Here is a 113,559-nt window from a genome sequence, read left to right as displayed (position 1 = left end):
ACCCAGACGTCTTCTTCACGGTCATCGGACATGGCGCGGGTGACATAGGCCTCGACACTGCCGGGCGGCAGTGGATGCGGGATCGAGGATGTCGCGTTGGCGACCCGCGGGTCGCTGGCATACATCTCAATCATGCCCATGTCGGACCGGCGCACCGGGCGCAGGTCAAACCGCTCTGTCTCAATAAGGGGTTGGTTCACAATCGCTTCCAACTGCATCGTCATGTTCCTCCTCCGAACAGACTGGATTGGGGGCCTTTGGCCAGACGGGCCGCCCCTGCCCCGATCGCGCGTAACCCGCGCGCCGAGGCGTTGACACATTCGACATATTCCTCCCTGCCGAATGTAACGACTTTATCAAAATTCAGCCGCGGTCCGCAAAGAGCGGAGAAACGGCCCGCCAGGCCAATGGGCCCTGAACTGGAAAATAAAAACATCGGGGGTCTTTCCGAAAAAGAAAAAGGGACCGGCGGTATCGCCGATCCCTGATTTTTTCAAACCCTTTGGGGTACGGCTTATTCAGCGGCCTCCGCGCGTGGCAGAACCGAAATGAACGTGCGGTTTTTCAGACCTTTGTGGAAGGTCACAGCGCCGTCGACGGTTGCAAAGATCGTGTGATCCTTGCCCATGCCAACGCCTTCGGCAGGCCAAAACTTGGTGCCGCGCTGACGCACGATGATGTTGCCGGGGATGACGGCTTCGCCGCCGTATTTTTTCACGCCAAGGCGACGACCAGCTGAGTCGCGCCCGTTACGGGATGAACCGCCTGCTTTTTTATGTGCCATCTCGGTCTCTCCTTAGCCTTTGGTCTTTTCTTTGGCCTGTTCGACCCAGCCTTCACGCTGGATACGGCCTTTGAAAGACAGTTTCTCGTCAACTTCAGCGATATCCGCTTCGGTCCATGCTGCGATTTGAGCGAAGGAGGTGATGCCCGCTTCGTGCAGCTTTTTCTCAAGTGCGGGGCCAACGCCGCTCAGCGCCTTCAGGTCGTCCGCGCCGGCTTCCGACATCTGGTCGGCTTTCTCGGCTTTCGGAGCGGCCTTGGTGGCTTTCGCCTTCTTGGCCTTCTTGATCTGAGCAGCCTCATCGGTCTTGCCGGTGATGGCAGCCACGGCGGCGGCGCTTACGGAACCGGTGCCGACAGCTTCGGACACGCCCGACTTCTCTGCGCCGGAGGCGAGGATGTCGGTAATCTTGACCAGCGTCAGCTTCTGACGGTGACCCTTGGTGCGCTTGGAAGAGTGCTTCCGGCGGCGCTTGACGAAGTTGATGACCTTTTCGCCTTTGATCTGATCGACGACTTCGGCCTGAACGCCTGCGTCTTTGACCGTGGGCGCGCCGAGCACGGGGCTGTCGCCGCCCAGCATCAGAACTTCGTTGAACTGGACCGTTTCGCCAGCATTGGCCGCAATACGTTCAACGCGCAGCATATCGCCTGCTTGAACCTTGTATTGCTTGCCGCCTGTCTTGATGACCGCAAACATGCGTCTTCCTTTTCTGTCATCCGCGTTCTGTGGCCCCGCTTGGGAGTTTGTGGATGGCTTTCCGGCCGATCCGCCTCGAACAGCGCGCCCATGGGGCGTCATTAAAAAACAATCCCGAAAACGGATTACCCGCCGGGATGCGGGCTTATCTTCGGAATGGCGGGGCAAGTCAAGTAGGTTTTCTTGGCCCTGCCCCTTGGGCCTGTCAGAGGCTTTCGGCCACCATGTTCAGCGCCAATGCGCGCCCCAGCCCGTAGGAGATATCCTCATAGGCCCGACCGAATCCGTCGAAAAGCCCGCGATTGAGCGCCCGGCCCGCCGGTGTCTCGGCAAAGGCCGCATATTGCGCGATTTCGGCCTTGCTCAAGGGGTGATAGGCCAGCAGCATATAGGCGTGCAACCAGACGGAGGTGTCTTCGGTCACCGCATCCAGATCGGCGCCAACATCGGCCAAGAGGTCTTCGTCACTGTCCTCCAGCGCGCCGCCATCGCGCATGCCGCGTAGGAATTGGAAATTGCTGTTGAGCGCCGTGCCAACATTGCGGTCGATCATATCGGAAGCGTCGATCAACTGGCGGATCAAAGCCACCCGGGTATCACCGTCCCCCGCCAGCACCCCATAGTTGGCCCGCGCGATCTGCTCGATCTCAGGCTCGGCGATGGCGGCGCGGGCGGCATTCTCCAGCCCCACAATCCGACGTCCCAGTTCGGTGGAATAGAAGGCGATGGCCTTTTCGACCTCCTCCGCCGTCATCGTCTCTTCTAAGGCGCGGCGAACCATTTCGACCATACGTTCAGAATCGTGGATGCTTTCGACCTGCATCTGCCAGGCTGGGCCGCCCTGCCCGCCCAGCATGTCTTGGTTCAGCACCTCCGCATGGGCCTGCCCTTCGTCGCTGAGGATCACCGCCGCCTGCCGAAGCTCCAACAGATCGACCAGCACGGTCATCCGCGCATCGGCCCAAGCGGGCAACGCCAGAAGCCACAAAAGCGGCGCAAAAACCCAAGCCCGCATCAGATGTCCTGACTGGGCTGCATGGCCGCAAGCCGTGCCGCCACGGCCTCGAACCGGTTGGCCATGATCTCATATTGGACGGCGTTCATCAGTGTATAGACCTGCTGCATCTTGGGATGTTCCAACGCCTCGGCATAGGCGGCAAGGTCTTCGTCCGAGAAGGATTGATAGGTATAGGCAGCATTGGCCAATGCATTGGCGGCGATCTGCGCGCCCAGCTCATCCGCCTGCGCCCGCATCGCCTCGCGCAGGTCCGGCTCTTCCATCTGCAATTCGATCACCCCGGCGCCCGCAGCGGCCAGAAGGAAGCGAATCTGCACTTCTTGAATGGCCCGGACCGAGATTTCCTCGACATCGCTGGCCACGTTCAAGCGCCGCAGGGTCTCCAACCGGGGGGAGCCGATCCGCTCAAGCCCCGCGATGATGGCGGCACCGCTCTCGGCCTTCAGCCCGTCATCCTCAGCCATATGCGCTTTGTTCTCGACCGCCACCAAACGCTGGCCCAGATCGGAGGCATAGAATCCGGCGGCATGATCCAACAGGTCATCGCTGAGCGTCTCGGCAAGGATATCCATCGCCATGTCGTGCATCAACTCGGTGTCAAAGACATCGCGCACCAGCCGCGACCACTCTGAGCCGAAATCCTCGCTTTGCAGCCCCAACATCTCAGGCGCGGAATCGGCGGACAGGCGAATGCTCTCCAACGCCACGTCAAAGCCGGTCACTTCCAAAAACCGCTCCAACGCGCCGCGATCCGCCGCCCGCAGCGGCAGGGCAAGCGCGACGAGCAGCATCAACGCCATGACAAAGGGGGCTGCAATCATTCGGTTTTGGCGAAACATGGGCGGTCCTTTCGCAGAATTCTGCCTGTAAACTTAGGCTCTACCAGCCTCGGCGCAATGAAAATCCCCAAACTTTCAATTGATGCGCAAAACCCCTCTTGCCACTGCTGGAAAAGGCGACTAAACGGACCCCCCAGACCCCCGCGGAGAGGTGCCGGAGTGGTCGAACGGGGCGGTCTCGAAAACCGTTGAGCCTTCACGGGTTCCCAGGGTTCGAATCCCTGTCTCTCCGCCACTAACGCCTTGATCGTGGTGCTTATTTCCCCCGATACAAAGACCCAGGTTAGTCGCCGCGCAAGGGGCGACGTCGCCGTCCTCCAAACCGATCTGCTTAAAGATCAGGCACCCGCGTAGAAATCCAACGCCGCAGCCGCCCCTCTCCCGCTTTAACCAAATCCGCGCCTTGAACATTTCGGCGGATTGTCGCAACTATCCGCGCAGAGCAAGCAAGCGGTTTCATGAGTCCCAGCCAGCCAAGGATTTCTACAAGGGACAATAAAATGAAAACCACTACCGCCAAGCGCGTCGCGCTCTCTTGGCTGATGTGCTCGACCGCCACTCTCGCTTACGCGCAAGACGACACCGCCTTCGATCTCGGTGTGCTGCGCATTCAGACCTCAGCCGCTCAGGCTGTTTTGGGCAATGACGAGATCACCGAAACCGAAATCGAACAGCGCAACCCGGCGACCGTGGCTGATGTCTTTGCCGGCGAATCCGCGATCACCGCCAGCGGCGGCGCGCCGATCGCGCAGAAGGTCTATGTGAACGGGATCGAGGAAAGCCTGCTTTCCGTCACCATCGATGGCGCGCGTCAGAACAAATCGGCCTTCCACCATACCGGCAACGTTCTGCTGGATCCGGCCTTGCTGAAATCCGTTGAGGTCAGCGCGGGGCTTGCCCCCGCGGATCAGGGGCCAAACGCGCTGGCGGGCTCTATCGCCTATACCACCAAAGACGCCCGCGACCTGTTGGACGGGGATGATCCCTTTGGGGGCCGCTACACGCTGTCCTATGGCAGCAATGGCCAAGGGTTCCGCAACAACCTGACCCTCTTCGGGCAGAACGACGGTTTCGAATATTTGCTGAGCGGCACCCGGGCGACGGGCGACGATTATGATGACGGCTCGGGCAGCACCATCACGGGCACGCGGGCGGACCTAACCGACTATATCGCGAAATTCGCCTATACCTCGCAAAGCGGGAAACGTCTGAGCTTCTCTGCTTCTGAGACAACCGACAATGGCCTGCGCGCGTCTCAGGGTGGCTTCATCCGCCCCGACTTTGCCGATGTGATCGGGCGCGACACGGTGCTTTATGAAGCGCTGTCGCAGCGCACCTCCTATACGCTGACCTATGAGGATGAGAATCCCTCGGGCATCTGGGCGCCCTATGCGCAGCTCAGCTACAACGAGCAGGCGATGGACGTAGGCTCGCTTTATGGTGTGAACAAAAGCCTCAGCGGTGTGCTCAGCAACGACTTCACGCTCCGCAACGGCAGCGTCAATGTCGGTGTCGATTTCTTTGACGAAAGCGCCGAAGGCTATGACAACACGGTCAGCCCGCGCAGCTCGAGCGGCCGCGAAGAGCTTAGCAACATCGGTATCTTCGCCCAAGCGCGGCAGGATCTGTCGGACCGCATCTCCGTATCCTACGGCGGGCGCTACGACTGGGCGTCCTTCGAAGGCGCCGATGGGAGCGATTTCGACGCCAGCGGCGCCAGCGTCAACGGCTCGGTCGATTACGTCTTGAACGATCAATGGACCCTCAACGCAGGGGCCGCCTCCAGCTGGGGCGGTTATGAGTTGGGCGAGGCCGCATTGGTCAACTTCCGCACCCCGTGGAATTATGACGGCTTCACCACCTCGCGCGCCAATGCTGTGCGTTTGGGCCTGCGTTACGACAGCGGCCCTTGGGCGGTCAAAGGCGCGCTCTTCGACACTGAGATCGAAGACATCAACGCCGTTCTGCCCTCGAGCGGTGCACGCGGTGCTGTGGACGATCTGACATCGCGCGGCTTCGACGGGTCGGTCACCTATACCGGCGCACGCGGCTTCGCGACCTTGAACTACACCTATGCCGATGTGCAAACCAACGACGCGACAACCGCCACGACCGCCTATTACCTTGGCCGTCCGGTCGGCCATATCTTTGGCTTCGAAGCGGGCTATGACGTGACCGAGGAATGGCGCATTGGCGCGACCGCGCAGATCGCCTTGGAGAACGACGATACCGATGTGTCGCTCGACGGCTATGAGGTGGTCAATCTCTACGCGGAATACAAACCGCGGCGGATGGAGAACCTGAACGTGCGCATGGACGTGCAGAACCTGTTCGACGCGACCTATGCAAGCCGCAGTTCCGATGGGCTTGGGCTTGCCAATGTGGTGCCCTTGACCGAACCGGGCCGCACTGTCAGCCTGACCGCGTCGATCAGCTTTTAACTGACGCAGGTATCGCCCCCCTTTGCGCGGGGGCGATACCCTTTTCCGGCGCATGCCGCCTACGGTTCTTTCCGCAGTCCTCCTCCCGCTTGATCCAGATCAATGCAGCCGCTCCGGCCCGCCCCATAATGGCCGTGGTCACATGAGGAGCGTCGCCATGCAAAATGCAACCATCACAGCCGTTCTGGGGGTCGATGCCCGGCCCAATCAGCTTGAGGCCCTCGCCCGCGAGGCGCAGACCCAGGGCACCCATCTGATCGTTCTTCTGCTCAGCGAAACCCCTGCCGTCCCGGTCTATTCGATGGGGGTGGGCGAACTCAGCACCTATTCCCTCCCGGCAGGCTGGCAGGCGGATGTGGACGCGGCCCGCGAGGCGGTCGAAAAACAGCGCGCGGAATTTTCCCAGTATCTCACCGATCAAGGCGCCAGCGCGGATGTGCGCGCGGTCTGCGGCGATGCCTCCGCCCTGCGCAACACGGTGGCGCGGGCGGGGCTGACCTGTGACGCGGTGCTTATCGGCACGGACCTGCGCGAGGACAAACGCCTGCTTGAGGACATCGTCCATGCCGCCCTTTTTGAGTCCGCCGCGCCCGTTTTGCTCAACACCGCGCAAGCTAAGGTGGCTTTGACCCCACAATCGGTCTTCGTCGCATGGAAAGCGGGCATTCCCGCCACGCGGGCGATCCGCGCCGCTCTGCCAATCCTGCGCAATGCGCGGGAGGTAACGGTGGCGCTTTTCGATCCAATCTCGATCTCGGCCTATGATGGGGAAAACCCCGGCACCGATGTCGCCGCTTGGCTGACCCACCAAGGCTGCAACGTTGCGGTGCAGCAATATGCCAGCGGAGGCGCGGACATTGGCACCGCCATCCTGAAACGCGCCAAAGAAACCGGGGCCGATCTGATTGTCATGGGCGCCTATGACCACTCCCGCCTGCGCGAGATGGTTTTTGGCGGCACGACCCGCAGCCTGATTGAACAAAGCGCCTTTCCTGTGCTTCTGTCGCACTAACGCCCATCGAAAGGACCCCCTATGCGCCCTCACCTCGCTGCCCTCGCCGGGCTATCCTGCGCCCTCCTCTCCGCCTGTTCGGAGGGGTCCTCTGACGACACCGACCGGGTGCGCGCGGGGCAGCGGGTCTATGCCAAGGAATGCGCCGCCTGCCACGGGGCGCAGGGCGAAGGCGGCGGTCCGATGTCCTTGCATCTGGATGTGGTGCCGCCGGATTTGGCCGGGCTGAAACAGCGCAACGACGGCTACTTCCCGCGCGAGTTTGTCAGCCGCTTCGTCATGGGACAGCTTGCAAAAGACGACCCCGCCTCACCCATGCCGGACTTTTCCGCGGTGGGTCTGCGCCACGTCTATCCCAATGGTGGCGCGGATGGGGAGGTGCTGGAAACCGATTTCGCCAATCTGCTCGACTATTTGGAAGCGATCCAGTGGTAGGACCGGCGTGGTCGAGGACGCAGTCCTCGGACACGTGACGCATCGCACTACATTGCGCCCCCGCCCCCTCTCACGCTATCGGATGCCCTGCCCCGCAGCCCCTACAGACGGAACCCTCGCATGAAGATCAACGACGAAAGCCCCGTTCTGCTGGCCCTTCTGGACGCCGCCGTCGATGCCATGGTGGTGGCGGATCACGCGGGCAATATCCTGCGGGTGAACAAAGCGGCGGCCACGCTCTTCGGCCATCCGGTCGAGGATTTGGTAGGGCAGAACGTGCGCATGCTGATGCCCGGGGATATGGCCGTTCAACATGACGGTTTTCTGCGCCACCATCTCGAGACCGGAGAGAAACGCATCATCGGCGTGGGCCGCGACGTGGAAGGGCTGCGCGCCGATGGCAGTATCTTCCCGCTGCATCTTTCCGTGGGCCGCGCCGATATCTCGGGCGAGGTCGCCTTTGTCGGCATCATGCACGATCTGTCGCGTCGAAAAGCCGCCGAGGAGGCCACCGCCCGCTCGCAACGGATGGACGCCATCGGCCAGATGACCGGCGGCATCGCGCATGATTTTAACAACCTTCTGACGGTCGTGATCGGCAATCTGGAACTGCTGGAGATGTCGGAAACCTCGGCCAAAAGCGGCGCGCTGATCTCGGACGCGTTGGAGGCGGCAGAGATCGGCGCCGATCTCACCTCACGCCTGATGGTCTTTGCCCGCAAGACCACGTTGAACGCGGCGGAGATCGACCTCAACGCCGAAGTCTCAAAAGCCGTGGCGATGCTCAAACGCACCATCGGCGCGCATATCGCGGTCGAGACGGGCTTTGCCGAGGACCTTTGGCAGACCAAGGTGGATGCCACCCAGCTTCAGACTGCCGTTTTGAACATCGCGCTCAATGCCCAAGACGCCATGCCCTCCGGCGGGAAAATCACGCTGGAAACGCGCAACATGCAGCTCGACGACACCTATGTCGCACAAGAAATCGGCATCGACATGGGCAACTACATCCGCCTGTCGATCGCGGACACGGGCGAAGGCATGTCTGCTGAGACCCGCACCCGCGCGATGGAGCCGTTCTTTTCGACCAAACCGGTCGGCCAAGGCACGGGGCTGGGCCTGTCGATGGTATACGGTTTCATCAAGCAATCCGGCGGGCATATCGCGATCTACAGCGAATTGGGCAAGGGCACGACGATCAGCCTCTATTTCCCCGCCCTCGTGGACGGCACCAGCACGCGGACGGCCTCCAGCGACGCGCCAGAGCCGCACGCCGGGATCGGCACCGGCCTGCGCGTGCTGCTGGTTGAGGATGACCCTATGGTCCTGCGCCTGTCGGAGCGACGGCTGGAGTCGCTCGGGTTCGACTGCGTCACGGCAACCACCGGCGATGCGGCATGGGACATCCTGCAAGACCGCGACGACATCGATGTGGTCTTTACTGATCTGGTGATGCCGGGGGAGTTGTCGGGCCATGCGCTGGCCAAACGGGTCGCGGCGGAAATGCCCGATCTGCGGATATTGATCACCTCGGGCTTTTCCGAAAACGTCCTGCGCGGCGAGGAAGAGAGCCACGCCTTCGCCCTCCTGCGCAAACCCTACAGGCAAGCGGATCTGGCCGAAGCGTTTCGCGCCTTGTTACGGGACTAACCCGAGGTGGCGGTGGGGCTTTCGGTCAGCACATAACCCACCCCGCGCACCGTTTTGATCAACAGCGGACGCGCCGGATCACGCTCGACCTTCTTGCGCAGCCGCGCCACTTGGTTGTCGATGGTGCGGTCCAGAGGCGCCCAATTCTGCCCGTCGATCAGATCCATCAACCGGTCGCGCGACAAGGGCTTTTTCGCGTGGTTCACGAAGGCGGCCAAGAGTTTGAAATCAGCCGTGGTCAGATCCCCCTCCTGCCCGTCACGGCCCACCAGCAGCATCCGGTCGAGGTTGATCTTCAGCCCATCAAGCGCAAGCCACGGGTCGGCGCTTCGCGGTGCGGGCGCCTCTGCCTCGCGCTTGCCGCTGCGCCGCAGGACGGATTTCACACGGGCCAAGACCTCTCGTACATGGAAGGGTTTGGTCAGATAGTCATCCGCGCCCAGTTCCAACCCGACAACACGGTCAATCACATCGTCCTTGCCCGTCACCATGAAGATCGGCACGTCATGATCGCGGCGAAGGTCGCGCGCGATGTCCAGCCCGTCCTCCGCGCCAAGGTTCAGATCCAAAGTCACCAGATCGAAAGCCTCCGCCGCGAAGGCCGCGCGCACGCTCTGCGCGTCATGAGCCTCGGTCACAAGGTAGCCGTCGCTTTCAAGACAGCGCCTCAGAAGCGTCCGGATCTTGGCATCGTCATCAACAACAAGGATCTTCTTCGCGGCCACGCCCATCACCCCAAAAGTTGCGTTTGTATAGTCCGCAACCCAAGCGAGCACCACCCGCCACGCCATCCCCTGCGACAAAGCGTTACAAACGGATACAAGACCACAGGTCGTTCTGCGACATGCGCTTGAGAATGTGACCGCGCCGCAGAAAGGACGATCGCATGTACGTGACGCTATCCAATGAGTTCACCCCCGCAACCAAAGTGCCCGAGGCGCAGCTTTGCTCTCGCACCCCCGCCGCGCAATCGCCGCGCAAGCGGCAGGCGGTCGGCAGCCATCTGTTTCGCGAGGGCGATATCGCCAACCATATCTATGAGATCACCTCGGGCGTCTTTCGCCTGACCCGCGTGCTCGACAACGGGCGGCGGCAGGTCATCGCCTTTGGCCTGCCGGGCGACATCATCGGCTTTCCCAATGGCGCGCTGCATCACAGCGATTGCGAGGCGATCCAGACGGCAGAGGTAATCGCCCACCGCCGCCATGCGCTCGACGATTTCGAGGGGGATCACGAGACGCATAAACGGCTGTTGAACGCCGCCCTGCGTGAGATTTCGGCGATGCAGGATCACTTCATGATGCTGGCCCGCAAATCCGCGCTGGAAAAGGTTGCCTCCTTCCTCATCACGCTGGCGGAGCGCACCGGCAGGCCGATCGGCAGCTACACCACCTGCGCCCTGCCGATGACCCGCAGCGACATCGCGGATTTCCTCGGCCTGACGATTGAGACGGTGAGCCGCACCCTGACCCGCCTGCGCAAGCAGGATATCATTGCGCTTGAGACCTCTCAGACCGTGCTGATCAAGGATATGGACGCGCTGATCTCGGCCTCTCAGGCCGCCGACTGACGGCAGGCTTTCATTGAGCTAAGAAAGCGCGGGCCACGGCCCGCGTTTTGCGTTTCTAGGTCGGCTCTTCGGTATCGCGCTGTTGGGTGTCACCATTAGGCGCGCCATTCTCCAGCAAAATCCGCGCCGCGTCTCCTTCAAGGTCATCATATTGCCCGTTGCGCAGCGTCCAGAGACAGGCCGCAAGCCCTGCCGCGCCAAGACAGACGGAGACGGGGATGAGAACGATCAGGATATTCATCGGCGCACCGCATTCAAAACCACGAGGATGGATGAGGAAGACATCACCGCCGCCGCCATCAGCGGGGTGGCGAAGCCCATGACCGCCACCGGGATCGCGACCGCGTTATAGGCGGCGGCCAGCCCGAGGTTCTGGCGAATGCGGCTGCGGGCCCGACGGGCCAGCCGCAGGGTATCGGCGACCGCCGAAAGATCACCGCCCAGCATCACCCCGTCCGAGGCGACCCGCGCGGCATCCAGCGCCGTGGCGGGCGCGAGAGAGGCATGCGCCCCGGCAAGCGCCGCCGTGTCATTCAGCCCGTCGCCCACCATGAGCACCCGCCTGCCCCGCGCAGCCATGTCGCGGACCAGACCGGCCTTATCCTCGGGCCGAACGGCGGCATGAACCTTGGCGATCCCGAGGGTTTCGGCCAACGCTTCTGCACGCTGCGCGGTATCGCCGGTGACCATCGCCACCTCCATCCCACGCCCGCGCAGGGCGCTGACGACTTCCGCCGCCCCGGCGCGGGGGGTCTCGGACAGAGGCAAGGGAATAGAGCGGTCCGCCAGATGCAGTTCCGGTCCCTCCAGCCCGCGACGCAATGAGACCCGCGCCCCGTGCCACAGGCCGCAGACGCCCTCGCCCGGCACCTCTTGCAGGTCGTGCAGATCGGCGGGCATCTGCCCCTGCAACGCCGCCGCCAAGGCGCGCGAGGCGGGGTGGTCAGACGCCTGCGCGAGGGCAAGCGCGACCGATGCCACCTCTGCATCAAGCGCGGACAGCCGCGCAACGCCTTCGGTCAACGTGCCGGTCTTGTCGAAGAGAACCGTGTCGATCTCGGCCAAACGCTCCAACGCCGTGGGGGATTTCAGCAACACACCCGCGCGGAACAAACGCCCGGTCATCGCCGCCGTCACCGCCGGAATGGCCAGCGCCAACGCGCAGGGGCATGTGATGATCAGCGTCGCCGTGGCCACGGCAATCGCGTGATAAAGGTCCCCGGTCAGCGCCCACCAGACCACAAAAGCCAGCGCCGCCAGCCCATGCACCACCGGCGCATAGAGCCGCGCCGCGCGGTCGGCGATCCCGCTGTAGCGGTGTTTGCCGGTCTCGGCGACCTCGACCAAAGCCGCGATGCGGCGCAGGGTGCTGTCCTCTGCCCGGCGGGTGACCCTTAGAGTCAGCGGCGTGCCAAGGATCACCTCGCCCGCGCAGATCGGCCCGCCCGCCGCCACCGGGACGGGGTCGGCCTCTCCGGTCAGGGCGGAGCGGTCCACCATCACCGCGCCCAAGGCGATGCCATCCACCGGCGCGCGCGCCCCGGCGGCAAGGGCGATGCGGTCATCGGGCACCAAGGCGCTGACGTCCACCGTCTCACGCCCCGTGGCGGTCAGGCGCGTCGCGCGGGGCAGTTCCAGCGCCGTCAACTCCGCCGCGGCGGAACGTGCCGTGGCCCGCGCGCGATGCTCAAGATAGCGGCCCACCAGCAGGAAAAAGGTCAGCGAGAGCGCCGCATCGAACCAAGTATGCGCCCCGGTGGCGGCGAAAGTTTCATAAAGCGAGGTCGCCGCCGCCAGCAGGATCGCCAGCGCAATCGGCACATCCATATTCATCCGCCCAGCCCGCAGGGCGACCGATGCCGAGGCAAAGAAGGGCACCGCCGAAAAGGCCAAGGCAGGCAGCGCGATGGCCGCAGAGACCCAGTGAAACATCTCGCGCGTGATATCGCCCGCCCCGGACCAGACCGCGACGGAGACTGCCATCACGTTCATCATGGCAAAGCCCGCCACGGCGGCGCGGGCCAGCAGACGGCGGCCCGTGTCATCCCCCGCAGGCCGCAGGGCGGTCGCGTCCAGCTCATGCGCCTCGAAGCCCGCGTCGTTCAACGCCTGAAGCGCGGCGCTGGCGTCATACCCGGGGCTCAGCACGATCCGCACCCGTTTGGCCCCGAGGTTCACCCGCGCGGCTTTGACCGAGGGCAAGCGGGCCAAAACCCCCTCGACCCCCGCGATACAGGCCGCGCAGCGGATCTGCGGCAGGGCGAGATGGATGGCCTTGTCGTTCTCCGCGATGCGCCGCGCCGCGGCCTCGGCCGAGGGGGCGCCTGCGACACAGCCCGGACAGGCGGCCACGGTCATCGTGTCACCCGCAAGGGAATGCGGCGGCGAAAGAGCGTGCCATCGGCGGCGCGCATCTCGATCCGCAGGTTCCAGTTGCCGGGGCCTGCGGTGACCGGTGCGGTCCACGCGCGGCCATCCCAGGCGAAGTCGGGCGTCATGTCATCCGCCACGGTGGTCGCCCGGCCCAATGTCGCCGCGATGATCTCGGGCTGCACCACGCCATTGGCATCCTGCACCGCCAAGCGGAGCGCCTCCCCCGACAACTCGGTCTGCACCGCCCAGCCGAGCGCTTCCTGCGCCGCGCGGTCGCTGTCAAAATTCTGCGAGGCGACGTAGCTCGATTCGGTTTCCTTGCCCGGGAAAGTGCGCACCGCATTGAAAGCGAGCGCGAGGTTCACCGCGATGATGATCGAAAACCCGCCCACAAAGATCGCCAGCACATGCCAGCCTGTCAGGGGGCGCCCCCGTTGCAATTGCGCTGCGGTCATTGGCTGTCCTTTCCATTGAAAATCGTGTCACCAAAGGCCCGCTCGCCCGAGCGGACGTCTTCGACCCAGAACCGCAGATCGCTGCGCGGCGCGATGGCGGCGTCACTCTGCGGCGGGGCGATCACATAGACCCGTTGCAGGCGGGTGGTGTCGGCGGGCACGGAGACCACCGGACCCGCAGCCCCCTCGACGCTGAGGTCCAAACCACGGTCTCCGGCGAGAGACAGCCGGAAATCCCGTGCCTCACCATGTTTGTTGCGCAGACGGATGTCATAGGCGTTGCGGATCGACCCGTCCGAGAGGGTGACGAAGGTCGGATTGCGCACCGGCGCCACGGTCATGTCGATCTCGGGCCGGATGAAGAGCGCCACGACAAGCGCCACACCGATGGCGGCCCAAGCGGCGGTATAGATCAGGGTGCGCGGGCGGAAGACATGCTGCCAAAGCGGCTTGGGCTGCCAGGGCGGCGCAGTGGCCCCGGCGACGTCACCGGCAGGCGCTTCCGCAAAGCCCGCCACGGCGGCGCTTTCCTTGGGCGCGGTGGGCGGCTCATCATCCAGCGCGAGATAGTCGATCAGCCCGCGCGGGCGGCCAATCTTGGCCATCACATCGTCGCAGGCATCGATACAGAGCGCGCAGGTGATACATTCCATCTGCTGGCCTTCGCGAATGTCGATCCCCATCGGGCAGACCGCGACACAGGCGTTGCAATCAATGCAATCGCCCAAAACCTCGCCGTCGCGCGACTGGCGGTCGCCCGCGGTGTTTTTGTCGAGCGCCGCACCATAGCGGGCCACCGCATCACCGCTGCCGATCGCCTCTGCCGCCGCTTTCTGGCGCTTTACCCCGCCCTTGCCGCGCGGCTCGCCCCGCCATTTGCGGTAGCCAACGGTCAGCGTGCCGGGGTCCATCATCGCGCCTTGGATACGGGGCCAAGGGCACATGTAGATGCAGACCTGTTCGCGCATGAAACCGCCAAAGATGAAGGTCGTGGCCGTCAGCACGGCGATGGTGGCATAGGCCACGGGGGCGGCCTGCAGGGTCACGAGGTCGCGCGCCAGACTGGGCGCATCGGCAAAGTAAAAGACCCAAGCCCCGCCCGTCGCCACCGCGATCAGCAGCCAGACCAGCCATTTTGCCCCCCGCAGCCGCGCCTTGCGCAGGCTCCAAGCTGCGTTGTGCAGGCGGATGCGCGCGTTGCGGTCGCCTTCGATCCAGCGCTCCACAGTCATGAAAAGATCGGACCAGACGGTCTGCGGGCAGGCATAGCCACACCAGACCCGCCCCAGAGCGGAGGTAAACAGGAACAGCCCCAGCCCCGCCATGATCAGCAGCCCGGCCACGAAGTAGAATTCATGCGGCCAAATCTCGATCCAGAAGAAATGGAAACGCCGGTTTGCGAGATCGACCAGAACCGCTTGGTCCGGCAGGTTCGGCCCCCGGTCCCAGCGGATCCACGGGGTGATGTAATAGACCCCCAGCGTGAGGATCAGGATCACCCATTTCAACCGCCGAAAGAATCCGCTGACCCGGCGGGGGAAAATCGGCTCGCGGGCGGCGAAAAGCGGGGGGGCGGCGTTGGACATGGGCAGTAGGCTCCGGTGTTACGTCTTGCGGCCTACACCCCTAGGGCGCAGGCCGCTTTGATCTGCATCAATCCGCAGATTATTTGTCGTACCGGTTTAGTCGGCGGCAGCGCCCTCGGCATCGACTGCAGCCTCGCCGCCGCCCAGACCGTGGACATAGGCGGTCACGGCGCGCACCTCGGCCTCGCCCAGACGGGCCTGCCACGGCGGCATCACCCCCATGCGCGGCGCTTTGAGCTGCCGCAGGATCGCCTCATGGCTGCCGCCGCGCAGCCAGATCGCATCGGCAAGGTTGGGCGCGCCCATCTCACGGTCACCAAGGCCACGCTCCCCATGGCAGGCGCTACAGTTGTCAGCATAGACCTCTGCCCCCGCTAGCGCTGCGCCTGCGTCATGCTCAAGCCCCGAAAGGCTGCGCACGAAATGCACGGTGGCGTCGAGCTCGGCCTCCTCCATCCAATCAAACGGCGGCATTTCCGAGAAACGCGCGTCGGGGTCATCCTCGTTGCGGATGCCGTGGCGCACGGTATAGGCGATATCCTCCATCGTGCCGCCCCAGAGCCAGTCATCGTCCAGAAGGTTGGGATAGCCCGAGGCCACCACACCCCCTGCCCCCGCGCCGTGGCATTGCGAGCAATTTGCCGCAAAGACCGAGCGCCCGGCCTGTGTCGCGAAACGGTGCAGCTCTTCGTTGTCCTTCAGCACCGCCAGATCGACGTTGACGAGACTTTCGGTCAAGTCGGCATTCGACAGGTCCACACGCGCAATCTCGGCAGCGACCTCGCCACGGGTGGAATAGCCGAGCAGCCCCGCCGTCGCGCCAGAGACCATCGGCCAGGCGGGATAAAGGATGGTATAGATCACGCCCCAGACGACGGTGGCATAGAAGGTCCAGAGCCACCAACGCGGCAGCGGCGTGTTCAGCTCTTCGATCCCGTCCCAACTGTGACCTGTGGTCTCGGTCCCGGTGGCGGGGTCGATCTTGCGTTTATCGGTCATGTGCGGGCTCCGTCATTGCGGGCTTGATCGGGGTCGTCGTTGCGAAACGGGACGGCGGCGGCATCGTCGTGCAGGGCGCGCGAGCCGGGGCGAAAGGCCCAAGCAATAACGCCCAGAAAGATCAGCGTCAGGATCAAGAGCGCCCAGCTATCAGCCAGTTCACGCAGGAAAGAATAGGTGTCCATTGCGGCCTCCTTAGCGGCTGGCGTCAGGCACGAAGGTCGAGAAATCGACCAGCGTTCCGAGCATTTGCAAATAGGCGATCAGGGCATCCATCTCGCTCACGCCCGGCCGGCCGTCGAAGTTGCGCACCTGCGCACCGGGGTAGCGTTCCAGCAGCCCGTCGTAATCGCCAAAAGGGTCAACCTGCACCCGGAAGTCGCCACGGACATTCGCGATCATCTCATCGCTATAGGGCACGCCGACCGTGCGGTGGGTGGCGACCAGATCGGTCACATCCTCAGGCTCAAGTTTGGCGTCCATCAGAAACGCGTATTTCGGCATGACGCTTTCCGGCACCACCGATTGCGGGTCCATCAGGTGATCGACATGCCACTCATCCGAATAGCGCCCGCCCACGCGCGCCAGATCCGGCCCGGTGCGTTTGGAGCCCCATTGAAACGGGTGGTCGTACATGGATTCGGCGGCGAGGCTGTAGTGGCCATAACGCTCCGTCTCGTCGCGCATCGGACGGATCATCTGGCTATGGCAGACATAGCAGCCCTCGCGCACATAGATCTCGCGCCCCGCCAATTCCAGCGGCGAATAGGGGCGCATGCCCTCGACCTCTTCGATGGTGTTCTCCAACCAAAAGAGCGGCGCGATTTCGACGATCCCGCCGATGCTCACCACCCCGAGCGAGGCGATCAACAGCAGTGTCGCGTTGCGCTCGAACCGCTGGTGAAAGGTGATCGCCTCCGTCTCGGGCGGCAGTTCGTTGGGAATTTTGCCCTTCTTCAAGCCTTCGCTGGCGGTGACCACCTTGGGGTCGTCAGCGGGGTCATAATTAGGGCTGTGGGGGTTCTTGGCCATTGATCTTACTCCGCTGGCAGGGCGACGGTGACGGGGCGGGCTTGCGGGGCGCGGATGGTCATCCACATGTTCCAGACCATCACCGCACCGCCCGCGAGGTAGAGAACCCCGCCCAGACCACGGACCACATACATCAGGAATTTCGCTTCGACGGTGTCGGCAAAGCTGTTGACAAGGAAGCCATTGGCATCGACCTCGCGCCACATCAGCCCCTCCATAATGCCCGAGACCCACATCGACGCGGCGTAGAGCACGATCCCAAGGGTCGCGAGCCAGAAATGCAGGTTGATCGCCGCCATGGAGTGCATCTGCGCCCGGCCCCAGAGCCGCGGGGTCAGGAAGTAGAGCGCGCCAAAGGTGATAAGCCCGTTCCAGCCAAGCGCGCCGGAATGCACGTGCCCGATGGTCCAATCGGTGTAGTGGCTAAGGCTGTTCACCGCGCGGATCGACATCATTGGCCCCTCGAAGGTCGACATCCCGTAGAAGGCGAGCGAGGCCACGAACATGCGGATAATCGGATCGGTGCGGATCTTGTCCCACGCCCCTTCGAGCGTCATCAGCCCGTTGATCATGCCGCCCCAGCTTGGCATCCACAGGATGATCGAGAACACCATCCCCAGCGTCGCCGCCCAATCGGGCAAGGCGGTGTAATGCAAGTGGTGCGGACCGGCCCAGATATACAGAAAGATCAGCGCCCAGAAGTGGATGATCGACAGCTTGTAGCTATAGACCGGGCGGCCCGCCTGTTTCGGCACGAAGTAATACATCATGCCAAGGAAACCCGCCGTCAGGAAGAAGCCCACCGCGTTGTGGCCGTACCACCATTGCGTCATCGCATCCTGCACGCCCGCAAAGACCTGCACTGATTTGGAGCCCCAGATCGACACCGGGATGGCGAGGTTATTGACCACATGCAGCATGGCCACGGTGATGATGAAGGCCAGAAAGAACCAGTTGGCGACATAGATATGCCGCTCACGCCGCTTCAAGATCGTGCCAAAGAATACGGCGAGGTAGACCAGCCAGACGATGGTGAGCCAGATGTCGACGTACCATTCCGGCTCAGCATATTCCTTGGACTGGGTCGCGCCGAGCAGATAGCCCGTGGCCGCCAGAACGATGAAAAGCTGATAGCCCCAAAAGACGAACCAAGCTGCGTTCCCACCCCAGAGCCGCGCCGAAGAGGTGCGCTGCACGATGTAGAAAGACGTGGCGATCAGGGCGTTGCCGCCAAAGGCGAAGATCACCGCGCTGGTGTGCAGCGGGCGCAGGCGGCCAAAGTTCGCATAGGGCTGCGCCCAGTCGATGTTCAGCGCAGGAAAGGCCAGTTGGAAGGCGATGAAGGTGCCCACCAGAAACCCAACCACACCCCAAAAGGCGGTGGCGATGACGCCATAGCGAATGGGGCCATCCATATAGCCCTGCGGCGGCGCAGGCGCGACCGGCGCCGCGTCCTCGACAGGCATCCGGCGCAACTGCCAAAAAAACAACCCTGCGGCCACCAACATGACCAGCAGGGCGTGAACCATATAAGCCGGATCGCGCGCCCAATCCGCCCCGAGTGCTGCAAAGAACACTATAAGCGCAAGCACGATCAACTTGAGCGTATCGAACATATTCCGAATCCCTTCATCTTTGGGAGACGGATCGCATGGGCCCCAAGCCGCCGCTTTGATCTATGTCAAAGCCGGGCGATAAGCCTGCGAAGGGCGCGTTTTTTCTAAGGCGACGGCCTAGCTTTTGGACCGCGCCCCGCTGGGGTCATACATCGGTTTCAAACTGGCCTCGGCCTTGATCCGGCGGCCCGCCACGTCGATCTCATAGGTCGAGGCCAGCAGATCGGCGGGGCTTTCGCCCGCGCAGGGCACATAGCCCAGCCCGATCGCTCCGCCCAAGTGGTGGCCATAGGTGCCGGAGGTGAGATAGCCCACGATGGCCCCCTCCCGTAGGATCGGTTCAGCGTGGTAGAGCAATGGCTCGGGGTCCGTCAGACGGAATTGCAGCATCCGCAGCTTCAGCCCCTCTTCCTTTTTGCGCAGCACCGCGTCGCGACCGATGAAATCGGGCTTGTCGGTCTTCACCGCAAAGCCCAAGCCCGCCTCCAGCACATGGTCTTCGCAAGTGATGTCATGGCCGAAGTGGCGAAAGCCCTTTTCGATCCGGCAACTGTCCATCGCGTGCAGACCGCAAAGTTTCAGGCCAAAGGCCGCGCCCGCTTCCATCAGCGCCTCAAAAACATGACCTGCCATCTCGGCGCTGACGTAAAGCTCCCAGCCCAGTTCGCCCACATAGGACACCCGATGCGCCCGGGCGAGGCCCATGCCGATCTCGATTTCGCGCGCCATGCCAAAAGGATGGGTGTCATTTGAGAAGTCAATGGGGGAAACGGCCTGCAACACGTCCCGCGCCTTCGGCCCCATAATCGCGAGCACCGCCTCACCCGCCGTCACATCGGTGATCACCACCATCCGGTCGCCAGCATGGCGGCGCAGCCATGTCTCATCCGCCAGCCGCGTCGCCACCGGAGTGACGACGAGATAGGCGGTCTCGCTCAGCCGGGTTACGGTGACATCCGCCTCGATCCCGCCCCGAGGGTTGAGGAACTGGGTATAGACGATCTTGCCCACCGGCACCGCCATCTGCGCGCCGCAGACGTGGTTCATGAAAGCCTCGGCCTCTGGCCCCTCGACGCGGATTTTGCCGAAAGACGACATATCGTAAAGCCCCACGCCCGCGCGGATGGCGGCATGTTCGGCGGCTTGATTGCCGAACCAATTCTGCCGGCCCCAGCTATAGCGATACTCGCGCGTTTGCCCGGGATCGGCAAACCAATTGGCCCGCTCCCAGCCTGCGAATTCGCCCATGACCGCGCCATGCTCCAGCAGATGCGCATGGAGCGGGCTGCGCCTAATGCCCCGCGCGGTGGCCTTTTGACGGTAGGGGAAGTGATCCGCATAGAGCAGCCCCAGCGTCTCGGTCGAGCGTGTTGCCAGATAGGTCTTGTTGCCCTGAAAGGGCTGCATCCGCGCAATGTCCACGTCACCCAGATCAAAGGGTTTCTGCCCGTCCTCCATCCACTGCGCCAGCGCCATCCCCGCGCCGCCTGCCGATTGGATGCCGATGGAGTTGAACCCGGCGGCGACCCAGACATTGTCCATCTCGGGCGCTTGGCCGAGGTGATAGGCATCGTCGGGGGTGAAGCTTTCGGGGCCGTTGAAAAAGGTATGAATCCCCGCCTCCGCCAGCAGCGGCAGCCGTTTGACCGCCATCTCGAGAATCGGCTCGAAATGGTCGAAATCTTCGGGCAATTGATCGAACTCGAAGCTCTCGGGGATGCCGTCCAGCGCCCAAGGTTTGGCGATGGGTTCGAAGGCGCCAAGCAGGATCTTCCCTGCATCCTCTTTGTAATAGGCGTATTCATCGGGGATGCGCAGCACCGGCAACTCGTGCAAGCCCGGGACGGCCTCGGTGACGATATAGAAATGCTCACAAGCTTGCAGGGGCACGTTGCTGCCCAGCATCCGGCCCAGCTCGCGCCCCCACATGCCCGCGCAATTGATGACATGTTCGGCCTCGATCCGGCCCGTGCTGCCATCCTCCCCGGCCCAGTCCACCGCCGTGATCCGACGCCCCGCGCGGGTGACCCCCGTCGCCTTGACCCGCTCGGCCACCACCGCACCGCGCGCCCGGGCGCCCTTGGCCAAGGCCAGCGCGATATTTGCAGGATCGCCCTGCCCGTCTTTCGGCAGATAGACCGCGTCGGTCATGCCTTTGGTCTCCACATGGGGGTATTTCGCGCGCACCTCTTCAGGCGTGATCTCTTCGACCTCGACGCCAAAGGCGCGGGCCATGGCGGCCTGCCGCAAGATCTCCTCACGCCGCGCAGGCGTCAGGGCGGCGGTGATCGAGCCCACGCGCTTGAACCCGGTGGCGACCCCGGTTTCCCCCTCCAGCGCGCCGTAGAGTTCTTGGGAGTATTTCGCCAGCCGCGTCATGTTCTGCGTCGCGCGCAGCTGCGCGATCAGCCCCGCCGCGTGCCATGTGGTGCCCGAGGTCAGTTGTTTGCGCTCCAGCAGAACCACATCGGTCCAGCCCAGTTTCGTCAGATGATAGGCGACCGAACAGCCGATCACGCCACCGCCGATGATCACCGCGCGGGCCTTGGAAGGCAGCTGTCCCATCTCAAACCTCCTGCGCGCGGATGCGTGCGTTTTCGCGGTCCCAAAGCGGGGTGTCGGGCTGCACCGTGGCACGGTAGCTCTGACCATAGATTTCGACCGTAAGTTCGGTACCCGGCACGGCAGCCTCGGCCCGCACGACGCCGAGCGCGATGGAGGCATCAACCCGGTAGCCATAGCCGCCGCTGGTCACCTCACCCACGGCATCTCCGTTCAGGCGCAGCGTGGCCATCGGCGGCGCATCTTGCGGGTTACCTCCGACCACCAACGTCACGAAGCGGCGCTGCGGCCCTGCGTCCCGTTCGGCGATCAGCGCCTCCTTTCCTGGAAATGCCTCCGGCTTGTCGAGACGCAGGAAACGGTCCAACCCGGCCTCCAGCAAGGTATACTCCTGCGACAGATCGCCCTTCCACGTCCGGTAGCCTTTTTCCAGCCGCATGGAATTGAGCGCGAACATCCCAAAGGGCGTGGCCCCGCCCGCGATGACCGCATCATAGATCGCCGGCATGTCTTCGGGGGCCGCGTGGATTTCCCAGCCCAACTCGCCCGCGAAACAGACCCGGGCGAGCAGCGCTGGCTTGCCCTTTACCGACGCCTCTTGATGGCTGAGCCACGGCAGCGCCAGATCGGCCTCCGGGGCCAGCGGCGCCAGCAGGGCGCGGGATTTCGGGCCGCATAGGATCAGGGTCGAGACGGCATCGGTTCGATCCGTCAGGCTGATCGCCCCGTCTTGGGGCAACGCGTCGCGCAGCAATTCATAGTCATGCCATTGCGCGGGAGCGGCGGTGATCAGGGTGAAGTCATCCTCTGCATGGCGCAGGATCGACATCTCGGTCAGCACCCGGCCCCGGCTGTCGGGGAAATAGCCCAGCGTCATCCGCCCGACCTTGGGAAGCGCGCCCGCGATCCGCCCCCGCAGCCATTCCGCGGCCCTCGGCCCCGCAAGCGCGAAACGCGAGAACCCCGGCAGATCGAGCACGCCCACATGGTCGCGCACCGCCGCGACCTCCTCACGAACCCGCGCCGCCCACGGGCCATCCCGGTCCCATGTCTGGGTCGCGGCCTCGGCGGTGTCATCACCGGGTTTGGCAAACCAATTCGCCCGCTCCCACCCGTTGTAGGCCCCCATCTGACCGCCCGCGTCGCACAGCCGGTCGTGCAGCGGCGACAGCTTCTTGTCGCGCCCGGCGGGCCATGCGTAATGCGGGAAATGCATCGCATATTCATGGCCATAGGTCTCAAGCGCCTTGGCGAGGGTAAAGTCGTGATCGGCATAGGCGGTGTAGCGGCGCGGGTCGACATCCCACATGTCCCACTCCGTTTCGCCTTGCGTGATCCATTCGGCCATCACTTTGCCCGCACCGCCCCCCTGCGCGATCCCGAAGGTAAAACTATGCGCCTCAAAGGCGTTCGGGACGCCCGGCATCGGGCCGAGCATCGGCAGGCCATCGGGCGCATAGGGGATCGGCCCGTTGATGACCCGTCCGACGCCGCTTTGGCCCAAGAGCGGCATCCGCCCCATCGCGTCTTCGATATACCATTCCAACCGGTCCAGATCGTCGGGGTAGAGCTGAAAGCTGAAATCTTCGGGCATCGGATCCTCGGGGGTGATCCAATGCGCTTTGCAGTTGCGCTCATAGGGGCCAAGGTTCAGACCGTTCTTGTCCTGCCGCAAGTAATAGGAGCTGTCCACATCGCGGACCATCGGCATCTTATGGCCCTTCTCGGCGGTCCAAGCGGCGAGTTCGGGGATGTCTTCGGTCAGGAAATACTGATGGCTCATCACCACCGCAGGCACGCGGCGGCCCCCATGGGGGCGGAACCATTCGCCGACCCGCTGCGCGTAATAGCCGGCAGCGTTGACCACCTTCTCGCAGCGGATATCGCCCTTTTCGGTATGGACGATCCATTCGCCCCCATCGCGATCTATGCCGGTGGCGGGGGTAAAGCGGTGAATTTGCCCCCCTGCCTCCCGCGCGCCTTTGGCAAGGGCTTGGGTCAGTTGTGCCGGGTCGATGTCCCCATCCAAGGGGTCCCACAACCCGCCCGCAAGGTCATGTAGCTCTATGAACGGGTTGTGTTCTTTCAATTCGGCAGGGGTGCACATCTCCATCCCCAGCCCCTGCGCGCGGGCCATGGAGGCGACGTGTTCGAACTCCTGCATCCGCTCGCGGCTATGAGCCAGACGCAGGGCCCCGGTCACATGGTAATTGATCGGATAGCCGACCGCCTCCCCCAAACCGCGGTACATCTCAAGCCCGTAGCGCTGCATGTTCATCACCGCCCAAGAGTTCGAGAAGTTCGGACAGTTGCCCGCCGCATGCCAAGTGGAGCCTGCGGTGAGTTCATTCTTTTCCAGCAGGACGCAATCGGTCCAGCCCGCGCGGGCAAGGTGGTATAGGGTCGAGACCCCAACCACCCCGCCCCCGATGATCACCACCCGTGCGGTTGTCGGAAAATCAGCCACATGCCCCTCCTATCGCCATGCACCGCCAAGGAGCTGGCCAGAGGCGCCCCCGGACAGTTTGAAATTGTTCGAATTGATGAAAATCCGGTTCAGTAAACCGGGGGAGAGATCACCCAGACCACCACGGCGGGCGTGTCGTAGGGGTTGTCCCAAGTGTAATATTCGCCCCGAATGCGAAAGCTGTCGCCGGGGCCGACGGTAAAGCGGCGTTCCGCAATCGTGAGGTTCAACCGGCCCGAGATGACGAAACCGACCTCCTGCGTTTCGCGCCTGACGGGCGCTTCCAGCCCCGAATAGGCGGCAAAGGTCGAGTGGATCAACTCGAAACTGTCGGTGAGATCGGGTGAGAGCAGTTCTTCCGTCAACCCATTGGCCGCACTCCCCATGGCACGCCGCGCCCCGGCCCGCACGACATAGCCGCGTTCTTCGGGGCTTACCGTCGCTTCGCCAAAAAGGAGCGAGATCGGCACGTCCAAGATCTCGGCGATGCGGCGCAGGTCGGCGATGGAGGGGGTCGAGATGTCGCGTTCGATCTGACTGACCCAGCCGACCGACCGGCCCAAAGCCTCGGCCATATCCGTGAGAGTCAGTTTGCGCCCCTTTCGGATCGCCCGTAGGTCGGCACCCAGAGAGCGCGCCCCCACGGCCTCCGCCCCGGGCCTTTTCGCTCGGGTCATATGAAATTTTCCTCCATTTTTTCACTGTGGCGCGGAATTCGGCGTCTGGCAAGGGGGGCTCCTTTCAAACAGAAGGGGATGACGGGCGGGGTTAAGACCGCCCTTTCCAAGGCACCAGCAACCGCTCAGCCCTGCGCATCAGCATGTCGATGCCGAACCCGATGATGCCGATCAGGATGATCCCCATAAGCACGATGTCGGTCAGCTGGAATTTGGAGGCGACCATGATCATCATCCCCGCCCCCTTCTCTGCCGCGACCAGTTCGGCGGCGACCACCGTGCCCCAGCAGACCCCCATCGCCACCCGCGCGCCGGTGAAAATCTCGGGCAGCGAGTTTGGCACGATGACATGGCGCATGATCTGCGCCTTGGACGCGCCCAGCGAATAAGCCGCATGGACCTTGGTGATATTCACCCCCGACACGCCCGACCGCGCAGCAATGGCCATGATCCACAGCGCCGCGAGGAACAGCAGGATGATCTTGCCCACCTCCCCGATCCCCGCCCAGATGATCACCAGCGGGATCAGCGCGAGCGGCGGCACCGGGCGCATGAATTCGACAATCGGATCGAACCAGCCCCGAAACCAGCCCGACAGCCCCATGGCATAGCCCAGCGGAATGCCCACCAGCGCCCCAAGAGCGAACCCCACCACCACGCGAAACAGCGAATAGCCCAGATGCTCCCACAGGGTGCTGTCGCGGTAGCCTTGGCTTGAGATTTCAGCAAGGCGGGAGACCACGGCTTCGGGGGGCGGCAGCCAGATCGGCTCCATCTGCCAACCCTTGGCGGGCTCGAAATTCAGCGTGCCCTTGGGCGACATGCCCACACGGCCAAACTCGGTCTGCACCTCGCCACCGGGCGCGATCTTCTGCCCGTTCACGGCGACGACCCGGTGCCCGAGATCGCGGCCCTTCTCGTCATTCTTATCAACACGCAACAGCCCCGAGCGCCAAGCGCCGATGGTGAAAGCGTCATTCTTGGCCCAGCCTTCGCCGGGATCGACCTGCGGCGTCTCGGCGTCTTCGCCCACCGGATGCACCAGCACCGTGATCGTGCCGTCATCGCGGGAGCCGTCATCGGCCTCGGCAGTATAGGTCAGCTCGGCCAGCCCCTCAAACGGGCCGGGCGCATGTAAAAACCGGGGCAACAGGGATGAGCCGGTGAAGGCGCCCCACAGCAAGAAGATCGTCAGGATCGAAATCACGCTGGCGGTGCGGTTCGACGTCACCGCGCTTTCGTCGCCAAAGGTTACCGTTTTACGCGCCGCGAAACCGCTGGCGGTCTGATCGACAACCAGACGGACAAGGAAAAAGGAAAGCGCGAAGATGACGATATAAATAAGCAGGATCAACATCATGCCTCCTCCGTCCGGCCCATGATCTCTTCCTCCATGTCCCAGATCATGCCGAGGATCTCCTCGCGCCTTTCGGCGAATTCCGGGTGTTTCTTGACCTCACGCAGGTCTTGCCCCACCCCCAGATCGGCAAAGGGCAGACGGTATTCGCGGTGAATGCGCCCCGGGCGCGGCGCCATGACCAAAAGCCGCTCGCCAAGCAGCAGCGCCTCTTCGACCGAATGGGTGATCAAGATGATGGTCTTGCCGGTCTCTTTCCACAGTTTCAGCACGAGGCTTTGCATTTTTTCGCGGGTCAGCGCATCCAGCGCGCCCAAGGGTTCGTCCATCAAGATCACATCGGGGTCATTCGCCAGACAGCGCGCCAGCGCCACCCGCTGCTGCATCCCGCCCGAGAGCTCATAGATCGCCTTTTCCTTGAAATCGCCCAGCCCGACGATATCGAGCAAATGGTCAACCTCGGCCCCGTATTGCTTTTCGCCCTGCCCCTTCATGCGCGGACCAAAACTCACGTTTTCACGCACTGACATCCACTCAAACAGCGCGCCCTGTTGAAAGACCATGCCACGCTCGGCATCCGGCCCGGTGACGCTATGGCCGTTCATCACGATCTCGCCCGAACTCGGGGCAAGGAAACCCGCCACGATATTGAGCAGCGTCGTCTTGCCACAGCCCGAGGGGCCAAGGACCGACATCAATTCCCCCTCCGCAAGGTCAAGCGATACGTCCTCAAGCGCCTGCACATGACTGCCATTGGGCAGATCAAACCGCATCGACAGGTTTTCGATTTTCAATCCCGACATGCCGCCCCGCTGCTTTTCGTTTATCGGCGCGCCCCATCTGCCCGGTCCCTCGCAATCAGGTACCGGTCTGCAACGGGGCGGCCTATTTTTGCGCCGCTTGGCTTACATATCGCTCGCGGCTTGCAGCGGGCCGGTATTCACCGCGTCTTCATAGCTGTCGAGCGCACCGTCGATCGCGCCTGCTTCGACAAAGACATCGGCCACGCCTTTCATAAACTCCTGCGCGCCCCCGCCGAGCCATTTCTCACCCATTTGCTCATCGACCGAAGGGAAGGAGAAGGTCGCGATGGTTTCCATCGTGGCGTCTTCGTCCATACCGGCGTCCTTGGCGATGACGGGCAGCATCTTGTCGCGGTTGGCCTCATCCGCCCACATCGCGTTTGCCTCAGCCGTCACGCTGAGAAAGGCGGCGACCGTGTCAGAGTTCTCGGCCACCCAAGAGGCCGGGCCGGAGGTGACGTCGAAGACGAGAATGCCCAGCTCTTCCTTCTCCGCGCCGGTCAGAAGGATATTGCCATGTTCCATCATCCGGCGCAGCGACCCACCCCAGCCGCAGGCCATATCGACCGATCCCTGTGCGATGGCCGCGGCCCCATCTGGCGGCGCCATATCCACCACGTCGAGCGATCCTACATCGACGTCGAAGTGGTTCATTTGTTTGAGAAAACCGTAATGCGCAGCCGTGCCAAGCGGCACCGCGACCTTCTTGCCCGTCAGTTCCTCGGCAGAGGATTTGTCGATCTCCAGCGCCTCGCGCACGACGCAATTGTCATTCTCGGAATAGCTAACCGCGACATCGAGAATTTGCAGGTCTTGCCCCGCCGAAGTGGCGACCACGAAGGGCGGCACGCCTTGGCTGAGCGACAACTGCACATCCCCCGAGGCCATCGCCGCCGACATGGCGGTGCCGGAATCGAAGCTCACCCAATTCACCGTCGTGCCGAGCGCTTCGTCATACATCCCCTCCGCCTTGGCGTATTGGAACGGCATCGGCCATTCGAGGAAATACCCAACGGTCAGATCCTGCGCGGCGGATTGGCTGACCCCCAACACAAGCAGGCTGGCGGCGGTGCCCATCAGTTTCACGGTCTTCATGATAGTCTCCCTTGGTTTGTTATGGTCGCGTCTTACAGTCGAACTCCCGTTCACATGGATCGCGACCATCGGCCCTGTCAGACATCAGGAAGGGCAAGCCCCGGGTCATGTGAAAAAATCCCTCACGATTTCACGATACGGGCGGATTTGAACTTTTCAACAATTTTCTTGCGCCGCAGCGCAACATAATTTCAATGTTAAGAAGTATGCGTAGAAATACGTCAGAGCGCGCGTTGTCTGCGAAAACTACGCGGAATTCCTAAACAGAAATTTAATGGTTTTAGCTGACCGTCAGCCTCGACCCAATGATTAGGGGAGCCTTAACCAGTTAAAATGCCCCGGCCCTCGCCGGGGCGCTCTTGACCCGCGGAGGCGCGGGTCAAGTCTATCAATACGCTTCTAGAGCAAGCGCTTACCAGGAGGTGATGACCGTGCCCTGATAGCTTTCATCGATGAAGGTTTTGATCTCATCAGAGTGATAGGCCTTGAGCAATGTCTCAACCCATGCCGCTTCTTCGTCGCCTTTACGGACAGCGATGACGTTCACATAGGGGTTCTCGGCGCTTTCCATCGCGATGGAATCTTCCTTGGGGCTCAGGCCCGAGGCGATCGCGTAGTTGGTGTTGATCAAAGCCGCATCCAGATCGGCCAGCGAACGCGGCAGTTGCGCGGCGTCGAGTTCTTTGAAAGACAGATCCTTGGGGTTCTCGGTGATGTCGAGGACGGTCGGCACCAGACCTGCGGTCTCATCGACCTTGATCAAGCCGAGTTCTTGCAGAACCAACAGCGCGCGGCCACCGTTCGTGGGGTCGTTCGGGATGCCGAATGTTGAGCCTTCTTCGAGATCAGCAAGATCGGTGATCTTGTCGGAATAGACGCCCATCGGGGTGGTGATCGTGTTGCCGACCACGCTCAGCTCAAAGCCGCGGTCTTTCATCTGCGCTTCGAGATAGGGCACGTGCTGGAAAGAGTTCGCCTGAATGTCGCCATCGGCGAGCGCTTGGTTCGGCACCACATAGTCAGAGAATTCGACCACGTCGATTTCGAGGCCCATAGGCTCCGCGATGCGGGCGACTTCTTCCATGATTTCGGCATGTTCGCCGGGCGAAACGCCGACTTTAATCTCCTCGGCGGCAAGGCCAGTGGCCATCAGCGCCAGAACGGAGGTGAGTGTTGTAAGACGAAGCATAGTAGTCTCCTTAGATTGAGAGAACGGATGTAAGGCGCGGCCTATTGACCGCCACTTTTGGTGGCCCGTTTGTCCACGGCGCTGGCAATACGCTCGCCAATGGACTGCACAAGCTGCACCAGAACGATGAGGATGATCACGACAATCGCCATGACGTCGGGCATAAACCGCTGATATCCATAGCGGATACCCAGATCGCCCAGACCTTCGCCGCCCACGGCGCCGACCATGGCGGAGTAACCGATGAGGCTCACGATGGCGAGGGTGAGGCCCAAAGTGATGCTGGGCAGCGCCTCGGGCAGCAGCACCTTGCGGATGATTTGCAGCGGCGTCGCACCCATGGCACGGGCGGCTTCGATCAGGCCGGAATCGACCTCGCGAATGGCGTTTTCCACCAGCCGGGCGATGAAAGGCACCGTGGCGATGGTCAGCGGCACGATCGCCGCCGTGGTGCCAATCGAGGTGCCTGCGATCATGCGGGTGAAGGGAATGATGGCCACGACCAGAATGATGAACGGCACGGAGCGCGTGGCGTTCACCACCAGCCCCAGCACCTTGTTCACCCATGGCGACGACAGTAGCTCCCCGCGCTGCGAGGTGGCCAAAAACAGCCCCAGCGGCAGGCCGAAGAGCGTGCCGAGGATGGCCGAAATCGCCACCATATAAAGCGTTTGACCGGTGGCTTCGATCAATAGGTTAATCAGGTTAGCCGACATAGCCCAGCACCTCCGTCAGAAGCCCGTGTTGTTCCAAAAAGGCCCGCGCTTGGGCGGCCTGTGCCACGGGCATCGACACCAGCAGGTTGCCGAAGGGCCGCGTGCCGATCTCTTCCACCGCACCGGCAAGGATATTGACCGGAATGCCCATTTCTTGCGTCAATCGCGCCAGCATCGGATCGGTGGCATGGGTACCCGCAAATGTGACGCGGATGACCTCTTCGCCCCCTGCGGCGGGCGGGGTTTGGGTCAGGCGGTCTTTGACGAAGGCAGGCAGGGTGACGCCCGTCACGCCCGACAGGAAGGACCGCGTCGTCGCATGTTGCGACGCGGTGAAGATGTCATAGGTCTCCCCATGCTCCACGATGCGGCCCGCGTCGATCACCGCCACATGGCTCGCGATGTCGCGCACCACGGCCATCTCATGGGTGATCAGCAGGATCGTCAGCCCCAGATCGCGGTTAATATCTTTCAAGAGCGCCAGAACAGTTTGCGTGGTTTCGGGGTCGAGCGCCGATGTCGCCTCATCCGAAAGCAGCACCTTCGGCCCGGTGGCCAAGGCCCGCGCGATGCCGATACGCTGTTTCTGCCCGCCCGAAAGCTCCGCCGGATAGCGCCCCGCCTGCGCGCTCAGACCGACACGGTCGATCAGGTCGGCCACGCGCGGCTTGATCTGCGCGCTCGGCATTCCCGCCACTTCGAGCGGCAGCGCGATATTGCCCGCCACGGTGCGTGAAGACAGCAGGTTAAAGTGTTGAAAAATCATGCCAACGTCACGACGGATCGCGCGCAGCTTGCCGCCCTTGGCGCTGCCTACATCCTCACCCCCGACCAGCACTTTGCCGGTCGTCGGACGCTCCAACCCGTTGACCATCCGCAACAGGGTCGACTTGCCCGCCCCTGAACGCCCGATGATCCCGGTGATGGAGCCGGGCGCCACGTCAAGGGAAATCCCTTCGAGCGCGTTCACGGTCGCACCGCCCGCTTTGGTAAAGGCCTTGCCGACCTTGTCAAAGGCGATCGAGGCGCCTTCTGTCGTGATATCAGTCATTTTCCGTCCGGATCGGGGTGGGTTTCGAGTGGTGCCCCCGTAGATAGAACCCCTGCGGGCGATGCAAGGCATGATCATGCATAGCTGCCTTGTTTCTCGGGCCTATCTCTCGCCGCCGCATTCGCCCCTTGTGCCGCAAACCGATGGGGATGATTATATTCACGAATCGGAATGAATGATGGGAGGGGATCAGGTGAAGATTAACAGACGGATGGTGCTTGCCGGAATGGGGGCGGCCGCCCTCGCCCAAACGCCGCTGCGCGCCTTCGCGATGACCTCGGCCCAGATCGGCGGCTATGCGTTCATCAGCGTGAGCGACGGCAATCTGGTGCTGCCGCGCAGCTTTTTCTTCGAAGGTCTGCCGCAAGACGCGCTGGCGGAGGCTTTGGCGCCCTTCGACCTGCCGCAAGACCAGTTGGAGCCGCCTTGCAACCTGACGCTTTTGCGCAATGACGAGCGTGTGATCCTCTTTGACGCGGGCGCGGGCCCTGCCTTCATGCCCTCCGCCGGGGCGCTGCTTGGCAGCCTTGATGCCGCAGGCATCGCGCCGGAGGCGGTGACCGATGTGGTCTTTACCCATGGCCATCCCGACCACCTGTGGGGCGTGCTGGACGATTTCGACGATCTGGTCTTTCCCAATGCGCGCTACCATATGGGCCAAGTTGAATGGGACTATTGGCGCGATCCGGCGACGGTGGACCGGATTGGTGCGGCCCGCGCCGCCTTTGCCGTGGGGGCCGCGCGGCGGTTGGAAGCGATCGAGGATCGGGTGAGCCATTTCGCCGACGGGGACGAAGTGCTGCCCGGCATCACGGCGCAGGCCAGTTTCGGCCATACGCCCGGGCATATGTCCTTCCTTCTGGGTACGGGCGGTGATGCGCTGTTGATCGGCGGCGATGCCATTGGCAACCACCATCTTGCCTTCGCCCGCCCGGGCTGGGCCAGCGGATCGGACCAAGACCCCGAGCGAGGCGCGAGGACCCGGCAGCGTTTGCTCGATCGGCTGGCGCAGGAGCAAATCTGGCTGATGGGCTTCCACTTGCCGCAGGGCGGATTGGGCCGCGTCGAACGGAGTGGCGAAGGCTATCGTTTTCTGGGGGCCGCGCAATGAAGCACCTGATTTACGCCGCCGCCCTCCTGCTCGGCTCGAACGCCATGGCCAGCGGGGATATCGCCGATAAATACCCCGGCTCCCTGCTCTACGACAAACCCTATGAAGTCATTCCCGGCGTCTTTTCGGCCATCGGTGCGACGGCCCCGCCCACCTATGAAAACGCAGGCCATAACAACAACCTAAGCTTCATCGTGACCGGCGAAGGCGTTGTCGTAATCAACGGCGGCGCGGCCTATGGGCTGGCCGCGGCGCTGCATGATGAGATCAAGGCCGTGACCGACGAGCCGGTGAAATTGGTCTTTAACGAGAACGGTCAGGGCCACGCGGTTCTGGGCAACGGTTACTGGGCTGAGCAAGGCGTGCCGATCGTCGCGCATGCAGACGCCGCGCATGAAGTGGAGCGCTTTGGCGGCAGCATTCTGGAGGCCATGCAGCGCTACAACCGCGACCGGGCCGAGGGGACGGAGGTGCAGCTGCCGACCGAGACTTTCGAGGATGAATATATCGTCGAGATGGGCGGTTTCCGCATCGAGGCCCGCCACCTCGGCCCCGCGCACAGCCCCGGCGATATCGTGATCTGGCTGCCGAAGCAGAGCCTCGTAATCTCGGGCGACATGGCCTTTCACGAGCGCATGCTGCCGATCTTTCCCGACACGATGACCGCCGAATGGATCGAGACTTGGGAAACCGCATTTGAGCCGCTTGGGGCGCGTTATGTGATCCCCGGTCACGGGCATCCGACCAATATGGCGCAGGTCCGTCGCTTCACCCGGGATTATCTGTTCTACCTCCGCGCGCAGATCGCCGCCCATCTGGAGGCGGGCGGCGGTCTGGCCGAGGCTTACTATGTAGATCAATCGCCCTATGCGGGGCTTGATACTTTCGAGGAATTGGCGACGAAAAACGCAGGCCGCGTTTTTGAGCAGATGGAGTTCGAGTAGTGCGCCCCGCTACTTCCCCGCAAGGCTGAAGGGCTGTGATGCGGCCCCGTCGCGATACCAGCGCATGATCTTGCGGCGCTCTTCTTCCTCCATGAAGGACACATTGGCGGGGGGCATGGCATTGGTCACCCCCGCTTGCAGATAGATCTGCCGCGCGGCGCGGGCGATGTCGGCGGGTGTTTCAAGCAGCAGCCCTTTGGGCGCGCGGTGGATACCGTCGTAGAACGGCTCGCGCGCATGGCACATGGCGCAACGCCCCGGCACGATATTGGCCACCTCGTCAAACCCCTCGGCGCTGGCGAAAAGCTGCTCTGTTTCTGTCAGCGCACGGGCCTCTGCTGCTTCGATATCGTCTTGCATCAGGGGCGCGGTTGAGAGCCACATGATCGCCACGAACAAAAGCGCGGTCACGCCCCATGTCCAATGCGGGCCCTTTCCGGTCGCGTGCATCGTGTTGAAGTAATGCCGGATCGTCACCCCCATCAAGAAGACCAGCGCGGCGATCAGCCAGTTGTACTCGGTCGCAAACGCCAGTGGATAGTGGTTGCTAAGCATCAGGAAGATGACCGGCAGCGTCAGGTAGTTGTTGTGGGTCGAGCGCAGCTTGGCGATCTTGCCGTATTTCGCGTCCGGCGTGCGCCCTTCTTGGAGGTCCTTCACCACGATGCGTTGGTTCGGCATGATGATGAAAAACACGTTCGCCGTCATGATCGTCGCTGTAAATGCCCCCAGATGCAGCAGCGCCGCGCGGCCCGTAAAGACTTGGTTGTAGCCCCAGGCCATGGCCACCAGCAGCACGAACAAAAGCAGCATCAGCACCGTGGGCCGGTTGCCGAGCTGCGATTTGCACAGGAAATCGTAGATCAGCCAGCCCAGTGTCAGCGACCCCGCCGAGATCAGGATGCCTTGGAAGACCGAGAGGTCCGCCTTGGCCGGGTCTATGAGGTAAAGCTCCGCGCCCGCCCAATAGACCACCATCAAGAGCGCGGCCCCTGACAGCCACGTCGAATAGCTCTGCCATTTGTGCCAGATCAGGTGCTCGGGCATGTTTTCGGGTGCCACGAGATACTTCTGAATGTGATAGAAGCCGCCGCCATGGACCTGCCATTCCTCGCCAAAAGCGCCCGCGGGCAGATGCGGCACCTTGCGCAGGCCTAGGTCGAGCGCGATGAAGTAGAAGGACGCGCCGATCCATGCCATGGCGGTGATGACATGCACCCAGCGGATGGCAAAGCCGATCCAATCCCAGATGATGGCTAAGTCGTGCATGAGGTCTCTCCGGATGATTCACCGGGCAGACTATTCAATCGCGGATTTTACCGCTAGATTTGGCATTCCCTAAACTCTATCAAAAGTTCCCGATAAATGTCCTATTTCGACAACATCCGCACCTTCGTGCGTGTCTACGAGCTTGGCAGCATGTCGGCGGCGGCACGCGACCAGCGGGTCTCGCCTGCCGTGGCCTCGGCGCGGATCACCCAGCTTGAGGGGCATCTGGGCGTGCGATTGTTCCAGCGCACCACACGCAGCCTGTCGGCCACCGAACAGGGGCGCATTTTCTACGATGGCGCTTGCAAGATCCTCGCCTCCGTGGCCGAGGCCGAGGCGGGCATCGAGGACGTTACCGAGAACCCCCGTGGCACGCTGCATGTGGCAGCGCCTCTGGGCGTGGGGCGGCGGCTGATCGCGCCGCATGTGCCTGCGTTTTCCGAGACTTATCCGCTGGTTGACGTGCGGCTGCGCCTCAGCGACCGCAAGCTCGATCTCACCGCCGAAGGGTTGGACGTGGCCTTTTTTCTGGGTCGCCCGCAGGATTCTACACTACGGATCCGCAAAGTGGCCGATTGCGAGCGCGTGCTCTGCGCCAGCCCGGCCTATGTCGCGGCGCATGGGCATCCCCGCTCGGGGGCCGAGATCGACCGCGGCCAGCACAATTGCCTCAACCTGCGCTTTCCCGGCGCGACCGAATTTCAATGGCAGCTACAAGGACCTGAAGGCGCGGTGAAATACGATGTGCGCGGGCGGTTTGAGAGTGACGATGGCGACGTGCTGACCGATTGGGCGCTGGCCGGCGCGGGCATCGCCATGAAGCCGATCTTTGAGATCGCCGAACATTTGCAAAGCGGCGCTTTGGTGCGGGTCGTGGAAGACACGCCGCCCCTGCCCGTTCAAATGGCCTGCCTCTACACCCATCGCCGCCACCAAGACCCGAAAACACGGCTCTTCATGGACTTCATGATCGCGCGGATGGAAGACGCGCTAAAGGTCTAGCTGCCCCGGTAGGTGGAATAGCCGAAGGGCGAGAGCAGCAGCGGCACGTGGTAATGCGCGGCCTCAGACATGCCGAAACGCAACGGGACGACATCCAGAAAACGCGGCTCTTCCGCCGGGGCGCCCTGCGCGTCGAGGTAATCGCCGCAGTGGAACAGCAGCTCATAGGTGCCGGTTTCGAACTCCGCCGCGGGCAGGATCTGCTCATCGGTGCGGCCATCGGCATTGGTGGTGAGGCTGCGCAGATGGGTGCGCGTCTCGCCCTCCAGACGATAGAGGTCGATCTTCAGCCCCGCCGCCGGGCAGCCGCGCGCGGTGTCCAATACATGTGTTGTCAGATAGCCTGTCATCATACCCTCCGTGCCTAACCCTTGATCGCCCGCGCCGCGCCCGAGCGAAAGTGCCCTTTTCACGATAGTCTTTCAGGAATTAATTGAAAGCAATCCAAGACCTTCCGGTCTAGACAGAGAACGACAGAAGGAGAACGACATGACTCGCTACCCCCGCGACATGCAGGGTTACGGCCCCACCCCCCCAGATGCACAATGGCCCGGTGGCGCGAAGATCGCCGTGCAGCTGGTGCTGAACTACGAAGAAGGCGGTGAGAACAACATCCTGCATGGGGATGCGGCGTCAGAAGCGTTCCTGTCCGAGATCGTCGGCGCCGCGCAATGGCCGGGCCAGCGTCATGCCAATATGGAATCGATCTATGAATACGGCGCGCGCGCAGGGTTCTGGCGGCTACACCGTCTGATGAAAGACCTGCCCGTCACGGTCTATGGCGTCGCCACGGCGCTGGCGCGCTCGCCCGTACAGGTCGCCGCGATGATCGACGCAGGCTGGGAGATGGCGACCCACGGTCTGAAATGGATCGAACACAAGGACATGGCAGAAGACGCAGAGCGCGCGGCCATCGCCGAGGCAATCCGCCTGCATACCGAAGTAACCGGCCAAGCGCCGCGCGGTTTTTATTGTGGGCGCTCGTCCGAGAACACGTTGCGCCTTGCGGCAGAGACCGGGCAGTTCGCCTATGTGGCCGACGCCTATGCCGATGATCTGCCCTATTGGATGGAGGCCGGTGACCGCGACCAGTTGATTGTGCCCTATACGCTCGACGCAAACGACATGCGTTTCGCGACGCCGCAGGGGTTCAACGCGGGCGCGCAGTTCTTCGACTACCTCAAAGCCAGTTTCGACGCGCTTTACCGCGAAGGGGTCGAGGGCGCGCCGAAGATGCTCTCGGTCGGGTTGCACTGCCGCCTAATCGGCCGCCCCGGTCGGGTCGAGGCGCTGCGCCAGTTCATCGAATACGCCCAAAGCCACGAGGGCGTTTGGTTCGCCACCCGTGAGCAGATTGCGGATCACTGGGCCGCCACCCATCCGCACCAGCGCCGCGCGCGTCCCAGCCAGATGGACCGCGAGACCTTCGTCGCCGAATACGGCAGCATCTTTGAGCACTCTCCGTGGATCGCCGAGGGCGCCCATGCGCTGGAACTGGGCGCGGGTCATGACACCGCCGTCGGTCTCCACAACGCTCTGGCACGGATCTTCCGCTCCGCCTCAGATTCGCAGCGCCTCGGCGTGCTGCAGGCCCACCCCGATCTGGCGGGCAAACTGGCGCAGGCCAAGCGGCTGACGGCTGAGAGCACCTCGGAACAGGCCGCCGCGGGGCTGGATGCGCTGACGGATGAGGAGCGGGGAACCTTTACCCAGTTGAACGACCGCTATGTCGAAAAACACGGTTTCCCCTTCATCATCGCCGTGCGCGACCACGACAAGGCGGGCATCCTCGCCGCTTTCAAGCGCCGCATCGACAATGACCGCGACACCGAGTTTGCCGAGGCCTGCCGCCAGGTCGAACGAATCGCGCAGCTGCGCCTGAAAGACCTGCTGCCATGAGCAGACAGATCCTGCTCCAGCCCCTCACCGCCGAGGCTTTCGCCCCCTTCGGCGAGGTGCTGGAAGTGCGCGGGGCGCCCGACAAGATCATCAACCAAGGGCTTTGCGGGCGGCATCACGATCTGGCCGATCTCGACTTTGGCGGGGGCCGCGCGGGCATCAGCGTCTTTAACGCAGAGCCGCGCGCCCTGCCCTTCACCCTTGAGATGGTCGAGCGGCATCCGCTTGGCGTGCAGGCCTTTCTGCCGATGCACCAAAACCCCTATCTGGTGGTCGTCGCCCCCGATGACGCAGGCCGCCCCGGCCCCTTGCAGGCGTTTCTCGCAGGCCCCGGTCAGGGCGTGAACTACCGCCGCAATACATGGCACGCGGTTTGCTGCCCGCTGAGCGCCCCCGGTCTTTTCGCCGTGGTCGACCGGATCGGCGAAGGCGACAATTTGGAAGAACATTGGTTCGATCAGCCGTGGGAGGTGGTCGCAGCCAAGGAATAACCGTCATGCCCTCATCAGAAGCGGCAGACGGGATCGGTCAATAGGGAGAATGACATGACTGACGCTTCACTGGGCACGCCGGCGCAACTGCGCGACCCGAATTATACCCCCGCGCTGTCCAAGGCCGTGCCCTTGGGCATTCAGCATGTCTTGGCGATGTTCGTCTCCAACGTGACCCCCGCGATCATCGTGGCGGGGGCTGCGGGCTTTGGCTTTGGCTCGGACGCCGGGGCGCAGGGGTTTCCCGACATGACCTATCTGATCCAGATGTCGATGCTCTTCGCGGGCATCGCCACGCTGTTTCAGACCATTGGCATGGGGCCGGTGGGCGCACGGCTGCCTATCGTGCAGGGTACGAGTTTCGCCTTCCTGCCCATCATGATCCCGCTGGTCGCGGGCAAAGGGGTCGAGGCGCTGCCCGCGCTCTTTGGCGGCGTGCTGGTCGGCGGGCTGTTTCATGTGCTGCTGGGTACTTTCATTGGGCGCATTCGCTTTGCCCTGCCCCCGCTGGTAACTGGGCTGGTGGTGACGATGATCGGCCTCGCGCTGGTCAAGGTGGGCATCCAATATGCCGCCGGGGGTGTGCCTGCGATCAACAGCCCCGAATACGGCAGCCTATTGAACTGGTCGGCGGCGCTGGTGGTGATCGTGGCGACGCTGGGGCTGAAGTTCTTCGCCCGGGGCATGCTATCGGTCTCCGCCGTGGTGATCGGCATTGGGGTGGGCTATCTTTATGCGCTGGCGATGGGGATGGTCACCTTTGAGGGCATCACCACTAGTTGGAATCGCGCCGCCGCCGTGGCGCTGCCCGTGCCCTTTGCCTATGGGTTCGAGTTCAGCTTCGCCGCCATCGTCGGTTTCTGCCTGATGGCCTTCGTCTCGGCGGTTGAGACCGTCGGCGATGTCTCGGGCATCACCAAGGGCGGCGCGGGGCGTGAGGCGACGGATGCCGAGATCACGGGTGCCACCTATGCTGACGGTTTGGGCAGCGCGGTGGCCGGGGTCTTTGGTGGGTTTCCCAATACCTCTTTCAGCCAGAACGTCGGCCTCATCGCGATGACCGGCGTGATGAGCCGCCATGTGGTGACCGTGGGCGCGCTGTTTCTGATCCTTTGCGGACTGGTGCCCAAGGTCGGCGCGGTGATCCGCACAATTCCCATCGAAGTGCTGGGCGGCGGGGTGATCGTGATGTTCGGCATGGTGGTCGCGGCGGGCATCTCGATGCTGTCGGACGTGAACTGGAACCGCCGCAACATGGTGATCTTCGCGATCTCGCTTTCGATCGGGCTGGGGCTGCAACTCGACCCCAAGGCAGTGCAATACCTGCCCGACACGCTGCGGGTGCTGATGACCAGCGGGCTGCTGCCTGCCGCGCTGATCGCGATTGTGCTGAACTTGGTGTTGCCCGAGCAATTGTCGGATGAGGCGACGGAGGAGGTTTCCGGCGGGCTTTCGGGGCATGGTTCGGGGTCGTTGGAGAAGCGGGTTTGATGATGAAGGGGCGCCCGATGCGGCGCCCCTTTGTTGTGACCAACTCGGCTCGATACAATGAGATAGGCAACCGGCTAGCGCATGTCGCTTAAGACCACCGATTTTGGAAACCACCTTGGTCCGGAATCAAGCCGAAGGCGCCGGGCCATCGCCTGCCCGCCCCACCGGGTAGGCGATTTGGCGAGGCTGGGCGTAACCTAGCGAGCACACATCATGACTGAACCATAAAGTGGCACGAACCAAGGTATGTTCGCCCACCCGCGGGCAGGCGCTGGCCCTCAGAGCTAAATTCGGTCCGAAGAAGCAAACCTGCCTGTTCTCACCGCAGACGGCAACCACCCCACCGAGAGACCAAGTCGCAGGCGCTGGCCCTCACCGCTTCACCGCAGCTTCATATGCCGGTTCACGTCCTTATAGAGCAGATACCGGAACGGCCCCGGTCCACCCGCATAGCAGGCCTGCGGGCAAAAGGCGCGGAGCCACATGAAATCACCCGCTTCGACCTCGACCCAATCCTTGTTGAGCCGGTAGACCGCCTTGCCTTCCAGCACATAGAGCCCGTGTTCCATCACATGAGTCTCGCAAAAGGGGATCACTCCACCGGGCTGTAGCGTGACGATGGTCACATGCATGTCATGGCGCAGATCCTGCGGATCCACGAACCGTGTCGTCGCCCAGACCCCATTGGTATCGGGCATCACATTCGGCTCGATGTCCTGCTCGTTCAGCACCAGCGGATCGGGGCGGTCCAGCCCCTCCACCGCCTCATAGGCTTTGCGGATCCAGTGAAAGCGCGTCACGGCGCCGCTGTCGTTTTTCAGCGTCCAATCGGCCCCCGCTGGGATATAGGCATAGCTGCCCTCGCGCATCGCGTGCTGCTGGCCCTCAACGGTCAGGGTAAAGCCTCCCTCGACCACGAAAAGCACCCCCTCCGCCTGCGCATCAAGCTCGGGCCGGTCCGAGCCGCCACCGGGCTGCACTTCCATAATATATTGCGAAAACGTCTCGGCAAAGCCGGTCATCGGGCGGGCGATGACCCAAAGCCGCGTGCCTTCCCAGAACGGCAGGAATGAGGTCACGATATCGCGCATCGTACCGCGCGGGAGAACGGCATAGGCCTCTGTAAAGACCGCGCGATCTGACAAAAGCGTTTTTTGATCCGGGTGGCCGCCGGTGGGTGCGAAATAGCTTGGGGGGGTCATCAACTCTCTCCGTCGGAATGGACTGCAGAATTGCCGCTTCCCAGGCCGAGGCCAAGGGTTTTATCGCTGAAGGATTGTTCGGTGATATTTGATAGTCCCGACCCCGCTTAGGGCTGAGAAACAAACCGGCCCCGCCTGCCGCGGCCGGTCTGCGCAGAGAGCAGCCTCAGAAGAAAGCCGCCGCTTCCAGCTCAACTGTAATCACCCCGATGATTGCGCCGTTCGACGGCTCCGTGATCGGCATCAAGACGCGGCTTTGATGGGCCTTCGACCTCTCGTCAACGGCCACCTGATCAATCACGAAAATCCCCGACGGCGGCGAAAAACGAATGCTGTTCTTGGGCTTGCCGCCCTTGAAATAGACCGAGGCGCTGCCGCTGGAGACCACGGTCAGCCCATAGGCATCCAGCAAAGTCACCCCGGCGATCTGACCCTCGGCGCGGGCGATCTGCGTTTGGAGAAAGGCGGCAGCAATCGGAGCTTTCAGCTGGGGCACCCCGGCGCCCGGCCCGGTGACTGCCGCCGGCGTGACCGCCAGCGCATTCATTTCGCGGTGCCGCTCATTCTGCTGTGCGATCGCATCGACGATGCGGGCATCATTGACCCAAGACAGCAATTCGCGGTCGATGTAATCGTTCACTGCCCAAGGCACTTCGGAGGCGGAAACCTTGAGCCCGGAACACAGGATGAAGATGAGCGATACAAGTGGCAGGTGTCGTAGCATCGGGGAGCCCTCATGAGGTAGGCGGCACAAATACCGCGGGAGAGCTACACCCTAACGTTTGACTGGTTTACGCCCCGTGAACGGCGATGGCGGCTTAACCCTCTTCGCCCTTAAACCCTGTCGCCACCACGAATTTCTCCGATGAATCGGGGCGGCTGGCAGGTGGTTTGATATTGGCGACCTTGGCAAAACGGCGCTTGAGCAGCTTTTGCAACTCACCTTCCGCGCCGCCTGCCAGCACCTTGGCCACGAATGTGCCGCCCTCTTCCAACACATCGAAAGCGAAATAGGCCGCCGCCTCGCAAAGCGCGATGATGCGCAAATGGTCGGTCTGTTTATGCCCGGATGAGGCCGCGGCCATGTCCGACATCACCACATCTGCCTTGCCGCCGAGCCATTCCTTGACCTTGAGGTCGGCTTCATCCTCCATGAAGTCGAGCTGGTGCAACTCGCAGCCCGCAATCGGCTCCATCTCTTGTAGGTCAACGCCCAGAATGGTGCCCTGCGCCTTGCCCTTCTTTTCGCCCAATACGTTGCAGCGCTTGACGGCGACCTGACACCAACCGCCCGGCGCGGCGCCAAGGTCCACCACCCGCGCGCCGGGGACGAGGAACCGATATTTATCGTCCAATTCCATGATCTTATAAGCCGCCCGCCCGCGATAGCCTTCGGCCTGCGCGCGCTTGACATAAGGATCGTTCAACTGCCGCTGCAGCCAGCGGGTCGAGCTAAGCTTGCGCCCGCGTGCGGATTTCACCTTGACCTTGAGATCACGCTGACCGCGCCCCGAGGTGTTCTTTCCGTCCGGTGTCTTGGCCATTAAAAGACCCCTTCTTCTAATACGCCATCGGCGCTCATCTGTGCATATAGCAGGCCTTCGCGTAGACCGCGATCCGCAACTGACAGCCTGTCGGTCGGCCAGCAGCGCATCAAGGCTTGCAAGATCGCCGCCCCCGACATGATCAGCGCCGCCCGGTCTTGCCCGATGCGCGGATCGGCGCGCCGCCCGCCCGGCCCCATGGCGATATAGGAATGAATCACCTTGTCGATCTGGGCGCTGGTCATGCTGAGGCCATCGACCTTTGTCCGGTCATAGCGCTTCAGGTTCAGGTGGCTTGCCGCCACGGTGGTCACGGTGCCCGAGGTGCCGACGATCTGGAACCGCTTTTGCGACTGGATCGTCTGATAGGGCGTAAAATCGGTGAGGTTCTCTTCGAAAAACCAACTCATCAGCGCAAAGCGCGCGGCATCGTCTTCGACATCCGAAAATTGATCGCGCAGGGTGGCCACCCCCAAAGGCACGCTGATCCAATCCACCACCCGGGCGGCGGGGACATCGGATTTCGCCTGATAGAACCCGCCCTGAAGCCGCATGATCGAGCGTGCGCGGTCGGCCCGCGGCACTTTGGAAATGTCGATCCAGACCAACTCGGTCGAGCCGCCGCCGATGTCCACCACCAGCAGGTTTTCCGTCTTGCGGCTGACCAGCGGCGCGCAGGAGATCACGGCAAGCTGGGCTTCTTCTTCGGGGCGGATAATGTCGAGCTTGAGACCGGTCTCGCGCTGGATACGGCGCATGAACTCCGCCCCGTTCTGCGCGCGGCGGCAGGCTTCGGTCGCGACAAGACGCATGTTCTGCACCTTGTTGCGCCGCAACTTTTGCTGACAGATGCGCAATGCCTGAATGGTGCGCGCCATTGATCCGCGCGAAAGCCGCCCGGTCTTTTCCAAACCGGCACCCAATTGCACCGATTTCGAAAAACTGTCCACCACATGGAAACCGCTGCCCCGAGGCTGTGCGATCAACATGCGGCAGCTATTTGTACCCAGATCTAGGGCCGCATATAGCTCATTAGATCTGGGCGGAACTGGCGCGGGGCTCAGAGCCGGAATGTCTTTGTCGAGCGCACCCGCACCTTTGGGACGCTGTGGCGCCATGGTTACGCGCCTTTCATATCGAGTTGCCCCCAAGGTATTCCCTGCGCCCAGCCGGTGCAAGTGGTCGCAGTGCCTTGGGCCAATTTCCGCGGCGTCCGCGGGGCGCCCTCGCCCCGCCATCAGGGCCACCTCACAATCATCTTGAGAATAATGGGGGCGCCGCCCCCTCGTGATGGCAGGGTCAATGCGCTATCACCTCTCCCAAGTCGCGGATGGGTCGTGTTTTGTCGAAAAACGTCCCTGTCCTGACCGCGACGCTCGTTAGACAGGTTTAAACCGGAGGAATCGTCCCATGCCCGCAGTCACCATCGTTTACTGGCGCGACATTCCCGCTCAGGTGATCGTCGGCAAGGGCCGTCGCGGGTCAAAACGCCCCCTGCCCGAACGCTTTGAACAGGCGATCGACCGCGCGGCGATGAAGGTGGGGGCCGCCAATACCGATGCCTATCTCGCGGAATGGCGCAAGGCAGAGCCTTTTGAGGTCGAGGGTGATCCCGACAGCATCGCCGATGCCGAAGCCGCCCGCATCGACGCGGAATACGACCGCGACCGGATTAAGCAACTGATTGACAACGACGGCTGGGCATAGCCTGCCAGCCCTATGATCAAGGACACGCTCATGGCACTGTTGAACTTCCGCAAAAAGGAAACACCGGCCCCGCAGGCGCCGGTGGCCGAAGTCGAGGCGCTGTTGAAAGATTATTCGATCGAGGTGATGCCCCGCACCGCCGAAAAGGTTGAGGATTTCCGCGCCCTGCTGCCAGAGGGCACCCGTGTCTATATCGCCCATATCGACGGCACCCCGATCGAGGATATGGTCGCCACCGCCGCGCGGTTGAACGCGGATGGGTTCAAGGTCATGCCGCATTTCCCGGCCCGCATCATCAAAGACCGCGCCACGCTGGCCGATTGGATCGCCCGTTATCAGGGCGAGGCCGATGTGCGCCAAGCGCTGCTCCTGGCGGGCGGTGTCACCACCCCGGCGGGGGATTTCAGCGACTCGATGCAGTTGATGGAAACGGGGCTGTTCGACAAGGCAGGCTTTACCCGCCTGCATGTCGCCGGCCACCCCGAGGGCAACCGCGATATCGACGCTGACGGGGGCCGCCTCAACGTCGATGCGGCGCTGAAATGGAAGAATGATTTCCAGACCCGCACCGACGCCGAAATGGCCATTGCCACGCAATTCGCCTTTGACGCGCAGCCGATCATCGAATGGGCCGACAGTCTGAAGGCCGCTGGTATCACCCTGCCGATCCACATCGGCATCGCCGGCCCCGCCAAACTGCAAACGCTGATCAAATTCGCCATCGCCTGCGGTGTTGGCCCCTCGCTCAAGGTGCTGCAAAAGCGGGCGATGGATGTCACCAAGCTGCTGTTGCCCTATGAGCCGACAGATGTGATCAGCGACTTGGCCGCCCACAAAGCGGCCCACCCGGATTTCAACATCACCCATGTGCATCTTTTCCCGCTGGGCGGGATCAAGACCAGCGCCACATGGGTTCAAGAGAATGGCGGCGCCTCTGGGGTGCCCGCCGACGCAGCCTGAAGGAAGTTACATGACCAGAACCGTCATCGAATCCAAGACCAAGACCGCCGTCATCGGCTTTGACGAGCCGTTTTGCGTGATCGGAGAGCGGATCAACCCCACGGGCCGCAAGATCCTCAGCCAAGAGCTGGAGCAAGGCGATTTTTCGCGGGTCGAGGCGGATGCCATCGCGCAGGTCGCCGCAGGCGCCACGGTGCTCGACGTGAACTCGGGCGCGGTCTTCTCCAACAAAATGGCCGAAGACCCGCGCTATGCCGACAACAACTTTGTCGAGCCGATGCTGATGCCGGAGCTGATCAAGGTCGTGCAAAATGCCGTCGACGTGCCGATCTGCATCGACAGTTCGGTCCCCGGCGCGCTTGAGGCGGGGCTTGAGGCCTGCGAAGGCCGCCCGCTGCTGAACTCCGTCACCGGAGAGGAAGAGCGGCTTGAAGTCGTGCTGCCGCTGGTCAAGAAATACAACGTGCCCGTCGTGGCGATCTCCAATGACGACACAGGGATCTCCGAGGACCCGGATGTCCGCTTTGCCGTGGCGAAAAAGATCGTCGAACGCGCCGCCGATTTCGGCATTCCCGCCCATGACATCGTCGTCGACCCGCTGGTCATGCCGATTGGCGCCATGGCGACGGCGGGCCATCAGGTCTTTACCCTTGTTCGCCGTTTGCGCGAGGAGTTGGGCGTGAACACCACCTGTGGCGCCTCTAACATCTCCTTCGGGCTGCCCAACCGCCACGGCATCAACAATGCCTTCCTCCCCATGGCGATGGGTGCGGGCATGACGAGTGCGATCATGAACCCGGTGGCTGTGCCACTGAACGCCACCAAAATCGCCGAAAAGCGGGCCGAGATTACCGCCGCGGGGATCATCCTGCCCGAAGACATGGATGATGAGACCTTTGCGACGCTCTTCAACCTAGGCTCGACCAAACCCCGCCCGGGCAAGGAGATGGAGGCCATTCGCGCCGCCAACTTCCTCTTTGACCGTGACCCTCACGGCAGCGCTTGGATCGAGTTCAACAAAAGCGCGCCCAAAGCGGGTCAAGAGGGCCGCGGCCGCGCGGGCCGTTCAGGTGGACGCCGCCGCCGCTAAGACCGCCTGACAAGATCGAAAAGCCCCGCCAGCATCGCTCGGCGGGGCTCTTTTCTATACGGGCAGGTGGAAGTCTGAAACGACGCTTTCCGGCGCTACTCCGGCCGGTTTCCACTCACCAATTCTTGGATCGCAGCCATGACGGCGGCTACATGATCGGGATCTTTTACCGCGCTATGCGGCTCATTGAACCCGCCCATATCATTGTCGAAATAGGCGCCGGAGGCCCCTGCAAACTCATCCGAAAGGGCTGCTCGGGCAAGGATGTCGGCCCCGATGCTCAGGTCGTTCCCGGCGACGCCAAAGCCTTCCTTCACCATCTTCGACGCCAAGAGAGAGCCGGGGTTCACCGCGATAAAGAGCGGCCCGTCTTGGTGCGCGCGGGCCATCTCTCGGGTCCAGATCGTGATCGCCAATTTGCTCTGCGCATAGGCCGCCATATCGTCAAGCGTCACCTCGCCCCTAAGCGCGGCGACCTCCACCGGCGCCTGCGCGGCGGAGGAGAGGTTCACCACCCTGCCCGCTTTGGGAAGCACCGGCAGCAACAGCTGAACCAGCAGATAGGGCGCCAGCGTGTTGACCACGAAACGCGCGTCCAACCCGGCGTCGGTGCGCGGCTCGGGCAGTTTCAGGACACCGGCATTGTTGATCACCACGTCGATCTGGCTGTGATCGATGCGCAGCGCCTCTGCCAGCGTCACGACCTCTTCCAGCCGCGACAGGTCCGCGCGGTAGGTCTGGGGATTGCCGCCCACCTCCGCCGCGGCGGCGCTGAGTTTCTCGGCACTGCGCCCGTGCAACAAAACGCTATGCCCCTGCGCGCTAAGCTTCTTGGCGGTCAACAGACCGATACCGTCGGTCGCGCCGGTGATGAGGATCGTCTTGGTCATCTGTCTCTCCTTACTGGGTCTCTGCGCGGGGATGGGAGTGGCTCTGCGCGATCACCAACCGCTCAGAGCCTGCTTGCCGATCACCCGCCCGCTTTCCTGACGCTCATGGGCCGCGCGAAGGTTTTCCACATTTATCACGCCCGCATGTTCCGTCACGGTGGAGCGTAAAATGCCTGCGTCGATCATCTGCGACACCCGGTTCAACAGGTCGCGCTGCGCAGTCATGTCCTTGGTCTGGAACATCGAGCGTGTGAACATGAACTCCCAATGCACGCTTAGGGCTTTCGGTTTCGCCGCTTTCATATCCAGCGTCTCAGGGTCGTCGATCAGCGCGATCTGCCCGCGCGGCGCAATGGCTTCGATGATGGCGGGCCAATGCGTATCGGTGGCCGTCAGCGCAGCGACATAGCTTGGCGTGAGGTCGAGCTCGGCAAGCTGCACCACCAGATCGCCCCGGTGATCCACCGCATGATCCGCGCCCATCTTGCGCACCCAATCTTGGGTCTCTGGCCGCGAGGCGGTCACGATCACGGTCAGACCGGTCAGGGCCTGGGCCAGTTGAATGAGGATCGACCCCACGCCCCCGGCCCCGCCGATGACCAAAATCGCCTCCCCTTCGCCTGAGCCCTCGGCCAGCCGGAAGGAGTCGAACAGCATCTCCCAAGCCGTGATTGCGGTCAGCGGCAGACCGGCGGCCTCAACGAAATCGAGGGTTTCAGGCTTTCGTCCGACGATGCGGGAATCGACCGTGTGGAAGGCGGCATTGGTCCCCGCGCGGGTCACGTCCCCGGCATAGAACACCTCATCCCCCAACGCAAAATCGCTAACCTCTGCGCCCAGTTCCACGACCACGCCCGCGGCATCAAAGCCCAAGACCTTTGGACCACCCTCAGGCCCCGAAAGCGCGCGCAGCTTCACATCCACCGGATTGACCGAGATGCCCTTCACCTCCACCAAAAGGTCACGCGGTCCGGGGGCGGGACGCTCAATTTCGAGCATCTCCAAAACCTCTGCCGGGCCGGTGGTGTTATAGCCGATAGCTTTCATTTTGTCTGTCCTTCCGCAGGGATATTACTGTTGGGCAGAAGGTATCAGCTTGCCGGGCTATATAAACCGGGACGGAGGCGGATAGAGTTTTTAGATACGGAGTATAATCCAAACGCTTGGCGGGCCTACGGCACCCCCCCCCCCCCGCAAGCAAAGGCACAGCCCCCAACGCGACAAACGACATTCATATGGGAAAAATGGCGGACCCTAGAGGATTCGAACCTCTGGCCTCTGCCTTCGGAGGGCAGCGCTCTATCCAGCTGAGCTAAGGGTCCACTGAGGGGCGGTATAGCCAGAGCGCGCCGCCCCTGCAATGGGAAATCCGGGGGCAAGGGCGGCGAAATTCACCTTAGGCGAAAAGATCATGCGCCAATTCGAGGGCGTCGACCAATGTGTCGACCTCGGCCCGGGTGTTATACATGCCAAAGGACGCGCGGCAGGTCGCCGAAACGCCGAGATGCGTCATCAAAGGCGCCGCGCAATGATGCCCGGCCCTCACGGCCACGCCTTTCTTGTCGAGCACGGTCGAGATGTCATGCGCATGGGCGGCGCCGTCCAGTGTGAAGCTAAAGATCGCCGCTTTGTCCGGCGTCGTGCCTTGCAGGTTGAGCCAATTCAAACCGCCGAGCCGCGAGACCGCGTAGTCGCGCAGATCGTCCTCATGGGCGGCGATATTTTCCATCCCCAGATCCATCATGAACTCCAGCGCCACGCCCAAGCCAATGGTGCCGACGATCCCGGGGGTCCCGGCTTCGAACATCATAGGCGGGTCGTTGTAGCTCACCGCGTCCTTGCTGACTTCGCGGATCATGTCACCGCCGCCGATGAAGGGGCGCATTTCGGCCATGCGCTCGGACTTGATATAGATCGCGCCCGAACCGGAGGGGCCATAGAGTTTATGCCCCGTGACGGCATAGAAATCACAGTCGAGGTCCTGCACATCGACCGGCATATGCACCGCCGCCTGCGAGCCATCGACCAAGACCGGAACGCCCTTCTCATGGGCGGCTTCAGCGATGGTTTTCACATCAACTTTCGTGCCCAAGACGTTGGAAAGGTGCGATATTGCAACCAGCTTGGTCTTCGGCCCGATGGCGTCGATCACCGCCTGTGGGTCAAGCGCGCCGGTGGCGTCCACATCGACCCATTTCAGCACCACGCCCTGCCGTTCGCGCAGGAAATGCCACGGCACGATATTGGCGTGATGCTCCATCACCGAAAGGACGATCTCATCGCCCACCTGCATGCGCGGCATGGCCCAGCCATAGGCCACGGTGTTGATCCCCATGGTCGCCCCGGTGTTGAGCACGATCTCATCTTCCGACCCGGCGTTGAGGAAGCGCGCCACGGTGCCGCGCACGCTTTCGTATTTGTCGGTCGCAAGGTTAGAAAGATAGTGCAAGCCCCTGTGAACGTTGGAGTATTCACTCTCATAAGCTTGGGTGATCGCGTCGATCACCACCTGCGGCTTCTGGGCCGAAGCGCCATTGTCGAGGTAGACCAGCGGCTTGCCGTTCACCTCGCGGCCAAGGATCGGAAACTGCGCCCGGACGGCTTCAACGTCGAACATGACTTAAACTCCCTGGGCGGTCAGCCCGATCAAAGACAGCAGAAGGCCCAACCCCAGCAAGACCCCAAGCGCGGCGCCCGCGAGCGCTGCGGCGGCGTGGAACAGCCCCGGCAGATGCAAGAGTTCGGTCACGAAATTCAGCAGGATCCAAAGACCCCAGAAGGTAACGACGAAAGAGGCCAGCAGCGCCAACGGCGGCAGCGCCAAGGTCAGCAGCAAGATGCCAAGCTGCGCGCAGAGGCGAAGCGCCTGAAGCCATACGACGGCAGCCAGAAGCGGCATCACCGCGCCCTGCCCGCCCAGTGCCCGGCCAACCCACGTCAGCGCATGCACATAGAGCACCATCAACCCGGCCAGCAGCGCGAAGAGCACCAGCGGCGATTGGAAATAGCTCGGCAGCGCCATGGCGGGCGGCGCGATCACGAAGGTGGCCGAGATGACGAGCGCGTTCAGCGCGGCCACCAAAGCAAGCGACGTCCAGATGACATCATTGCCCAAGGGCAGCTCCGCAATCTGGCGCGCTGCCGCACGGGGGCTGCGCAGGGTGGTCTGCGCAAGCTGGATCAAGGCGCCGCTCATCTCAGCCCCGCTGCGCGGCGACAAGGCCCGCGATCCAGAACCAAAAGAACACGGCCAACCAGATCACCCCGACGATCTGCGCCTGTAGGCCCGGCCCGATGAACCCAAGCGCGAGGCCCAGCAACAGAAGGATTGGCGCAGAGGCAAGGAGCGACCAAACCAAGGTCAGCCGCACCGCATAACCGCTGAGCCGTTGCCCCGCGACACGGCTAATCCCCCAGACCATCGCGGCCAAGCCATAGAGCAGCAAGGGCATCACGAAGATCCAGAAAAACGCGCTCCAATACTGGCGCACCGCGAGCGGCCCGTCCGGATCGAGATGCGCGGCGCGGGCTTGATACGGCGACAGGGCCACGAAGATCAGCAGCCCCGCCATCAGCGCGAACATCAGCACGCGCACCTCGTTGCGGCCCTGTGCAAGCAGCCCCGACATCACATTGCCGGGGCCGCGGTAGGTCGCAACGATATCGCTGGTAACAGCCATCAGGCGCTACGACGCTCCAACCACGAGCTGAGGCGCCCGGTGATTTCTTCGCGCAGTTCCTCGGCCTCGATCTCCTCCACTGCTTCGGCGAGGAAGGCGAGCGTCAGCAGGTCGGTCGCCTCGGCATGGGACACCCCGCGGGCGCGGAGGTAAAACAGGGCCTCCTCGTCGATCGCGCCGGAGGTCGAGCCATGCGAACAGGCCACATCGTCGGCGTAGATTTCAAGCTCGGGCTTGGCGAGGAACTGGCTGTCGCCGTCCAGCAGCAGCGACTGGCTGATCTGGTAGCCATCGGTCTTCTGCGCGCCTTCCTTGACGAGGATCTTGCCCTGGAACACGCCGGTGGCACCGTTGCGCAGCACCTTTTTGAACACCTGACGGCTTTCGCAGTTCTCGGCATCATGGGTGATGAAGACCGTGTCGTCATGGTGGAAATCACCATCGCCGACGCAGGCGCCCGCGACATGAGCCGAGGCATCGTCGCCAGTGAGTTCGATCACGCATTCGTTGCGCGTCAGCGCGCCGTTCACGGTGACGGTGAAGCTCTTGAACAGCGACCCGGTGCCCAAACGGGTGAAGACATGGGTTGCCGCCCGGCGCTCATGGTCCCGACCCTGTGCGCGCACATGGTGGAAGCGCGCAGTGTCGGCCACCTCAACCTCCATCACGGTGTTGAAGCGCGCCGCGGCGGGGCCGTTCTCCAAAAGCGTGACTTCGGCACCTTTGTCGAGCTTCACAACATGGTGCAACATCGCATCAGAAGTCTCTGATTTGTGATGATAAACTAGATTGATTGGCTTGCTCGGCGTGCCGGTGACATGGATCAAAACGCCATCCGTTGCAAAGGCGGTGTTCAGGGCCGCGAGCGGGCGCTGCACCGGGGCCTGACCGTTCTTTTCCAGCGTCCCGTAGAGGTCACGCGCCCAATGCAGATCGCTGTCTGCAGCGGCCAGCCGTTCGATGCTGACGCCTTCGAGCGTGAGGTCATCCGAGGCTTCGGCATCGAACACGCCATCGGCGAAGACGATGCGCAGGCGCTCGGTGCCGTCGAACAGCGGCGCGTCACCGTGATCGAAGATCGCAGCGGGCTGCGCCCCGGCCTGGGTCAGCGTGTCGGGGCGCGTGAACTTCCAGTATTCATCCCTGCGCTGCGGCAGGCCCATGGCGCGCACCCGCGCCAGCGCATCTTCGCGCGCCGCATGGCTCCAGCCACCCTGCGGCATGTCGAGCGCTGCGATCATCGCCTCGGTCGGGGTTTCTTTCAGTTGTGCTTCGGCCATTATGCCACCTCGGCGAGGATGTCTGCGTAACCGTTGTTCTCGACTTCGAGCGCGAGCTCAGGCCCACCGGTCTTGATGATGCGGCCATCATGCATGATGTGCACGACGTCGGGTTTGATGTGGTCCAGAAGACGCTGGTAGTGCGTGATGACGAGGAAACCACGGCCCTCGGTGCGCAGGGCGTTCACGCCTTCGGCCACCAGTTTCATCGCGTCAACGTCGAGGCCCGAGTCGGTCTCGTCGAGGATGCACATCTTGGGCTCGAGCATGGCCATCTGCAGGATTTCGTTGCGCTTTTTCTCACCGCCGGAGAAGCCCATGTTCACGGGACGCTTCAGCATCTCGGCGTCGATCTTCAGGTCCTTCGCCTTGGCGCGGATTTCCTTGAGGAAGTCGGCGGCCGAGATTTCCTCTTCGCCCCGCGCCTTGCGCTGTGCGTTCACGGCGGTGCGCAGGAAGGTCATGTTGCCAACGCCGGGGATTTCCACCGGGTACTGGAAGGCAAGGAAGAGGCCCGCCGCGGCGCGCTCTTCGGGTTCCAGTTCGAGGATGTCTTCGCCTTCGAGCGTGGCGGAGCCTTCGGTGACCTCGTAGCCGTCCTTGCCCGAGAGCACGTAGCTCAGCGTGGACTTGCCCGAGCCGTTCGGCCCCATGATGGCGTGGACCTTGCCGGCCTCGACTTCCAGATCGACGCCCTTGAGGATCTGCTTGTCCTCTTCTTCCAGTTTCACCTGCAGGTTCTTGATGCTCAGCATTTCGGTCTCCTTCTGGCGCGCCTTGCGCCGCAATTCATGCTATTTCAGTTTTGTTTCAGGGGCTTGCCCCTGCGTGTTAAAGTTCATGCCGCCCCCTGACGGGCGCAGAGTGCGGCGGGAAAGCTGTCTTTCAGCGCGGCGCGGCAGGCAGTGATGCCGTCTTGGTAGGTCAGCGGCGCGTCTGGTTTGGGTGCCGCCGGAATATCGGCCAAGGCAATCGGCGCGCGCATGTCGCGCCCCACGGAGGCGGCGTAGTCGTGAAACTTCAACCGCCCCTGCCCCTCGGGCGTCACCCAAGTGTTGGCCACGCCGTAAGCATCCGCCGTGATCAACCCGTGCAGCGACGAGGCAAAGACATGGGCACAGGCGGCGATGCCGGCACAGACCTGCTCCACCGGATCGCGCGGGTCGATCAGCACATAGGCGCTGTCGGAGGCCACGAGCTCCAGCAGGTCAGGATCGTCCGCCAGCGTGTGATGCGGCACGATGCCGATCTTGTCGCCGAGTGATCCCTCGCCGGGCAGAACCTCGTTTACCAAAAGCCCCGGATCGCCAAAAGCATTTGTTTCGATGCCCAGAAGCGCCGCCGTCACCGGCCCCCGCAGCAGGGCAATCTCGATGTTCTTCAAGAACGCGCGGCCCCCGGCGGGGCGCAGCAACCCGCTGCCCCAGATCACCGGCTTGGCTCCCGCACGCGGCGTGTCGTACTTCCGCCGCACGATCTGCAAGAGCGAGCCGAGACCAAAGACATCCGCCTCATCCACCGACGCATGCTCCACCCGCCGCCCCGAGACATGGCTCAGGACCAGCGGGCTCAGCGCATCGCCGAAATTCGGCTGCGCCTTCCACCAATGCAGGCGGAGGGGAGTATGCGCCGCATCAAGGCTCATTAGCCGACGGAACCTTCCAGCGAGATTGCCACCAGCGCCTGCGCTTCCATGGCGAACTCCATCGGCAGCGCCTGCAGCACGTCCTTGCAGAAGCCGTTCACCACCAGCGCCACGGCCTCTTCCTCGTCCATGCCGCGCGAGCGGCAATAGAACATCTGGTCGTCGTCCACCTTGGAGGTGGTCGCCTCGTGCTCAACGCGGCTCGAGTTGTTCTTCACCTCAATATACGGCACCGTATGCGCCCCGCATTCCGAACCGATCAACAGGCTGTCGCACTGGGTATAATTGCGCGATTCCTTGGCCTTGGGGTGCATCGAGACGAGACCACGATAGGTGTTCTGCGCCTTGCCGGCCGAGATGCCCTTGGACACGATGCGCGACTTGGTGCGCTTGCCGAGGTGCACCATCTTGGTGCCGGTATCGGCCTGCTGCATGTTGTTGGCGATGGCGATGGAGTAGAACTCGCCTTGGCTGTCGTCGCCGCGCAGGATGCAGGAGGGGTATTTCCAGGTCACGGCGGAGCCGGTTTCGACCTGCGTCCACATCACCTTCGCGCGGTCGCCGCGGCAATCGGCGCGCTTGGTCACGAAGTTGTAGATACCGCCCTTGCCGTCCTCGTCACCGGGGTACCAGTTCTGGACGGTGGAGTATTTCACTTCCGCGTCTTCCTCGACGATGATCTCGACCACGGCGGCGTGCAGCTGGCTCTCGTCGCGCTGCGGCGCGGTGCAGCCTTCGAGGTAGCTGACGTAGGAGCCCTTGTCGGCGATGATCAGCGTGCGCTCGAACTGGCCAGTGTTCTCGGCGTTGATGCGGAAATAGGTCGACAGCTCCATCGGGCAGCGCACGCCCGGCGGGACATAGACGAAGGACCCGTCAGAGAAGACCGCGGAGTTCAGTGTCGCGTAGAAGTTGTCCGACACTGGCACGACCGAGCCGAGGTACTTTTTCACCAGATCAGGGTATTCGCGGATCGCCTCGGAGATCGAGCAGAAGATCACGCCGGCCTTCTTCAGCTCTTCTTGAAAGGTGGTGCCGACGGAGACGGAATCGAACACCGCGTCCACCGCCACCTTGCGGCCTTCGGCAGGCGCATCCTCGGCGCCTTCGACACCGGCAAGGATCATTTGCTCCTTCAGCGGGATGCCGAGCTTCTCATAGGTCGCCAGCAGCTTCGGATCGACCTCGTCGAGCGATTTGGGTTTCTCGGCCATGCTTTTGGGGCGAGCGTAATAATACTGCTCCTGAAAGTCGATCTCAGGATAATCCACCATCGCCCAATCCGGCTCTTCCTTGCTAAGCCAACGGTTGTAAGCCTCAAGCCGCCATTCGGTCATCCACTCAGGCTCGCCGTTCTTTTCCGAGATCAGCTTCACGATCTCCGGCGTCAGCCCTTTGGGAGCGTATTCCATCTCAATGTCGGTGGACCAGCCGTATTTATACTTGCCGCCGACTTCGCGCACGGCATCCACGGTTTCCTGGTCAACGCCTTCCTTGACGCCATCATTCTCTTTCAGGGTCATATTTTCCAAGGTTTCAGTTCCTTTCCGTGGCGGCGCTCAGGCGGCCCGCGTTTCGTGCTTTTTCAGTTTCGCGGTCCAGCTTGTGGCGAACCGCAGGATATCTTCCCGGGTGGTGTCGAGGCCCAGCGACACCCGGATCGCGCTGGCGGCCTGTGTTTCATCAAAGCCCATGGCGCGCAATACGGCACCGGCACGCACCTTGCCGCTGGAACAGGCCGACCCCGCCGAAATGGCAAAGCCCGCAAGGTCCATCTGCATCACTTGGGTCTCGCCCTTCCAGCCGGGCGTGATGATACAAGAAGTGTTGGGCAGGCGCTGAGCGCCTTTCCCTACAAAACTAGTCAGACTTGCGGCATCCGCAAGGGTCGCTTCCAGCAAATCGCGCTGTTCTGCCACCTCTTCCCAACGCCCCGCGCTCAGATCCGCCGCCGCCGCCTCAGCCGCCGCGCCGAATCCTGCGATGGCCGGGATATTCTCGGTCCCCGAACGGCGGCCCATCTCCTGCCCGCCGCCGCGCAGCAGCGCATGTTCTGCCAGATCAATGCCGCGTTTGACGATCAGTGCACCGATCCCCTTGGGCCCGCCCAGCTTATGCGCCGAGACAAGGATGAAATCCGCGCCCGAGGTGGCCATCTTGAACCGGGTCTTGCCAAGCGCCTGCACCGCATCGACCAACACATAGGGCGAGCTCTCCATCGCCCAACACTGCTGGGCCAAAGGCATGGTCTGCTGCAACACACCCGTCTCGCTGTTCGCGGCCTGTAGGGCCACCACATCGCCCCCCGCCGCGGCGGTCAGGTCGCCGTCCCAAACACCCTGTGCGTCGACGCCCAAACGCGCCGCCTGCCCCCAAGACAGAACCGCGTCATGTTCCACCGCTGAGGTCACCACACGCGCCCCCATCGCAGCCGCAAGCGCCGCCGCCTCGGTCGCCCCGGAGGTAAAAATCACATCGACCGGATCACAGCCCACAAGCCCCGCCACCTGCGCCCGCGCCCGCTCGACCACGGCCTTGGCCGCACGCCCCTCGGCATGGACCGAGGACGGGTTGCCGGGCAGGTCCATCGCCGCAATCATCGCCGCGCGCGCCTCCGCCCGCAGCGGCGTGGTCGCGTTATGGTCAAGATAGACCCGCATCCTTCATCCTTTTCCAAATACCGCGGGGGTCCGGGGGCAGCGCCCCCGAAATTCCACATCACCACCCGCGCAGACCACAGCCGCCAAGGCGCGCCCGCTGCCCAAAACCACCCTCACGACTCATCCACCACGGCAAAGAGGGTCGGCACCGCCGGACAGGGGGCCAGCTCATTCTCAACCACATCCGAAAGGCGCGTCTGGTGCAGGAATACATAGACATGCGCGCTCAGCCCCTGCCACAGCCGGTTGGTCAGCGATTGCGCCCGGCTGCCCGACAGACCGCCCGAGGCGCCCGCCCCCTTGTGCATCGCATCCACCGTCTCATCCACCGCCGCGAGCACATCGACCACACGAATATCCGCCGCCGGACGCGCCAAACGATACCCGCCGCCCGGCCCCCGGACAGAGGTCACCAATTCGGCCCGGCGCAGCTTGACGAACAACTGCTCCAGATAGGGCAAAGAGACCGACTGCCGCTCGGCAATGTCGCCCAGAGACACCAAGGTGCCCTCGGGTTGCAGGGCAATATCGGCCAAAGCGACCATCGCGTAGCGCCCTTTGGTAGATAGCTTCATCGTCTCACCCTCACCCGCCGCGCCATTTGATTGACGTGGGCGGCTTAAATGCCTAAGTCCAAAGACTGATCCACGCGACACTGCGCGGAACCAGATTAGAACCGTTCTAAGGTGGCCTAGCGAATTCGTCAACTATTCGCAGCGATCTTTGAACCCCTAGACAGGGATACCCATGCCCGAGGTTATTTTTCCCGGACCCGAAGGCCGCCTTGAAGGCCGCTACCACCCCCAAAAAGAACGTGACGCCCCGATTGCCATCGTGCTGCATCCGCATCCGCAGTTCGGCGGGACGATGAATCACAAGGTCGTCTATAACCTGCACTATGCGTTCTACAACATGGGTTTCACCGTGTTGCGCTTCAACTTCCGTGGCGTGGGCCGCAGCCAGGGCGAATACGATCAGGGCATTGGCGAATTGTCCGATGCGGCCTCGGCGCTCGATTACCTGCAATCGATGAACAACAACTCCAAGCACTGCTGGGTTGCGGGTTTCTCCTTTGGCGCATGGATCGGGATGCAACTGCTGATGCGCCGGCCTGAGATCACGGGCTTCATCTCGGTCTCTCCGCCTGCGAATATGTACGACTTTTCCTTCCTTGCACCCTGCCCGGCCTCGGGTCTGGTGATCAACGGCACCGCCGACCGCGTGGCGCCGCCCGCGGATACCACGAACCTCGTCAGCAAGCTGCACGAGCAAAAGGGCATCACGATCACCCATCAGGAGATCGAAGGCGCCGGGCACTTCTTTGAAGAGCCGCATATGGACACGCTGATCACCTCGACCAGCGACTATGTCAAACGCCGCCTGACGGAATCCACACGCTGATGGCGGACGCGGTCGTCACCCAACTGGCCAATAAATTGGCCGAGGAATGTCTCGCCGTACAGGCCGAGACAGGCGAAGACCGCTTGTTCATGGAAGTCGGCGAGGTGCTGGGCGCCTCGTCGCAAACGCTGGAAGAAGCCTTCCTCACCGCCGTTCGCACCCGGATGGCCAATGACAAGGCCCGCGCCTTTCTGGCGCGCAAGCTGCGCGACCATCGCGGTAAGGGCGGCGCATGACAGAGCGGCTGGACAAGCAGATTGCCTTTCTGAACGAGGCCGACAAGCTGAAAACCGTGCTGCGCGGCACCACCCTATGCGATGCCAGCCGTGCGGAAAACTCTGCCGAACATTCGTGGCATCTGACGCTCTATGCGTTGGTGCTCGCCGATCAAGCCGGGCCTGAGGTCGACATCAACCGCGTCATCAAGATGCTGATCCTGCACGACCTTGTCGAGATTGACGCGGGCGACAATCCAATCTTTGGCGATTACGACGCCGCCGAGATGGAAGCGCAGGAACAAATCGCCGCCAACCGCATCTTTGGCCTATTGCCGGACGATCTGCGGGACGATCTGCGCAGCATCTGGGAAGAGTTCGAGGCCGCCGAAAGCCCTACAGCTCGCTTTGCCAAATCGCTCGACCGGTTCCAGCCGCCGATGCAGAACCTCGCCTCCGGCGGCGGCAGTTGGACTGACTATAACGTCTCGGAAGCGCAAATCGAAGAAAAGGTGGGCCGCAAGATCGCCATCGGCGCCCCTGCCCTTTGGTCCTATGCCCGCGCCCGCATCAGCAGCTTTTTCGCCGGGGTCGGCGCCTAACCGCAGCCTTCGGCATACCATTGTATACGATCTTTCTCTTTGGCCCCGAATAGGCTAAAGCACGGCCAAACGCACCCTGAAACAGAGGAATTCGTCATGTCGAAGATCAAGGTAGAAAACCCCATCGTCGAACTCGACGGCGATGAGATGACCCGGATCATCTGGGATTTCATTAAAAAGAAGCTAATCACGCCCTATCTTGACGTTGACCTAAAGTATTACGACCTCGGCATCGAAGTACGGGACGAGACTGACGACCAGATCACCGTCGACGCGGCCCATGCGATCCGCGAACATGGCGTCGGCGTGAAATGCGCCACCATCACGCCTGACGAGGCGCGGGTCGAGGAGTTCGGCCTCAAGCGCATGTACCGCAGCCCCAACGGCACCATCCGTAACATCCTCGGCGGCGTGATCTTCCGCGAACCGATCATCTGCCGCAACGTGCCGCGTCTTGTGCCGGGCTGGACGCAGCCGATCGTCGTTGGCCGTCATGCCTTCGGCGACCAGTACCGCGCCACCGACTTCCGCTTCCCCGGCAAGGGCAAGCTGACGATCAAATTCGTCGGCGAGGATGGCGAGACCATCGAGAAGGAGGTTTTTGACGCGCCCTCCGCCGGTGTCACCATGGCGATGTACAACCTCGACGATTCGATCCGCGATTTTGCGCGCGCGTCCTTCAACTATGGTCTGAACCGCGGCTGGCCGGTCTATCTCTCGACCAAGAACACGATCCTGAAGGCCTATGACGGGCGTTTCAAAGACCTGTTCCAAGAGATTTTCGACGCGGAATTCGCCGAGGACTTCAAGAAGAAGAACATCTGGTACGAGCACCGCCTGATCGACGACATGGTCGCCTCGGCGATGAAATGGTCGGGCGGCTATGTCTGGGCCTGCAAGAACTACGACGGCGACGTGCAGTCGGACACCGTGGCGCAGGGCTTTGGCTCACTGGGGTTGATGACCTCGCAGCTGATGACGCCGGACGGCAAGATCGTAGAGGCCGAGGCCGCCCACGGCACCGTGACGCGCCATTACCGCCAGCACCAGAAGGGCGAGGAGACCTCGACCAACTCCATCGCTTCGATCTACGCTTGGACCGGCGGGCTGAAGCACCGGGGCAAGCTGGACGAGAACACCGCGCTGATCAACTTCGCCGAGACGCTGGAGAAGGTCGTGGTGGATACGGTGGAATCAGGCATCATGACCAAGGACCTTGCCCTGCTAGTGGGGCCGGATCAGGGTTGGCTAACGACGATGGGGTTCTTGGAGAAGGTGGACGAGAACCTGAACAAGGCGCTGGCGGGCTGAGCCTGTCGGATGTTTGGAATGACAGAGGGCCGCACGATGCGGCCCTTTTCTATTTTTCGGTCACGCTTGCCACCCGGCCCGGAATCAAGCCGTAGGCGCCGGGCCATCGCCTGCCCGCCCGTCACGCCGGAGGCGTGCCGCTATAAAGGGGGCGCACCTTCGGTGCGACCGGGTAGGCGATTTGGTTAGGCTGGGCGTGAACTCGCGGAACGCACAACATTGCTGAGCCATAAAGTGGCACGAGGCCACGTAAAATCGCCCACCCGCGGGCAGGCGCTGGCCCTCATTGCGAAACTGGAGCCGCGCTGGTCCTCACTGCCCCCGGTTGTGCGTCCGCGCGTAAAGCTTCGCGATGATCCCACTCGCCGTCTTCTCGAAAAGGCACGGGATCAGCGCATGCACCAGCGCCGCGCCAGCTGCCGCAAACAGCAGCCCCGAAAACTTCAGCGCGAAGGCCATATGCTCCAGAAACGTCTCATCCACCTTGGCGGGATGGTCGAGGAAGATGCGTGCGATCATGGGAAACTCCTGTCTCTGCCTTTCCCCACCATAGCCGAGCCTGCTTGTGACGTTGTCTCAAAACTCTCCCGACAACCGCTTGTGCGTGAGAATATTTCCCACCAAAATACCGCCATGATAACACTTGATGACATAGACCGCCGAATATTGGTCGAACTGCAACGCGACGCCAGCCAATCCCTTGAGGCGCTTGGCGCGGCGGTCCACCTGTCGCGCAATGCCTGCTGGCGCCGCATCCGGGCGCTGGAAAAGGCCGGCGTGATCAAGAACCGGGTGACGCTCTTGGACGCGGCGAAACTCGGCCTCGGCCTCAGCGTCTTTATCCAAGTCCGCACCAACGCCCATGCCCCCGATTGGCTCGAGAAATTCTCCCGCGCCACGAAAGCCATGCCCGAGATACTCGGCGTCTACCGGATGACCGGTGATCTGGACTATTTGATCCGGGCGCGTGTTCGGGATATGGCGGGCTATGATCGCCTCTATCAGGACCTGATCCGCCGGGTGCCGCTATCGGATGTCTCGGCCAGTTTCGTGATGGAGGAGATCAAGGAAACCACCGAACTCCCGCTCTGAGGAAGACCGAGATGCATTACCTGTGGCTCATCATCGCCGTGGTGGCGGAAACCCTTGGCACGACCGCGGTGCAGGCTTCGCATCAATTCACCCGGCTCTGGCCTTCGGTGGCGGTGGTGGTCTTTTACATGATCTCTTTCTACTGCATGTCGCTGGCGCTGAAGGTCATGCCAGTTGGGATCGTCTATGCCTTTTGGGCCGGTCTGGGCATCGTGCTGATCGCGATTATCGGCTTCGTCCTCTTCGGTCAGCGGCTCGACCTGCCCGCGGTTCTGGGACTTGTGCTGATCATCAGCGGCATTCTGGTCATCCACCTCTTTTCGAACAGCGCCACCCACTAAGGCTGCACCAGTGGCACAGCTTCGCGCAGTAAGGGGGGCGTCACGGCATTAGGGCTAGCAATTGTGGCCGGGGCGCGGTATGGGCGGCGCAATTATACGCGCAGCTTTAGGTTGGCGCGTCCCTCCCCTATCCAAAGGCTGACTTAATGGACCTGCGCAACATCGCAATCATCGCCCACGTTGACCACGGCAAGACGACGCTGGTGGACGAGCTTCTGAAACAATCCGGCACCTATCGTGAAAACCAGGCGACCACCGAGCGCGCTATGGACAGCAACGATCTGGAGCGTGAGCGCGGCATCACCATCTTCGCCAAGCCGACCTCGGTCGTCTGGAACGACACCCGCATCAACATCGTCGACACGCCGGGCCACGCCGACTTCGGCGGCGAGGTCGAGCGCATCCTGTCGATGGTCGATGGTGTGGTGCTTTTGGTGGACGCCGCCGAAGGCCCGATGCCCCAGACCAAATTCGTGACCTCCAAGGCGCTGAAACTGGGCCTGCGCCCGATCGTCGTGCTGAACAAGGTCGACAAGCCGGATGCCGAGCCTGACCGCGCGCTGGATGAGTGTTTCGACCTTTTCGCCAGCCTCGACGCCACCGACGAACAGCTTGAATTCCCGCATATGTATGCCTCGGGCCGCTCCGGCTGGGCGGATGCCGAACTTGACGGGCCGCGCAAAGACCTCTCTGCACTGTTCGATCTGATCCTTGATCACGTCCCCGCGCCGAAGCAAATCGAAAACGCCGACAAGCCCTTCACCATGCTGGCCACCACGCTCGGCGGTGACCCGTTTCTAGGCCGCCTCCTGACCGGTCGCGTCGAAACCGGCACCCTGAAAGCGGGCCAGACCGTCAAAGCGATGTCGCGCGACGGCACCCAGATCGAGACCTTCCGCGCCACCAAAATCCTCGCCTTCCGCGGGCTGGAGCAGACTGCCATCGACGTGGCCGAAGCGGGGGACATCGTCTCCATCGCGGGCATGGCCAAGGCCACCGTGGCCGATACGCTGGCCGATCCTTCGGTGAACGAAGCGATCCCGGCGCAGCCGATCGACCCGCCCACCATCACCGTGACCTTTGGCATCAACGACAGCCCGCTCGCGGGCCGCGACGGCAAAAAGGTGCAATCCCGCGTGATCCGCGAGCGTCTGCTGAAAGAAGCGGAGAGCAACGTGGCGATCAAAATCTCCGACACACCGGGCGGCGAGGCTTTCGAAGTCGCCGGCCGCGGCGAATTGCAGATGGGCGTGTTGATCGAGAACATGCGCCGCGAAGGGTTCGAGCTGTCGATCTCCCGCCCGCAGGTGCTGTTCCAAGAGATCGACGGCGTGCGCCATGAGCCAATCGAAGAAGCCACCATCGACGTGGATGACGAATACTCCGGCGCGGTGATCGAAAAGATCACCGGCACCCGCAAGGGCGAGCTGGTCGAGATGAAACCCGCGGGCGCCGGCAAGACCCGGATCATCGCCCATGTCCCCTCGCGCGGGCTCATCGGCTATCACGGCGAGTTCCTGACCGACACCCGCGGCACCGGCGTGTTGAACCGCGTCTTCCACGGCTGGGCACCGCACAAGGGTCCGATCCCGGGCCGCCGCGCGGGCGTGCTGATCTCGATGGAGAATGGCACCTCGGTCGCCTACGCGCTGTGGAACCTCGAAGAGCGCGGCAAGATGATGATCGGCGCGCAGGCGGACGTCTACACCGGCATGATCATCGGCGAGCACAGCCGCGACAACGATCTGGAAGTGAACCCGCTGAAGGGCAAGAAGCTGACCAACGTGCGCGCTTCGGGCACCGATGACGCAGTGCGCCTGACCCCGCCGATGACGCTGAGCCTTGAAGAGGCGATTGCCTATATCGACGACGACGAGCTGGTCGAAGTGACCCCGAACGCCGTGCGCCTGCGCAAGCGCTACCTCGACCCGCATGAGCGCAAGCGGATGGCAAAAGCCAGCTAAGCTACGGTAAACGCAAAGTAAAACGGCAGCGCATTTTACGATGCGCTGCCGTTTTCATATCCGGCGCTCAAGAGTTCCAGCCGCCCTAAGTATCGCTTTCCTCGCGATCGATATGCCCACGCCTCGCCAAACTCAGCGCCGCAATCAGGCAAAGGATGGCCCAAGCCCCGCCGCCAAGCCAGCCCGCCGCCACATCCGTCGGCCAATGCACCCCCATATAGACCCGGCTGATCCCGACGAGCAGCGTGAGCAGGACGGCAACCGCCAGCGTATAGACCTTGAGCGCCCAGCGTTTCTGCGCCCGTGCCACCATCGCGCCAAGGGTAAGATAGGCCACCGCCGCCATCATCGAATGACCCGAGGGGAAGCTTGCCGTATGCACGAGCGAGCCATGCGGGACGAGGTCGGGGCGCGGACGGTCGAAAAACTCCTTGGCGATGCTGCTCAGCACGATCCCCCCGCCAACGGTGGCAAGGATGTAAAGCGCGGTCGACCACCGCCGTTGTAACAGGAAAAAGAGCGAGACGACGACGGTCGTCAGTACCAGCACCGCGACCCCGCCGAGGGCCGTCAAATCGCGGCCGATTTCCTCCACCCACCACGGGCCGATGGGATCGGAAAGGTCGCCGGGCGTGCGCAGGAACAACAGGATGTCACGGTCAAGGCTGCTGGTGCTACCTTCGACGACCTCTTCGGTCAGTTCGGCCAATGTCCAAACGGCCGTGATCGAAAGCCCCATCAAGGCCAATGTCGTCACCTCCACATGGCGGCGGCACCATTGGGCGAAAGCGGATAGTCGGTCGAAGTTCATGAGGGATCAACCACCCTCCCCTTGGAAGGTTCCGCCCCGGCAATGCAAGACGCCCCGCCTGTCATTCAGGCGGGGCGTTTCAGGATTATTCGTCGGTTTCGACGATCATTAGTTCACGCTCGGAGGCTCCGCGCGCATGGCTCAACGCCGCTTGATAAGCATCGGAATGGTAACATTTTTCGGCTGTTTCGACATCGGGGAAACGCGCCACCACGTTGCGCGGTCGCTCTTTACCCTCAAGCTGAACGAACCGCCCACCGCGGGCGATAAACTTACCGCCATGTGCCGCAATGGCCTCGGTGGCGCCGGCGGCGTATTTCTTATACGCCTCCTCATCGGTGACGGTAACATGTGCAATCCAAAGTGCGCCCATGGGCCTTATCCTTTCAAGATGTTCTCAGCCGCGGCAATCGCCGCCTCGGCATTCTCCGCCGAAGCGCCGCCGCCCTGCGCCATGTCGGGACGGCCACCGCCGCCCTTACCGCCCAGTTCGGCCACCGCCGCTTTCACCATGTCGACCGCCGAGAGGCGATCTGTCAAATCCTTCGTCACACCGCCTGCGACCGCGGCCTTGCCGCCGGTGTCGGCGATCAACAATACCGCGCCCGAGCCGAGCTTGGCCTTATGCTCATCCACCAGACCCGGCAGGTCTTTGCCCGTGATACCGCTCAGCACTTGGCCTACGAATTTAACGCCGTTCACCTCGCGCGCTTCGGATGCCGCCGCGCCGCCGCCCGACATCGCCAATTCACGACGCAGCTGCGCCACTTCGTTGGTCAAGCTGCGACGTTCGTCCAACAATGCACGCACCCGTTCCGGTACGTCACTGGCCGAGGTTTTCAACTCCGACGCGACCCGGCTCAGCGCTGCTTCCTGTTCGCGCAGCCATGCCAAAGCCTCGGTCCCGGTCAGCGCTTCGATCCGGCGGACGCCCGCGCTGCTCGCGCTATCTCCCAAAAGCACGAAGGCGCCAATATCGCCTGTCTGCCGCACATGAGTGCCGCCGCAAAGCTCCAGCGAATAGGTTGACTTGTCGCTGCCCTTGCCGGACCCTTCCAACTGCCCCATCGAGACGACCCGCACCTCGTCGCCATATTTCTCACCAAAGAGCGCCTGCGCGCCCATGGCGCGCGCATCGTCCGGCGTCATGATCCGCGTCTCAACCGGCGTGTTCTGGCGAATGTAATCATTCACCTCACGCTCGACTTGGCTCAACTCTTCCTGTGTCAGCCCCTTGGCATGGGAGAAGTCAAACCGCAGACGATCATGCGCATTCAGCGAACCGCGCTGCGAGACATGATCCCCAAGCGCGTTGCGCAGGGCCTCGTGCAGCAAGTGCGTGGCCGAGTGGTTGGCGCGGATGGCACTGCGCCGCAAACGATCCACCTCAAGAACAGCGGTCTGCCCCGGCTTCACCTCGCCTTCGATCACATGGCCGAAATGCACGAAAACGCCCGCCGACTTTCGCGTATCGGTCACGTTCACAATACCGGTCTGCGTCCGGATCACGCCGGTGTCGCCGACTTGCCCGCCGCTTTCGGCATAAAACGGAGTCTGGTTCAGCGCGACCTGCACATCGCTGCCTACTGCGGCGGCTTCGACCTGATCACTGCCCTGCACCAAAGCGACGATCTGCCCCTCGGCGCTTTCAGTGTCATAGCCCAAAAACTCGGTCACGCCGCTTTTGTCGGCCACATCGAACCAAACGGTAGCATCCGCAGCTTCGCCCGATCCGGCCCAAGCCGCACGGGCCTTGGCCTTCTGCGCCGCCATCGCCGTGTCGAACCCCTCGGTATCGACCGCACGGCCCTTCTCGCGCAGCGCATCCTGCGTCAGATCAAGTGGGAAGCCATATGTATCATAAAGTTTAAATGCCGCCTCCCCCGGCAGGGTCGCCCCCTCGGGCAAACCGCTCAACTCATCATCCAGCAGCTTCAGACCGCGATCCAGCGTTTGGCGGAAACGGGTTTCCTCCAACAGCAAAGTCTCACGGATAAGCGATTGCGCCTGCCCCAACTCAGGGTAAGCCGCGCCCATCTGCTGCACCAAGGATGGTACCAGCTGATGCATTAAAGGATCCTTAACGCCGAGCAGATGCGCATGGCGCATGGCGCGCCGCATGATCCGGCGCAGCACATATCCGCGGCCTTCGTTGGAGGGCATCACCCCATCGGCAATCAGAAAGGAGGTCGACCGCAGGTGATCCGCGATCACCCGGTGATGGGTCTTGCCCGGCCCGTCTGGATCGGTCGAAGAGGCATGGGCGCTGGCCTCGATCAGGTTGCGCATGAGGTCGGTGGCATAGTTGTCATTCGTTCCCTGCAACAGCGCCGCCACCCGTTCGATCCCCATCCCGGTATCGATTGACTGGTTGGGCAGCGGCTGGCGCGTGCCGTCTTCGAACTGCTCGTATTGCATGAAAACGAGGTTCCAGATCTCGACGAAACGGTCACCGTCTTCCTCGGGCGATCCCGGAGGGCCGCCCCAAATGTGATCGCCGTGATCGTAGAAAATCTCGGTACAAGGCCCGCAGGGACCGGTGGGGCCGGCGGACCAGAAGTTATCATCCGTCGCGATGCGAATGATGCGCTCATCCGGCAGGCCGGTATGGGCCTTCCAGATTTTAACCGCTTCTTCATCGGTATGGTACACTGTGACCAAAAGGCGGTTCGGGTCGATGCCGAACTCCTTGGTCAGCAGGTCCCAAGCAAAGGGGATCGCTTCGGCCTTGAAGTAATCCCCAAAGCTGAAGTTGCCGAGCATCTCGAAAAACGTGTGATGCCGCGCGGTATAGCCGACATTGTCGAGGTCATTGTGCTTGCCGCCAGCCCGCACGCATTTCTGCGCCGAGGTGGCACGGCTGTAATCGCGCGTCTCGACCCCGGTGAAGAGGTTCTTGAACTGGACCATACCGGCCGCAGTGAACATCAATGTCGGGTCGTTGCGCGGCACCAGCGGGCTGGAGGGCACGATCTGATGCCCCTGCGCATCGAAATAATTCAGAAAAGTTGAGCGAATTTCATTCAGCGTCTTCATGGCGAGGCCTTCCGGGGCAGATTTGATCGGTCCCAAATACCCCTCAGTCCCGGCGCTGTCCACCGTTCCTGCCCATGAAAAAGGGGCGCAGCCTTTGGCCACGCCCCTTCGTAAATTCAAATTGTCAAATCAGGTTCAAGCTTCAAGAATATCCGCGTCGTCACCGCCGGAGCCCTCAAAGTCCAACCCGTGGGCCGCGCGGATCTTATCTTCGATCTCCGACGCCATAGCAGTGTTCTGTTTCAGGAAGTTCTTTGCGTTCTCACGCCCCTGCCCGATCCGTTCATCCCCGTAGCTGAACCACGAGCCGGATTTATCGACCACACCGGCCTTCACCCCAAGGTCCAGCAACTCCCCCATTTTGGAAATGCCTTCGCCATACATGATATCGAATTCGACCTGTTTGAAGGGTGGCGCCACTTTGTTCTTGACGATCTTGACCTTCGTTGCGTTGCCAACAACCTCGTCTCGGTCCTTCAGGGCGCCGATCCGGCGGATGTCGAGACGGACGGAGGAGTAGAATTTCAGCGCGTTGCCGCCGGTGGTGGTCTCAGGAGAGCCGAACATCACGCCGATCTTCATCCGGATTTGGTTGATGAAGATAACCATACAATTGGACCGGCTGATCGACCCGGTGAGCTTGCGCATCGCTTGGCTCATCAAACGGGCCTGAACACCGACATTGCTGTCACCCATCTCACCTTCAAGCTCGGATTTCGGCGTCAGGGCCGCGACGGAGTCGACGATCACCATATTGACCGCGCCAGAGCGTACCAGCGTATCGGTGATCTCAAGCGCCTGTTCACCCGTGTCGGGCTGGGAAATCAACAGCTCGTCAATGTCCACGCCAAGCTTTTTCGCATATTGCGGATCAAGGGCATGTTCCGCGTCGACAAAGGCGCAAACGCCCCCCGCTTTCTGCTGCTCTGCCACGCAATGCAGCGTCAGCGTTGTCTTACCCGAGGATTCCGGGCCATAAATCTCAATGATGCGCCCCATCGGCAAGCCACCGATACCAAGCGCGATATCAAGGCCAAGCGAGCCTGTGGAGCTGGCTTTGATATCCTGGATCGCCCCTTCGGCCCCCAGTTTCATAATCGACCCTTTGCCGAACTGACGTTCGATCTGGGCCAGCGCGCTGTCGAGCGCCTTTTGCTTTTCTGCGGTTTTCTTACTGTCCATCGTCAAAAGATCTGCCGTTGCCATTAGGTTCATTCCTTAGTGTCACAGTGGCGCCCCGGCGGCAATCGCCTGCGCGCTGCGTCGCTTATGTTCCTCTAATGTTCCATATGAGGGTAAATGCGGAACATTTCAACGACTTTGTTTGTCCTTTATGTTTTGGCGAGAATGGTAAAGAAATGGTTTACCCAAACTAGAAAGGGCCGCCTGCAGCCCAAGGTAAGACGCAATTGATTGTTTTTTTTAAAGAACGTTTGGCTTTTTTGTCGGTCCCAAAGACCGGAACCACCGCCTATGAGAAAGCACTGGCGCCGCGGGCGGATATGGTGATTTCCGATCCGCCCATGCTGAAGCATGCGCCGGTTTATCGCTATAATCGTTTTATTCGACCAATGTTTCTAAAAGTTTGCGATGCCGAGCTTGAGCTGATGGCGGTAATGCGCGAACCGATCTCTTGGCTGGGCAGTTGGTATCGCTATCGGCAGCGCCCCTTCATGAAGGGCAAGCCGAACAACACTTTCGGGATCACTTTCGACGAATTCGTCCTCGCCTATATGAAGGGCGACAAGCCGGGCTTCGCCGATGTGGGGAGCCAGCTGAAGTTCATGGAGGCCCAACCGAACGGCACCGGGATCACTCACCATTTCCGCTATGAAGATCAGACGCGGCTCCGTCGCTTTTTGGAAAAGCGGCTCGACGTGACGCTGACCTTGGGGCAGGAGAATGTCTCTCCCAAGATGGAGCTAGCGCTTTCCCCGAATGTGGAAAAACGCTTTCGTCGTAAGTTCGCGGCGGAGTTTGAGCTTTACGAGTCGATTACATAGCCCTGCCCCGCGTGATGCTCAGTGCAGCTGATTGTGGACCGTTGTGGTCAGGTCAGTGAGAGAGAAGGGTTTCGGTAGGAAGACAGAATTCGGAATTTTCGACTGTTCTTGACCGAAGTTATCCTCCGCATAGCCCGAGACAAAAACAACCCGCACATCCGGGCGTTGTTTTAGCGCTTGGCGCACCCAGCTTGGCCCATCCATACCGGGCATAACGACGTCTGTTACGAATACATCGATATCCAACTCCTTATCTTCGAGCATCATTAACGCGGCTTCGGCAGATTCGGCTTCTAGGACCGTGTAGCCGCGAAGCCGTAATGCGCGGCTTGCGAAGGCCCGCACGGGTGCTTCATCTTCCACCAGAAGGATCACCCCGTCGGACCGCTGAAGCGGGCTTTGAGCCGGCGATGCGGGGGGCTTTTTCGCGACCGCAGTGGGCTGGCCCTCCAGCACGGGGAAGTAGAGGGTAAAACATGTGCCCCTGCCCAACTCACTGTCGAGAAAGATGAAACCGCCCGTTTGTTTGACGATGCCATAGGCAGTGGAGAGGCCAAGGCCGGTGCCCTCGCCGGTTCGCTTAGTGGTGAAAAACGGCTCGAACACCTTTTGCAGCTTATCCTTCGGAATGCCCGTGCCATCGTCATGCACCTGCACCGTGACGTAGCGGCCTGCGGGCACGCTGACCCGATCTCTTTCAAGCGGTTGGTCGAGGCTCGTCACCTCGGTCACGATACGGATCTCGCCTCCGGCGGGCATGGCATCGCGAGCGTTGACGACGAGGTTCATCAACACCTGCTCCAACTGGCGCTTATCCGCGCGGATCGGGGCGAGAACGGGGTCATGGCTGAGGGTCAGCGTTACTTTTTCGCCCACCAGTCGGTTCAGCAAATGCGTGAGATCGGCGAGGGTATCGCGCATGTCGAGCGTCTCTGGCCGGAGGGTTTGTTTGCGCGAAAAGGCGAGGAGTTGCCCCACAAGCGCGGCCGCACGGTTGGCGTTTTGGTTGATCTGGACCAGATCGCTGAAATCCGGGTCACCCTGATCATGCCGCAGCAAGAGGAGGTCACAATGCCCGGAAATCGCCGTCAAAAGGTTGTTGAAGTCATGCGCGACGCCCCCGGCCAACTGCCCGATGGCTTGCATTTTCTGGCTCTGCACGAATTGCGCCTCAAGCGATTTGAGTTCGGTCGCGTCCTGCAGCACCGCGATGAGGGCCGCCTCGCCTGCTTCGGATATGCGGTTGAGTGAGACCTGAACGAAGACCTCCTGATCCGTTCGGGTGAGCCTGAGAAATTCGGACTTTTGAACCAACCGCCCTGCAAGACTGTCTTGCAGCCAGTCCGAGATCGAGCGGCCGAGCCCCTCCATCAGATGCGAAAGATGGGTGCCGCGCCGCAGCGATACGCCGAGCAGCTTCCCCGCCATACGGTTGAAGGCCAATACCGTTCCATCGGGGCGCAGTTTGATCATCGGCACGGGGAGGTCTTGAAACGTTTCCCAGCCTAATTCATTGGGAGAGGGAGCCCCTTCGGGCGGCGGCAGAAGATAGAGTGCGCGGCGGTTCGCGCCGGCTTCAACCTCGGCCACCAGTACCTGCCGGTTTCCTTCCGCGGTGGCGATTTCGGTCACGGTTCCGGGGGTTAGTGGTAGGGAATTAAACAATCGGTCGAGTGACTTCACCCGTTGCCCGACCAGTATGCGCGCCGCTTCATTCATGAAAAGGATCGCCCCACCGCGGCCCAGCATGGCCATTGGCAAGGCCATGCTTTCGTGCGTACTGCGGGGGCCCTCGCGGGTGGCAACGCTTTCAATCCGCCAAAGCAGGCGGTCGGCTGATAACTGGTGCACCGATAGGCGCATGGGGCCGGACCGGGTGATCACCTCTTCCCGTGCGTTGCCGCTGGCGGTGGCGCGTGATTGCAGACGGTAGAGAAGGCCCACGGGATTGGCGAAATGCGCTCGTAAGGCCTGCGCGAGGGATTCTTCGCCGACCTTGCCGAACTGCTTCAGAGCCACCTCGTTGCGGTAAATGACTTGCCGATCGGAGGTGGCGATGAAACTCGGTGCGGCGTCTTTTGCGATGAAGTCCGCGACTCCATCCGCGCTGACCCGATTCCGCCCCCTATCCCATAGAAGAAAGACGATGTAACCAGTTGAAATAAAAACCAATGTGGCCGCCGACGCGGCAAGGGCAAGCTGCAACGTCGCATCAGTGCTGCGCATCGCAAGCGCGCCAGCGGCAAGAGCCATCACCACAAGCAGCCAAAGCCGCCTGAGCCCCGCCTGCCCCCCAATCCCTGAATGCCCAACGCCCTGCTGCACGCACATCCCCTAACAACCGAATCATACGACTATTACGTGCGACAGAGGTTAAGCAGGCTTTAACCGAAATCGGTTTGCACGCATGGGTTGATTATGGGTAAATTTACTCGCGCGTCAACTGTGCTGAAAAGAATCCGTCGCCATCGGGGGTTACGTCATAGCGGTCCATGCGGGCGACTCGCCACTCGGGGTGGCGGGCCAGAAAAGCCTCGACCCGCGCTTCGTTCTCCTCCCGCAACAGGGAGCAAGTGGCATAGGCCAAGACTCCGTCGCGTGCTGTAAGTCCTGCTGCGGTATCGAGAATCTGGTCCTGAATGGTGGTCAGTTCGGTCAAGCGCTCGGGGGTCAGGGTCCATTTCCCCTCCGCCGCGCGGCGCCATGCGCCCGAGCCGGAACAGGGCGCATCGCAGAGGACGAGATCATAGGGGGCGCCCGCTTTGGCCTCTTCGGTATCGGCTAGGGAAATCGCGACGCCCGCGCGATCGGCGCGGGGGGACAGGTCGCTCATTCTGCGGGGGTCTATGTCGTGTGCCGTGATCTCGCGCGCGGGGTCCATGGCCAGAGCAAGCGCTTTGCCGCCGCCGCCGGCGCAGTAGTCGAGCACCCGGCCCCCCGAAGGCAGAGCGGCGACGACAGCTTGGCTCGCTGCGTCTTGCAATTCGACGTAACCGTCGGTGAAGGCGGCGGAATTTCGGATGCGGCGCGCACCTTCGGTCACGGTCAGCGCGGCTTCGGCAAGCGGGTTTGCGCGGGTTTGGACGCCCTCTTCAGCCAGCAGTTCTTGCGCGGCGGGCACGGCGATCCGCGCGGTGTTGACCCGCAGGCAGATCGGCCCGCGCTCTTGAAGCGCGAGGGCCGCAGCATCCGCATTCTCCCCAAGCGCCGTGTCGAACAGGGGGAGCAGCCAGTCGGGCAGGTTCAGCCGCGTTGCGCGATCCTCGGGCGCTGGCGGGAAAGCCCGTTCGGCCTCGGACAGCGGCGCGGGCGCATGGCCCACCCCTGAAAAGAGCGCGTCAAGGTCGGCCCCCTGCCCGTGCAGCACACCGATCATCAGCGCGCGGCCCGTCTCCCCCCTGCCGTAATGTGCCGCGCTGCGTTTCTGGCGCAGCACGTCGAACACATGATCGCGCACGGCGGCACGGTCTTTGGAGCCCGCGAAGCGGCTCTGACGCGCCCATCGGGTCAGCGCTTGTTCGGCGGCCAGCCCCCCGGCAATTGCGTCCAGAACTTCTATCGCAGCGGATACGCGCGCGCCGGGGGTCATGGCATCTTCCTTTTGGAAAGAACGGCCCGCGGGCCGCTGCTTTACGGGTTAACCGATACGGTAGTTCGGGCTTTCCCGGGTGATTTGCACGTCATGCACATGGCTTTCCTTCAACCCTGCGCCGGTGATCTTCACGAAGTTGCAATTGCGGCGCATCTCATCGACCGTGGCGCAACCGGTATAGCCCATGGCCGCGCGCAGACCGCCGACCAATTGGTGCAACACATTGCCCGCGCTGCCCTTGTAAGGCACCTGACCTTCGATCCCCTCGGGCACCAATTTGTCAGAGGCGGCGTCTTTCTGGAAATACCGATCCGCCGAGCCGCGCGCCATGGCGCCCATGCTGCCCATGCCGCGGTAGCTTTTGAAGCTACGGCCTTGATAAAGAACGACTTCGCCGGGGCTTTCGTCGGTGCCGGCGATCATGCTGCCGACCATGGCGCAGGAGGCACCTGCGGCAATCGCCTTGGCGAAATCGCCGGAGAACTTGATGCCGCCATCGGCGATGATCGGCACGTCGCCCGCAGCGGCCACGCAGTCCATGATCGCGGTCAGTTGCGGCACGCCCACGCCCGCCACCATCCGCGTGGTGCAGATGGAGCCGGGGCCGATGCCGACCTTGACCGCATCGGCGCCCGCGTCGATCAGCGCGCGGGTGGCGTCACCGGTGGCCACATTGCCCGCGACGACCTGCACATCGCCGAACTGTTTCTTGGCCCGGGTCACCGCATGGGCCACGCCTTCGGAATGGCCATGGGCGGTATCGATCACGATCATATCGACGCCTGCATCGACCAGCGCTTCCGAGCGCTCGAAGCCCGCGTCGCCCACTGTCGTCGCCGCGGCGACACGCAAGCGGCCCAGATCATCTTTGCAGGCGGTGGGGTTCAGCACGGCCTGTTCGGTGTCACGCAGGGTCAGCAGCCCGGTGAGCTTGCCTTCGGCATCCGTCACCAACAGTTTCTCGATCCGGCGCGATTTCATCAGGCTGATCGCCTCCTCCCGGTCCGCAGGCTCTTGCAGGATCGCCAGCCGATCAGAAGTCATCATCACCGAGACCGGCGTGCGGTCGTCAGAGGCGAAACGCATGTCACGGTTGGTGACGATGCCCAGCACGCGGCCATTTTCGTCTACGACCGGGAAGCCGGTCACGCGGTAGCGTTCTTGCAAAGCCTTGGCATCCGCCAGCGTCTGGTCGGGGCGCAGGGTGATCGGGTTGTAAACGATGCCGGATTCAAAGCGTTTCACCCGGCGCACTTCGCGGGCCTGTTCTTCGATCGTGAGGTTGCGGTGCACCACCCCCATGCCCCCGGCCTGCGCCAGTGCAATGGCCATGCGGCTTTCGGTCACCGTATCCATGGCCGAGCTGAGCAGCGGGATATTGAGCGCGATGCTCTGCGTGACGCGGGTTCGCGTATCTGCGGTGGACGGCAACACAGAAGACGCTGCGGGAACCAGCAGGACGTCATCAAAGGTCAGGGCCTCACGAATCTCCATTTAACACCTCGGGTCTGGATGGGTTCATTTGGCGGTTTCCTATTTCACGGATGGTCGGGATTGGAAAGGCCTATTCCCCCGCGTAAGCCACAGACGGGGAATGACGCGGGCGCGGCACGAATTGCCGCCCCGCATCTTTCCCCCGCCGCGCGGCACGCTATGCTGTCGCAAAGAAACAAAGGACGGCCCCGATGAGCAGTGACCCCCTCGTGATTTTCACGCCCTCCGGCAAGAGAGGGCGCTTTCCCAAAGGCACCCCGGTGCTGACCGCCGCGCGGCAGTTGGGTGTCGATCTGGACTCGGTCTGCGGCGGGCGCGGCATCTGTTCGAAATGTCAGGTCTCGCCGGGCTATGGGCAGTTCTCGAAACATGGGGTGACCGTCGCGCCTGACGCGCTGAGCGAATGGAACGCGGTCGAGGAACGCTATGACGAAAAGCGCGGCCTGAAAGAGGGCCGCCGTCTGGGCTGTCAGGCCACGGTGCAGGGCGATGTGGTGATCGACGTGCCGCCAGAGAGCCAAGTGCACAAACAAGTCGTGCGCAAACGCGCCGAGGCGCGGGAGATCGTGCTGAACCCGTCCGTCAAACTCTTCTACGTCGAGGTGACGGAGCCCGACATGCACGAACCCTCGGGCGATCTGGAACGTCTCAGGGCTGCGCTCGCCGAGCAGTGGGAGCTGGAGAAAGTCACCGCCGATCTGCACATCCTGCAAATGATGCAGCCGGTCCTGCGCAAGGGCGATTGGAAAGTCACCGTCGCCGTCCATCTGGGCGATCAAGAAAATGCCGCGCGGATCATGAACATCTGGCCCGGGTATTACGAGGGCACGGTCTATGGTCTGGCGGTCGATCTCGGCTCCACCACCATCGCGGCGCATCTGTGCGATCTGCAAACCGGTGAGGTCATGGCCTCTTCCGGTGTGATGAACCCGCAGATCCGTTTCGGCGAAGACCTGATGAGCCGCGTCAGCTATTCCATGATGAACCCCGACGGCGCGCAGGAGATGACCCGCGCGGTGCGCGAAGGGATGGCGACGCTTTTCACCCAGATCGCCGCCGAAGGGAATGTCTCGCCCGATCTGATCGTCGACGCGGTCTTCGTCTGCAACCCGGTGATGCACCACCTGCTGTTGGGCATCGACCCCTTCGAGCTCGGCCAAGCGCCCTTCGCGCTTGCAACCTCCGGCGCGCTGCGTCTGCGGGCTGAGGATTTGGACCTGAACATCCACCCCTCCGCCCGCGTCTACCTGCTGCCTTGCATCGCGGGCCATGTCGGCGCGGATGCCGCCGCCGTCGCCCTATCCGAGGCGCCGGAGAAGTCCGACGAGTTGATGCTGGTGGTCGATGTGGGCACCAATGCGGAGATCCTGTTGGGCAATAAGGAAAAGGTGCTGGCCTGTTCCTCTCCCACCGGGCCCGCGTTTGAGGGGGCGCAGATCAGCTCGGGCCAACGGGCGGCACCGGGGGCGATCGAACGGGTAGAGATCGACCCGGAAACCAAGGTTGCGCGGTTCAAGGTGATCGGATGTGATCTCTGGTCCGATGAGGACGGCTTTGAAGAGGCGGTGGCGAGCACCGGCGTCACGGGCATCTGCGGCTCCGGCATTATCGAAATGGTCGCCGAGATGCGCATTCACGGCATCGTCGACGCGCCGGGGCTGATTGGCAGCGCCGCGCAGACGGGCTCGGCCTCGGTCTTTGCCGATGGGCGCACCAACAGCTATCTGGTCTACGACGGCACCGAAAAGGGCGGGCCCAAGATCACGGTGACCAACCGCGACATCCGCGAAATCCAGATGGCCAAGGCCGCGCTCTATTCCGGCGCGCGGCTGCTGATGGACAAATTCGGCGTCGACAAAGTTGACCGCGTTGTACTGGCGGGGGCCTTTGGCGCACATATCAGCCCCAAACACGCGATGGTGCTAGGCATGATCCCCGACGCGCCGCTCGACAAAGTCACCAGCGCGGGCAATGCCGCTGGCACCGGCGCCCGGATCGCCCTGCTCAATACCGAGGCCCGGGCCGAGATCGAGGCGACCGTAGGCGCGATTCACAAGATCGAAACCGCCGTCGAGCCGCGTTTTCAGGAGCATTTCGTCAATGCCTCGGCCATTCCCAATGCGGTGGAGCCTTTTCCCATCCTCAACGGCCTCGTCGCCCTCCCGGAGGTGAACTTCAACACCGGCGGCAGCGGCGAAAGCGAACGCGGCGGGCGTCGGCGCAGAAGAAAGGCGACGTGATGACTGCCTCAGACAACAGCGATCAGGTCGAATTCTGGAGCGCCTCTGCGGGGCAGAGATGGGCCGCGCGGCAGGCTGAGTTGGACATTCTGATGCAGCCTGTGCTGGATGGCGTGCTGGCGCGCGCCGAACTGGCGCCGGGGCTGAGGGTGCTCGACATCGGCTGCGGCGCGGGGGCGGGCTGTCTCGCCGCCGCCGAGGCGGTGGGCGATGCAGGCGCGGTGCTGGGGGTCGATGTCTCTGCCCCGCTGCTCGACCTCGCGCGGCAACGGGCCGCCGCCCTGCCCCGTGTCGCCTTTCACCACGGTGATGCAACGACGCTAGCGCTTTCCCCTCCCTATGATCGGCTGATCTCGCGCTTTGGCGTGATGTTCTTTGCCGATCCGGTGCTCAGCTTCACGCGCATGGCCGCGCAACTCAGCCCCGGCGCGAAGCTCAGCTTTGCCGCTTGGGGCCAAATCCCCGAGAACCCTTTCTTTACCCTGCCCGCCCGCGCGGCCCGGGCCACCATTGGCGCCATGCCGAAAAGCGATCCCGACGGCCCCGGCCCCTTCGCCTTTCGCGACCCCGAACGCGTGGTATCGATCCTCGCCGAGGCGGGATTTGTCGATATCGCCTGCAAGGTAACACGGCTTGACCTCACCCCCGCGGGCACGGTCGATGACCTTGCCCAGCAGATGTGCGACATCGGCCCGGCCAGCGGCGCGATCAATCATTTCGAGGCGGGCCCGGCACAGGTCGCGGAACTTCGGCAAACCATCGCCGAAGCTCTGCGCCCCTATGCGAAAGACGGCCCCCTGCGCCTGCCTGCCGAGATCAATTTCGTCACCGCGACGAAACCCTGACTTGACCTTCCCCCGCGCGCCGATTATCTCACCCTCAGCGCGCGGGTATGGTGAAAAGGTATCACGGCAGCTTCCCAAGCTTTAGTTACGAGTTCGATTCTCGTTACCCGCTCCACGCTCCCCCCTCCGCCTTTGTGATCCCGCCACATGGCCCCACATAGGCCCCGCAGGGTTCCCCAAGGTCACCCCCATGAAAAGCCTAATCTGGTCCGAATTTCGCCATGATTGCCCGCAAAAGTAGCAATCAACAGGGAAGTAACTTACGCGCAGATGGCCCAACGATGTCGGATGCGCATTGAGGCAAAGGAAAAAAGCGTGGCAAACGCGTTTCGGGACTACGCGACATCCAAGGCGTACATCATCGTCAATTTCATCGTGCTGTGCTGTGTCGCCGGCATCAGCTATTCGATCGTCAAACTGGATTACGAGCAGCATATCGGCAGCATCCGTCAGGACGCCCGGCAAACGCTGCATGAAGTCAGCAATCAAGTGCAGCACCAGTTCCAAGAGACCATTCTGGTCACCAAGAACATCGAGAATATCCTGCTCTCCGGCGAGGCCTTCAAAGACAAAAAGATCGAACTGCTGGTCAAGGAGTTGCGCGACCGGAACCCCGGCATTCAGGCCTTCGCCCTCGCCCCGGACCTCAAGATCACCCATAGCTATCCCAAGACCCAGAATGGCGAGACGATTGGCCTGGAATACAAGAACATCCCGACGCAGCTTTCCGGCGTCGCCAATGCCTACCGCCGCCAAAGCCCGACCATCGAAGGGCCGCTGAACCTCGTTCAAGGCGGCAAGGGCTACATCATGCATTACCCGGTGTTCGAGCGCCCCATCGGTCTTGGCGCGCCGCGTTTTTGGGGGGTGATGTCCATCGTCTTCCAGCCCGACCGGCTGTTCGAGCCGCATCAAAACCCGCATCAGGCCGCCGACTACATCTATAGCCTCCGCGCCTTCCCCACGGGCGTCATGCCGCCTGAGATTGAGCCTGCGGCGGTCGACCCCACAGCCCCCGTGCGCACCCGGTTCGAGCTTTTAGGCAAGACATGGGAGGCGACGGCCAGCCCCGCCAACGGTCTGCCCCCCTATGCCCCGCAAAGCCCCTACCTCGTAGCCTTCGCCCTGATCGCGACCATCGCGCTGATGGCAGGCCTCTGGGCCTTCCGCCGGGTCACGCTGAAAAAGCAGGAAGCCCATGCGCTTTTGGCTGAGGGGATTGGATCGATCCAAGAGGGGTTCATCGCCTTTGACGAGAAAGAACGCCTTGTCACCGTCAACAGCAAGTTTCTGGAGTATCACCCTGAAATCGCTGACCTTCTGATCCCCGGCAAAACCATCGAAGAGCTGTTGCGCCATTGGGTCGCCCGCCATCAGCACCCTGAGCAGGTCGAGGAGCGTGAGGCATGGATTGCCAAACGCCTCGCCCGGTTCCGCAACCCGACCGGCGCCTTCATTCTGGAAGTCTCAGATAACTTCTGGCTCAAAGTCACGGAATCCCGCACGCCGCATGGCTATACCGTGGGCATCTGGACCGATGTGACGGCCGAGAAACGCGCGCTCGACGCGGCCAAGGCGGCGGACCGCGAAAAGACCGAGTTCTTGAACAACGTCAGCCATGAGCTGCGCACGCCGCTGACCGTGATCTCGGGCCGGGCGACCTTCTTGCAACATGCCGAGAAGCTCCCCCAAGCCAGGCGCTTGCAGACCGCGTTGAACAACAGCGCCAATGCCACGCCCGACATTCGCCACAGTGTCGATGAATTCCAAAACTTCGTCTCTGACCAAGCGGGCGGCATCGCGGGGTCGTCCAAACATATGCTGCGCCTTGTCGAAGACCTGTTGGATTGGACCAAGGTCGCGCGCGGCAAGATGGAGCTTGATCTTCAAGAGATCGAGACCAGCGAGATCGCCCGCTCCGTCGCCGATGACCTGCGCCCGGATGCCGAGGCCAAGGGGCTGACCCTGACCTATGAGGACAATGGCACGGCCCTCGCCAATGCCGATCCGGTGCGCCTGAGACAGATCCTTTACAACCTGATTTCAAACGCGATCAAATTCACCCGCAGCGGCAATATTCATCTGCAGATGCAGCAGGATGCCGAAGAGATCACCTTCTCGGTCTCCGACACGGGCTGCGGTATTTCCGAGGACAATCTCGAACGGGTTTTCCTGCGGTTTCAGCAGGTTGACGGCTCCATGTCGCGTGAGAACGGCGGCTTGGGATTGGGCCTTGCGATTGCCGAGCAATTGGCCAGCCTGCATGGCGGCAGCCTGTCGCTTGAAAGCAAAGTCGACGTGGGCAGCACCTTCCGGCTGACCCTGCCCCGACCCGTGGCTGATAGTGAGATGCGCCGTTCGGCCTGACGGCAAAACGCCCCGGCCCAAAGCGGACCGGGGCGGATTATCTTAGCTCTCGCCCTGCATCAGCACATCGCCAAAACGGTCCCGCAGGTCGCGCTTCAGCACTTTGCCCGTCGCGTTGCGCGGCAGTGCTTCGGCGAAGACCACCCTGTCGGGCGCCTGCCATTTGGCGATCTGATCCTCGAAAACCTTGAGGATATCCGCCTCTGACGGATCGGCCCCTTCGGCCTTCACCGCGACTAGAACCGGGCGCTCGTCCCATTTGGGATGGGTGGCCCCGATGACGGCGGCGTCGGCCAGATCGGGGTGGGCGATGGCGATATTCTCTAACTCGACCGAACTGATCCATTCGCCGCCCGACTTGATGATATCCTTGGCGCGGTCACGGATGGTGATATAGCCGTCGGCGTCCATCGTCGCGATATCGCCTGTGTCGAACCAGCCATCGCGCAGGGTGCTGTCGCGGTCGGATTGGTAGTAGGCATCCAAAATCCAATGCCCGCGGGTGACCAGTGCACCTTGGGTTTCGCCGTCGTGGGGCAGCGGCTTGCCTGCGTCGTCCCAGATCTCAAGTTCGACGCCAAAGACCGGGCGGCCTTGGTTCTCGCGCAGCTTGTGCTGGGCATCCTCGGGCAATTCACCGTGTTTCGCCAAGGGTTTGTTGACGCTGCCCACTGGCGACATCTCAGTCATGCCCCAGGCGTGGATCGTCTCAACCCCATAGTCTTCGCGGAACGCCTTGATCATCGACGGCGGACAGGCGGAACCACCGACCACGGTACGCTCTAGGCTGGGCAGTTCGCTGCCGGATTTCTTGGCCGCCACCAAGAGCCCCTGCCAGATCGTCGGCACGCCGAGCGCCAGAGAGACGCGGTAGCTGTCGATCAGCCCCACCAAAGACGCCCCATCAAGGTTCGGCCCCGGCAGCACCATTCGCGCGCCGGTCATGGCGCTGGCATAGGGGCAGCCCCAAGCGTTGACATGGAACATCGGCACCACGGCCATCACGATGTCCCGCGCGGAGATCGCGATGCTGTCGGCCATGTTGATGCCAAAGGAATGCAACACGGTCGAGCGGTGAGAATAGAGCACGCCCTTGGGATTGCCCGTGGTGCCAGAGGTGTAGCAAAGGCTCGACGCCGTGTTCTCATCCAGATCGGGCCAGTCGAACCCGGCATCGCCCGAAGCCACCAATTCGTCGTAGAAAATCAGCCCCGGTAGTGTCTCGGCAGCCTCGGCATCGGGGCCGGACATCAGGACGACGTGCTTGAGATGCTCCAGCTTGTCGCGGATCGCGGCGACGAGCGGGACGAAGGTCTTGTCGATGAACAGCACCTCATCCGCAGCATGGTTGAGGATATAGACAAGTTGATCGGCAAAGAGCCGCGGGTTGATCGTATGGCAGACAAAGCCCGCGCCGGAGGTGCCGAAGTAGATTTCCAGATGCCGCCGATTGTTCCATGCGATGGTCCCGCAACGCGCTTGCGGCGACAGCCCCAGATCGGTCAAAGCCGCACCCAAACGCCGCGCGTTCTCGGCCACCTGCCCCCAGTTCGTCTCCTCAACCCCGCCGGTGGTCGAGACCGAGATGATCTCGCCCTCGGGGTGATAGCGTTCGGCATGAGAAATCAGGCTTGAGATCAGCAGCGGCTGCGTCATCATCTGGCCAAGCATAGGGGGTCCTCCAATCATTTGCTTTGAGACTGTCCAAAGGTCAGGGCAGTTGCAAGCCTTCCCCTCCGGCAAGTCGTAAGAGCGCTGACGGACAGGACGACGGCACCGCGCAGGCGGCTATCGCCCGCGCGGTGCCTCGTTCCGGTCTAAGGGCAGCCCCTAGCCACGATGCTGGTGGATATAGCCGATCAGCCCGGCGGTAGAGCCGTCTTTTCCCTCGGCAGAGACCTCGCCTTCGACCAACGGCTGAAGCGATTTGGCCAATTCCTTGCCCAGTTCCACGCCCCATTGATCGAAAGAGTTAATGCCGAGGATCACCCCTTCGACGAAAACGCGATGCTCATAAAGCGCGATGATCTGGCCCAGCGTGAAGGGATCAAGCGTTTCATAGGCGAGTGTGGTCGAGGGCCGGTTGCCGGGGAAGACACGGTGGCGGGCTTGGCGTTCAAGCGCGTCGCCCGAAAGCCCCGCGTCGCGCATGATGGCGCGCGCTTCGTCCAAAGACCGCCCGCGCATCAGCGCTTCGGATTGAGCAAGGCAATTGGCAATCAGCAGATCGTGGTGGTGCTGCAACTCCGGCTCATGCCCCTTCGCCGCCACCAGAAACTCGCAAGGGATCACCCGCGTGCCTTGGTGGATCAACTGATAGAAAGCGTGCTGGCCATTGGTGCCCGCCGCGCCCCAGACCACCGGGCCGGTGTGGCGCGGGCTGTCGGTGCCGTCCATCTGCACGCCTTTGCCGTTCGATTCCATCTCAAGCTGTTGCAGGTAATCGGGCAGCATCTCAAGCCGTTGATCATAGGGCAGCACCGCGCGGGTGGCATGGCCGCAGATTTGATTGTGCCAGATGCCCACCAGCGCCAGAAGGATCGGCATATTCTCAGCCGGATCAGCGGCGCAGAAATGGCGGTCCATCTCCTGCGCGCCGCGCAGGAAGCTGTCGAAAGCCTTAGGGCCAATGGCGATCATCAGCGACAGCCCAATCGGCCCCCAGACGGAATAGCGTCCGCCGACCCAATCCTCGAAACCGAAGACGCGAGCCGGGTCGATCCCGAATTCGGCGGTCTTGTCATCTGCGGTGCTGAGCGCGGCGAATTGCGTCGCCGGATCGCCGCCATGGTCCTGCATCCATGCCCGCGCCGTGCGAGCGTTGGTCATGGTCTCAATGGTGGTGAAAGTCTTGGAGGCCACGATCACCAGCGTTTTCTTGGCATCCAGCCCACGCAGCGTATCCGCGATATGCGCCCCATCGACGTTTGAGACGAAGTGGCAGCGTGGCCCATCGTGATAGGGTGTCAGCGCGCGGGTCGCCATGGCAGGCCCAAGGTCGGAGCCGCCGATGCCGATGTTGACTACATCGGTGATGTCACCACCTCGCACCTGATCGGCAAAGCTGCGCATCCGCGCCAGCGTGTCACGCACCTGCGGCATGACATCTTCGCCCGCGACTTCTACCGGCCCGCCATCGAGATTGCGCAGCGCAGTGTGCAACACCGCGCGGCCCTCGGTCTCATTGATCGGCGCGCCCGCGAACATCGCATCGCGCCGCTCGGTGACTTTGGCGTTTTCGACCATTTGCAGCAGTGCCGCGCGGGTCTCGGCGTCGATATTCGTCTTGGCGTAGTCGAACAGCATATGCTGTGTACGCAGCGAGAAGTTCTCGGCCCGGTTCGGGTCATCGAACAGTGCCGTGATCTTGCGGTCTGCCACGGCACTTTGCCGCTCTTGAAGGTCTTGCCAAATGTTCATCATGCCGCCCAGTAAACCTCGATTTCATCCAGCACCGCTGCAATCGGCGCCTCTTCGGGGGAAAGCCCCTGCGCGCGCTCAAGGGCCGCGCGTTTCTCATCCCCGAAAATTACGAGATGTTTGTTCAGCGCCCCGTCGAGCACATGCGCCGGTAGTGTGACCCGCGCGGTCGGCTGGCCTTCGGGATAGACCGGGCACAGCAGCGGCGCATCGGCGGCCAAAGCGTCAGGCAGACTCGGGTCGCCGGGGAAAAGCGAGGCGGTGTGCATGTCGTCGCCCATGCCAAGCAGCAGGACAGAGATCGGCACATGATCCGTCAGACTGGGCGCCACCACCTCTGCCCCCTCGCCCGGAGAAAGCCCGGGACGGAAAAAGGGGATGAACTGCGCCGCCGCGGCACGGTCGTTCAGCAAATGCTCGCGTACCAGACGCGCGTTCGACAGCGGGTCATCCACGTCCACCCAACGCTCATCGGTTAGCATCACATCCACCCGGCTCCAATCCAGATCGGTCGCGCTGAGCATCTCAAAGATCGGCCCGGGGGTAGAGCCGCCCGGCACCGCGAAAGACACGCGGTCATTGCCCGAAAGCGCCGATTTCAACTTGCCCGCCAGTTTGTTGGCGACATTCATCACCAGCATTTCGCGGTCCGCATATTCGATGATGTTCATGGGGATACCTTTCGCCATTCACGGCCATCGCGCCGCATCATTTCTGTCGCATCCGTCGGCCCCGCCGAGCCGCTGTCATAGGGTTTGGGCACGTCGTGACGCGCCTCCCAGCCTTGGATGATCGGATCGGTCCAGGCCCAGGCGGCCTCAACCTCGTCGTCGCGCATGAACAATGTCTGGTTGCCCCGGATCACGTCCATGATAAGCCGCTCATAGGCATCGACCTGATCGCCCCCATCGGGGCCAAGCGCTTCGGCAAAGGTCATGTCGAGCGGCACATCGACCAGACGCATGCCCCCCGGCCCCGGTTCCTTGATCGTCACGCCAAGAGTGATGCCCTCGTTCGGCTGCAAGCGGATCGACAGCACGTTGCGATGACGGCCCGCGTCTTCGGCAAAAATGGAATGCGGCGTGTCTTTGAAAACCACCGTGATCTCGCTCGACCGCGCCACCATGCGCTTGCCGGTGCGCAGATAAAACGGCGTGCCATGCCAACGCCAGTTGCTGATATGGGCCTTCAGCGCCACGAAGCTTTCGGTGCGCGACCGTGGGTTGCCGACGGCATCGCGATAGCTGGGGGCTTCTTCCTCATTGCCCTCTTCAGCCTCATACTGTCCGCGCACGAGGTGATGCGGCAGCACCGGATCAATCGCGCGGATCACTTTCAGCTTTTCGTCGCGCACCGCATCGGGATCAAAACGCGCGGGCGGCTCCATCGCGATCAGGCACAAGAGTTGCATCAAGTGGTTCTGCACCATGTCCCGCATCGCGCCGGATTTGTCGTAATACTCCCCACGGCCGCCGACGCCCACCGTCTCGGCCACGGTGATCTGGATGTGATCGACGTATTGGCGGTTCCACAACGGCTCGAACAGCATATTGCCAAAGCGCACCGCCATGAGGTTCTGCACCGTCTCTTTGCCGAGGTAGTGATCGATCCGGTAGATCTGTTGTTCTTTGAAATAGGTGGCCAGCGTCGCGTTGAGGGCGCGCGCACTCTCCAGATCGCGGCCAAAGGGTTTTTCCACGACAATGCGACATTCTTCGCCCGCCATGCCCCATTGCTGCAACCGTTCCGCCAAATCACCGAAAAGCCCCGGCGCGACGGAGAAGTAATAGACCTCAATCCGGTCCTTGCCGGACATCAGTTCTTGCAGCTCGGCCCAGCCGGTCTCTCCGCGTGCGTCGATGGCGACATAGTCGAGCTTGGCCAGAAAGGCGTCAAGGTTGTCGCAGGCGTCTTTCCCGCCAAACTCTTCAATCGCTTCGGCCACCATCTCGCGGTAGCCTGCGGCGTCCATCTCGGTGCGCGCAGCGCCGATGATCCGCGCCTCTTCGGGCATTTGTCCCGCACAGTAACGGCGATAAAGACCCGGCAAAATCTTGCGCCGGGCCAGATCGCCGGTGCCGCCAAAGATGACAAGATCGAAGGGGTCGACAGGGATAACACGCGAAACCATTGATTAATCCTTGTCCGGGCAGAATGGCAGAGTTAGCGCAAACATACTTATTTCTCCCTACATCACAAGACTGTGCGCCCCGGTGCTTGGACTTTTAGGGTGCGCCGCAATAGCTTACCACAACAGGAACACACGGGATCACGCAAGGAACAATCATGAAAGATATTGCGCAAGCAAACGAGGGCAAGTTCCAGAACCCGGCGGTCACCGCCAAGGGGGAACCCCGCGCCACCGTGGCCCTGCGCGGGGCGGAAACGCTTTGGTTCAACACAGGCACCCTGTGCAACATCGAATGCGTGAACTGCTACATCGCCTCCAGCCCCAAGAACGACGCGCTCGTCTATATCACCGCGGATGAGGTGCGCGACTACCTCGACCAGATCGAGGAGCGTAGCTGGCCGGTGCGCGAGATCGCCTTCACCGGCGGTGAGCCCTTCATGAACCCTCAGATGATCGAGATCACCGAAGCCTCGCTAGAGCGCGGATACGAGGTGTTGATCCTAACCAACGCGATGCGCCCGATGATGCGTAAATCGGTGCAAAAGGGGCTGTTGCGGCTGCGGGATGCCTATCCCGGCAAGATGACCTTCCGCATCTCCGTCGACCATTATCGCCGCGATCTGCACGACGCGGAACGTGGCGAGGGTGCCTTCGACAAGACCCTGACTGGCATGGAATGGCTCCGCGACAACGGCTTTCGCATGGCTGTGGCGGGGCGGTCGATCTTTGCCGACAGCGATGCCGACAGCCGCGCGGGCTATGCCGCCTTCTATGCCGAACACGGCTTTGACATCGACGCACAAGACCCCGCCATGACCGTCCTCTTCCCCGAGATGGACGAGGCCGTCGAGGTGCCCGAAATCACCACCGCCTGCTGGGGCATCTTGGACAAGTCCCCTGACGCGGTGATGTGCGCCTCCTCCCGGATGGTGGTCAAACGCAAGGGGGCCGAGAAGCCCGCCGTGCTGGCCTGCACGCTCTTGCCCTACGACCCTGAGTTTGAACTCGGCACCACATTGGCCGAGGCAGAGCGCGACGTGGCCCTGAACCACCCGCATTGCGCGAAGTTCTGCGTTTTGGGCGGGGCGAGCTGTTCGGCCTGACGCCCCTGCCCTTTGCCCTGCGGGCTCAATGTAGCGTGAACTCACCCACTTGGTTTTGCCATTCGCCGGGGCCAATCAACTTGCGATGGGTGAAACGGACCGAATGCAGCGGACCGTCCAACTCCGTGCGCCAGAATTCGACGAATTCGAACAGGCGCGGATGGTCCGGTGCAATGTCGTAATCCTGCCAAATGTAGCTGTTCAGCACATGGCTATAATCGGGCATGTGGTAAAAGAACTCTGCCGTGGTCAGCCCGTAACCTTTCAGCATCAATTCGGTTTCACTGCGGGGCATGTTGCGCCTCCCTTGCTGCCTCTGTAGGACAAGTTTGCGCGGTCAGAATTACTTTTCAATGAAAACAGTATGTTGGCACTTCGCCCCAAGTGCTGCCAGTGCGTTTCGGCCACAGCCATTGCACCTGATATGCCCCGTCTGCTATAGAAAACCCCAAGATATAGAACCATAAAAATGGTGGGCAAGATACGTGACCGATACGCCGGATACCCCTGAAAACGCAGACGAAAAGCCCATCTTTCACGGGCCGTCGGTGACCATCGAGCATGAGATGCGCACGTCCTATCTGGACTACGCGATGAGCGTGATCGTCAGCCGCGCGATTCCCGATCTGCGCGACGGTCTGAAACCGGTGCACCGCCGCATCCTCTACGCGATGCATGAGACCGGCAACACCCATGACAAACCCTACCGCAAATCCGCCCGTCCCGTGGGCGACGTGATGGGCCAGTACCACCCCCATGGCGACAGCGCGATCTATGACGCGCTTGTGCGGATGGCGCAGGATTTCTCCATGTCGCTGCCGCTTTTGGACGGGCAAGGCAACTTCGGCTCGATGGACGGCGATAACCCGGCGGCCATGCGCTATACCGAAGTGCGCATGGACAAGCCCGCCGCCTATCTTCTGGCCGATATCGACAAAGAAACCGTCGATTTTCAGGACAACTACGACGGCAAGCAGCAGGAACCGACCGTCCTGCCCGCGCGCTTTCCGAACATGCTGGTCAACGGCGCGGGCGGCATTGCCGTTGGCATGGCGACGAACATCCCGCCGCATAACCTTGGCGAGGTGGTGGATGCCTGTCTCGCGCTGATCGACGATCCGGACCTGACCTCCGAACAGCTCATCGAATACGTCCCCGGCCCCGACTTTCCCACGGGCGGCATCATGCTGGGCCGCTCCGGCGCGCGCAAAGCCTACCTTGAGGGCCGCGGCAGCGTGGTGATCCGCGCCAAGACCCGGGTCGAGGAAATCCGCAAAGACCGCTGGGCCATCGTCATCGACGAGATTCCCTATCAGGTCAACAAAGCCACGATGATCGAAAAGATCGCCGAACAGGTTCGCGAGAAGAAGATTGAGGGCATCGCCCACGTTCAGGATGAGAGCGACCGCAACGGCGTGCGCGTGGTAATCGAACTCAAACGCGACGCCACCGCCGAAGTGGTGATGAACCAGCTTTACCGCTTCACCCCGATGCAGACATATTTTGGCTGCAACATGCTGGCGCTGAATGGCGGCCGGCCTGAGCAGCTCACTTTGCGCAAATTCCTCAGCTACTTCATCGACTTCCGCGAAGATGTCGTGGCGCGCCGCACCGCCTACCTCCTGCGCAAGGCGCGTGAGCGGAGCCATATCCTTTGTGGTCTGGCCGTGGCCGTCACCAATATCGACGAGGTCGTGGCCACCATCCGCTCCTCGGCCGACGCCGCCGAAGCGCGCGAGAAGCTGATGACCCGCCGCTGGCCCGCCGAGGACATCCTGCCCTATATCGCGCTCATCGACGACCCGACCCATACGGCGAATGAAGACGGCACCTACAACCTGTCGGAAGCGCAGGCCCGCGCCATTTTGGAGCTGCGCCTACAGCGCCTCACGCAGATCGGGGTCAAGGAAGTGACCGACGAGCTGGAAGAGCTGGCAGGCAAAATCAAGGAATACCTTGAGATTCTGGGCAGCCGCGAGCGCATCCTCGGCATCATCTCGGACGAGTTGCGCGAGGTGCGCGAGCAATTCGCCGTGCCACGTCGGACCGAGATCGTCGACTGGTCTGGCGATATGGACGACGAAGACCTAATCGCCCGCGAGGAAATGGTCGTGACCGTGACCTCCGGCGGCTACATCAAGCGCACGCCTCTGGCCGACTTCCGCGCGCAGCGCCGCGGCGGCAAGGGTGTCTCGGGCATGCAGACCAAGGAAGAGGATGTCGTCACCAACCTCTTCGTCGCCAACACCCATACGCAGCTTCTCTTCTTCACGACCGATGGCATGGTCTACAAGCTAAAGACATGGCGCCTGCCGCAGGGCGCGCGCACCGCCAAGGGCAAGGCCATCGTCAACATCCTGCCCATCCCCACTGGCGTTTCAATCGCCGCGATCATGCCCGTGGACCGGGATGAGAAGGAATGGGACGACCTGCAGGTGATTTTCGCCACCTCTGCCGGAACCGTGCGGCGCAACAAGCTGTCGGATTTCACCAATGTGAAGGCCAACGGCAAGATTGCGATGAAGTTCGAAGGCGAGCATGAAGGCACCACGCTGATCAACGCGCGCATCGCCTCGAACGACGATGACGTGATGCTGGTGACCGACGCGGGCCGTGCGATCCGCTTCCCGGCGACCGACGTGCGGGTGTTCAACTCGCGCAACTCCGTTGGCGTGCGCGGCATCCGTCTGGGCGAAGGCGACAACCTCGTCTCCATGTCCGTGATCCGCCACTTCGAAGCGAGTTCGGAAGAGCGTGTCGCCTATCTCAAACAGCGCCGCTTGATGGCGGGGCTGACCGATGAGGACAGCAGCGATGACGAGGAAGAGCAGGTTCAAGCTGGCCAGCTCAGCACCGAGCGCTATGCCGAAATGTCCGCCGCCGAGGATCTGATCCTGACGATCACCGCCAAGGGCGCGGGCAAGGTCTCCTCGGCCCATGACTACCCTGTACGGGGCCGCGGCGGCATGGGCGTGACGGCTTGGACTAAGGCCATGGCCCACGGCCCCATCGTCGCCTGCTTCCCGGTAGAAATGTCCGATCAGGTGATGCTGGCGACCTCCAAGGGCCAGTCGATCCGCGTGCCGGTCGAAGGCATCTCATTCCGCTCGCGCAGCGCTGGTGGTGTGAAAGTGTTCAGCACCGGCAAGAACGAGGAAGTTGTCAGCGTGGCTTGGATCGCCGATCAGGGCAACGAAGAAGATGAAGTCGAGGGTGACAGCGCCGCTGAGTGATCGGTGGCCCCCCGCCCCATGCATATGCTTTGGGGCGGGGGATTTCTAAACAAAAGTTCAAACAACAAAAAATTCCCCGCGCAATTAGCGCGGAGAATCTCTAGATTTTATACTTTTGTCAAAGAATTAATCGGTAGACCCAGTGGAGGAAGAGGAGCCCGCCGCGACTGCAACCAGAACCAGAGCAGCACCAGCTGCCGCCGCGCCGCCACCAAGACCGGCACCAGCAGCAAAGAGCCCTGCACCAGCTGCAGCGGCAGGCACGCAAACGCGCGCAGTGTTGCCGTCTACGGTGACCGGATCAGGCTTACAGTTATAAACCACACCATTGGCACCTTGAACCTGAAGCGAATAGACCGCATCGTCAGACGCACCAAGCACAGCTGCTTGAGAAGTTGTCTGAGCGAAAGCAGCACCCGAAAGAGCGATTGTCGCCGCCACGGTTGCAAGAATTTTCATATCTAGGTACTCCTGTATCTCGTCAAAAATTAAACTCACCGCACCATCGCATATAATCTTAGCCAGCGCAAAGGCGAAATGTTAAGCTATAGTTAAGAATTATAGCGATGCCCGTTGTTTAAGCAACATCCAAAATGGCGATTTGTTCCCCATCTTAGATGCCTAAATTCCATACAGTTCCGTGAACTTGTTTTCTAGGTAGGTCAGCAACGGTGCCTCCGTCGGCGGCTTTCCGCAAGTGCGGGTGATTACCTCACGCGGCTCGTAAAGGCCCCCATGCTTTTGTACGTTCTCACGCAGCCAACCGGTAGCAGCACTCGTATCCCCCCTTGCCAAGGCTTCGTCGAGATCGGGTACAGCCTCTCGCAATGCCTCGTGAAGGCATCCCGCATAGACATTGCCGAGGCTATAGGTCGGGAAATAGCCCAGAAGCCCGACGGACCAATGCACGTCCTGCAAGACGCCGTTTGACGGGCGGTCGACCGGATAGCCGAAATCAGCCTCGAAGCGATCGTTCCACGCCGCTTCCAAGCCGTCGACCTGCAGGTCGCCCGACATCAGCGCCCGTTCAAGATCGAAACGTAACAGAACATGGAGATTGTACTGAAGCTCATCCGCCTCGGTCCGTATGAAACCATCGGACACGCGGTTGACGATCCGGTAGAAAGTCTCGGCATCCGGCACGCCGAAATCGCCATAGACCGCCGTCATCTCACCAAAGAGCCACCCGGTGAAGGCGCGGCTGCGGCCGATTTGGTTTTCGTAGATGCGGCTTTGGCTTTCATGCACCCCCATCGACACGCCCCGGCCCAAAGGCGTCAGCAGATAGGCGCCGTCGATCCCCTGCTCATAGGCCGCATGGCCCACCTCATGCACCGTGGAATAAAAGCAGTTGAACGGGTCGAGGGCATTGGTTCGCGTGGTGATCCGCACGTCCAGCCCCGATCCGGAGGAGAAGGGATGCACCGCCTTGTCGATGCGCCCGGTGGCCAAATCATAGCCAAAACGCCGCGCCAGTTTGGCGGTGAGGGTCATCTGCGCCGCTTCGTCAAAGACACCTTCCAACACCGGCGGCGCTTCGGCCTCGCGGACGGCGGCGCGCAGTTCGGAGAGTTTTGGCCGCAGCGCGCCAAACAAGGCTTCGAGGTCCGCCGCCGTGGTGCCGGGCTCGTAATCCTCTAGCATCGCGTCGTAAATCCCGATCCCGCGCCCTTCGGCCAGCGCGGCCCCCTCTTCGCGTTTGAGCGCGATCACTTCTTTCAAAGTAGGAGCGAAGGCCGCGAAGTCATCGGCGGCGCGGGCCTCGGCCCAAGTGCCTTGGGCGGCGGAGGTGACGCGGGCGATACGCGCCGCCAGATCGGCGGGCACGCGGGTGGCGCGGTCAAAATCGCGCTTGATGTGGCGCAGGTTCGCCTGCCCGACCGCGTCCAACGCAGCGGGCTCGATCTGGGCCAGCCAATCTGCGATGCGCGGGTCGATGCGGCGGGCGTGCAGAACGCTTTCCATCGCCGCCATCTCCTCGGCCCGCTGCGGGGCCGCGCCTCGGGGCATGACCGTTTCCTGATCCCAGCCGAAACGGCCTGCGACCTGCGCCAGCGCCTCGGTGTCGCGCTGAAAAGCCATCAAATCATCATATGCAGTCATGTCTCAGCCTCTCAGCGATGTGGCGACGGGATAGGCCGCGAGGAAGCGCGCGCGCAGGATCAGCACCCAAAGCAGCACGGCCAGCGCCTGATGCGCGAGCGCCAGATGCACAGGCGCGGCATAGAGCACGGTGGTGATGCCCAGAACCACTTGCAAAGACAGCGCCGCCATCACGGCGTTGAAAGCAAAGCGCGTGCGGGCATGGGCCGAGCGGCGACCGCGCAGCCAGACGACCACCCCGAAAGCGAAAAGCAGATAGCCCGCCATCCGGTGCATGAACTGCACCAACCCCGGGTTCTCAAAGAAATTCCGCCATGTCGGCGTGATGTCGAATGCCTCGGGCGGGAAGAACTGCCCCTGCATCAGCGGCCAGTCGACAAAATAGCGACCCGCGTCAATCCCTGCGACCAAGGCGCCCAGCAGGATCTGCAGTGCGGCGAAGTGCAACAGACCTGTTGCCATGCCAAATTGCTTGGCCTCCTTGGCGCGACGGGCCTGAATCAGGTCGCGTTCGCTGCGGCCGAGCAAGAGCACATACCAAGTGATGAAACCAAGGATGACAAAGGCCAGCCCCAGATGCGTCGCCAAACGGTAGGAGGCCACATCCGTCACCCCCTGCCCGCTGGTCACGCCCGAAGCGACCATCCACCAGCCAATCGCCCCCTGCGCGCCGCCCAATGCGCCGATAAAGAGCAGCCGTTTGGTCCAGCCCACAGGGATTTGCCGGCGCAGGAGGAAGTAGAGAAACCCCAAAACCCAGACGAGGCCGATCACCCGGCCAAGCTGCCGATGCCCCCATTCCCACCAGTAAATGCTTTTGAAATCAGAGAGTTCCATCCAAGAGTTCTGGACCTGAAACTCGTCGATCTGCTTGTATTTCTCGAATTCAGACTGCCAGTCGGCCTCGTTCATCGGCGGCAAGGCACCGGTCACCGGGCGCCATTCCGTGATGCTGAGGCCGGAGTCAGTGAGCCGCGTGAGCCCGCCCACGGCGATCATGACAAAGACCAGCGCAAAGAGGATCATCAGCCAGACCCGGATCGGCCCGCGCGCGCCGCCCCGGCCCTTGTCGATCGTGCCGGTCTGCACCGGGGCACGGCTGGGTTGGTCAGTCCCGACCTCTTCGAACAGTTTGCGTTTCTCCGCCATGGCGCGCCTCTTTTTCCGTTTGGATAGAGTGGTATGACATGGGCAGAGAAAGGTCTAGCGGGGTGGGTTATGTTGCCGCATGCGCCGCCAACCCCGGCCCGGAATCAAGCCGAAGGCGCCGGGCCATCGCCTGCCCGCCCCACGGGGAGGCGATTTAGCAAGGACAAGCGCGACACTGCGGCAAAGTATTGATGCTGCACCATAAAGTGGCAGAAAAACCTTCAGGATCGCCACCCCACGGGCAGCCGATGGCCCTCAGTCCCTCAGCCCTTCTCCTTCCAGCGGACCATTTGCCGCAGGATGCCATGCAACATCTGCACATCCGCCCGCGTCAGCGGCATCCGCGACCACATGTTGCGAAGGTTGAGCTTCATCGAGGCGACCTTATGCTCGGGGAAGAAGAACCCGGCCTCGGTCAACTGCTCCTCATAATGCCGCGCCAAATGGTCAACCTCGGCGCCCTTGGCCCAATCGGTGCCCGCCATCTCGACGACCTCATGGGTCACCTCGCCCTGCGCCCGCATCCATTCGTAAGACATCAACAGCACGCATTGCGCGAGATTGAGAGAGGCGAACTTTGGGTTCACCGGGACCGAGACGATGGCATTGGCCTGCGCGATATCATCATTCTCAAGCCCTGCCCGCTCGGGCCCGAACAGCACCGCAACCCGTTGACCCGAAGCGATCTTTTCCGCCGCTAACCGCATCGCGGCTTCGGGGCTGTAGACCGGTTTGGTCAGGTCTCGGCTGCGTGCCGTGGTGGCAAAGGTGAAATCGCAATCGCCAAGCGCTTCGGGCAGATCGGCGCAATGCTGTGCCTCGTCCAACAGCCGCCCCGCCCCCGAGGCCATGGCCACGGCGGATTGGCTCGGCCAGCCGTCGCGCGGGGCCACGACCCGCATGTGATCGAGGCCAAAATTCCACATCGCGCGCGCCGCGGCGCCGATGTTCTCGCCCATCTGGGGGCGGACAAGCACGATGGCCGGGATCGGCGCGGGCTGAACGGGGGAGGAGGATGTCTCTGTCATGCGCGCCTCATAGCCCCTGCGCCTGCGCACCGCAAGAAAGCCCGCGCGACACACGCATATCCGTTTTCTTTTGCAACGCCCTGCGCTAGTCAGGCTCCCAGACCCGATTAAGGACAGTGACCATGGACGCGCCAGAACAGCCGCAGATTTACCTTATCACCCCGCCCGAAGTTGAGCTGAGCCAATTCCCCGCGCAACTCGCCGCCGTGCTCGACGCCCATCCGGTCGCCTGTGTGCGCATGGCGCTTTCGACCCGGGATGAAGACCGCCTTGCCCGCGCCGGTGACGCGCTGCGCGAAGTGACCCATGCGCGCGACGTGGCCTTGGTGATCTCGGATCATCTGCTGCTGGTCGAAAAGCTCGGCCTTGACGGGGTGCACCTTAGCGATGCGGCCCGCACCGTGCGCCATGCCCGCAAAGAACTGGGCGAAGATGCCATAGTCGGCGCCTTTTGCGGCACATCGCGGCATGAGGGGATGGCGGCAGGCGAAGCCGGGGCAGACTACATCAGCTTTGGCCCGACCCAAGCCAGCGCGCTTGGCGATGGAAGCTTTGCCGAGGCCGATCTGTTTCAGTGGTGGTCCGAAGTCATCGAAGTGCCCGTCGTCGCCGAAGGCGCGCTTGACATCAACATGATCCGCGACCTCGCCCCCCGGACCGATTTTTTCGGCATCGGGACCGAGATTTGGGACAAGGACGATCCGGTGGCCGAACTCGCCACCTTGATCGCTGCCATGCAGGGCTAAGCGGCCCTTGGGGCAGCCCGGTTAAGGGCTGCCCGCTCGCTTACAAAAACACCCGTTCGATGAACCAATAGGCCCCGACCGCCGCGATGACGCAGGAGGCGGGGACAGCGATGGCCCGGCGGTACCAGTCGCGATTCATCGCCCAGCCGACCAGTACGAAGGCGATGGCGATTACTGCCAGCTGCCCCAGTTCCACCCCGATATTGAAGCCGATAAGCGCCGGCACGAATTGCCCCGCAGGCAGGCCGAAATCCCCCAGCACCGAGGCGAAGCCAAGCCCGTGCAACAGCCCAAAGCCAAAGATCACCAAAGGCCGCCAGCGGTTCAGGGCGGAGTGAAAGATATTCTCGACCGCGACATAGGTGATCGAAGCGGCGATCAGCGGCTCGACGATGGCCCCCGGCACGTTAACCCAGCCCAAAGCGCCAAGCGCCAGCGTGACCGTATGGGCCAGCGTGAAGGCGGTGACCTGCCAGATCAAAGGCCGCAGTCGGGTCGACAGAAAGAACAGGCCCAAGACGAATAGAATGTGATCCAACCCTTTGGGCAGGATGTGGTCGAACCCAACCGGGATGTAGCTGACGAAAGCCTGCCAGCCGCTTTCGGCATCACCGCCCCCAAGTGCGATTTCGGGGCTGGTCTCACCGCCCGACAGATAGCCGGTATAGGGCGCCTCCACCCCTTGCTGGCGCAGCACCAGTGCGCCCGCGCCATCCGGCCATGTCACCTGTACCTCTTCGGCGCCTGCAGGCACTGCGCCCTCCAGTCGCCATTGACTGTCGCGCGGCAGTTCGGCGTCGATCCCTTCGGGCACCTCGAGTGTCACACTCTCCAACGGCACGGCGGCGCCATCGACGCTGAGTAGCGGCAGGCTGTTCCAGTTGGGCAAAAGCTCGGGCGCGCGGGCGACGATGCGCGCGGCGGGCAGGCTGCGCAGCGCATCGTAATCACCCGCATTCTCGGCATTGTCGGTGTCTTCGACGGTGTCGAGGTCGATACCCGCCAAGAGCGCTTCGAGGTTGATCTCAAGTGCCAACACCGCGCGCCCTTCGGCGACGGTCAGATCCGCGATGGTGGGTTTGACCTCATGCGCCTGTGCACCAGCGCCTGCCGAAAGCAGTACCGCGCTTGACAACAGCCACAGCAACGCCAGCTTGGATCTTAACAAAATGAAAGTTCGCTTCATGAAACTATCCCAGTTGTCCGCTATTATTTTCAGTATCTTATCGGCAGCGCCTGCCTTTGCACATGAATACTGGCTGTCGCCGGTGAACTATCAAGTGGAAAGCGGTGAAAAGATCGCGGCGCATTTTCGCAATGGTGAGGAATTTACCGGCGCGGCCTTTCCCTATCTGCCCAACCGGCTCACGCGTTTCGAGGTCAAAATCGGCGGGAAAGAGGTCCCGCTATCGCCGCGCGCGGGCGACAGCCCTGCCCTGAGCCTCCCCGCGCCCGAGGGTGACGCGCTGGTCGTGGCGGTGGCCGAAACGACGCCCTCCAAAGTCACCTATGAGGACTTTGACAAATTCCTCCGTTTCGCCAAGCATAAGGATTTCCCCAAGGCCGAAAGCGATCACCGCGCGAACGGCTGGTCGACCGAGAAGGTCGTCGAGAGCTACACCCGCCACGTCAAAACCCTGATCGCCCTCGGCGCGGGCGCAGGGCAGGATGCGCCCAACGGCATGGCGACGGAGTTCGTGGCGCTGACGAATCCCTATGCCGCAGATTTCGCAGGTAAGATGAAGGTGGCCCTCCTCTATCAGGGCACCCCTCGCGCCAACGCGCAAATCGAAGTGTTCGACCGCGCTCCAGATGACAGCGTGACCATCACCCTTCACCGCACCGATGCGGCAGGCGAAGCACTAGTTCCGGTCACGGCGGGGCATGAATACCTCTTTGACGCGGTGGTGCTGCGCGCGGCAGCAGAGGCGCAAGCGAGCGCGGGCTACGACCCCGATCAACCGGTCTGGGAAACGCTCTGGGCGACGCTGACATTCGCGGTGCCACAATAACGCCGCTTGCGCGTGGGGAGATTTGGCGGCTAGAAGCGCCGCATGACCAAGACAGCTGACATCCTTTGCATCGGCTCCGTCCTTTGGGACGTGATCGGCCGTTCTGAAAACGCCATGCGCCAAGGCTCTGACATGCCGGGGCGGATCACCCGCCTGCCCGGCGGCGTGGCCCTGAACATCGGCATGGCGCTGGCGCGCTTTGGGCTAACGCCGGCGCTGCTTTCCGCCGTGGGGCGCGATGCCGAAGGAGATGAGTTGATCGCCGCCTGCGCCCTGCGCGGGCTGATCACCGATCACGTCTACCGCTCGGACGATCTGCCGACCGACCGTTACATGGCCGTCGAAGGGTCCAACGGGTTGATCGCCGCGATTGCCGATGCCCATTCGCTGGAGGCTGCGGGCGACAAGATCCTGCGCCCGCTGGAGGATGGCAGCCTGCCCAGCCCCTACGAAGGGGCCGTGGCGCTTGATGGCAACCTGACCGTCGAACTGCTGGCCCGCATGGCGCAAAGCCCGCTGTTGGCAAAGGCCGACCTGCGCGTCGCGCCCGCCTCTCCCGGCAAGGCGCTGCGGCTGACGCCCTTCCTCAAAGCGGGACGCGGCACGCTTTATGTGAACCTCGAAGAGGCCGGGCTACTTTGCCAGTCGAGTTTTGACGATTCCCCCACCGCCGCCCGCGCCCTACTGGCCCGTGGCGCACGCCGCGCCGTGGTGACCGACGGCGGCAACCCCGCCACCGTGGGCCAAGGCGACGAGATCATCACCCTCACCCCGCCGCAGGTGCATGTCGCCCGGGTCACGGGTGCAGGCGATACATTCATGGCGGCCCATGTGGCCGCTGAACTTGGCGGTGCCGTTGCGCAAACCGCTCTCAAAGCAGCACTTGATGCCGCCGCCCTTTACGTTTCCGGAGAGACCAAGATATGACCACCGCCACATCCGCCCTGCCCCTGACCTTCAGCGCCGAGGTGGCCAAGGCCCGCGAAAACGCCGCGCCAATCGTGGCCTTGGAAAGCACCATCATCACCCATGGCATGCCCTATCCGCAAAACCTCGAAGTGGCGCGGCAGGTCGAACAGGACATCCGCGACGCAGGGGCCGTTCCCGCCACCATCGCCGTGATCCGCGGCGCGCTGCACATCGGTCTGGACGATGACCAACTGAGCGATTTGGCCCAAGCCAAGGACGTGGCCAAACTGTCGCGCGCCGATATGGCCGTCTGCATCGCCTCGGGCGGGACAGGTGCAACCACCGTCGCCGCCACCATGATCGCCGCCAATCTAGCGGGCATCGAAGTCTTCGCCACCGGCGGCATCGGCGGCGTGCATAAGGGCGCGGAAGACAGCTTTGACATCTCCGCCGACCTCATGGAACTGGCCCAAACCCCCGTCACCGTCATCGCGGCGGGCGCCAAGGCGATCCTCGACGTGCCGAAGACGCTGGAAGTGCTGGAAACCCAAGGCGTGCCGGTCATCACCGTGGGCCAAGACAGCTTCCCCGCCTTCTGGAGCGCAGGCTCGGACCTGCAATCGCCGCTGCGCCTCGATGATGCCGCTGCCCTTGCCAAAGCCCACCGCACCCGCGCCGCCATGGGCCTGCCCGGCGGCCAATTGGTGGCCAATCCGATCCCCACGGCGGAGGAAATCCCCGCCGCCGAACTGGCCCCGATCATCGCGCAGGCCCAGTCTGAGGCCGATGCCCAAGGCGTCCACGGCAAGGGCGTGACCCCCTTCTTGCTGCAACGCATCTTTGAGCTGACCGAGGGCCGTTCGCTCACCGCCAATATCGCACTGGTGCGCAACAATGCCCGGCTGGGGGCCAAGATCGCCGCAAACCTCGTCAACCTGCCGCGTTAAAGGCGAAAAACACCGCGGAGCCATTGCCGGGCCGGGGCATACGCCTTAGCTATATTGCGATTAACTCTTCGGAAAACGGCGCAGATGAACACACCTTTTGATCCCGACCCAACGCAGGTTCGGCGCAGCCTTGTCGCAAGGCTGCGCGCGTCTTTCCTGACCGGTCTGGTCGTGATTGCGCCTGTCGGGCTGACCATCTGGCTGATCTGGAGCGTGGTCGGCTGGATCGACGGTTTCGTGCTGCCGCTGGTGCCCAAAGCCTACCATCCCGACCGGCTGCTCCAAGATTTCTTGGGGCTCGACCCGTCGATGCAGTTCAACGTGCGCGGCCTTGGGGTGGTGATCTTTCTGATCTTCACCGTCATGGTAGGCTGGGCCGCGAAAGGGCTGATCGGCCGTTCGATGATCCGCTTCGCCGAAAGTCTGGTGGAACGCACCCCCGTCGTGCGGACGATCTATTCCGGCATCAAACAGATTTCCGAGACGATCTTCGCCCAGTCCGAGCGGAGCTTTGAGACCGCCTGCCTGATCGAATACCCCCGGCGCGGGATCTGGGCGCTTGGCTTCATCTCGACAGAGGCGAAGGGAGAGGTCTTGGCCCGCACCAACGCGGGCGGCGAGATGCTCTCGGTCTTTCTGCCGACCACGCCGAACCCAACCTCGGGCTTCTTGCTGTTCCTGCCGCGGGAGGATGTGATCGAACTCGACATGAGCGTCGAAGACGCGGCGAAGCTGGTGATCTCTGCCGGGCTGGTCTATCCGCCGCGCCCCGGTGCTGATCTGCCCGAGGCGCTGGCGCTGTCGGACCCTGAAAACTCAGCCGAACATCGCGGGTAGATCAACGCTGCTGCGCTGATTCAGATCGTCGAAGTGCTCCTCTAGAAACCAATCCGCCGCCGCCACGCCTGCCTCATGCAGCGCCCGGATCACCGCCGGGTTGGGCATCAGTTTCGTTGCCACCGACAGCTGAGCCATCAGCGCGTCATCGGCGATCATATGCATGTGCACCCGCTTCATCCGCCCTTCCGGCAGGGTGCCATCCGCAATCAGCCGCTGAACGAAGTCAATCGCCCGCATCTCGCGCAAGAGGCTGGAATTAAAGCTGATCTCATTGATGCGGTTCTGGATTTGCTGCGGCGTGACCGGCAGGTCTTCGCGGTCGAGCGGGTTGATGTTCACCACCACGATATCTTCGGGCAGGTCATCGCGGAACAGCGGAAACAGCGCCGGGTTGCCGGTATAACCCCCGTCCCAAAACGCCTCGCGCTGGCCGGTCTGGGCATCGTCAATCTCAACCGCCTTAAAGATCGTCGGCAGGCAGGCCGAGGCGAGCAATGCATCAGGCCCGATCTCATCCCCCTCAAACACCCGGATCTTACCGTTGCGGACCCGTGTGGCGCAGACGAAAAAGAACGGCGGCTTATGCGCGCCCACTTTGCCATAGTCGAACCGCGCCACGACATCTTCAAGCGGATTGCGATAGAACGGGCCGTAAGCATAGGGCGACACGACCCGCGTGAGGGAATCCGAGATTGCCATGGGTAGCGAATATTCCATCGCCTGACTGAGCTTGTCCAAACCGAAAGGCGCCAGCCAATGGGACAGCCGCAGGTCCGAAATGCCAGAGACCTGCGCCCAAAGCCAATCGAGATTTTCCCGCGCGGCCTCGCGACCGCCCGAGATCATCCCCGATTTCAGCGCCGCCCCGTTCAGCGCCCCCGCCGAGGTGCCCGAGATCCCGCAGATATCCAGATCGTCCCGCTGCAACAGCCGGTCGAGCACCCCCCAAGTGAAAGCGCCATGGGCGCCGCCACCTTGGAGGGCGAGGTTGATGCGTTTCTTGACCGCCACGGCGCTTACAACGCCGTCCAGCCGCCATCGACACTAATCGTCGTGCCGGTGATCTGCGCCGCTGCATCCGAGCATAGGAAAGTAGCCGTGCCGCCCATCTGCTCAACAGTGGCGAATTCGCGCGACGGCTGCCGGGTGAGCATGACCTGTTCGATCACCTCTTCGCGGCTCATGTCGTATTCCTTCATCGTGTCGGGGATCTGCTTCTCAACGATCGGGGTCAGCACATAGCCGGGGCAAATCGCGTTGCAGGTGATCGGGTCTTTCGCCGTCTCTAGCGCTGTGGTCTTGCTGAGGCCGACGATCCCATGTTTCGCGGCGATATAGGCGGATTTATAGGGCGATGCGGTCAGACCATGGGCCGAGGCGATGTTGATCACACGACCCCAGCCCGCTTTGCGCATCATCGGCAAAGCCTCGGCGGTGGTGTGAAAGGCCGACGACAGGTTGATCGCGATGATCGCGTCCCATTTCTCGGCCGGAAACTCAGGGATTGGCGCGACATGCTGGATGCCAGCGTTGTTCACCAGAATGTCACAGACCCCGGCTTCGGCAATCAAACGCCGACACTCCGCCCCCTTGGACATGTCAGCCTTGATGTAGCGGGCCGTTACGTTGCATGTCTGCGCAATCTCCTGCGCCAGCGCATGATCCGCCTCGTCATCGGTAAAAGAGTTCAACACGATATCGGCCCCGGCCCGCGCCAATTCCCAGGCGATGCCCAGTCCGATTCCAGAGTTCGATCCCGTGATGACGGCTGTCTTGCCGGACAGGTCGATGGTGAAAGCCATGGCGCGTCTCCTTGTTCATGCTGCGCCTGCATCATGTACTGCGCGCGCGCCAAAGGGAAAGGGTTTGCGCGAAGGAGCTTAAGGGTCGGTGAAAATTGGCCAAAAAAAAACGCCCGCGCGAGGCGGGCGTAAGTTATTGAGGCAGGTTTCATACAGGCAAGAAACCTATCGAGCAGTGACCTCTGTATACGCCTTTCACGCTCACAATCCAAGCTAAAAGTTTGATAAGGCGAGAATCCGCGGGTATGGAATAACTCCAACAAAATAAGGGCAGATCGTGATTGTTTCAAAAATGAGCTGGGAATTTTTCTCGAAAGCACGGGGCGTTGCGGCCCTTTCTTCACTGATTCTGCTCTCGGGGGCGTCATGGGCTGCCCCGCAACATGGAATCGCCATGTATGGCGAACCTGCTCTGCCGACCGATTTTGACGCCCTTCCATATGTGAACCCCGAAGCCCCCAAGGGGGGTGAAATCGTTCTGGGCAATACCGGGGGATTCGACAGCCTCAACCCCTTCGTCCGCAAGGGCACCGCGCCTTGGCAGTTGCCGCATTTCACCCATGAGACCTTGATGGGGAGGTCCTGGGATGAACCCTTCGCGCTTTACGGCCTGCTGGCCGAGACGATCGAAGTGCCCGAAGACCGCGCGTGGGTGGAATTCACCCTGCGCGAGGAAGCGCGGTTTTCCGACGGCACGCCGGTCACGGTCGAGGATGTGATCTTTTCCTTCGATCTGCTCGGCACCGAAGGCCACCCCCGCTACCACGGGCTGCGCCAACAGATCGACAGTATCGAACAGACCGGCCCGCGCAGCCTGCGCATGACTTTCAACAGCGTCAATCGCGAGCTTGCCCTGCTCGCCGGAATGCGCCCCATCCTCAGCAAGGCGCAATGGGAGGGGCAGGACTTCGCCAATGCGCCTTTGTCCGAAATCCCATTGGGCAGCGGGCCCTACACCATCACCGACTATCAGGCGGGCCGTCATGTCACACTGACGCGCAACCCCGATTACTGGGGTGCGGACGTACCCTTTCGCCAAGGCACGCATAACTACGATGAGGTAAAGATCGACTTTTACGGCGATGCCAATGTGCTCTTCGAAGCCTTCAAGGCCGGTCAGATCTCAGCCGTGCGCGAATTCAACGCCGAGACTTGGGCCACGCAATACGACTTCCCCGCGATCACCCGCGGCGAGGTAATGAAATCGACCTTCCCGCATAGCAAACCTTCGGGCATGACCGGTTTTGTCATGAACGCCCGCCGCGCGCCTTTCGACGATTGGCGGGTGCGCGACGCGCTGATCTCGGCCTTCAATTTCGAGTATATTAACGAGACGCTTACCGGCGGCACCCTGCCCCGGATCACCTCTTATTTCTCGAACTCCGACCTTGCCATGCGCGACGGTCCGGCGTCAGGGCGGGTTTTCGATCTGCTGGCCGATTACGCCGACACGCTGCCGCCCGGCACGGTGGATGGCTATCGGCTGCCGGTGGGTGACGGCTCTGCCCGCAACCGCGCGGGCATCCGCGCCGCGATGCAGCAGCTGAATGCCGCAGGCTATGAGGCCGAAGGCGGCGTCATGCGCCGGGGCGACGGCACGCCGCTGACCTTTACCATTCTGCTGTCCAAGGGGAGCCGTGAAAACCTAGCGATTGCAGAGCTTTACACGCAGGCCCTCAAGCGGCTTGGCATCACCGCCGAGATCGAAACCGTGGATGATGCGCAATTCGTTGCACGGCAGAACAGCTATGATTTCGACATGACGACCTTCCGCCGCGCCCTATCGCTCAGCCCCGGCACGGAGCAGCGTTTCTACTGGGGGTCGGAGGCCGCCGATTTGCCCGGCACACGCAACCTCATGGGCGTGCGCTCTCCGGCGGTGGATGCGATGATCGACAGGATGTTGCAGGCCCGCGAAACGGCGGATTTCGTCGCCGCCACCCGTGCGCTCGACCGTATCCTCACCGCAGGGCGCTATGTCATCCCCTTTTGGCAATTCGACGAAGGGCTGATCGCCCATGACGCGCGCATGGCCTACCCTGATACGATCCCGCTTTACGGCGATGGGCCGAACTTCATGCCCGAGGTCTGGTGGTGGCAACCGGCGGAGGGGTCAGACCAGTGAGGTCACCCAGAGGATCGTCGCATCCTCATCGCTGAGCGAGACAACGTTATGTCCCATGGTGGCGTCGTAATAGGCGCTATCGCCGCGGCGCATGTCGACGGGTTCGTAAAACTCGGTGAAAAGCCGCACCATGCCGGTCAGCACATAGAGGAACTCCTCCCCGTCGTGGCGCACCCAGCCGTCGAACTCCTCCATCCGGCGGGCGCGGATGCGGGCGCGGTAGGGCAGCATCTGCTTCTTGCGCAACGCGTCGGCCAGTAGGACATGCTCATAGGTGCCGGTGGCCTTGGGCGCGCCTTCCTCGGCGCGGGTCACGGCCATGCGACCGGTGATCTTCTCCCCCGCGGGCGGGGTGAAAAGCTGCGGCACGGTGATCTCTAGCCCCACGGCGAGCTTCTTCAGCGCGTCATAGGTGGGCGACATCAGCCCGTTCTCGATCTTGCTCAAGGTCGAGCGCGCCAGCCCCGCCTGCCGCGCGGCCTGTTCCAGCGTCCAATTACGCGCCTTGCGCAGCTCGCGCACCCTTGCGCCAAGGTCGACCGGCGGGGCGGTCTCGCTCGCGCCGCTTTCGCGGGCGATCTGGATCAGGGAACGGGGCGGCGTATCTGTCATGGACTTGCTATAGCCGCGCCCCGGGGCGCTTGCAACGCTGCCCGCTTGTGATACCGGCCCCGGCCCGCTATGCCCATTGCGCAGCAATAGATGGGGCGCATCATGGCCGAAGCGATCAAACTCGATATCATGTCAGACCCGATCTGCCCGTGGTGCTATATCGGCAAGGCGCATCTGGACCGCGCTTTGCAAGACCATCCCGACCACCCCTTTGCCATCGAATGGCACCCGTTCCAGCTCAACCCCGACATGCCGCGCGAAGGCATGGACCGGCGCAGCTATCTTGAACGTAAGTTCGGCGGCAAGGAAGGCGCCGTGCGCGCCTATGCACCGGTTGTGGAACATGCCGAGAAGGCCGGGCTGAATATCAACTTCGAGGCCATGCAGCGCACGCCTAACACGCTGGACGCGCACCGTCTGATCCATTGGGCCGGGATCGAAGGCCGCCAGACCGCCGCCGTCTCTGCCCTTTTCAAAGCCTATTTCGTCGATGCCCGCGACATTGGTGACGACGAAGTGCTGGCCGATATCGCCGACAGTATCGAGATGGACGCCGCCGTGGTCACCCGCCTGCTGAAATCCGATGTCGACGCGCAGGACATCCGCGACCGCGATGCCCATAGCCGCAAGATGGGCGTGAACTCGGTGCCGACCTTCATCGTTGCCAACACCCATGCCGTCCCCGGGGCGCAGCCGCCCGAGCTATGGGCGCAGGTCATTGCCGATCTGACCAATCAGCAGGGCTAAACAGGGCGGCAATCATTGCCAAGTTAAGCGTTCTCGACTATCGAGAGCGCAACCACAAGTTATTCCCTGAATCCTGCCCAAACGGATCCGTCGTTCGGGACAATCGCCGGAGTGCGCCTTCGTGACCACCGAAAAACCAGAATTCTCCATGGGGCGGATCGAATTCGTCGGCCTTATCGCGATGATGATCGCCACCATCGCCTTTTCCATCGACGCGATGCTGCCCGCCCTGCCCGAGATCGCGGCGGAACTCTCGCCCGAGATGGCCCACCGCGCCCCGCTGATCCTGACAGCCTTCGTGCTGGGCATGGGGCTGGGCACATTCTTTAGCGGCGCGCTGTCGGATGCATTCGGCCGCCGCAATGTGGTCTTCGGCGGGGCGGCGCTCTATTGTCTTTCGGCCTTTGTCGCTTGGATGAGCAACTCTCTCGAAGTCATGCTCGTAGCACGCATCTTCCAGGGGCTTGGCGCTTCTGGCCCGCGTGTGGTCGCCGTGGCGATCATTCGTGACCTCTATGCGGGGCGCGAGATGGCGCGGATCATGTCGGTGGTGATGATGGTCTTCGCGCTGGTGCCCGCCTTGGCCCCGATGCTGGGCGCGGGCATCATCCTGACGGCGGGCTGGCGCGCGATTTTCATCGCCTTCATGGCCTTCTCGCTCATCTCGGTCATCTGGATGGCCCTGCGTCTGCCCGAAACCCTCGCCCCCGAAGACCGCCGCCCGTTGCGGGCGCGGCTGATCATTGGCGCGGTGCGCGAGTTGGTGGGCCACCCCACGGTGCGCCTGTCGATCCTCGTGCAGTCGCTTGCCATGGCGATGCTCTTTTCGATGCTGATGCTGGTCCAGCCGATCTATGACACCGTCTATGGCCGGGCCGAAAGTTTCCCACTGTGGTTCGGCGGCATCGCCGTGGTGGCGGCCAGCGCCAGCCTGATCAACGCGCTGCTGGTCGTGCGCTACGGCATGCGGCGGCTGGTGACCATCGCCTTGGGCGTGCAAATCCTGCTGTCGGGAGCCATGTATTTCCTAAACCTCGGCGCCCTGCCCGACCCTTACGGCTTCGCCGCATTCGTGTTCTTCCAGACCTGCCTGTTCTTCCAAGCGGGGCTGACATTGGGCAACCTCAACGCCATCGCGATGGAGCCGATGGGCCATATCGCAGGCATGGCGGCTTCGGTCGTGGGGGCGATCTCCACCGTGCTGGCGGCGCTGATCGCCTCCCCCGTGGGGTTGATGTTCGACGGCACGACCAAGCCGCTGGCGCTGGCCATGCTGCTGATGGCAATCGCAGCCTATGCGCTGATGCTCTACATGGGGCGGGTGGAGAACCGGCAGCCGGCGGCGGCGGAATAACCGCCGCCGTTCGAAAGGTTTAGCCCTTCGCCTTGGCCTTTTTCGCGGTCTTTTCCTTGGCGATCACATGTTCGGCCAAATCGCGCGCGATGGCGAAGGCGCCTTTGATCTTATCGGCATCCGTCCTCCAATCCCGGCGCACGACGATCTTGTTGTCCTTGACCTTGGCCAGCCCGCGCTGGTCCTGAATGAACTTCACCAGCCCCTCGGGCGAGGCGAACTTGTCGTTGTGGAACTGGATCGTCGCGCCCTTTGGCCCGCCGTCGAGCTTGGCAATCCCGGCGCGTTTGCACATCGCCTTGATCCGCACCACCAGCATCAGCGTGTTGACCTCCTTCGGCAGCTTGCCGAAACGGTCGATCAGCTCGGCGGCGAAGCCTTCCAGCTCGACCTTGGTCGATAGCTCGCTCAGGCGGCGGTAGAGGCCAAGCCGCACGTCGAGATCGGGCACATAGTCCTCGGGGATCAGCACCGGAACGCCAAGGTTGATCTGCGGCGCCCATTGCTCGTCGGCCTCGGACAACCCCTCAAGCTCGCCTGCCTTGATCTTGGCGATCGCCTCTTCCAGCATAGACTGATAAAGCTCGAAACCCACGTCGCGCATCTGGCCGGACTGTTCTTCGCCCAGCAGGTTGCCCGCGCCGCGAATGTCGAGGTCTTGGGAGGCCAGCGTGAAGCCCGCGCCGAGCGTGTCGAGGCTGCCCAGCACCCGCAGGCGTTTCTGGGCCGTGTCGGTCAGCTTGGCGCGTGGCTTGGTCGTGAGATAGGCATAGGCGCGCGTTTTTGAGCGCCCCACCCGGCCCCGGATCTGATAGAGCTGCGCCAGCCCGAACATATCCGCGCGGTGCACGATCATCGTGTTGGCGGTAGGGATGTCGAGGCCGGATTCCACGATGGTCGTGGCCAACAGAATGTCGAACTTACCGTCGTAGAAAGCGTTCATCCGGTCGTCGAGCTCCCCCGGCGCCATCTGGCCGTGGGCCACGACGTAAGAAAGCTCGGGCAGTTGTGCCTTCAAAAACTCCTCGATCTCGCGCAGGTCACTCACGCGCGGCACCACGTAGAAGCTCTGCCCGCCGCGGTAATGCTCGCGCAAGAGCGCCTCGCGGATAGTCACCGCGTCGAACTCGCTGACATAGGTACGGATCGACAGGCGGTCCACGGGCGGCGTGCCGATGATCGACAGATCGCGCACGCCGGTCAGCGACAGTTGCAAAGTGCGCGGGATCGGCGTGGCGGTGAGGGTCAACACGTGGATGTCCGTGCGCAGCGCCTTCAACCGCTCCTTATGGGTGACGCCAAAGTGTTGTTCTTCATCAATAATCAACAGGCCGAGGTCGTTGAAACGAATCCCCTTTGCCAGCAGCGCATGGGTGCCGATCACGATATCGACCGTGCCCTTGGCCATCCCCTCACGCGTCGCCGCCGCCTCTTTGGCCGAGACGAAACGGCTGAGTTGCCGCACGTTGATCGGGAAGCCGCGGAAGCGTTCCGCGAAGCTCTTGTAGTGCTGCCGCGCCAACAGGGTCGTCGGCGCGATCACCGCGACCTGCACGCCCGACATGGCCGCGACGAAAGCCGCGCGCATCGCCACCTCGGTCTTGCCGAAACCCACATCGCCGCAGACCAGACGGTCCATCGGGTTGCCGGAGGTCAGATCGTCGATCACATCACCGATGGCGCGGAGCTGGTCGTCGGTTTCCGTGTAAGGGAAACGGGCCGAGAAGGCGTCCCACATGCCCGGCGGCGGGTCGAGCACGGGCGCTTTACGCAGGCTGCGTTCGGCGGCGATGCGGATGAGCTTGTCCGCCATCTCGCGAATGCGTTCTTTGAGCTTGGCCTTTTTCGACTGCCATGCCCCGCCGCCGAGCTTGTCGAGAAGCCCTTCCTCATGGCCGTAGCGCGACAGCAGTTCGATATTCTCCACCGGCAGGTAAAGCTTTGACTGTTCGGCATATTCCAGCACAAGGCACTCATGCGCGGCCCCGGCGGCGGTAACCACCTCCATCCCGTGATAGCGCCCGATGCCGTGGTCGACATGAACCACCAGATCGCCGGGGCTGAGGCTTTGCGCCTCGGTCAGGAAGTTCTCGGCCCGGCGTTTGCGTTTTGGCGCACGGATCAGACGGTCGCCCAGCACGTCCTGTTCGGAGATCACCGTCATCCCCGGCGCCTCGAACCCATGCTCCAACGCCCAAACCGCCAGATGCAGCCCGCGCTTGCCGATGCGGGTGGCATCCATCACCGGGATCGCCTCGGCCAGACCTTCGTCTTCGATCAGCCCAGTCAGGCGCTCCCGCGCGCCTTCGGAGTAGCTGGCGATCAGCACCGGCCCAGCTTCAAGCTTTGCTTTAATATGCGCGGCCAAAGCACCGAAAAGACTAACGGATTCCTGCTGACGCTCAGGGGCGAAGTTGCGCCCGAGCCGCGCGCCTGCATCCAGCACTCCCGGGCCCGTGGGCTGCGGTAGCGGGTTGAACTGGATGACGCGGTGATCCAGCAACGCTTGGGTCCAGGCCTCATCGGTCAGGTACAGCCCCTCAGGTGGGGCCGGTTTGTACACGCTGTCCATCTTCGAGCGCGTCTTCATCGCCAGTTTGCGGGTCTCATACTGGTCTTCGATGGTTTCCCACCGGGCAATCCGCATCGGGGTCAGTTGATCGTCCAGAGTGACCGTCGCCTTGGGCAGATAGTCGAAAAGCGTTTCCAGATCATCGTGGAAAAACGCGAGCCAATGCTCCGCACCCTGATGTTTGCGGCCCGCACTGATCGCCTCGTAAAGCGGATCGTCGGTGCCCGCTGCACCAAATTCGATGCGGTAGTTCTGGCGGAACCGGGTGATCGCGGCCTCGTCGAGGATGACCTCGCTCACCGGGGCAAGCTCGACCAGATCGAGCTTTTCTGTGGTCCGCTGCGTCGCCGGATCAAACCGCCGCGCGCCATCCAGCACGTCGCCGAAGAGATCAAGCCGCACCGGACCAAGATCGCCGGGCGGGTAAATGTCGATGATCCCGCCGCGCACCGCGTAGTCGCCCGGCTCCATCACCGTGGGGCTTTGCACAAAGCCCATGCGCACCAGAAACGCGCGCAGCGCCTTTTCGTCGATCCGGCTGCCCACGCGGGCGGCAAAGGCCGCGTCGCGCAGGGTGTCGCGGGCGGGAATGCGTTGGCTGGCCGCGTTCAAGGTCGTCAGCAGGACGAACTGATCGGGCATCCCATGCACCAGCGCCGCCAGCGTTGCCATCCGCCGGGCCGAGATATCGGCATTGGGTGACACCCGGTCATAGGGCAGGCAATCCCACCCCGGGAAAGTGACGACCGGCATGTCGGGGGCGTAGAACCGCAAGGCAGCCTGCATCGCCGCCATGCGCTTGTCATCGCGCGCCACATGGACCACCGGCTGGCCGCCCTTGGCGATTTCATCGAGGATGGCGCGGGCATCATAGCCTTCGGGAACGCCGGAGAGGGTGATATTGCGCGGATCGTTCATCGGGTCTCAATTGGCCCTCGGAGGGGGGCTGTCAACCCGCCAGCGGGCCGATGCTTAGATTTTGATACATTCCCCAAAGCGCGGTCACGAAGATCGAGACCATGCCGATGATCTGGGTGTAAAGCCGGTGCCGCATCAATCGCCGCCGCAGCACCTCACCGGTCGACCCTTCGATGCGAATGAGCCGCGCGGTCGACAGGCTCAAAAGCCCCACCAGCGACATGGGAAAGCCCAAGAGCAGCAAGGCTTGGGCGAATTCGATGCCATAGACGAACCCCAAAAGCACCAGAGAGGTCAGCGCGAAGAACCCCAGCCCCAAGAGCCACAGCCCAGAGACCTGCGAGATATAGAGCATCCGGTTCACGTTGATCCGCACGATGTCTTCCAGATCGGCCTCGGCCTCTCCGCCATAGCGCCGGGCGCGCAGGACCATGTCGAAGGGCACGCCCAGCACCCAGTGGCTTGCCGTTGACCACATCACAGCCAGCGCGATCCAGAACCAAAGGTTCGAGAAAGAGCGCATGTCGATCATTTCGAAAAGGGTTTGATACCAGTCCAAGGCGTGCTCGTCCGAATATTGAGTTCGGATCTCTTAGCGGTCCGGCGCGACAATTCATAGGGTTGAGGCGTTCAAAAATACATGGCAAGCCCTTGCCAAGCCATTCTGAGGTATAATTGATGCAACCCGTCCACGCCCCCTTCCCCGCCACACGCCTGCGCCGCACCCGTGCCAATGCCGGTATCCGCGCGCTGGTGCGCGAGAATGACCTGCAATTGGGCGATCTGATCTGGCCGGTTTTCGTGCGCGAAGGCGAAGGCGTGGAAGAGCCGATCCCCTCCATGCCCGGTGTCATGCGCCGCTCGGTCGACACGCTGGTCCCGGCGGTGCGTGCGGCGGCGGATCTGGGCATCGGCACGGTCTGCGTCTTCCCCTATACCGGGCCTGAAGACCGGACCGAGGATTGCGCCCGCGCATGGGATCCGCAGAACGCCACCAACCGCGCCATCGCCGCGATCAAAGACGCGGTGCCGGAGATGGTGGTGATGACGGATGTGGCGCTCGATACCTATAACATCAACGGCCATGACGGTTTCGTCGAAGACGGCATCATCGTGAACGACCGCACGGTCGAGGCGCTGGTCAAGATGGCGCTGGCACAGGCCGAAGCAGGGGCGGATATCATCGGCCCTTCGGATATGATGGACGGGCGCATCGGCGCGATCCGCGCAGGTCTCGAAGAAGCCGGCCATCAGGATGTATTGATCCTGAGCTATGCCGCGAAATACGCCAGTGCCTTCTACGGCCCCTTCCGCGACGCGGTCGGCGCCTCCTCGGCCCTGACCGGCGACAAGAAGACCTATCAGATGGATCCCGCCAACAGCGATGAGGCTCTGCGGCTGGTGGCGCGCGACCTCTCGGAGGGGGCGGATATGGTCATGGTGAAACCGGGGATGCCCTACCTTGATATTTGCCGCCGGGTGAAAGACGCCTTCGGCGCGCCGACCTTCGCCTATCAGGTCTCGGGCGAATACAGCATGATTAAGGGCGCGGCAGACCAAGGTTGGATCGACGGCGAACGCGCGATGATGGAGAGCCTTCTGGCCTTCAAACGCGCGGGCTGCGACGGCGTGCTGACCTATTTCGCCCCCGATGTCGCCCGGCTTTTGCTCAAAAGCGCGTGACCTAAGGGCGTAAATCTGCGCAAAGGGGCCAATCAACATGACAAGCCGCGTGATTATGCGTAATCTCGCGCATAAGTCGGGAAAACCGGCAGCAGGCAACCGATCTTGAATATACAGGCAGAAAAGATGACCAATCAGACATATAACCGGCGCTTCGTGACATTGGGCGCCCTTTCGGCGCTCGGCGCGACCGCGGCCTGCGGCAATGGCGTGGGCGGACGCGGCAGCGCGATGATCGACGCGCGCGTGGACGCGACCTTGGCCGAGATGTACCGCGGCTATCCCAACACCCGGCAATTGGCCGAAAAGGCCAATGGCATGTTGGTCATGCCGCTGGTGACCGAAGCGGGCCTCGGCTTTGGCGGTGCCTACGGGCGCGGCGCGCTGCGCGTGAACGACGTGACGGTGGACTATTATTCGGTGACCAAAGCCTCGGGCGGCTTGCAGATCGGCGCGCAGCAATATGCGCATGTGCTGTTCTTCATGACCGAACCTGCCTTGCGCGAATTCCGCCGCTCGCCCGGCTGGGCCGCGGGTGCCGGGCTGGAATATGTGATCTCCGACAAGGGCGACAGCGTGAACGCCGATACCACGACCGTGATGGCCCCTGTGCTGGCCGCCGTCTTTGGCCGCGCGGGCCTGCGCATCGGCGCGACGCTGGAAGGCACGAAATACACGCGGATCATTCCCTAAGGGCTACCCGCGCCTGCGGAAAGCAAACGCCCGGCTTTAAGCCGGGCGTTTTTGTTTGGGGCAATGGGCTAAACGGCCGGTCGCGCGTTACCCGAGGTTCTGCAACCGCTTGAACAGGCTCGACGTATCCCAACGCCCGCCGCCCATCTTCTGCACGTCTTTGTAGAACTGATCGACCAGCGCGGTCACCGGCAGGCTCGCCCCCGTCTCATCCGCCGCATCGAGACAGATGCCCAAATCCTTGCGCATCCAATCCACTGCAAAGCCGTGATCGAACTTGTCGTCGAGCATGGTCTCATAGCGGTTTTCCATCTGCCATGAGCCTGCCGCGCCTTGGCTAATCACCTCGACCACCGCGCGGCCATCAAGCCCCGCCTTCTTGGCGAAATGCAGCGCCTCAGACAGGCCCTGCACCAGACCGGCGATGGCGATCTGGTTGCACATCTTGGTCATCTGGCCCGCGCCGCTGTCGCCAATGCGGCGGCAAATTTTCGCGTAGACTTCCATGATCGGCAGCGCCCGGTCAAAAGCGCCTTCGTCGCCGCCACACATGATCGACAATTGACCGTTTTCCGCGCCCGCCTGACCGCCTGAGATCGGCGCGTCGACAAAGCTCACCTGCGCCTCATCGGCGGCGGCATAAAGCTCACGCGTCACGGCCGCCGAAACGGTGGTGTGATCAACAAAGATCGCCCCTGCCGTCATGCCGCCAAAGGCCCCGTCTTCCCCCAAACAGACTGAGCGCAGATCGTCGTCATTGCCCACGCAGGCGATCACGAAATCCGCATCCTTTGCGGCCGCACGCGGGGTCTTGGCCATGGCGCCGCCATAGGTTTTCACCCAGTCGTCTGCCTTGGCTTCGGTGCGGTTGTAGACGGTCACATCGTGGCCCGCCTTTTGCAGATGCCCCGCCATCGGAGCCCCCATGACCCCCAGTCCCAAAAACGCGAGCTTTGCCATGTGCTTTTCCTTGTCATTCAGTTGCGTTATTCCCTGTCATTACACCTACCACCCTGCGCGCTCCGGTCAATCTGCGCGCCAGTCGAGGATCCCCCGATGGCATTGATGTTTCGCTGGCTTATCCGATTGGCGGTGTTTCTCGTCGCGCTGAGCGTCTTGGTTTTGGTGCTGGTCTATTGGTTCGCCGCGCGGTCCCTGCCCGACTATGATGATACGGTCGAGGTCGCGGGCGTCAGCGCCCCGGTCGAGATCGTGCGCGACAATGCCAATGTGCCGCATATCTTCGGGCAGAGCGATGAGGATGTCTTTTTCGGCCTCGGTTTCGCCCATGCCCAAGACCGGCTGTGGCAATTGATCACCCTGCGCCGCACCGCGCAGGGGCGTCTGTCCGAGGTCTTCGGCACCGCCACGATCACCACCGACAAGCTGATGCGGCGCTATGACATCTACCGGCTTGCCGTGGCGGCGGCGGATAAGCTCGACCCCGAAACCGAAGCGGCGCTTGAGGCCTATTCCGCCGGGATCAACGCGCGCCTCGACCAGATCAACACCGAAGCCTTGGGCCGCGGTGCGCCCGAGATGTGGCTTTTCAATGCGCCCATGGCCCCGTGGCGGCCTGCGGATTCACTGGCGATCACCAAGCTCATGGGCCTGCAAATGTCGGGCCATCTGGAGGCCGAAGTGCTGCGCGCGCGTGTCTCGCTAGAGTTGAGCGACCCGGACCGTCTGCGCGACATCCTGCCCGAAGCGCCGGGCAGCGGGGTCGCCGCCCTGCCCGAATATGCCGCCCTCTTCCCCGAGGTCAGCCGCCGCCACGCCGCCGCAGCGCCGATGGCGCGCCACCCGCTGTCGCCCTTCAAACGGCAGGCCTTCGCCGGGGCTTCCAACGCTTGGGCCGCCGCGCCCTCGCGCTCTGCTGCGGGGGGCACGCTTTTGGCCAATGACCCGCATTTGGGCTTCACCGCGCCCGCGATCTGGTATCTCGCCCGGTTGGAGCTTGAGACCGGCGGCGTGATCGGTGGCACCATCCCGGGCATGCCGGTGGTGCTCACGGGCCGCAGCGCCGATCTGGGCTGGGGGCTGACCACCGCCTATGTCGACGATCAAGACGTCTATATCGAAGAGCTGAACCCCGACAACGCCGAGGAATACCGCACGCCCAACGGGTTCAAGAAGTTCCGCAAACGCGCGTCGATCATCAATATCGCCGATGCCGATCCGATCACTGTCACCCTGCGTTGGACCGACAATGGCCCGGTGCTGCCCGGGAGCCACTACAACCTTGGCAGCATCACCCCGCCGGGGCATGTGGCCTCTGTCGCCTCAACCCTCTTTACCGAAGAGGACACCTCGCTCGCCGCCGCGATGAAGGTGATGCGCGCGAAATCGGTGCAGCAGGCGATCAATGCCGTGACCGACTATGTGGCGCCCGCGCAGAACCTCACGCTGGTCGACCGCGATACCATCGCGATGAAGACCATTGGCGCCATGCCGCGCCGCGATGCCAATCACCAAAGCGAAGGGCGCATGCCCAGCCCCGGTTGGATCGCCGCCAACCGCTGGGACGGGATGCTGCCCTATACCGCGAACCCCGAATTCATCGCCCCCGCAGGCGGCATCCTTGGCAATACCAACAACAAGACGGTCGACCGCCCCTTCCCCAACCACGTCTCCTTTGTCTGGGGCGACACGCAGCGGGTGCAGCGTTGGCAACGGCTGATGCAGAACCGCGAGGTGCATACCCGCGATAGTTTCATCGAAGCGCAGCTTGATACCGTCAGCCCCACAGCCCGGTCGCTGCTACCGCTCATCGGCGCCGAGCTGTGGTTCACCGGAGAGGCCGCCCCCGACGGCACGCCGGAGCGCC

At 62.5% G+C, this 113,559-nt stretch carries 102 protein-coding genes and 3 tRNA genes (2 of these 105 only partly in view); 40 read left to right on the top strand and 65 right to left on the bottom strand.

Annotation, left to right across the window (positions count from 1 at the left end; translation table 11 throughout):
- The 5 genes from ACGYLO_RS17510 to ACGYLO_RS17490 all read right to left on the bottom strand — a co-directional run.
- Positions 1–218 carry the 5' portion of a GNAT family N-acetyltransferase gene (locus ACGYLO_RS17510; RefSeq protein ID WP_067262104.1) on the bottom strand. It extends 319 nt beyond the left edge of the window, so the window shows 218 of its 537 coding nt (coding positions 1–218); it begins with the start codon at positions 216–218; its stop codon lies off the left edge, out of view.
- 296 nt (positions 219–514) lie between these two features.
- Complete coding sequence (gene rpmA, locus ACGYLO_RS17505) at positions 515–784, bottom strand: 50S ribosomal protein L27 (protein ID WP_067262095.1); 270 nt, start codon at positions 782–784, stop codon at positions 515–517.
- Positions 785–796: 12 nt separating this feature from the next.
- A complete protein-coding gene (locus ACGYLO_RS17500; RefSeq protein ID WP_067262097.1) occupies positions 797–1,483 on the bottom strand; it encodes a 50S ribosomal protein L21 in 687 nt (228 codons plus the stop codon).
- A gap of 205 nt (positions 1,484–1,688) precedes the next feature.
- The gene (locus ACGYLO_RS17495) at positions 1,689–2,498 is read right to left on the bottom strand and encodes a DUF2059 domain-containing protein (protein ID WP_271687289.1); all 810 of its coding nucleotides are present in this window, start codon (positions 2,496–2,498) and stop codon (positions 1,689–1,691) included.
- A complete protein-coding gene (locus ACGYLO_RS17490) occupies positions 2,498–3,340 on the bottom strand; it encodes a DUF2059 domain-containing protein (protein WP_394374184.1) in 843 nt (280 codons plus the stop codon). The genes ACGYLO_RS17495 and ACGYLO_RS17490 overlap by 1 nt, the downstream gene beginning before the upstream one ends.
- Positions 3,341–3,485: 145 nt before the next feature.
- Here ACGYLO_RS17490 and ACGYLO_RS17485 point away from each other — a divergent pair.
- The 5 genes from ACGYLO_RS17485 to ACGYLO_RS17465 all read left to right on the top strand — a co-directional run bounded on the left by ACGYLO_RS17485 (position 3,486) and on the right by ACGYLO_RS17465 (position 8,878).
- A tRNA-Ser gene (locus ACGYLO_RS17485) sits at positions 3,486–3,575 on the top strand.
- A gap of 265 nt (positions 3,576–3,840) precedes the next feature.
- A complete protein-coding gene (locus ACGYLO_RS17480; RefSeq protein ID WP_271687290.1) occupies positions 3,841–5,781 on the top strand; it encodes a TonB-dependent receptor domain-containing protein in 1,941 nt (646 codons plus the stop codon).
- A 157-nt stretch (positions 5,782–5,938) separates the two neighbouring features.
- Positions 5,939–6,793, top strand: coding sequence for a universal stress protein (locus ACGYLO_RS17475; RefSeq protein WP_271687291.1), 855 nt, complete (start codon positions 5,939–5,941; stop codon positions 6,791–6,793).
- Between the two features lie 21 nt (positions 6,794–6,814).
- The gene (locus ACGYLO_RS17470; protein ID WP_271687293.1) at positions 6,815–7,228 is read left to right on the top strand and encodes a cytochrome c; all 414 of its coding nucleotides are present in this window, start codon (positions 6,815–6,817) and stop codon (positions 7,226–7,228) included.
- A gap of 120 nt (positions 7,229–7,348) precedes the next feature.
- On the top strand, positions 7,349–8,878 hold the full coding sequence (locus ACGYLO_RS17465; RefSeq protein WP_271687294.1) for a PAS domain S-box protein: 1,530 nt from the start codon (positions 7,349–7,351) through the stop codon (positions 8,876–8,878).
- Here ACGYLO_RS17465 and ACGYLO_RS17460 read toward each other — a convergent pair.
- Complete coding sequence (locus tag ACGYLO_RS17460) at positions 8,875–9,609, bottom strand: response regulator (RefSeq protein WP_271689972.1); 735 nt, start codon at positions 9,607–9,609, stop codon at positions 8,875–8,877. The genes ACGYLO_RS17465 and ACGYLO_RS17460 overlap by 4 nt on opposite strands.
- A 155-nt stretch (positions 9,610–9,764) precedes the next feature.
- On the opposite strand from ACGYLO_RS17460, the gene ACGYLO_RS17455 reads away from it, so the two are divergent.
- Entirely contained in the window at positions 9,765–10,448 is a 684-nt protein-coding gene (locus ACGYLO_RS17455) for a helix-turn-helix domain-containing protein (protein ID WP_271687295.1), read from the top strand.
- A gap of 55 nt (positions 10,449–10,503) precedes the next feature.
- On the opposite strand, the gene ccoS is transcribed toward ACGYLO_RS17455, so the two are convergent.
- The 17 genes from ccoS to ACGYLO_RS17370 all read right to left on the bottom strand — a co-directional run bounded on the left by ccoS (position 10,504) and on the right by ACGYLO_RS17370 (position 30,426).
- A complete protein-coding gene (gene ccoS / locus ACGYLO_RS17450; protein WP_271687296.1) occupies positions 10,504–10,689 on the bottom strand; it encodes a cbb3-type cytochrome oxidase assembly protein CcoS in 186 nt (61 codons plus the stop codon).
- Positions 10,686–12,806 carry a heavy metal translocating P-type ATPase gene (locus tag ACGYLO_RS17445; protein ID WP_271687297.1) on the bottom strand — a complete coding sequence of 707 codons (2,121 nt, stop codon included), beginning with the start codon at positions 12,804–12,806 and terminating at the stop codon, positions 10,686–10,688. The genes ccoS and ACGYLO_RS17445 overlap by 4 nt, the downstream gene beginning before the upstream one ends.
- On the bottom strand, positions 12,803–13,276 hold the full coding sequence (locus ACGYLO_RS17440; RefSeq protein ID WP_271687298.1) for a FixH family protein: 474 nt from the start codon (positions 13,274–13,276) through the stop codon (positions 12,803–12,805). The genes ACGYLO_RS17445 and ACGYLO_RS17440 overlap by 4 nt, the downstream gene beginning before the upstream one ends.
- Positions 13,273–14,862: a cytochrome c oxidase accessory protein CcoG gene (gene ccoG, locus ACGYLO_RS17435; protein ID WP_271687299.1), complete on the bottom strand. Its 1,590-nt coding sequence runs from the start codon at positions 14,860–14,862 to the stop codon at positions 13,273–13,275. The genes ACGYLO_RS17440 and ccoG overlap by 4 nt, the downstream gene beginning before the upstream one ends.
- A gap of 96 nt (positions 14,863–14,958) precedes the next feature.
- Complete coding sequence (gene ccoP / locus ACGYLO_RS17430; protein ID WP_067262874.1) at positions 14,959–15,861, bottom strand: cytochrome-c oxidase, cbb3-type subunit III; 903 nt, start codon at positions 15,859–15,861, stop codon at positions 14,959–14,961.
- A complete protein-coding gene (locus tag ACGYLO_RS17425) occupies positions 15,858–16,046 on the bottom strand; it encodes a cbb3-type cytochrome c oxidase subunit 3 (RefSeq protein ID WP_136720504.1) in 189 nt (62 codons plus the stop codon). The genes ccoP and ACGYLO_RS17425 overlap by 4 nt, the downstream gene beginning before the upstream one ends.
- 10 nt (positions 16,047–16,056) lie before the next feature.
- A complete protein-coding gene (gene ccoO / locus ACGYLO_RS17420; RefSeq protein ID WP_271687300.1) occupies positions 16,057–16,893 on the bottom strand; it encodes a cytochrome-c oxidase, cbb3-type subunit II in 837 nt (278 codons plus the stop codon).
- 5 nt (positions 16,894–16,898) lie between these two features.
- Positions 16,899–18,509, bottom strand: coding sequence for a cytochrome-c oxidase, cbb3-type subunit I (gene ccoN, locus ACGYLO_RS17415; protein WP_271687301.1), 1,611 nt, complete (start codon positions 18,507–18,509; stop codon positions 16,899–16,901).
- 117 nt (positions 18,510–18,626) lie between these two features.
- Entirely contained in the window at positions 18,627–21,074 is a 2,448-nt protein-coding gene (locus tag ACGYLO_RS17410; RefSeq protein ID WP_271687302.1) for an FAD-dependent oxidoreductase, read from the bottom strand.
- A gap of 1 nt (position 21,075) precedes the next feature.
- Entirely contained in the window at positions 21,076–23,538 is a 2,463-nt protein-coding gene (locus ACGYLO_RS17405) for an FAD-dependent oxidoreductase (RefSeq protein ID WP_271687303.1), read from the bottom strand.
- An 89-nt stretch (positions 23,539–23,627) separates the two neighbouring features.
- Positions 23,628–24,215 carry a helix-turn-helix domain-containing protein gene (locus ACGYLO_RS17400; RefSeq protein ID WP_276154326.1) on the bottom strand — a complete coding sequence of 196 codons (588 nt, stop codon included), beginning with the start codon at positions 24,213–24,215 and terminating at the stop codon, positions 23,628–23,630.
- A gap of 91 nt (positions 24,216–24,306) precedes the next feature.
- Positions 24,307–25,572, bottom strand: a complete 1,266-nt coding sequence (locus ACGYLO_RS17395) for an ABC transporter permease (protein ID WP_271687307.1) — start codon at positions 25,570–25,572, stop codon at positions 24,307–24,309.
- On the bottom strand, positions 25,572–26,375 hold the full coding sequence (locus ACGYLO_RS17390) for a taurine ABC transporter ATP-binding protein (protein ID WP_067266249.1): 804 nt from the start codon (positions 26,373–26,375) through the stop codon (positions 25,572–25,574). The genes ACGYLO_RS17395 and ACGYLO_RS17390 overlap by 1 nt, the downstream gene beginning before the upstream one ends.
- Positions 26,376–26,477: 102 nt before the next feature.
- Positions 26,478–27,470, bottom strand: a complete 993-nt coding sequence (locus ACGYLO_RS17385) for an ABC transporter substrate-binding protein (protein ID WP_168613496.1) — start codon at positions 27,468–27,470, stop codon at positions 26,478–26,480.
- Between the two features lie 412 nt (positions 27,471–27,882).
- Positions 27,883–28,659, bottom strand: a complete 777-nt coding sequence (locus ACGYLO_RS17380; protein ID WP_271687310.1) for a MetQ/NlpA family ABC transporter substrate-binding protein — start codon at positions 28,657–28,659, stop codon at positions 27,883–27,885.
- 41 nt (positions 28,660–28,700) lie between these two features.
- The gene (locus ACGYLO_RS17375; RefSeq protein WP_271687311.1) at positions 28,701–29,375 is read right to left on the bottom strand and encodes a methionine ABC transporter permease; all 675 of its coding nucleotides are present in this window, start codon (positions 29,373–29,375) and stop codon (positions 28,701–28,703) included.
- Entirely contained in the window at positions 29,365–30,426 is a 1,062-nt protein-coding gene (locus tag ACGYLO_RS17370) for a methionine ABC transporter ATP-binding protein (protein ID WP_271687312.1), read from the bottom strand. The genes ACGYLO_RS17375 and ACGYLO_RS17370 overlap by 11 nt, the downstream gene beginning before the upstream one ends.
- Before the next feature lie 193 nt (positions 30,427–30,619).
- Here ACGYLO_RS17370 and ACGYLO_RS17365 point away from each other — a divergent pair, with 193 nt between their 5' ends.
- On the top strand, positions 30,620–31,537 hold the full coding sequence (locus ACGYLO_RS17365; protein ID WP_271687313.1) for an MBL fold metallo-hydrolase: 918 nt from the start codon (positions 30,620–30,622) through the stop codon (positions 31,535–31,537).
- On the top strand, positions 31,534–32,481 hold the full coding sequence (locus ACGYLO_RS17360; protein ID WP_271687315.1) for an MBL fold metallo-hydrolase: 948 nt from the start codon (positions 31,534–31,536) through the stop codon (positions 32,479–32,481). The genes ACGYLO_RS17365 and ACGYLO_RS17360 overlap by 4 nt, the downstream gene beginning before the upstream one ends.
- Before the next feature lie 9 nt (positions 32,482–32,490).
- Here the strand turns inward: ACGYLO_RS17360 and ACGYLO_RS17355 are convergent, their stop codons facing one another.
- A complete protein-coding gene (locus ACGYLO_RS17355) occupies positions 32,491–33,750 on the bottom strand; it encodes a urate hydroxylase PuuD (RefSeq protein ID WP_168613207.1) in 1,260 nt (419 codons plus the stop codon).
- Between the two features lie 96 nt (positions 33,751–33,846).
- On the opposite strand from ACGYLO_RS17355, the gene ACGYLO_RS17350 reads away from it, so the two are divergent.
- Complete coding sequence (locus tag ACGYLO_RS17350; RefSeq protein ID WP_271687317.1) at positions 33,847–34,752, top strand: LysR family transcriptional regulator; 906 nt, start codon at positions 33,847–33,849, stop codon at positions 34,750–34,752.
- Here the strand turns inward: ACGYLO_RS17350 and uraH are convergent.
- On the bottom strand, positions 34,749–35,102 hold the full coding sequence (uraH, locus tag ACGYLO_RS17345; protein WP_271687318.1) for a hydroxyisourate hydrolase: 354 nt from the start codon (positions 35,100–35,102) through the stop codon (positions 34,749–34,751). The genes ACGYLO_RS17350 and uraH overlap by 4 nt on opposite strands.
- Positions 35,103–35,241: 139 nt before the next feature.
- Between uraH and puuE the strand changes: the two genes are divergently transcribed.
- From puuE to ACGYLO_RS17330, 3 genes are read left to right on the top strand one after another with little or no spacing between them, the layout of a single operon-like run.
- On the top strand, positions 35,242–36,651 hold the full coding sequence (gene puuE, locus ACGYLO_RS17340) for an allantoinase PuuE (RefSeq protein WP_271687320.1): 1,410 nt from the start codon (positions 35,242–35,244) through the stop codon (positions 36,649–36,651).
- A complete protein-coding gene (locus ACGYLO_RS17335; RefSeq protein WP_271687321.1) occupies positions 36,648–37,142 on the top strand; it encodes an ureidoglycolate lyase in 495 nt (164 codons plus the stop codon). Before puuE ends, ACGYLO_RS17335 begins: the two co-directional genes overlap by 4 nt.
- 54 nt (positions 37,143–37,196) lie before the next feature.
- On the top strand, positions 37,197–38,633 hold the full coding sequence (locus ACGYLO_RS17330) for a nucleobase:cation symporter-2 family protein (RefSeq protein WP_271687322.1): 1,437 nt from the start codon (positions 37,197–37,199) through the stop codon (positions 38,631–38,633).
- Positions 38,634–39,013: 380 nt separating this feature from the next.
- Here ACGYLO_RS17330 and ACGYLO_RS17325 read toward each other — a convergent pair whose 3' ends face one another.
- The 4 genes from ACGYLO_RS17325 to ACGYLO_RS17310 form a co-directional block, all read right to left on the bottom strand.
- The gene (locus ACGYLO_RS17325; RefSeq protein ID WP_271687323.1) at positions 39,014–39,835 is read right to left on the bottom strand and encodes a bifunctional allantoicase/(S)-ureidoglycine aminohydrolase; all 822 of its coding nucleotides are present in this window, start codon (positions 39,833–39,835) and stop codon (positions 39,014–39,016) included.
- 166 nt (positions 39,836–40,001) lie between these two features.
- Complete coding sequence (locus ACGYLO_RS17320; RefSeq protein WP_271687325.1) at positions 40,002–40,559, bottom strand: hypothetical protein; 558 nt, start codon at positions 40,557–40,559, stop codon at positions 40,002–40,004.
- Between the two features lie 94 nt (positions 40,560–40,653).
- Complete coding sequence (locus ACGYLO_RS17315; protein ID WP_276154325.1) at positions 40,654–41,379, bottom strand: RlmE family RNA methyltransferase; 726 nt, start codon at positions 41,377–41,379, stop codon at positions 40,654–40,656.
- Positions 41,379–42,497 carry a Ppx/GppA phosphatase family protein gene (locus tag ACGYLO_RS17310; protein WP_067266266.1) on the bottom strand — a complete coding sequence of 373 codons (1,119 nt, stop codon included), beginning with the start codon at positions 42,495–42,497 and terminating at the stop codon, positions 41,379–41,381. Before ACGYLO_RS17310 ends, ACGYLO_RS17315 begins: the two co-directional genes overlap by 1 nt.
- Positions 42,498–42,789: 292 nt before the next feature.
- Between ACGYLO_RS17310 and ACGYLO_RS17305 the strand changes: the two genes are divergently transcribed.
- Genes ACGYLO_RS17305 through ACGYLO_RS17295 form a run of 3 tightly spaced genes read left to right on the top strand, consistent with a single transcriptional unit; the run spans position 42,790 to position 45,136 of the window.
- The gene (locus ACGYLO_RS17305) at positions 42,790–43,086 is read left to right on the top strand and encodes a virulence factor (protein ID WP_168613014.1); all 297 of its coding nucleotides are present in this window, start codon (positions 42,790–42,792) and stop codon (positions 43,084–43,086) included.
- Positions 43,087–43,116: 30 nt separating this feature from the next.
- Positions 43,117–44,046, top strand: coding sequence for a methylenetetrahydrofolate reductase (locus ACGYLO_RS17300; RefSeq protein WP_271687327.1), 930 nt, complete (start codon positions 43,117–43,119; stop codon positions 44,044–44,046).
- Positions 44,047–44,056: 10 nt separating this feature from the next.
- A complete protein-coding gene (locus ACGYLO_RS17295; RefSeq protein WP_271687328.1) occupies positions 44,057–45,136 on the top strand; it encodes a methyltetrahydrofolate cobalamin methyltransferase in 1,080 nt (359 codons plus the stop codon).
- A gap of 95 nt (positions 45,137–45,231) precedes the next feature.
- On the opposite strand, the gene ACGYLO_RS17290 is transcribed toward ACGYLO_RS17295, so the two are convergent.
- The 12 genes from ACGYLO_RS17290 to ACGYLO_RS17235 form a co-directional block, all read right to left on the bottom strand.
- The gene (locus ACGYLO_RS17290; RefSeq protein WP_271687329.1) at positions 45,232–46,026 is read right to left on the bottom strand and encodes an SDR family NAD(P)-dependent oxidoreductase; all 795 of its coding nucleotides are present in this window, start codon (positions 46,024–46,026) and stop codon (positions 45,232–45,234) included.
- 51 nt (positions 46,027–46,077) lie between these two features.
- Entirely contained in the window at positions 46,078–47,073 is a 996-nt protein-coding gene (locus ACGYLO_RS17285) for a zinc-binding alcohol dehydrogenase family protein (protein ID WP_394376947.1), read from the bottom strand.
- A 198-nt stretch (positions 47,074–47,271) separates the two neighbouring features.
- Positions 47,272–47,348, bottom strand: a tRNA-Arg gene (locus tag ACGYLO_RS17280).
- 74 nt (positions 47,349–47,422) lie between these two features.
- A complete protein-coding gene (locus ACGYLO_RS17275) occupies positions 47,423–48,643 on the bottom strand; it encodes a cysteine desulfurase (RefSeq protein ID WP_271687332.1) in 1,221 nt (406 codons plus the stop codon).
- A gap of 3 nt (positions 48,644–48,646) precedes the next feature.
- On the bottom strand, positions 48,647–49,222 hold the full coding sequence (locus tag ACGYLO_RS17270) for a YIP1 family protein (protein ID WP_271687333.1): 576 nt from the start codon (positions 49,220–49,222) through the stop codon (positions 48,647–48,649).
- 1 nt (position 49,223) lies between these two features.
- Complete coding sequence (locus ACGYLO_RS17265) at positions 49,224–49,706, bottom strand: YIP1 family protein (RefSeq protein ID WP_271687334.1); 483 nt, start codon at positions 49,704–49,706, stop codon at positions 49,224–49,226.
- On the bottom strand, positions 49,706–50,986 hold the full coding sequence (sufD, locus tag ACGYLO_RS17260) for a Fe-S cluster assembly protein SufD (protein WP_271687335.1): 1,281 nt from the start codon (positions 50,984–50,986) through the stop codon (positions 49,706–49,708). Before sufD ends, ACGYLO_RS17265 begins: the two co-directional genes overlap by 1 nt.
- Positions 50,986–51,741 carry a Fe-S cluster assembly ATPase SufC gene (sufC, locus tag ACGYLO_RS17255; protein WP_067262950.1) on the bottom strand — a complete coding sequence of 252 codons (756 nt, stop codon included), beginning with the start codon at positions 51,739–51,741 and terminating at the stop codon, positions 50,986–50,988. Before sufC ends, sufD begins: the two co-directional genes overlap by 1 nt.
- Positions 51,742–51,824: 83 nt before the next feature.
- A complete protein-coding gene (locus tag ACGYLO_RS17250) occupies positions 51,825–52,631 on the bottom strand; it encodes a polysaccharide pyruvyl transferase family protein (protein WP_271687337.1) in 807 nt (268 codons plus the stop codon).
- The gene (gene sufB, locus ACGYLO_RS17245; RefSeq protein WP_209218955.1) at positions 52,631–54,154 is read right to left on the bottom strand and encodes a Fe-S cluster assembly protein SufB; all 1,524 of its coding nucleotides are present in this window, start codon (positions 54,152–54,154) and stop codon (positions 52,631–52,633) included. The genes ACGYLO_RS17250 and sufB overlap by 1 nt, the downstream gene beginning before the upstream one ends.
- Positions 54,155–54,190: 36 nt before the next feature.
- Positions 54,191–55,291, bottom strand: coding sequence for a cysteine desulfurase family protein (locus ACGYLO_RS17240; protein WP_394376946.1), 1,101 nt, complete (start codon positions 55,289–55,291; stop codon positions 54,191–54,193).
- 113 nt (positions 55,292–55,404) lie between these two features.
- Positions 55,405–55,866 (bottom strand): Rrf2 family transcriptional regulator, encoded by a 462-nt coding sequence (locus ACGYLO_RS17235; protein ID WP_067262959.1) that lies wholly within the window; start codon positions 55,864–55,866, stop codon positions 55,405–55,407.
- Between the two features lie 172 nt (positions 55,867–56,038).
- Here ACGYLO_RS17235 and ACGYLO_RS17230 point away from each other — a divergent pair, with 172 nt between their 5' ends.
- The 4 genes from ACGYLO_RS17230 to ACGYLO_RS17215 all read left to right on the top strand — a co-directional run bounded on the left by ACGYLO_RS17230 (position 56,039) and on the right by ACGYLO_RS17215 (position 58,820).
- Entirely contained in the window at positions 56,039–56,692 is a 654-nt protein-coding gene (locus tag ACGYLO_RS17230) for an alpha/beta hydrolase (RefSeq protein WP_067262961.1), read from the top strand.
- Positions 56,692–56,928 carry a hypothetical protein gene (locus ACGYLO_RS17225; protein ID WP_209218794.1) on the top strand — a complete coding sequence of 79 codons (237 nt, stop codon included), beginning with the start codon at positions 56,692–56,694 and terminating at the stop codon, positions 56,926–56,928. Before ACGYLO_RS17230 ends, ACGYLO_RS17225 begins: the two co-directional genes overlap by 1 nt.
- A complete protein-coding gene (locus tag ACGYLO_RS17220) occupies positions 56,925–57,509 on the top strand; it encodes an HD family hydrolase (protein ID WP_271687339.1) in 585 nt (194 codons plus the stop codon). The genes ACGYLO_RS17225 and ACGYLO_RS17220 overlap by 4 nt, the downstream gene beginning before the upstream one ends.
- Positions 57,510–57,605: 96 nt before the next feature.
- Positions 57,606–58,820: an NADP-dependent isocitrate dehydrogenase gene (locus tag ACGYLO_RS17215; RefSeq protein ID WP_271687340.1), complete on the top strand. Its 1,215-nt coding sequence runs from the start codon at positions 57,606–57,608 to the stop codon at positions 58,818–58,820.
- Between the two features lie 312 nt (positions 58,821–59,132).
- On the opposite strand, the gene ACGYLO_RS17210 is transcribed toward ACGYLO_RS17215, so the two are convergent.
- Positions 59,133–59,339, bottom strand: a complete 207-nt coding sequence (locus ACGYLO_RS17210; protein WP_067262973.1) for a DUF6356 family protein — start codon at positions 59,337–59,339, stop codon at positions 59,133–59,135.
- A 114-nt stretch (positions 59,340–59,453) separates the two neighbouring features.
- Between ACGYLO_RS17210 and ACGYLO_RS17205 the strand changes: the two genes are divergently transcribed.
- The 3 genes from ACGYLO_RS17205 (at position 59,454) to typA (ending at position 62,217) form a co-directional block, all read left to right on the top strand.
- A complete protein-coding gene (locus tag ACGYLO_RS17205; protein WP_271687341.1) occupies positions 59,454–59,912 on the top strand; it encodes an Lrp/AsnC family transcriptional regulator in 459 nt (152 codons plus the stop codon).
- Between the two features lie 11 nt (positions 59,913–59,923).
- Entirely contained in the window at positions 59,924–60,253 is a 330-nt protein-coding gene (locus ACGYLO_RS17200; protein ID WP_067262978.1) for a multidrug efflux SMR transporter, read from the top strand.
- Between the two features lie 146 nt (positions 60,254–60,399).
- Positions 60,400–62,217: a translational GTPase TypA gene (gene typA / locus ACGYLO_RS17195; RefSeq protein WP_209218798.1), complete on the top strand. Its 1,818-nt coding sequence runs from the start codon at positions 60,400–60,402 to the stop codon at positions 62,215–62,217.
- Between the two features lie 85 nt (positions 62,218–62,302).
- On the opposite strand, the gene ACGYLO_RS17190 is transcribed toward typA, so the two are convergent.
- From ACGYLO_RS17190 to recA, 4 genes are all read right to left on the bottom strand, one after another.
- Positions 62,303–63,028 carry a phosphatase PAP2 family protein gene (locus tag ACGYLO_RS17190; RefSeq protein WP_067261800.1) on the bottom strand — a complete coding sequence of 242 codons (726 nt, stop codon included), beginning with the start codon at positions 63,026–63,028 and terminating at the stop codon, positions 62,303–62,305.
- Positions 63,029–63,113: 85 nt separating this feature from the next.
- Complete coding sequence (locus ACGYLO_RS17185) at positions 63,114–63,401, bottom strand: DUF1330 domain-containing protein (protein ID WP_093741992.1); 288 nt, start codon at positions 63,399–63,401, stop codon at positions 63,114–63,116.
- Positions 63,402–63,406: 5 nt separating this feature from the next.
- Positions 63,407–66,064, bottom strand: coding sequence for an alanine--tRNA ligase (gene alaS, locus ACGYLO_RS17180; protein WP_271687343.1), 2,658 nt, complete (start codon positions 66,062–66,064; stop codon positions 63,407–63,409).
- A gap of 135 nt (positions 66,065–66,199) precedes the next feature.
- Positions 66,200–67,270: a recombinase RecA gene (gene recA, locus ACGYLO_RS17175; protein WP_067261794.1), complete on the bottom strand. Its 1,071-nt coding sequence runs from the start codon at positions 67,268–67,270 to the stop codon at positions 66,200–66,202.
- 203 nt (positions 67,271–67,473) lie between these two features.
- Between recA and ACGYLO_RS17170 the strand changes: the two genes are divergently transcribed.
- A complete protein-coding gene (locus ACGYLO_RS17170; protein WP_271687344.1) occupies positions 67,474–68,067 on the top strand; it encodes a gamma-glutamyl kinase in 594 nt (197 codons plus the stop codon).
- A gap of 18 nt (positions 68,068–68,085) precedes the next feature.
- On the opposite strand, the gene ACGYLO_RS17165 is transcribed toward ACGYLO_RS17170, so the two are convergent.
- The 3 genes from ACGYLO_RS17165 to guaB form a co-directional block, all read right to left on the bottom strand.
- The gene (locus ACGYLO_RS17165; RefSeq protein ID WP_276155688.1) at positions 68,086–70,320 is read right to left on the bottom strand and encodes an ATP-binding protein; all 2,235 of its coding nucleotides are present in this window, start codon (positions 70,318–70,320) and stop codon (positions 68,086–68,088) included.
- 175 nt (positions 70,321–70,495) lie between these two features.
- Positions 70,496–71,656, bottom strand: a complete 1,161-nt coding sequence (locus ACGYLO_RS17160; protein WP_271687345.1) for an RsmB/NOP family class I SAM-dependent RNA methyltransferase — start codon at positions 71,654–71,656, stop codon at positions 70,496–70,498.
- Positions 71,657–71,704: 48 nt separating this feature from the next.
- Positions 71,705–73,153 (bottom strand): IMP dehydrogenase, encoded by a 1,449-nt coding sequence (gene guaB, locus ACGYLO_RS17155; RefSeq protein ID WP_271687347.1) that lies wholly within the window; start codon positions 73,151–73,153, stop codon positions 71,705–71,707.
- A 191-nt stretch (positions 73,154–73,344) separates the two neighbouring features.
- Here guaB and ACGYLO_RS17150 point away from each other — a divergent pair, with 191 nt between their 5' ends.
- From ACGYLO_RS17150 to ACGYLO_RS17135, 4 genes are all read left to right on the top strand, one after another.
- Complete coding sequence (locus ACGYLO_RS17150; RefSeq protein ID WP_271687348.1) at positions 73,345–75,393, top strand: ASKHA domain-containing protein; 2,049 nt, start codon at positions 73,345–73,347, stop codon at positions 75,391–75,393.
- Positions 75,393–76,238 (top strand): trans-aconitate 2-methyltransferase, encoded by an 846-nt coding sequence (locus ACGYLO_RS17145; RefSeq protein ID WP_276154839.1) that lies wholly within the window; start codon positions 75,393–75,395, stop codon positions 76,236–76,238. The genes ACGYLO_RS17150 and ACGYLO_RS17145 overlap by 1 nt, the downstream gene beginning before the upstream one ends.
- A 41-nt stretch (positions 76,239–76,279) precedes the next feature.
- Positions 76,280–76,353: transfer RNA gene (locus ACGYLO_RS17140), tRNA-Gly, on the top strand.
- A 200-nt stretch (positions 76,354–76,553) separates the two neighbouring features.
- Entirely contained in the window at positions 76,554–78,605 is a 2,052-nt protein-coding gene (locus tag ACGYLO_RS17135; protein ID WP_276154322.1) for an ATP-binding protein, read from the top strand.
- A gap of 42 nt (positions 78,606–78,647) precedes the next feature.
- Here ACGYLO_RS17135 and ACGYLO_RS17130 read toward each other — a convergent pair whose 3' ends face one another.
- The 4 genes from ACGYLO_RS17130 to zwf all read right to left on the bottom strand — a co-directional run bounded on the left by ACGYLO_RS17130 (position 78,648) and on the right by zwf (position 84,156).
- Entirely contained in the window at positions 78,648–80,276 is a 1,629-nt protein-coding gene (locus ACGYLO_RS17130; RefSeq protein ID WP_271687351.1) for a long-chain fatty acid--CoA ligase, read from the bottom strand.
- Between the two features lie 159 nt (positions 80,277–80,435).
- On the bottom strand, positions 80,436–82,028 hold the full coding sequence (gene pgi / locus ACGYLO_RS17125; protein WP_394374181.1) for a glucose-6-phosphate isomerase: 1,593 nt from the start codon (positions 82,026–82,028) through the stop codon (positions 80,436–80,438).
- A complete protein-coding gene (gene pgl, locus ACGYLO_RS17120; protein ID WP_271687352.1) occupies positions 82,025–82,696 on the bottom strand; it encodes a 6-phosphogluconolactonase in 672 nt (223 codons plus the stop codon). Before pgl ends, pgi begins: the two co-directional genes overlap by 4 nt.
- Positions 82,693–84,156, bottom strand: a complete 1,464-nt coding sequence (gene zwf / locus ACGYLO_RS17115) for a glucose-6-phosphate dehydrogenase (protein WP_271687353.1) — start codon at positions 84,154–84,156, stop codon at positions 82,693–82,695. Before zwf ends, pgl begins: the two co-directional genes overlap by 4 nt.
- A gap of 155 nt (positions 84,157–84,311) precedes the next feature.
- Between zwf and ACGYLO_RS17110 the strand changes: the two genes are divergently transcribed.
- Positions 84,312–85,259: a radical SAM protein gene (locus ACGYLO_RS17110; protein WP_271687354.1), complete on the top strand. Its 948-nt coding sequence runs from the start codon at positions 84,312–84,314 to the stop codon at positions 85,257–85,259.
- 25 nt (positions 85,260–85,284) lie between these two features.
- On the opposite strand, the gene ACGYLO_RS17105 is transcribed toward ACGYLO_RS17110, so the two are convergent.
- Positions 85,285–85,554 (bottom strand): usg protein, encoded by a 270-nt coding sequence (locus ACGYLO_RS17105; RefSeq protein ID WP_271687355.1) that lies wholly within the window; start codon positions 85,552–85,554, stop codon positions 85,285–85,287.
- Positions 85,555–85,744: 190 nt separating this feature from the next.
- On the opposite strand from ACGYLO_RS17105, the gene gyrA reads away from it, so the two are divergent.
- Positions 85,745–88,492, top strand: coding sequence for a DNA gyrase subunit A (gyrA, locus tag ACGYLO_RS17100; protein ID WP_271687357.1), 2,748 nt, complete (start codon positions 85,745–85,747; stop codon positions 88,490–88,492).
- A gap of 126 nt (positions 88,493–88,618) precedes the next feature.
- Here gyrA and ACGYLO_RS17095 read toward each other — a convergent pair whose 3' ends face one another.
- From ACGYLO_RS17095 to ACGYLO_RS17080, 4 genes are all read right to left on the bottom strand, one after another.
- The gene (locus ACGYLO_RS17095) at positions 88,619–88,951 is read right to left on the bottom strand and encodes a hypothetical protein (RefSeq protein WP_271687358.1); all 333 of its coding nucleotides are present in this window, start codon (positions 88,949–88,951) and stop codon (positions 88,619–88,621) included.
- Positions 88,952–89,113: 162 nt separating this feature from the next.
- Complete coding sequence (locus ACGYLO_RS17090; protein ID WP_271687359.1) at positions 89,114–90,595, bottom strand: carboxypeptidase M32; 1,482 nt, start codon at positions 90,593–90,595, stop codon at positions 89,114–89,116.
- Between the two features lie 3 nt (positions 90,596–90,598).
- Positions 90,599–91,744: a heme A synthase gene (gene ctaA, locus ACGYLO_RS17085; RefSeq protein WP_271687360.1), complete on the bottom strand. Its 1,146-nt coding sequence runs from the start codon at positions 91,742–91,744 to the stop codon at positions 90,599–90,601.
- A gap of 263 nt (positions 91,745–92,007) precedes the next feature.
- Complete coding sequence (locus ACGYLO_RS17080) at positions 92,008–92,772, bottom strand: RNA methyltransferase (RefSeq protein WP_271687361.1); 765 nt, start codon at positions 92,770–92,772, stop codon at positions 92,008–92,010.
- A gap of 122 nt (positions 92,773–92,894) precedes the next feature.
- Between ACGYLO_RS17080 and ACGYLO_RS17075 the strand changes: the two genes are divergently transcribed.
- On the top strand, positions 92,895–93,518 hold the full coding sequence (locus ACGYLO_RS17075) for a thiamine phosphate synthase (RefSeq protein ID WP_067262045.1): 624 nt from the start codon (positions 92,895–92,897) through the stop codon (positions 93,516–93,518).
- A gap of 40 nt (positions 93,519–93,558) precedes the next feature.
- On the opposite strand, the gene ACGYLO_RS17070 is transcribed toward ACGYLO_RS17075, so the two are convergent.
- On the bottom strand, positions 93,559–94,704 hold the full coding sequence (locus ACGYLO_RS17070) for a HupE/UreJ family protein (protein ID WP_271687362.1): 1,146 nt from the start codon (positions 94,702–94,704) through the stop codon (positions 93,559–93,561).
- Between ACGYLO_RS17070 and ACGYLO_RS17065 the strand changes: the two genes are divergently transcribed.
- From ACGYLO_RS17065 to ACGYLO_RS17050, 4 genes are all read left to right on the top strand, one after another.
- Entirely contained in the window at positions 94,688–95,530 is an 843-nt protein-coding gene (locus ACGYLO_RS17065; RefSeq protein ID WP_276154321.1) for a DUF4198 domain-containing protein, read from the top strand. The two genes, ACGYLO_RS17070 and ACGYLO_RS17065, sit on opposite strands and share 17 nt — an antisense overlap.
- 42 nt (positions 95,531–95,572) lie before the next feature.
- Entirely contained in the window at positions 95,573–96,457 is an 885-nt protein-coding gene (locus tag ACGYLO_RS17060; protein ID WP_271687365.1) for a PfkB family carbohydrate kinase, read from the top strand.
- Positions 96,454–97,386, top strand: a complete 933-nt coding sequence (locus ACGYLO_RS17055) for a pseudouridine-5'-phosphate glycosidase (protein ID WP_271687366.1) — start codon at positions 96,454–96,456, stop codon at positions 97,384–97,386. The genes ACGYLO_RS17060 and ACGYLO_RS17055 overlap by 4 nt, the downstream gene beginning before the upstream one ends.
- Positions 97,387–97,470: 84 nt before the next feature.
- Positions 97,471–98,223, top strand: a complete 753-nt coding sequence (locus ACGYLO_RS17050; protein WP_067262054.1) for a DUF502 domain-containing protein — start codon at positions 97,471–97,473, stop codon at positions 98,221–98,223.
- On the opposite strand, the gene ACGYLO_RS17045 is transcribed toward ACGYLO_RS17050, so the two are convergent.
- The gene (locus ACGYLO_RS17045) at positions 98,203–99,237 is read right to left on the bottom strand and encodes a patatin-like phospholipase family protein (RefSeq protein ID WP_271687367.1); all 1,035 of its coding nucleotides are present in this window, start codon (positions 99,235–99,237) and stop codon (positions 98,203–98,205) included. The genes ACGYLO_RS17050 and ACGYLO_RS17045 overlap by 21 nt on opposite strands.
- Positions 99,238–99,242: 5 nt before the next feature.
- Positions 99,243–100,028, bottom strand: coding sequence for a 3-hydroxybutyrate dehydrogenase (locus tag ACGYLO_RS17040; protein WP_271687368.1), 786 nt, complete (start codon positions 100,026–100,028; stop codon positions 99,243–99,245).
- 394 nt (positions 100,029–100,422) lie between these two features.
- Here ACGYLO_RS17040 and ACGYLO_RS17035 point away from each other — a divergent pair, with 394 nt between their 5' ends.
- The gene (locus tag ACGYLO_RS17035) at positions 100,423–102,153 is read left to right on the top strand and encodes an extracellular solute-binding protein (RefSeq protein WP_271687369.1); all 1,731 of its coding nucleotides are present in this window, start codon (positions 100,423–100,425) and stop codon (positions 102,151–102,153) included.
- On the opposite strand, the gene ACGYLO_RS17030 is transcribed toward ACGYLO_RS17035, so the two are convergent.
- The gene (locus tag ACGYLO_RS17030; protein ID WP_067262060.1) at positions 102,142–102,765 is read right to left on the bottom strand and encodes a helix-turn-helix domain-containing protein; all 624 of its coding nucleotides are present in this window, start codon (positions 102,763–102,765) and stop codon (positions 102,142–102,144) included. The genes ACGYLO_RS17035 and ACGYLO_RS17030 overlap by 12 nt on opposite strands.
- A 102-nt stretch (positions 102,766–102,867) precedes the next feature.
- Here ACGYLO_RS17030 and ACGYLO_RS17025 point away from each other — a divergent pair, with 102 nt between their 5' ends.
- Positions 102,868–103,512, top strand: a complete 645-nt coding sequence (locus ACGYLO_RS17025; protein ID WP_271687370.1) for a DsbA family oxidoreductase — start codon at positions 102,868–102,870, stop codon at positions 103,510–103,512.
- Positions 103,513–103,660: 148 nt separating this feature from the next.
- Positions 103,661–104,866 (top strand): multidrug effflux MFS transporter, encoded by a 1,206-nt coding sequence (locus ACGYLO_RS17020; RefSeq protein WP_271689975.1) that lies wholly within the window; start codon positions 103,661–103,663, stop codon positions 104,864–104,866.
- A gap of 19 nt (positions 104,867–104,885) precedes the next feature.
- On the opposite strand, the gene mfd is transcribed toward ACGYLO_RS17020, so the two are convergent.
- Both mfd and ACGYLO_RS17010 read right to left on the bottom strand, forming a co-directional pair.
- On the bottom strand, positions 104,886–108,356 hold the full coding sequence (gene mfd, locus ACGYLO_RS17015) for a transcription-repair coupling factor (RefSeq protein ID WP_271687371.1): 3,471 nt from the start codon (positions 108,354–108,356) through the stop codon (positions 104,886–104,888).
- Between the two features lie 31 nt (positions 108,357–108,387).
- Positions 108,388–108,915: a component of SufBCD complex gene (locus ACGYLO_RS17010; protein ID WP_136720314.1), complete on the bottom strand. Its 528-nt coding sequence runs from the start codon at positions 108,913–108,915 to the stop codon at positions 108,388–108,390.
- 119 nt (positions 108,916–109,034) lie between these two features.
- Between ACGYLO_RS17010 and hemB the strand changes: the two genes are divergently transcribed.
- Both hemB and ACGYLO_RS17000 read left to right on the top strand, forming a co-directional pair.
- Positions 109,035–110,039: a porphobilinogen synthase gene (gene hemB / locus ACGYLO_RS17005; RefSeq protein ID WP_271687372.1), complete on the top strand. Its 1,005-nt coding sequence runs from the start codon at positions 109,035–109,037 to the stop codon at positions 110,037–110,039.
- A gap of 126 nt (positions 110,040–110,165) precedes the next feature.
- The gene (locus ACGYLO_RS17000) at positions 110,166–110,732 is read left to right on the top strand and encodes a YSC84-related protein (RefSeq protein ID WP_209218849.1); all 567 of its coding nucleotides are present in this window, start codon (positions 110,166–110,168) and stop codon (positions 110,730–110,732) included.
- A gap of 87 nt (positions 110,733–110,819) precedes the next feature.
- On the opposite strand, the gene ACGYLO_RS16995 is transcribed toward ACGYLO_RS17000, so the two are convergent.
- Positions 110,820–111,692 (bottom strand): NAD(P)-dependent oxidoreductase, encoded by an 873-nt coding sequence (locus tag ACGYLO_RS16995; RefSeq protein ID WP_271687373.1) that lies wholly within the window; start codon positions 111,690–111,692, stop codon positions 110,820–110,822.
- A gap of 96 nt (positions 111,693–111,788) precedes the next feature.
- On the opposite strand from ACGYLO_RS16995, the gene ACGYLO_RS16990 reads away from it, so the two are divergent.
- On the top strand, positions 111,789–113,559 hold the 5' portion of the coding sequence (locus ACGYLO_RS16990; RefSeq protein ID WP_271687374.1) for a penicillin acylase family protein. The gene runs 698 nt beyond the window's last position; 1,771 of the gene's 2,469 nt are visible here — the first part of the coding sequence; the start codon lies at positions 111,789–111,791; its stop codon lies beyond the right edge, outside the window.

It is taken from the genome of Sulfitobacter sp. 1A13353, assembly GCF_043557255.1.
GTDB lineage: Bacteria > Pseudomonadota > Alphaproteobacteria > Rhodobacterales > Rhodobacteraceae > Sulfitobacter > Sulfitobacter faviae.
Note: the sequence above shows the minus strand (reverse complement) of the source record. Positions and strands in the feature narration are given on the sequence as shown.

Excerpts from the sequence above, each read along its gene's own strand:
- ACGYLO_RS17320 (WP_271687325.1), bottom strand. The coding sequence starts at position 40,559 with ATGCTACGACACCTGCCACTTGTATCGCTCATCTTCATCCTGTGTTCC.
- ACGYLO_RS17150 (WP_271687348.1), top strand. The coding sequence starts at position 73,345 with ATGAGCAGTGACCCCCTCGTGATTTTCACGCCCTCCGGCAAGAGAGGG.
- ACGYLO_RS17025 (WP_271687370.1), top strand. The coding sequence starts at position 102,868 with ATGGCCGAAGCGATCAAACTCGATATCATGTCAGACCCGATCTGCCCG.
- ACGYLO_RS17070 (WP_271687362.1), bottom strand. The coding sequence starts at position 94,704 with ATGAAGCGAACTTTCATTTTGTTAAGATCCAAGCTGGCGTTGCTGTGG.
- ACGYLO_RS17385 (WP_168613496.1), bottom strand. The coding sequence starts at position 27,470 with ATGAAGACCGTGAAACTGATGGGCACCGCCGCCAGCCTGCTTGTGTTG.
- ccoN (WP_271687301.1), bottom strand. The coding sequence starts at position 18,509 with ATGTTCGATACGCTCAAGTTGATCGTGCTTGCGCTTATAGTGTTCTTT.
- ACGYLO_RS17285 (WP_394376947.1), bottom strand. The coding sequence starts at position 47,073 with ATGAAAGCTATCGGCTATAACACCACCGGCCCGGCAGAGGTTTTGGAG.
- ACGYLO_RS17030 (WP_067262060.1), bottom strand. The coding sequence starts at position 102,765 with ATGACAGATACGCCGCCCCGTTCCCTGATCCAGATCGCCCGCGAAAGC.
- ACGYLO_RS17090 (WP_271687359.1), bottom strand. The coding sequence starts at position 90,595 with ATGACTGCATATGATGATTTGATGGCTTTTCAGCGCGACACCGAGGCG.
- ACGYLO_RS17375 (WP_271687311.1), bottom strand. The coding sequence starts at position 29,375 with ATGTCGGCTAACCTGATTAACCTATTGATCGAAGCCACCGGTCAAACG.
- ACGYLO_RS17290 (WP_271687329.1), bottom strand. The coding sequence starts at position 46,026 with ATGACCAAGACGATCCTCATCACCGGCGCGACCGACGGTATCGGTCTG.
- ACGYLO_RS17490 (WP_394374184.1), bottom strand. The coding sequence starts at position 3,340 with ATGTTTCGCCAAAACCGAATGATTGCAGCCCCCTTTGTCATGGCGTTG.
- sufC (WP_067262950.1), bottom strand. The coding sequence starts at position 51,741 with ATGCTGAGCATCAAGAACCTGCAGGTGAAACTGGAAGAAGAGGACAAG.
- ACGYLO_RS17470 (WP_271687293.1), top strand. The coding sequence starts at position 6,815 with ATGCGCCCTCACCTCGCTGCCCTCGCCGGGCTATCCTGCGCCCTCCTC.
- pgi (WP_394374181.1), bottom strand. The coding sequence starts at position 82,028 with ATGATGAACATTTGGCAAGACCTTCAAGAGCGGCAAAGTGCCGTGGCA.
- ACGYLO_RS17145 (WP_276154839.1), top strand. The coding sequence starts at position 75,393 with ATGACTGCCTCAGACAACAGCGATCAGGTCGAATTCTGGAGCGCCTCT.
- ACGYLO_RS17400 (WP_276154326.1), bottom strand. The coding sequence starts at position 24,215 with ATGACCCGAGCGAAAAGGCCCGGGGCGGAGGCCGTGGGGGCGCGCTCT.
- ACGYLO_RS17240 (WP_394376946.1), bottom strand. The coding sequence starts at position 55,291 with ATGCGGGTCTATCTTGACCATAACGCGACCACGCCGCTGCGGGCGGAG.
- ccoG (WP_271687299.1), bottom strand. The coding sequence starts at position 14,862 with ATGTCCAACGCCGCCCCCCCGCTTTTCGCCGCCCGCGAGCCGATTTTC.
- ACGYLO_RS17265 (WP_271687334.1), bottom strand. The coding sequence starts at position 49,706 with ATGGCTGTTACCAGCGATATCGTTGCGACCTACCGCGGCCCCGGCAAT.
- ACGYLO_RS17230 (WP_067262961.1), top strand. The coding sequence starts at position 56,039 with ATGCCCGAGGTTATTTTTCCCGGACCCGAAGGCCGCCTTGAAGGCCGC.
- ACGYLO_RS17270 (WP_271687333.1), bottom strand. The coding sequence starts at position 49,222 with ATGAGCGGCGCCTTGATCCAGCTTGCGCAGACCACCCTGCGCAGCCCC.
- ACGYLO_RS17500 (WP_067262097.1), bottom strand. The coding sequence starts at position 1,483 with ATGTTTGCGGTCATCAAGACAGGCGGCAAGCAATACAAGGTTCAAGCA.
- ACGYLO_RS17295 (WP_271687328.1), top strand. The coding sequence starts at position 44,057 with ATGACCAGAACCGTCATCGAATCCAAGACCAAGACCGCCGTCATCGGC.
- ACGYLO_RS17110 (WP_271687354.1), top strand. The coding sequence starts at position 84,312 with ATGAAAGATATTGCGCAAGCAAACGAGGGCAAGTTCCAGAACCCGGCG.
- ACGYLO_RS17130 (WP_271687351.1), bottom strand. The coding sequence starts at position 80,276 with ATGCTTGGCCAGATGATGACGCAGCCGCTGCTGATCTCAAGCCTGATT.
- ACGYLO_RS17200 (WP_067262978.1), top strand. The coding sequence starts at position 59,924 with ATGCATTACCTGTGGCTCATCATCGCCGTGGTGGCGGAAACCCTTGGC.
- ACGYLO_RS17325 (WP_271687323.1), bottom strand. The coding sequence starts at position 39,835 with ATGACCCCCCCAAGCTATTTCGCACCCACCGGCGGCCACCCGGATCAA.
- ACGYLO_RS17315 (WP_276154325.1), bottom strand. The coding sequence starts at position 41,379 with ATGGCCAAGACACCGGACGGAAAGAACACCTCGGGGCGCGGTCAGCGT.
- ACGYLO_RS17475 (WP_271687291.1), top strand. The coding sequence starts at position 5,939 with ATGCAAAATGCAACCATCACAGCCGTTCTGGGGGTCGATGCCCGGCCC.
- ACGYLO_RS17455 (WP_271687295.1), top strand. The coding sequence starts at position 9,765 with ATGTACGTGACGCTATCCAATGAGTTCACCCCCGCAACCAAAGTGCCC.
- sufD (WP_271687335.1), bottom strand. The coding sequence starts at position 50,986 with ATGGCCGAAGCACAACTGAAAGAAACCCCGACCGAGGCGATGATCGCA.
- uraH (WP_271687318.1), bottom strand. The coding sequence starts at position 35,102 with ATGACAGGCTATCTGACAACACATGTATTGGACACCGCGCGCGGCTGC.
- ACGYLO_RS16995 (WP_271687373.1), bottom strand. The coding sequence starts at position 111,692 with ATGGCAAAGCTCGCGTTTTTGGGACTGGGGGTCATGGGGGCTCCGATG.
- ACGYLO_RS17020 (WP_271689975.1), top strand. The coding sequence starts at position 103,661 with ATGGGGCGGATCGAATTCGTCGGCCTTATCGCGATGATGATCGCCACC.
- alaS (WP_271687343.1), bottom strand. The coding sequence starts at position 66,064 with ATGAAGACGCTGAATGAAATTCGCTCAACTTTTCTGAATTATTTCGAT.
- ACGYLO_RS17075 (WP_067262045.1), top strand. The coding sequence starts at position 92,895 with ATGGACGCGCCAGAACAGCCGCAGATTTACCTTATCACCCCGCCCGAA.
- ctaA (WP_271687360.1), bottom strand. The coding sequence starts at position 91,744 with ATGGCGGAGAAACGCAAACTGTTCGAAGAGGTCGGGACTGACCAACCC.
- ACGYLO_RS17465 (WP_271687294.1), top strand. The coding sequence starts at position 7,349 with ATGAAGATCAACGACGAAAGCCCCGTTCTGCTGGCCCTTCTGGACGCC.
- ACGYLO_RS17000 (WP_209218849.1), top strand. The coding sequence starts at position 110,166 with ATGACCAATCAGACATATAACCGGCGCTTCGTGACATTGGGCGCCCTT.
- ccoP (WP_067262874.1), bottom strand. The coding sequence starts at position 15,861 with ATGACCGATAAACGCAAGATCGACCCCGCCACCGGGACCGAGACCACA.
- ACGYLO_RS17495 (WP_271687289.1), bottom strand. The coding sequence starts at position 2,498 with ATGCGGGCTTGGGTTTTTGCGCCGCTTTTGTGGCTTCTGGCGTTGCCC.
- mfd (WP_271687371.1), bottom strand. The coding sequence starts at position 108,356 with ATGAACGATCCGCGCAATATCACCCTCTCCGGCGTTCCCGAAGGCTAT.
- ACGYLO_RS17165 (WP_276155688.1), bottom strand. The coding sequence starts at position 70,320 with ATGGCTCTTGCCGCTGGCGCGCTTGCGATGCGCAGCACTGATGCGACG.
- sufB (WP_209218955.1), bottom strand. The coding sequence starts at position 54,154 with ATGACCCTGAAAGAGAATGATGGCGTCAAGGAAGGCGTTGACCAGGAA.
- ACGYLO_RS17380 (WP_271687310.1), bottom strand. The coding sequence starts at position 28,659 with ATGCTTCGTCTTACAACACTCACCTCCGTTCTGGCGCTGATGGCCACT.
- ACGYLO_RS17205 (WP_271687341.1), top strand. The coding sequence starts at position 59,454 with ATGATAACACTTGATGACATAGACCGCCGAATATTGGTCGAACTGCAA.
- ACGYLO_RS17040 (WP_271687368.1), bottom strand. The coding sequence starts at position 100,028 with ATGGCTTTCACCATCGACCTGTCCGGCAAGACAGCCGTCATCACGGGA.
- ACGYLO_RS17390 (WP_067266249.1), bottom strand. The coding sequence starts at position 26,375 with ATGTCGGGATTGAAAATCGAAAACCTGTCGATGCGGTTTGATCTGCCC.
- ACGYLO_RS17310 (WP_067266266.1), bottom strand. The coding sequence starts at position 42,497 with ATGGCGCCACAGCGTCCCAAAGGTGCGGGTGCGCTCGACAAAGACATT.
- ACGYLO_RS17055 (WP_271687366.1), top strand. The coding sequence starts at position 96,454 with ATGACCACCGCCACATCCGCCCTGCCCCTGACCTTCAGCGCCGAGGTG.
- ACGYLO_RS17190 (WP_067261800.1), bottom strand. The coding sequence starts at position 63,028 with ATGAACTTCGACCGACTATCCGCTTTCGCCCAATGGTGCCGCCGCCAT.
- ccoO (WP_271687300.1), bottom strand. The coding sequence starts at position 16,893 with ATGGCCAAGAACCCCCACAGCCCTAATTATGACCCCGCTGACGACCCC.
- ACGYLO_RS17410 (WP_271687302.1), bottom strand. The coding sequence starts at position 21,074 with ATGGGACAGCTGCCTTCCAAGGCCCGCGCGGTGATCATCGGCGGTGGC.
- recA (WP_067261794.1), bottom strand. The coding sequence starts at position 67,270 with ATGGCAACGGCAGATCTTTTGACGATGGACAGTAAGAAAACCGCAGAA.
- zwf (WP_271687353.1), bottom strand. The coding sequence starts at position 84,156 with ATGGTTTCGCGTGTTATCCCTGTCGACCCCTTCGATCTTGTCATCTTT.
- ACGYLO_RS17220 (WP_271687339.1), top strand. The coding sequence starts at position 56,925 with ATGACAGAGCGGCTGGACAAGCAGATTGCCTTTCTGAACGAGGCCGAC.
- ACGYLO_RS17060 (WP_271687365.1), top strand. The coding sequence starts at position 95,573 with ATGACCAAGACAGCTGACATCCTTTGCATCGGCTCCGTCCTTTGGGAC.
- ccoS (WP_271687296.1), bottom strand. The coding sequence starts at position 10,689 with ATGAATATCCTGATCGTTCTCATCCCCGTCTCCGTCTGTCTTGGCGCG.
- ACGYLO_RS17160 (WP_271687345.1), bottom strand. The coding sequence starts at position 71,656 with ATGACCCCCGGCGCGCGCGTATCCGCTGCGATAGAAGTTCTGGACGCA.
- ACGYLO_RS17480 (WP_271687290.1), top strand. The coding sequence starts at position 3,841 with ATGAAAACCACTACCGCCAAGCGCGTCGCGCTCTCTTGGCTGATGTGC.
- ACGYLO_RS17305 (WP_168613014.1), top strand. The coding sequence starts at position 42,790 with ATGCCCGCAGTCACCATCGTTTACTGGCGCGACATTCCCGCTCAGGTG.
- puuE (WP_271687320.1), top strand. The coding sequence starts at position 35,242 with ATGACTCGCTACCCCCGCGACATGCAGGGTTACGGCCCCACCCCCCCA.
- ACGYLO_RS17215 (WP_271687340.1), top strand. The coding sequence starts at position 57,606 with ATGTCGAAGATCAAGGTAGAAAACCCCATCGTCGAACTCGACGGCGAT.
- ACGYLO_RS17440 (WP_271687298.1), bottom strand. The coding sequence starts at position 13,276 with ATGACCGCAGCGCAATTGCAACGGGGGCGCCCCCTGACAGGCTGGCAT.
- ACGYLO_RS17350 (WP_271687317.1), top strand. The coding sequence starts at position 33,847 with ATGTCCTATTTCGACAACATCCGCACCTTCGTGCGTGTCTACGAGCTT.
- ACGYLO_RS17065 (WP_276154321.1), top strand. The coding sequence starts at position 94,688 with ATGAAAGTTCGCTTCATGAAACTATCCCAGTTGTCCGCTATTATTTTC.
- ACGYLO_RS17210 (WP_067262973.1), bottom strand. The coding sequence starts at position 59,339 with ATGATCGCACGCATCTTCCTCGACCATCCCGCCAAGGTGGATGAGACG.
- ACGYLO_RS17445 (WP_271687297.1), bottom strand. The coding sequence starts at position 12,806 with ATGACCGTGGCCGCCTGTCCGGGCTGTGTCGCAGGCGCCCCCTCGGCC.
- ACGYLO_RS17235 (WP_067262959.1), bottom strand. The coding sequence starts at position 55,866 with ATGAAGCTATCTACCAAAGGGCGCTACGCGATGGTCGCTTTGGCCGAT.
- ACGYLO_RS17460 (WP_271689972.1), bottom strand. The coding sequence starts at position 9,609 with ATGGGCGTGGCCGCGAAGAAGATCCTTGTTGTTGATGACGATGCCAAG.
- ACGYLO_RS17275 (WP_271687332.1), bottom strand. The coding sequence starts at position 48,643 with ATGTTCGACGTTGAAGCCGTCCGGGCGCAGTTTCCGATCCTTGGCCGC.
- rpmA (WP_067262095.1), bottom strand. The coding sequence starts at position 784 with ATGGCACATAAAAAAGCAGGCGGTTCATCCCGTAACGGGCGCGACTCA.
- ACGYLO_RS17360 (WP_271687315.1), top strand. The coding sequence starts at position 31,534 with ATGAAGCACCTGATTTACGCCGCCGCCCTCCTGCTCGGCTCGAACGCC.
- ACGYLO_RS17395 (WP_271687307.1), bottom strand. The coding sequence starts at position 25,572 with ATGTTGATCCTGCTTATTTATATCGTCATCTTCGCGCTTTCCTTTTTC.
- pgl (WP_271687352.1), bottom strand. The coding sequence starts at position 82,696 with ATGAACATCATCGAATATGCGGACCGCGAAATGCTGGTGATGAATGTC.
- typA (WP_209218798.1), top strand. The coding sequence starts at position 60,400 with ATGGACCTGCGCAACATCGCAATCATCGCCCACGTTGACCACGGCAAG.
- hemB (WP_271687372.1), top strand. The coding sequence starts at position 109,035 with ATGCAACCCGTCCACGCCCCCTTCCCCGCCACACGCCTGCGCCGCACC.
- ACGYLO_RS17370 (WP_271687312.1), bottom strand. The coding sequence starts at position 30,426 with ATGACTGATATCACGACAGAAGGCGCCTCGATCGCCTTTGACAAGGTC.
- ACGYLO_RS17105 (WP_271687355.1), bottom strand. The coding sequence starts at position 85,554 with ATGCCCCGCAGTGAAACCGAATTGATGCTGAAAGGTTACGGGCTGACC.
- ACGYLO_RS17300 (WP_271687327.1), top strand. The coding sequence starts at position 43,117 with ATGGCACTGTTGAACTTCCGCAAAAAGGAAACACCGGCCCCGCAGGCG.
- ACGYLO_RS17095 (WP_271687358.1), bottom strand. The coding sequence starts at position 88,951 with ATGAAAATTCTTGCAACCGTGGCGGCGACAATCGCTCTTTCGGGTGCT.
- ACGYLO_RS17250 (WP_271687337.1), bottom strand. The coding sequence starts at position 52,631 with ATGAGCCTTGATGCGGCGCATACTCCCCTCCGCCTGCATTGGTGGAAG.
- ACGYLO_RS17080 (WP_271687361.1), bottom strand. The coding sequence starts at position 92,772 with ATGACAGAGACATCCTCCTCCCCCGTTCAGCCCGCGCCGATCCCGGCC.
- ACGYLO_RS17330 (WP_271687322.1), top strand. The coding sequence starts at position 37,197 with ATGACTGACGCTTCACTGGGCACGCCGGCGCAACTGCGCGACCCGAAT.
- ACGYLO_RS17185 (WP_093741992.1), bottom strand. The coding sequence starts at position 63,401 with ATGGGCGCACTTTGGATTGCACATGTTACCGTCACCGATGAGGAGGCG.
- ACGYLO_RS17225 (WP_209218794.1), top strand. The coding sequence starts at position 56,692 with ATGGCGGACGCGGTCGTCACCCAACTGGCCAATAAATTGGCCGAGGAA.
- ACGYLO_RS17335 (WP_271687321.1), top strand. The coding sequence starts at position 36,648 with ATGAGCAGACAGATCCTGCTCCAGCCCCTCACCGCCGAGGCTTTCGCC.
- ACGYLO_RS17425 (WP_136720504.1), bottom strand. The coding sequence starts at position 16,046 with ATGGACACCTATTCTTTCCTGCGTGAACTGGCTGATAGCTGGGCGCTC.
- ACGYLO_RS17355 (WP_168613207.1), bottom strand. The coding sequence starts at position 33,750 with ATGCACGACTTAGCCATCATCTGGGATTGGATCGGCTTTGCCATCCGC.
- guaB (WP_271687347.1), bottom strand. The coding sequence starts at position 73,153 with ATGGAGATTCGTGAGGCCCTGACCTTTGATGACGTCCTGCTGGTTCCC.
- ACGYLO_RS17035 (WP_271687369.1), top strand. The coding sequence starts at position 100,423 with ATGTATGGCGAACCTGCTCTGCCGACCGATTTTGACGCCCTTCCATAT.
- ACGYLO_RS17050 (WP_067262054.1), top strand. The coding sequence starts at position 97,471 with ATGAACACACCTTTTGATCCCGACCCAACGCAGGTTCGGCGCAGCCTT.